91 protein-coding genes, 3 pseudogenes and 2 riboswitches (2 of these 96 only partly in view) are annotated in these 115,343 nt (G+C 61.4%); of the genes and pseudogenes, 70 read left to right on the forward strand and 24 right to left on the reverse strand.

Features of this window, described 5'->3' with window-relative positions; genetic code table 11:
- The 18 genes from ACO1XS_RS17265 to ACO1XS_RS17350 form a co-directional block, all read left to right on the forward strand.
- Positions 1-982, forward strand: partial view of a branched-chain amino acid ABC transporter ATP-binding protein/permease gene (locus ACO1XS_RS17265; RefSeq protein ID WP_331573570.1) — the 3' portion only. 815 nt of this gene lie to the left of the window's left edge; 982 of the gene's 1,797 nt are visible here — the last part of the coding sequence; its start codon lies off the left edge, out of view; its stop codon occupies positions 980-982.
- A 13-nt stretch (positions 983-995) separates the two neighbouring features.
- Positions 996-1,742 carry an ABC transporter ATP-binding protein gene (locus ACO1XS_RS17270; protein WP_486391239.1) on the forward strand — a complete coding sequence of 249 codons (747 nt, stop codon included), beginning with the start codon at positions 996-998 and terminating at the stop codon, positions 1,740-1,742.
- A 178-nt stretch (positions 1,743-1,920) separates the two neighbouring features.
- Positions 1,921-3,885, forward strand: coding sequence for a tRNA uridine-5-carboxymethylaminomethyl(34) synthesis enzyme MnmG (mnmG, locus tag ACO1XS_RS17275; protein WP_486391240.1), 1,965 nt, complete (start codon positions 1,921-1,923; stop codon positions 3,883-3,885).
- Entirely contained in the window at positions 3,882-4,604 is a 723-nt protein-coding gene (gene rsmG / locus ACO1XS_RS17280) for a 16S rRNA (guanine(527)-N(7))-methyltransferase RsmG (protein WP_486391241.1), read from the forward strand. The genes mnmG and rsmG overlap by 4 nt, the downstream gene beginning before the upstream one ends.
- A 13-nt stretch (positions 4,605-4,617) precedes the next feature.
- Positions 4,618-5,388, forward strand: a complete 771-nt coding sequence (locus ACO1XS_RS17285) for a ParA family protein (protein ID WP_173257842.1) — start codon at positions 4,618-4,620, stop codon at positions 5,386-5,388.
- Positions 5,389-5,425: 37 nt separating this feature from the next.
- Positions 5,426-6,313 carry a ParB/RepB/Spo0J family partition protein gene (locus ACO1XS_RS17290; protein WP_331573564.1) on the forward strand — a complete coding sequence of 296 codons (888 nt, stop codon included), beginning with the start codon at positions 5,426-5,428 and terminating at the stop codon, positions 6,311-6,313.
- On the forward strand, positions 6,310-7,452 hold the full coding sequence (locus ACO1XS_RS17295; protein ID WP_486391242.1) for an SLC13 family permease: 1,143 nt from the start codon (positions 6,310-6,312) through the stop codon (positions 7,450-7,452). The genes ACO1XS_RS17290 and ACO1XS_RS17295 overlap by 4 nt, the downstream gene beginning before the upstream one ends.
- A 286-nt stretch (positions 7,453-7,738) precedes the next feature.
- Positions 7,739-8,272, forward strand: coding sequence for an ATP synthase subunit I (locus tag ACO1XS_RS17300; RefSeq protein WP_486391243.1), 534 nt, complete (start codon positions 7,739-7,741; stop codon positions 8,270-8,272).
- 33 nt (positions 8,273-8,305) lie between these two features.
- The gene (atpB, locus tag ACO1XS_RS17305) at positions 8,306-9,157 is read left to right on the forward strand and encodes a F0F1 ATP synthase subunit A (RefSeq protein ID WP_486391244.1); all 852 of its coding nucleotides are present in this window, start codon (positions 8,306-8,308) and stop codon (positions 9,155-9,157) included.
- A 79-nt stretch (positions 9,158-9,236) separates the two neighbouring features.
- Positions 9,237-9,506 carry a F0F1 ATP synthase subunit C gene (gene atpE / locus ACO1XS_RS17310; protein WP_007180033.1) on the forward strand — a complete coding sequence of 90 codons (270 nt, stop codon included), beginning with the start codon at positions 9,237-9,239 and terminating at the stop codon, positions 9,504-9,506.
- A gap of 138 nt (positions 9,507-9,644) precedes the next feature.
- Entirely contained in the window at positions 9,645-10,115 is a 471-nt protein-coding gene (locus ACO1XS_RS17315) for a F0F1 ATP synthase subunit B (protein WP_331573558.1), read from the forward strand.
- A gap of 2 nt (positions 10,116-10,117) precedes the next feature.
- Positions 10,118-10,657, forward strand: coding sequence for a F0F1 ATP synthase subunit delta (locus tag ACO1XS_RS17320; protein ID WP_331573556.1), 540 nt, complete (start codon positions 10,118-10,120; stop codon positions 10,655-10,657).
- Positions 10,658-10,712: 55 nt separating this feature from the next.
- A complete protein-coding gene (atpA, locus tag ACO1XS_RS17325; RefSeq protein WP_331573554.1) occupies positions 10,713-12,254 on the forward strand; it encodes a F0F1 ATP synthase subunit alpha in 1,542 nt (513 codons plus the stop codon).
- A 74-nt stretch (positions 12,255-12,328) separates the two neighbouring features.
- Entirely contained in the window at positions 12,329-13,204 is an 876-nt protein-coding gene (gene atpG, locus ACO1XS_RS17330; RefSeq protein WP_331573552.1) for a F0F1 ATP synthase subunit gamma, read from the forward strand.
- Between the two features lie 62 nt (positions 13,205-13,266).
- Entirely contained in the window at positions 13,267-14,661 is a 1,395-nt protein-coding gene (gene atpD, locus ACO1XS_RS17335; protein WP_331573550.1) for a F0F1 ATP synthase subunit beta, read from the forward strand.
- Between the two features lie 59 nt (positions 14,662-14,720).
- Positions 14,721-15,149 carry a F0F1 ATP synthase subunit epsilon gene (locus ACO1XS_RS17340; protein ID WP_331573548.1) on the forward strand — a complete coding sequence of 143 codons (429 nt, stop codon included), beginning with the start codon at positions 14,721-14,723 and terminating at the stop codon, positions 15,147-15,149.
- Between the two features lie 526 nt (positions 15,150-15,675).
- Entirely contained in the window at positions 15,676-19,254 is a 3,579-nt protein-coding gene (locus tag ACO1XS_RS17345) for a hypothetical protein (RefSeq protein WP_331573546.1), read from the forward strand.
- A gap of 109 nt (positions 19,255-19,363) precedes the next feature.
- Complete coding sequence (locus ACO1XS_RS17350; RefSeq protein WP_331573544.1) at positions 19,364-21,100, forward strand: AMP-binding protein; 1,737 nt, start codon at positions 19,364-19,366, stop codon at positions 21,098-21,100.
- Between the two features lie 819 nt (positions 21,101-21,919).
- Here ACO1XS_RS17350 and ACO1XS_RS17355 read toward each other — a convergent pair.
- Positions 21,920-22,714, reverse strand: a complete 795-nt coding sequence (locus tag ACO1XS_RS17355; protein WP_331573542.1) for a transporter substrate-binding domain-containing protein — start codon at positions 22,712-22,714, stop codon at positions 21,920-21,922.
- Positions 22,715-22,855: 141 nt separating this feature from the next.
- Between ACO1XS_RS17355 and hemE the strand changes: the two genes are divergently transcribed.
- Both hemE and ACO1XS_RS17365 read left to right on the forward strand, forming a co-directional pair.
- Positions 22,856-23,953 carry a uroporphyrinogen decarboxylase gene (gene hemE / locus ACO1XS_RS17360; protein ID WP_331573540.1) on the forward strand — a complete coding sequence of 366 codons (1,098 nt, stop codon included), beginning with the start codon at positions 22,856-22,858 and terminating at the stop codon, positions 23,951-23,953.
- A gap of 440 nt (positions 23,954-24,393) precedes the next feature.
- On the forward strand, positions 24,394-26,718 hold the full coding sequence (locus ACO1XS_RS17365; protein ID WP_486391245.1) for a primosomal protein N': 2,325 nt from the start codon (positions 24,394-24,396) through the stop codon (positions 26,716-26,718).
- Positions 26,719-27,073: 355 nt separating this feature from the next.
- Here ACO1XS_RS17365 and ACO1XS_RS17370 read toward each other — a convergent pair whose 3' ends face one another.
- The gene (locus ACO1XS_RS17370) at positions 27,074-27,268 is read right to left on the reverse strand and encodes a hypothetical protein (protein ID WP_331573536.1); all 195 of its coding nucleotides are present in this window, start codon (positions 27,266-27,268) and stop codon (positions 27,074-27,076) included.
- 290 nt (positions 27,269-27,558) lie between these two features.
- On the opposite strand from ACO1XS_RS17370, the gene putA reads away from it, so the two are divergent.
- Together putA and ACO1XS_RS17380 are read left to right on the forward strand one after the other, a co-directional pair.
- A complete protein-coding gene (gene putA / locus ACO1XS_RS17375; RefSeq protein WP_486391246.1) occupies positions 27,559-31,503 on the forward strand; it encodes a trifunctional transcriptional regulator/proline dehydrogenase/L-glutamate gamma-semialdehyde dehydrogenase in 3,945 nt (1,314 codons plus the stop codon).
- Between the two features lie 83 nt (positions 31,504-31,586).
- Positions 31,587-32,735: a branched-chain amino acid ABC transporter substrate-binding protein gene (locus ACO1XS_RS17380; RefSeq protein ID WP_331573532.1), complete on the forward strand. Its 1,149-nt coding sequence runs from the start codon at positions 31,587-31,589 to the stop codon at positions 32,733-32,735.
- A 168-nt stretch (positions 32,736-32,903) separates the two neighbouring features.
- Here the strand turns inward: ACO1XS_RS17380 and ACO1XS_RS17385 are convergent, their stop codons facing one another.
- Positions 32,904-34,703, reverse strand: a complete 1,800-nt coding sequence (locus ACO1XS_RS17385) for a hypothetical protein (RefSeq protein WP_486391247.1) — start codon at positions 34,701-34,703, stop codon at positions 32,904-32,906.
- A gap of 602 nt (positions 34,704-35,305) precedes the next feature.
- On the opposite strand from ACO1XS_RS17385, the gene ACO1XS_RS17390 reads away from it, so the two are divergent.
- Both ACO1XS_RS17390 and ACO1XS_RS17395 read left to right on the forward strand, forming a co-directional pair.
- Positions 35,306-37,534, forward strand: a complete 2,229-nt coding sequence (locus tag ACO1XS_RS17390) for a LamG-like jellyroll fold domain-containing protein (protein WP_486391248.1) — start codon at positions 35,306-35,308, stop codon at positions 37,532-37,534.
- A 212-nt stretch (positions 37,535-37,746) separates the two neighbouring features.
- Complete coding sequence (locus ACO1XS_RS17395; protein WP_331573528.1) at positions 37,747-38,193, forward strand: hypothetical protein; 447 nt, start codon at positions 37,747-37,749, stop codon at positions 38,191-38,193.
- 111 nt (positions 38,194-38,304) lie between these two features.
- On the opposite strand, the gene ACO1XS_RS17400 is transcribed toward ACO1XS_RS17395, so the two are convergent.
- Positions 38,305-38,874 carry a hypothetical protein gene (locus tag ACO1XS_RS17400; RefSeq protein WP_331573527.1) on the reverse strand — a complete coding sequence of 190 codons (570 nt, stop codon included), beginning with the start codon at positions 38,872-38,874 and terminating at the stop codon, positions 38,305-38,307.
- Complete coding sequence (locus ACO1XS_RS17405; protein WP_331573526.1) at positions 38,871-39,992, reverse strand: helix-turn-helix transcriptional regulator; 1,122 nt, start codon at positions 39,990-39,992, stop codon at positions 38,871-38,873. The genes ACO1XS_RS17400 and ACO1XS_RS17405 overlap by 4 nt, the downstream gene beginning before the upstream one ends.
- A 169-nt stretch (positions 39,993-40,161) precedes the next feature.
- Here ACO1XS_RS17405 and ACO1XS_RS17410 point away from each other — a divergent pair, with 169 nt between their 5' ends.
- On the forward strand, positions 40,162-40,407 hold the full coding sequence (locus ACO1XS_RS17410) for a hypothetical protein (protein ID WP_331573525.1): 246 nt from the start codon (positions 40,162-40,164) through the stop codon (positions 40,405-40,407).
- A 503-nt stretch (positions 40,408-40,910) separates the two neighbouring features.
- Here ACO1XS_RS17410 and mnmE read toward each other — a convergent pair.
- Complete coding sequence (mnmE, locus tag ACO1XS_RS17415; protein ID WP_486391249.1) at positions 40,911-42,314, reverse strand: tRNA uridine-5-carboxymethylaminomethyl(34) synthesis GTPase MnmE; 1,404 nt, start codon at positions 42,312-42,314, stop codon at positions 40,911-40,913.
- Positions 42,315-42,702: 388 nt separating this feature from the next.
- Between mnmE and ACO1XS_RS17420 the strand changes: the two genes are divergently transcribed.
- The gene (locus tag ACO1XS_RS17420; protein WP_173261296.1) at positions 42,703-43,125 is read left to right on the forward strand and encodes a transcriptional regulator; all 423 of its coding nucleotides are present in this window, start codon (positions 42,703-42,705) and stop codon (positions 43,123-43,125) included.
- 100 nt (positions 43,126-43,225) lie between these two features.
- Here the strand turns inward: ACO1XS_RS17420 and yidC are convergent, their stop codons facing one another.
- Genes yidC through rpmH form a run of 4 tightly spaced genes read right to left on the reverse strand, consistent with a single transcriptional unit; the run spans position 43,226 to position 45,873 of the window.
- Entirely contained in the window at positions 43,226-44,911 is a 1,686-nt protein-coding gene (gene yidC / locus ACO1XS_RS17425) for a membrane protein insertase YidC (RefSeq protein ID WP_331573522.1), read from the reverse strand.
- Between the two features lie 30 nt (positions 44,912-44,941).
- Entirely contained in the window at positions 44,942-45,172 is a 231-nt protein-coding gene (gene yidD / locus ACO1XS_RS17430; protein ID WP_331573520.1) for a membrane protein insertion efficiency factor YidD, read from the reverse strand.
- A 16-nt stretch (positions 45,173-45,188) separates the two neighbouring features.
- Positions 45,189-45,728, reverse strand: coding sequence for a ribonuclease P protein component (locus ACO1XS_RS17435; RefSeq protein WP_414720330.1), 540 nt, complete (start codon positions 45,726-45,728; stop codon positions 45,189-45,191).
- Positions 45,729-45,738: 10 nt separating this feature from the next.
- The gene (gene rpmH, locus ACO1XS_RS17440) at positions 45,739-45,873 is read right to left on the reverse strand and encodes a 50S ribosomal protein L34 (protein ID WP_133649748.1); all 135 of its coding nucleotides are present in this window, start codon (positions 45,871-45,873) and stop codon (positions 45,739-45,741) included.
- 433 nt (positions 45,874-46,306) lie between these two features.
- On the opposite strand from rpmH, the gene dnaA reads away from it, so the two are divergent.
- The 5 genes from dnaA to ACO1XS_RS17465 all read left to right on the forward strand — a co-directional run bounded on the left by dnaA (position 46,307) and on the right by ACO1XS_RS17465 (position 55,860).
- Positions 46,307-47,914 (forward strand): chromosomal replication initiator protein DnaA, encoded by a 1,608-nt coding sequence (gene dnaA / locus ACO1XS_RS17445; protein ID WP_331573518.1) that lies wholly within the window; start codon positions 46,307-46,309, stop codon positions 47,912-47,914.
- 229 nt (positions 47,915-48,143) lie between these two features.
- The gene (dnaN, locus tag ACO1XS_RS17450) at positions 48,144-49,247 is read left to right on the forward strand and encodes a DNA polymerase III subunit beta (RefSeq protein WP_331573516.1); all 1,104 of its coding nucleotides are present in this window, start codon (positions 48,144-48,146) and stop codon (positions 49,245-49,247) included.
- A 117-nt stretch (positions 49,248-49,364) separates the two neighbouring features.
- On the forward strand, positions 49,365-51,836 hold the full coding sequence (gene gyrB / locus ACO1XS_RS17455; RefSeq protein WP_486391250.1) for a DNA topoisomerase (ATP-hydrolyzing) subunit B: 2,472 nt from the start codon (positions 49,365-49,367) through the stop codon (positions 51,834-51,836).
- Positions 51,837-53,242: 1,406 nt separating this feature from the next.
- Positions 53,243-55,000, forward strand: coding sequence for a retron Ec67 family RNA-directed DNA polymerase/endonuclease (locus ACO1XS_RS17460; protein WP_486391251.1), 1,758 nt, complete (start codon positions 53,243-53,245; stop codon positions 54,998-55,000).
- An 86-nt stretch (positions 55,001-55,086) separates the two neighbouring features.
- Entirely contained in the window at positions 55,087-55,860 is a 774-nt protein-coding gene (locus tag ACO1XS_RS17465; protein WP_486391252.1) for a tyrosine-type recombinase/integrase, read from the forward strand.
- Between the two features lie 229 nt (positions 55,861-56,089).
- Here ACO1XS_RS17465 and ACO1XS_RS17470 read toward each other — a convergent pair whose 3' ends face one another.
- The 5 genes from ACO1XS_RS17470 to ACO1XS_RS17490 all read right to left on the reverse strand — a co-directional run bounded on the left by ACO1XS_RS17470 (position 56,090) and on the right by ACO1XS_RS17490 (position 61,863).
- Positions 56,090-56,290, reverse strand: coding sequence for a hypothetical protein (locus ACO1XS_RS17470; RefSeq protein WP_486391253.1), 201 nt, complete (start codon positions 56,288-56,290; stop codon positions 56,090-56,092).
- Positions 56,291-56,311: 21 nt separating this feature from the next.
- On the reverse strand, positions 56,312-58,174 hold the full coding sequence (locus tag ACO1XS_RS17475) for a hypothetical protein (protein ID WP_486391254.1): 1,863 nt from the start codon (positions 58,172-58,174) through the stop codon (positions 56,312-56,314).
- A gap of 371 nt (positions 58,175-58,545) precedes the next feature.
- Positions 58,546-59,031, reverse strand: a complete 486-nt coding sequence (locus ACO1XS_RS17480; RefSeq protein WP_486391255.1) for a Mov34/MPN/PAD-1 family protein — start codon at positions 59,029-59,031, stop codon at positions 58,546-58,548.
- Entirely contained in the window at positions 59,007-60,737 is a 1,731-nt protein-coding gene (locus ACO1XS_RS17485; protein WP_486391256.1) for a ThiF family adenylyltransferase, read from the reverse strand. Before ACO1XS_RS17485 ends, ACO1XS_RS17480 begins: the two co-directional genes overlap by 25 nt.
- A complete protein-coding gene (locus ACO1XS_RS17490; protein ID WP_486391257.1) occupies positions 60,697-61,863 on the reverse strand; it encodes a CBASS cGAMP synthase in 1,167 nt (388 codons plus the stop codon). Before ACO1XS_RS17490 ends, ACO1XS_RS17485 begins: the two co-directional genes overlap by 41 nt.
- Before the next feature lie 472 nt (positions 61,864-62,335).
- Here ACO1XS_RS17490 and ACO1XS_RS17495 point away from each other — a divergent pair, with 472 nt between their 5' ends.
- On the forward strand, positions 62,336-63,337 hold the full coding sequence (locus ACO1XS_RS17495) for an anti-phage phospholipase (protein ID WP_486391258.1): 1,002 nt from the start codon (positions 62,336-62,338) through the stop codon (positions 63,335-63,337).
- A 268-nt stretch (positions 63,338-63,605) separates the two neighbouring features.
- Positions 63,606-64,070 carry a 4-fold beta flower protein gene (locus ACO1XS_RS17500; protein WP_486391259.1) on the forward strand — a complete coding sequence of 155 codons (465 nt, stop codon included), beginning with the start codon at positions 63,606-63,608 and terminating at the stop codon, positions 64,068-64,070.
- 309 nt (positions 64,071-64,379) lie between these two features.
- Here the strand turns inward: ACO1XS_RS17500 and ACO1XS_RS17505 are convergent, their stop codons facing one another.
- From ACO1XS_RS17505 to ACO1XS_RS17530, 6 genes are all read right to left on the reverse strand, one after another.
- Positions 64,380-64,628: a ferritin-like domain-containing protein gene (locus ACO1XS_RS17505; RefSeq protein ID WP_486391260.1), complete on the reverse strand. Its 249-nt coding sequence runs from the start codon at positions 64,626-64,628 to the stop codon at positions 64,380-64,382.
- Positions 64,625-64,798, reverse strand: a complete 174-nt coding sequence (locus ACO1XS_RS17510; RefSeq protein ID WP_486391261.1) for a ferritin-like domain-containing protein — start codon at positions 64,796-64,798, stop codon at positions 64,625-64,627. Before ACO1XS_RS17510 ends, ACO1XS_RS17505 begins: the two co-directional genes overlap by 4 nt.
- A 419-nt stretch (positions 64,799-65,217) precedes the next feature.
- Positions 65,218-65,367, reverse strand: a complete 150-nt coding sequence (locus ACO1XS_RS17515) for a TilS substrate-binding domain-containing protein (RefSeq protein WP_486391298.1) — start codon at positions 65,365-65,367, stop codon at positions 65,218-65,220.
- A gap of 110 nt (positions 65,368-65,477) precedes the next feature.
- Entirely contained in the window at positions 65,478-66,275 is a 798-nt protein-coding gene (locus ACO1XS_RS17520; protein WP_486391262.1) for a hypothetical protein, read from the reverse strand.
- Between the two features lie 2 nt (positions 66,276-66,277).
- Positions 66,278-66,937 (reverse strand): PAAR domain-containing protein, encoded by a 660-nt coding sequence (locus tag ACO1XS_RS17525; protein WP_331571516.1) that lies wholly within the window; start codon positions 66,935-66,937, stop codon positions 66,278-66,280.
- Positions 66,938-67,295: 358 nt separating this feature from the next.
- Entirely contained in the window at positions 67,296-68,270 is a 975-nt protein-coding gene (locus ACO1XS_RS17530; RefSeq protein ID WP_486391263.1) for an AraC family transcriptional regulator, read from the reverse strand.
- Positions 68,271-68,400: 130 nt separating this feature from the next.
- Here ACO1XS_RS17530 and ACO1XS_RS17535 point away from each other — a divergent pair, with 130 nt between their 5' ends.
- From ACO1XS_RS17535 to ACO1XS_RS17545, 3 genes are all read left to right on the forward strand, one after another.
- Positions 68,401-68,937 carry a carboxymuconolactone decarboxylase family protein gene (locus tag ACO1XS_RS17535; protein ID WP_486391264.1) on the forward strand — a complete coding sequence of 179 codons (537 nt, stop codon included), beginning with the start codon at positions 68,401-68,403 and terminating at the stop codon, positions 68,935-68,937.
- Positions 68,938-69,154: 217 nt separating this feature from the next.
- A complete protein-coding gene (locus ACO1XS_RS17540) occupies positions 69,155-69,988 on the forward strand; it encodes a DMT family transporter (protein WP_486391265.1) in 834 nt (277 codons plus the stop codon).
- A gap of 136 nt (positions 69,989-70,124) precedes the next feature.
- Positions 70,125-70,616: a DUF4410 domain-containing protein gene (locus ACO1XS_RS17545; RefSeq protein WP_331571524.1), complete on the forward strand. Its 492-nt coding sequence runs from the start codon at positions 70,125-70,127 to the stop codon at positions 70,614-70,616.
- 131 nt (positions 70,617-70,747) lie between these two features.
- On the opposite strand, the gene ACO1XS_RS17550 is transcribed toward ACO1XS_RS17545, so the two are convergent.
- Complete coding sequence (locus tag ACO1XS_RS17550; RefSeq protein WP_486391266.1) at positions 70,748-71,353, reverse strand: ParB-like protein; 606 nt, start codon at positions 71,351-71,353, stop codon at positions 70,748-70,750.
- A gap of 251 nt (positions 71,354-71,604) precedes the next feature.
- Here ACO1XS_RS17550 and ACO1XS_RS17555 point away from each other — a divergent pair, with 251 nt between their 5' ends.
- From ACO1XS_RS17555 to ACO1XS_RS17625, 15 genes and pseudogenes are all read left to right on the forward strand, one after another.
- A complete protein-coding gene (locus ACO1XS_RS17555) occupies positions 71,605-71,820 on the forward strand; it encodes a hypothetical protein (protein WP_486391267.1) in 216 nt (71 codons plus the stop codon).
- Between the two features lie 143 nt (positions 71,821-71,963).
- Complete coding sequence (locus ACO1XS_RS17560) at positions 71,964-74,132, forward strand: two-partner secretion domain-containing protein (protein WP_486391268.1); 2,169 nt, start codon at positions 71,964-71,966, stop codon at positions 74,130-74,132.
- The gene (locus ACO1XS_RS17565; RefSeq protein ID WP_331571530.1) at positions 74,117-75,928 is read left to right on the forward strand and encodes a ShlB/FhaC/HecB family hemolysin secretion/activation protein; all 1,812 of its coding nucleotides are present in this window, start codon (positions 74,117-74,119) and stop codon (positions 75,926-75,928) included. The genes ACO1XS_RS17560 and ACO1XS_RS17565 overlap by 16 nt, the downstream gene beginning before the upstream one ends.
- A 58-nt stretch (positions 75,929-75,986) precedes the next feature.
- Positions 75,987-76,883, forward strand: coding sequence for a peptidylprolyl isomerase (locus tag ACO1XS_RS17570; RefSeq protein WP_331571507.1), 897 nt, complete (start codon positions 75,987-75,989; stop codon positions 76,881-76,883).
- A 75-nt stretch (positions 76,884-76,958) separates the two neighbouring features.
- Positions 76,959-77,771: a hypothetical protein gene (locus ACO1XS_RS17575; protein ID WP_331571508.1), complete on the forward strand. Its 813-nt coding sequence runs from the start codon at positions 76,959-76,961 to the stop codon at positions 77,769-77,771.
- Between the two features lie 60 nt (positions 77,772-77,831).
- Positions 77,832-78,449 (forward strand): CC0125/CC1285 family lipoprotein, encoded by a 618-nt coding sequence (locus tag ACO1XS_RS17580; RefSeq protein WP_331571509.1) that lies wholly within the window; start codon positions 77,832-77,834, stop codon positions 78,447-78,449.
- A 91-nt stretch (positions 78,450-78,540) separates the two neighbouring features.
- Positions 78,541-89,766: a two-partner secretion domain-containing protein gene (locus tag ACO1XS_RS17585; RefSeq protein ID WP_486391270.1), complete on the forward strand. Its 11,226-nt coding sequence runs from the start codon at positions 78,541-78,543 to the stop codon at positions 89,764-89,766.
- A gap of 14 nt (positions 89,767-89,780) precedes the next feature.
- Positions 89,781-90,386: a hypothetical protein gene (locus ACO1XS_RS17590; RefSeq protein ID WP_486391271.1), complete on the forward strand. Its 606-nt coding sequence runs from the start codon at positions 89,781-89,783 to the stop codon at positions 90,384-90,386.
- A 134-nt stretch (positions 90,387-90,520) separates the two neighbouring features.
- Complete coding sequence (locus tag ACO1XS_RS17595) at positions 90,521-90,658, forward strand: hypothetical protein (protein ID WP_486391272.1); 138 nt, start codon at positions 90,521-90,523, stop codon at positions 90,656-90,658.
- Between the two features lie 84 nt (positions 90,659-90,742).
- On the forward strand, positions 90,743-91,012 hold the full coding sequence (locus ACO1XS_RS17600; RefSeq protein ID WP_486391273.1) for an Imm8 family immunity protein: 270 nt from the start codon (positions 90,743-90,745) through the stop codon (positions 91,010-91,012).
- Positions 91,013-91,469: 457 nt separating this feature from the next.
- A pseudogene (locus ACO1XS_RS17605) lies at positions 91,470-91,658 on the forward strand (transposase); the annotation flags it as partial.
- Positions 91,659-91,937: 279 nt separating this feature from the next.
- Positions 91,938-92,396, forward strand: a complete 459-nt coding sequence (locus ACO1XS_RS17610; RefSeq protein ID WP_486391274.1) for a hypothetical protein — start codon at positions 91,938-91,940, stop codon at positions 92,394-92,396.
- A 176-nt stretch (positions 92,397-92,572) separates the two neighbouring features.
- Positions 92,573-95,032, forward strand: a pseudogene (locus ACO1XS_RS17615) (DUF637 domain-containing protein); the annotation flags it as partial.
- Between the two features lie 188 nt (positions 95,033-95,220).
- On the forward strand, positions 95,221-95,829 hold the full coding sequence (locus ACO1XS_RS17620; RefSeq protein ID WP_486391275.1) for a tetratricopeptide repeat protein: 609 nt from the start codon (positions 95,221-95,223) through the stop codon (positions 95,827-95,829).
- 9 nt (positions 95,830-95,838) lie between these two features.
- Entirely contained in the window at positions 95,839-96,210 is a 372-nt protein-coding gene (locus ACO1XS_RS17625) for a hypothetical protein (RefSeq protein WP_486391276.1), read from the forward strand.
- A gap of 101 nt (positions 96,211-96,311) precedes the next feature.
- Here the strand turns inward: ACO1XS_RS17625 and ACO1XS_RS17630 are convergent, their stop codons facing one another.
- Positions 96,312-96,422: a SymE family type I addiction module toxin gene (locus ACO1XS_RS17630; RefSeq protein ID WP_486391277.1), complete on the reverse strand. Its 111-nt coding sequence runs from the start codon at positions 96,420-96,422 to the stop codon at positions 96,312-96,314.
- Between the two features lie 311 nt (positions 96,423-96,733).
- Here ACO1XS_RS17630 and ACO1XS_RS17635 point away from each other — a divergent pair, with 311 nt between their 5' ends.
- On the forward strand, positions 96,734-97,120 hold the full coding sequence (locus tag ACO1XS_RS17635) for a hypothetical protein (RefSeq protein WP_486391278.1): 387 nt from the start codon (positions 96,734-96,736) through the stop codon (positions 97,118-97,120).
- Between the two features lie 75 nt (positions 97,121-97,195).
- Here the strand turns inward: ACO1XS_RS17635 and ACO1XS_RS17640 are convergent, their stop codons facing one another.
- Positions 97,196-97,363 (reverse strand): SymE family type I addiction module toxin, encoded by a 168-nt coding sequence (locus ACO1XS_RS17640; RefSeq protein ID WP_486391279.1) that lies wholly within the window; start codon positions 97,361-97,363, stop codon positions 97,196-97,198.
- A gap of 27 nt (positions 97,364-97,390) precedes the next feature.
- Between ACO1XS_RS17640 and ACO1XS_RS17645 the strand changes: the two genes are divergently transcribed.
- The 18 genes and pseudogenes from ACO1XS_RS17645 to ACO1XS_RS17730 form a co-directional block, all read left to right on the forward strand.
- Entirely contained in the window at positions 97,391-97,729 is a 339-nt protein-coding gene (locus ACO1XS_RS17645) for a hypothetical protein (protein ID WP_486391280.1), read from the forward strand.
- Between the two features lie 141 nt (positions 97,730-97,870).
- Positions 97,871-98,231: pseudogene (locus ACO1XS_RS17650) on the forward strand (hypothetical protein); the annotation flags it as partial.
- 256 nt (positions 98,232-98,487) lie between these two features.
- Positions 98,488-98,862 carry a type II toxin-antitoxin system RelE/ParE family toxin gene (locus ACO1XS_RS17655; RefSeq protein ID WP_486391281.1) on the forward strand — a complete coding sequence of 125 codons (375 nt, stop codon included), beginning with the start codon at positions 98,488-98,490 and terminating at the stop codon, positions 98,860-98,862.
- Positions 98,855-99,160, forward strand: coding sequence for a helix-turn-helix domain-containing protein (locus tag ACO1XS_RS17660; protein ID WP_486391282.1), 306 nt, complete (start codon positions 98,855-98,857; stop codon positions 99,158-99,160). The genes ACO1XS_RS17655 and ACO1XS_RS17660 overlap by 8 nt, the downstream gene beginning before the upstream one ends.
- Positions 99,161-99,569: 409 nt before the next feature.
- Entirely contained in the window at positions 99,570-100,556 is a 987-nt protein-coding gene (locus ACO1XS_RS17665; RefSeq protein WP_486391299.1) for a HEAT repeat domain-containing protein, read from the forward strand.
- Positions 100,557-100,817: 261 nt separating this feature from the next.
- Entirely contained in the window at positions 100,818-101,414 is a 597-nt protein-coding gene (locus tag ACO1XS_RS17670; RefSeq protein ID WP_331573257.1) for an undecaprenyl-diphosphatase, read from the forward strand.
- Positions 101,415-101,507: 93 nt separating this feature from the next.
- The gene (locus tag ACO1XS_RS17675) at positions 101,508-102,266 is read left to right on the forward strand and encodes a COG4705 family protein (RefSeq protein WP_331573259.1); all 759 of its coding nucleotides are present in this window, start codon (positions 101,508-101,510) and stop codon (positions 102,264-102,266) included.
- A 30-nt stretch (positions 102,267-102,296) separates the two neighbouring features.
- Positions 102,297-102,962 (forward strand): response regulator transcription factor, encoded by a 666-nt coding sequence (locus ACO1XS_RS17680; RefSeq protein WP_331573261.1) that lies wholly within the window; start codon positions 102,297-102,299, stop codon positions 102,960-102,962.
- Positions 102,938-104,299 carry an ATP-binding protein gene (locus tag ACO1XS_RS17685; protein ID WP_486391283.1) on the forward strand — a complete coding sequence of 454 codons (1,362 nt, stop codon included), beginning with the start codon at positions 102,938-102,940 and terminating at the stop codon, positions 104,297-104,299. The genes ACO1XS_RS17680 and ACO1XS_RS17685 overlap by 25 nt, the downstream gene beginning before the upstream one ends.
- Positions 104,300-104,357: 58 nt before the next feature.
- Positions 104,358-104,960, forward strand: coding sequence for a TetR/AcrR family transcriptional regulator (locus ACO1XS_RS17690; RefSeq protein ID WP_331573265.1), 603 nt, complete (start codon positions 104,358-104,360; stop codon positions 104,958-104,960).
- A 133-nt stretch (positions 104,961-105,093) separates the two neighbouring features.
- Complete coding sequence (locus tag ACO1XS_RS17695; protein WP_486391284.1) at positions 105,094-106,128, forward strand: NADP-dependent oxidoreductase; 1,035 nt, start codon at positions 105,094-105,096, stop codon at positions 106,126-106,128.
- A gap of 99 nt (positions 106,129-106,227) precedes the next feature.
- Positions 106,228-107,325: a Fic family protein gene (locus tag ACO1XS_RS17700; protein ID WP_486391285.1), complete on the forward strand. Its 1,098-nt coding sequence runs from the start codon at positions 106,228-106,230 to the stop codon at positions 107,323-107,325.
- Between the two features lie 380 nt (positions 107,326-107,705).
- A complete protein-coding gene (locus ACO1XS_RS17705; protein WP_486391286.1) occupies positions 107,706-108,287 on the forward strand; it encodes a hypothetical protein in 582 nt (193 codons plus the stop codon).
- A 166-nt stretch (positions 108,288-108,453) separates the two neighbouring features.
- Positions 108,454-108,565, forward strand: a riboswitch (glycine riboswitch).
- Between the two features lie 40 nt (positions 108,566-108,605).
- A riboswitch (glycine riboswitch) is annotated at positions 108,606-108,773 on the forward strand.
- Positions 108,774-108,866: 93 nt separating this feature from the next.
- The gene (gcvT, locus tag ACO1XS_RS17710; protein ID WP_331567394.1) at positions 108,867-109,985 is read left to right on the forward strand and encodes a glycine cleavage system aminomethyltransferase GcvT; all 1,119 of its coding nucleotides are present in this window, start codon (positions 108,867-108,869) and stop codon (positions 109,983-109,985) included.
- A gap of 63 nt (positions 109,986-110,048) precedes the next feature.
- Positions 110,049-110,429 (forward strand): glycine cleavage system protein GcvH, encoded by a 381-nt coding sequence (gene gcvH, locus ACO1XS_RS17715; protein WP_331567396.1) that lies wholly within the window; start codon positions 110,049-110,051, stop codon positions 110,427-110,429.
- Positions 110,430-110,515: 86 nt separating this feature from the next.
- Positions 110,516-113,473 (forward strand): aminomethyl-transferring glycine dehydrogenase, encoded by a 2,958-nt coding sequence (gene gcvP, locus ACO1XS_RS17720; protein WP_486391287.1) that lies wholly within the window; start codon positions 110,516-110,518, stop codon positions 113,471-113,473.
- Between the two features lie 247 nt (positions 113,474-113,720).
- Positions 113,721-114,749, forward strand: a complete 1,029-nt coding sequence (locus ACO1XS_RS17725) for an alginate lyase family protein (protein ID WP_486391300.1) — start codon at positions 113,721-113,723, stop codon at positions 114,747-114,749.
- Positions 114,750-114,782: 33 nt separating this feature from the next.
- Positions 114,783-115,343, forward strand: the beginning of a protein-coding gene (locus ACO1XS_RS17730; RefSeq protein ID WP_331567400.1) for an L-serine ammonia-lyase. It continues 828 nt past the right edge of the window; the window shows 561 of its 1,389 coding nt (coding positions 1-561); its start codon is at positions 114,783-114,785; its stop codon lies beyond the right edge, outside the window.

Below are 115,343 nucleotides of genomic sequence, written 5' to 3' on the forward strand. Positions count from 1 at the left end.
GATCCTCACGATCCTGCAGGACTATTTGCAATCGATCCTGCCCGTGCTGCTCGGTCAAAGCGGCAATTTTGAAGTCATCGTGTTCGGCATTCTCATGGTGCTGCTACTGCAGCATGCGCGGCAAGGCGTCTGGCCCTTCGTGGCACGGGCGTTTCCGAGGGCTCCCGCCGCGCGCGTGCCCGAACAGGCACCAGTTTTGCCGCAGCGCACAAAACCAAATGCCGGTGAACCGTTGCTCGTCGTCGACCAAGCGCGCAAGACGTTCGGCGGTCTCGTGGCGGTCGACGATGTCAGTTTCGAGGTGAGAGCGGGGCAAATCGTTGGGCTCATCGGGCCGAACGGCGCCGGAAAGTCGACCACGTTCAATCTCGTGACGGGCGTCTCGCCAGTGACGCACGGCACGATTCGGTTCGCGGGCGAACGCATCGATACGCTCAACGCGCGCGAAATCGTTCGCCGGGGGATCGGGCGCACGTTTCAGCACGTCAAGCTCCTGCCCGGGATGACCGTACTCGAAAACGTTGCGATCGGCGCGCACTTGCGCGGCTCGGCCGGCGTCTGGCGCAGCGTTGCGCGGCTCAATCGCGCGGAGGAAGCGCGTCTGATGGCCGAGGCCGCGCGCCAGTTGGCGCGAGTCGGTCTGGAGGCGCACTTGTACGAGGAGGCGGGCAGCCTTTCGCTGGGGCAGCAGCGCATCCTGGAGATTGCACGCGCACTGTGCTGCGATCCGGCGCTGTTGCTGCTCGACGAGCCGGCGGCCGGCCTGCGATACCAGGAGAAGCAAAGACTCGCCGAGCTGCTGCGCAAATTGCAGGCGGAAGGCATGAGTGTGCTGCTCGTCGAACACGACATGGACTTCGTGATGAATCTTGCCGACCGGCTCGTGGTCATGGAATTCGGCACGCGCATCGCCGAGGGGCTGCCGCGGGATATTCAGAACGATCCGGCGGTCCTCGAGGCTTATCTGGGCGGAGTGGATTGACATGGATGCAACGATGGCTGGGCCGATCCTCGACGTCACGGGTTTATCGGTGCGCTATGGAAAAGTCGAAGCGCTGCACGACGTCTCGATTGCCGTGCGGCCGGGACAAATCGTCAGCGTCATCGGTCCCAATGGCGCCGGTAAGTCGACGCTGCTCAACGCGATCATGGGTGCCTTGCCGCTGACGGGCCATACGACAGGCGAGTTGCGGTATCGCGATGCCGACGTGACGAATTTGCCCATCGAAGCCCGCGTTGCGCTCGGCCTATGCCTCGTTCCGGAAAAGCGCGAGCTGTTTTCGACGATGTCGGTGGAGGACAACCTCGTGCTGGGCGCCTATCGGCGCAAGCGCGCAGGCGAGCGGAATTTTCTCGATCAGCTCGAACCGGTCTTTGCACTTTTTCCGCGGCTGAAAGAGCGACGCCGGCAGGCCGCCGGCACGCTTTCCGGCGGCGAGCGGCAGATGCTGGCGCTCGGTCGTGCATTGATGGGCAAGCCCGATCTGCTCATGCTCGACGAACCCAGCCTTGGGCTCGCGCCGCTCATCGTCAAGGAAATCTTCCATGTCGTCAGCGCGCTGAGGCAGACCGGCGTCGCGATACTGCTGATCGAACAGAACGCGCGCGCGGCGCTGCAGATCTCGGACTATGGCTACGTGCTCGAGACAGGCGAGGTCGTGTTGGAAGGGGCGGCGGCCGAGCTGGCCGCCAATCCGCAGATCATCGAGACTTATCTGGGGCTCGCCAGAAAGAGGGCGTGACGATGGGCGGCGAAGTATTGGGCTGTTTCACGTGAAACAACCGCTTCGCTTAGCCTCTTCAACCTATATCGGCAGGTCGTAGCCAGAGAACGCGAATCGCGATCCTCCCGAACCCGTTATAATTTCGCGCATCTCCGCTCTCGAATGGCCCGCACGCGTTCTCGTCGCGGGATCCACAATGCTTTATCCCACTGAATTTGACGTCATCGTTGTCGGCGGCGGTCATGCCGGCACGGAGGCCGCTTTGGCCTCCGCGCGCATGGGCGCAAAGACGCTGCTGTTGACCCACAACATCGAAACGCTCGGTCAGATGAGCTGCAATCCGTCGATCGGCGGGATTGGCAAAGGCCATCTGGTCAAGGAAGTCGACGCGCTCGGCGGCGCCATGGCGGCCGCAACCGATGAGGGCGGGATTCAATTCCGCATTCTCAACTCATCGAAAGGGCCTGCTGTGCGCGCGACGCGTGCCCAAGCCGACCGCCTGTTGTACAAACAGGCCATCCGCCATCGGCTCGAGAATCAGCCGAATTTGAGTCTGTTTCAGCAGGCGGTCGAGGATTTGATCGTGGAGGGCGACCGCGTCGTCGGCGCCGTGACGCAAGTCGGCATTCGTTTTCGCGCGCGTGCAGTGGTGTTGACGGCCGGCACGTTCCTCGACGGCAAGATTCACGTTGGCCTCAATCATTACACCGGAGGCCGCGCCGGCGATCCGGCCGCCGTATCGCTGTCCGCCCGGCTCAAGGAATTGAAGTTGCCGCAAGGGCGGTTGAAGACGGGGACGCCCCCGCGTATCGACGGCCGTACGATCGACTTTTCCGTACTGGAAGAGCAGCCCGGGGATCTCGATCCTGTTCCTGTCTTCTCGTTTCTGGGCCGCGCAGAACAACATCCGCGCCAGGTGCCGTGCTGGGTCACGCATACGAACGAGCAGACGCACGAGATCATTCGCGGCGGCCTGGACCGGTCGCCGATGTATACCGGGGTCATTGAGGGCGTGGGCCCGCGCTACTGCCCGTCGATCGAGGACAAGATCCATCGATTTGCGACGAAGGCGTCGCATCAGATCTTCCTGGAGCCCGAGGGGCTGACGACGAACGAGTTCTATCCCAACGGTATTTCGACGAGCTTGCCGTTCGACGTTCAGCTGGCGCTCGTCCGTTCGATGCGTGGCCTGGAGAATGCGCATATCCTTCGGCCCGGCTATGCCATCGAATACGACTACTTCGATCCGCGCGGGCTGAAGGCGTCGCTCGAAACGAAAGCGATCAAAGGGTTGTTCTTCGCCGGTCAGATCAACGGCACCACCGGCTACGAGGAAGCAGCGGCGCAGGGTCTGCTCGCCGGCATCAATGCGGGACGCTATGTGCAGGAGAAAGACGCCTGGAGCCCGCGGCGCGATCAGGCCTATCTCGGGGTTCTCGTCGACGATCTGGTCACGCGGGGGGTGTCGGAACCGTATCGGATGTTCACGAGCCGGGCCGAATATCGTCTGAGCCTTCGGGAAGACAATGCCGATATGCGCCTGACCGAGATTGGGCGCGAGCTCGGCGTCGTCGACGATGCCCGGTGGGACGCATTCTCCCGCAAGCGCGATGCTGTTTCACGTGAAACAGAACGTCTGAGGATGACCTGGGTGAATCCGAAGACGCTGTCCGCGGTCGAGGCGACGGCGCTGCTTGGCAAGCCGATCGATCACGAGTACAGCTTGGCGGACCTGCTGCGCCGGCCGGGTGTCAGCTACGCAGGCGTCTGTGCGCTGCGCGAGGGCGGGTGCGGGCCCGATGGGCCGCTGGCCGACGATCCCGTCCTGCTTGCGCAGATCGAGGAGCAGATCGAGATCGGCATCAAGTACCAGGGCTATATCGATCGCCAAGCCGACGAGATCGAACGCAACGAGGCGAACGAGAACACGCGCCTGCCGGATGGCATCGACTATGCGGCCGTGCGCGGGCTATCGTTCGAGGCGCGTCAAAAGCTCGAGCAATTCCGGCCGGAAACGATCGGCCAGGCATCGCGCATCTCGGGCATTACACCGGCCACGATCTCTTTGCTGATGGTTCATCTGAAGAAAGGTCTTGGCCGGCGGCCGGAGCCTGTGACTCACGGCGACGGCGGCCCGGATGCCGCTTCGGCGGCACGATGACGTCGTCGCGCAAGGGAGCGGGGCAGACGCTGGATCGAGACACGTTGCGCGGCCTCCTGAATTCAGGGGCGGCGAAGCTTGGCTTGGCGTTGTCCGGCGAGCAGTCGGAGCGGCTGCTCGATTACCTGGGCCTGCTGTCGAAGTGGAATGCCGTCTACAACCTCACGGCGATACGCGACCCGCGGCAGATGCTGATTCAACACGTCCTGGACTCGCTTTCGGTCGCGCCGCATCTTGCCGCGCACGCCGGCGACAGCATCCTCGACGTGGGATCGGGCGGCGGCTTGCCCGGCATCGTGCTCGCGATCGTACTTTCCGAACGGGCCGTTACCTTGAACGATATCGTTCAGAAGAAAACGGCGTTTCAAGCGCAGGTCAAGGCGGAACTGAAACTCTCCAACGTCTCGGTCGTGACGGGCAGGGTGGAAACGCTGCGTCCGGGCGTGGAAGTCGCGGGAAAATTCGACGCGATCGTCTCCCGCGCGTTCGCAGAGCTCTCCGATTTCGTTACACTTGCGCGGCACCTCGTCAGCGAGCGAGGGTCGATCTGGGCCATGAAAGGTGTGCGTCCCGATGCCGAGATTTCGCGGCTGCCGGCGGATGTCCGCGTGGCGCAGGTCGTTCGGCTGGACGTGCCGCTGCTCGACGCCGAGCGGCACCTGGTCGAGATCGTGCCCGAGCGCCATGCCTCGGACGATCGATCCGCTTATCACGCTTAGGACCCAATAAACGATGGCAAAAATCTTCTGCGTCGCGAATCAGAAGGGCGGCGTCGGCAAGACGACGACGGCGGTCAACCTCGCCGCGAGTCTCGTATCGCAGGGGCAACGAGTATTGCTGATCGATCTCGATCCGCAGGGCAACGCGACCATGGGTAGCGGCATCGACAAGGCGAAATGCGAGAGCACCGTCTACGAGGTGCTTGTCGATGGGGTCTCGGTGGCCGATGCGCGGCTCAAACCCGAGGCGGTCGCTTACGACGTGCTGCCCGCGAACCGCGAGCTCGCGGGCGCGGAGATCGAGCTAGTCGGCGTCGAAAATCGAGAGAAGCAGTTGAAGGAGGCGATTGCGCTCGTCGCCGACGATTACGACTTCGTTCTCATCGACTGCCCGCCCGCGCTGTCGCTGCTGACGCTGAACGGCTTGTGCGCGGCGCACGGCGTGGTCATCCCGATGCAGTGCGAGTATTTCGCGCTGGAAGGGTTGTCCGACCTCGTCAATACGATCAAGCAGGTCCATGCGAACTTGAATCGCGATTTGAAGGTGATCGGCTTGCTGCGCGTCATGTTCGATCCGCGCATCACGCTGCAGCAGCAGGTTTCGGATCAATTGAAGGAACATTTCGGCGACAAGGTGTTCGATGTCGTCATCCCGCGCAATGTGCGCCTTGCCGAGGCGCCGAGCTATGGGCTGCCGGGCGTCGTCTTCGACCGCGCTTCGCGCGGGGCACAGGCCTATGTGCAGTTCGGTGCGGAGATGATTGAACGCGTGCGCGGGCTCTGACGCGCGCCGCGATACGGAATGCAGAAGAGGAAGCGAAATGAATGCAGTAGCGAAGAAGAAAGGGTTGGGGCGAGGTCTCGAGGCGCTGCTCGGCGGCAGTCCTGACATCGCCGCGGCGGTCAAAAGCGAAGCCGCGCCGCATGTGCTGCCGCTCAGTCGCCTGCAGGCGGGCAAGTATCAGCCGCGTACTCGGATGGACGAGGGCAGCCTCCAGGAGCTCGCGGCGAGCATTCGCGCGCAAGGCCTGATGCAGCCGATTCTCGTGCGTCCTGTCTCGGCGGAGAAGTACGAAATCATTGCGGGCGAGCGGCGATTCCGCGCTGCGCATCTGGCCGGGCTCGACGAGGTGCCGGTGCTCGTCAAGAGCGTGCCCGATCAGGCCGCGGCGGCCATGGCGCTCATCGAGAACATCCAGCGCGAAGATCTGAATCCGCTCGAAGAAGCGCAGGGCATCCAACGGTTGCTCGATGAATTCAGTTTCACGCACGAGCAGGCGGCCGAATCGGTCGGACGCTCGCGCAGCGCCGTGTCGAACCTGCTGCGGCTGCTCAATCTGGCCGCACCGGTTCAAACGATGCTGCTGGCCGGCGATCTCGACATGGGGCATGCCCGTGCGCTGCTGGCCGTGGACGCCGCGACGCAGATCACGCTCGCCAACCAGGTCGTGAACAAGCAGATGTCCGTGCGGGAGACGGAGCGGCTCGTCAACGCGACGACCAAAGCGGCACCGACGGTGAAAGCGCGCGCGAGTCAGGACGGCGGCCGCGACACGCGCCGGCTCGAAGAGGAACTGTCCGACCTTCTCGCCTCCGCCGTGAAAATCAAACTGGGCCGCCGCGGACGTGGTCAAGTGCAGATCGAATTCGGCAGCCTCGATGCGCTCGAAGGCATTCTCGCGCGTTTGCGCGGCAACGTCGGCGCATGAGTTCCGCCGAGAAGCCGCGCAGCGCCGGGATGTCCGGCTTGCGCAAAACAGTCGGATTTGTTGCAAACGAGCCAGTTCTGGCCATTCTCGTCGCGGCGCTCGTTGTGCTGCAATGTCTGCATCCGCAGGCGTGGCGCACGTTGCCCGGGCTCGTCGACTGGCCCACGGTCCAGACGCTCGCGGGCCTGCTGATTCTGACGAAAGCCGTGGAACTGTCGGGTTTTCTGATGTGGCTCGCGCATCGCGTCGTGCACCACGTGCATTCGGAGCGCGGTCTTGCCGGCCTCGTGATTGCGTTGGCCGCGGGGCTTTCGATGCTCGTGACCAACGACGTCGCGCTGTTCGTCGTCGTTCCGCTCGTGCTGTCGCTGAACCGGCTCACACCGCTGCCGGTCAAGCGGCTGACGATTTTCACGGCGCTGGCGGTCAACGCGGGCTCGATCCTGACGCCGCTCGGCAATCCGCAAAACCTGTTCCTCTGGCAGACGAGCGGCGTTTCGTTCGGCGCTTTCGTCTATGCGCTGCTGCCGCTTTGCGCCGCATTGACCGCCATGCTGTATGCGGTGGCGTTTTTCGCTTTCAAACCGCGCGCACTCGATTTGTCGCGCGATACGGCGACACAACCGGTCGATCGCGCGTACGCCGGAACGGCGGGACTGCTGTTCGTGGCGTTCGTGCTGCTGGCCGATTCGCATCACGCCGCGATCGGGTTGGCCGCCATCGCGCTGGGCTTTCTTCTCTGGCGGCGCGACGCCGTGCTGAAGATCGACTGGCCGCTCCTGCTGATCTTCGTGCTGATGTTCATCGTTCTGCGCAGCGTGGCGGCGCTGCCGTGGATCAAGACGACCATCGCCGCGATCGGTATCGATACACCCCTGCGCGCTTTTGTCGCAGGCTCCGTGTTATCGCAAGGTATCAGCAATGTCCCGGCGGCCATCATGCTGGCCGAGTTCACGCATGACTGGCGTGCGCTGGCGTTCGGTGTCAGCGTCGGCGGGTTCGGCCTCGGCATCGGCTCGCTCGCGAACCTCATTGCGATCCGGCTCGCCAAAGAGCGCGGCGCGTGGACCGCGTTCCACCTGTTGTCGATTCCGTTCTGGATCGTCGCGACGGCGTTCGGCGCCTGGCTCGTGCGCTGACATCGAGCGGTGCGCCGCTTGCAGGCGCCTTGCAACGGCAGTCAACCGGCAGCGTGGGGCGCCGCGCGAGCGGTCGCCCGGACACCGTTCGCCCCATGTCTGCGTTCGACCTAAAGTCTTGAATCGCCTGCGACTATCGCTTACAATCGCCCGGATTTATTAGCTAGGCAGCCCCGTAAGCACGTCGAAAGAAGCTCGCACGTGGCGAAGTGATGGAAAGCGCGCGCGACGAAGCGGCGGCGGGTCGGAAATGGGTTTTTGAGCAGTCGTTTTTGGCGGATAGGCGATGGCGGATCGAGAGCCGGAAGAAAGGCACGAGGCACGCGCGCCAAAGACTGTTTCCACTGCGCCGCGCGTCGGTCACGTCGAACATGTCGACGATGCGTGGGATGCCGAGCAGCAAGATATAAATATCGTTCCGCTCACGCGGGCGGAGGCCGAAAAGCTCTTCGGCCCGAAAGTGAGCCGTCCATCGCGCGTCACGCCGTTCCGGGTCGTGATGGCGCAAATGGTTTTGTCCCTGGTTGCAACGCTGGTTTGGTGGCTGTTTTACGAGCCGCCGGGTGCTGCTGCGCTGTCGGCGTTCCTCGGGGGAGCGATTTGTTGGGTGCCGAGCGCATTGTTCGCGGCACGTCTTGGAAGAGCGGGCGCAGGCGGATCGATCTTCGGTTGGGTGATCGGCGAAGCGCTCAAGATGGGGGTGACGGTTGCGATGTTCGTCGCAATCGCGTTCTGGTATCACGACGTGCGGTGGTTGCCGCTTTTCGTGACCTATCTCATCGCGCTCAAGACGTATTGGATCGCGCTCGCGCTGCACTGAAAGATTTTCGACAATTTGGGTGGCATTAACGATATGGCAGCTAGCGAAGGCACGCGCGTGGCGGATCCGTCCGAGTACATTGCGCATCACTTGCAGAACTTTTCCACCTCGCACCAGACGTCGATTTTCGACATCCATGTCTGGAATCTGGACACGCTGTTCTGGTCGATCGTTTGCGGCGTCATCACCATCCTCGTGCTGCTTCTTGCCGCGCGCAAGGCCACGCCCGGCGTGCCGGGGCGCTTCCAGTGCGCTATCGAGATGCTCGTCGAGATGGTCGAGGATCAATCGAAGTCGATGATCCACGGCAATCGCGCGTTTATTGCACCGCTCGCGCTGACCGTGTTCGTCTGGGTCGCGCTGATGAACTCGCTCGACTTCATCCCCGTCGACCTGCCGGGCCGCGTCATTAGCCTGTTGGGCCTGTCGGGCGTCATCTCGCACCACCGCATCGTGCCGACGGCCGATCTGAACGGCACCATCGGGATCGCGCTCGGCGTGTTCGTGCTGATGATCTACTACAACTTCAAGATCAAGGGCGCCGGCGGCTTCCTGCACGAACTGCTGTCCGCACCGTTCGGCTCGCATCCGCTGCTGTGGATCCCGAACCTCGCACTGAACATCATCGAGTTCGTCGCCAAGACCGTTTCGCTCGGCATGCGGCTTTTCGGCAACATGTACGCCGGCGAGTTGCTGTTCCTGCTGATCGCTTTGCTAGGCAGTCTCTGGAATTTCGGCGCGGACACGACGGTCCTCGGCTTCATCGGCCACGTGATCGCGGGGAGCGTGTGGGCGGTCTTCCACATTCTGATCGTGTTGCTGCAGGCGTTCATCTTCATGATGCTGACGCTCGTGTACATCGGTCAGGCTCACGACACGCATTGACGCGACAGGGCCTGCATCAGCGAATTCGTTTTCGTTTCTCTAAATCCAGTTCTAAAAAGTCATTTACAAAGGAGTGATCATGCAAGCTTTCATCGCCAACATCCAAGGTCTGACCGCCATCGGTATCGGCATCATCATCGGCCTGGGTGCAATCGGCGCCTGTATCGGTATCGGCCTGATGGGCGGCAAGTACATCGAAGCCTGCGCACGTCAGCCTGAACTGATGAACCCGCTCCAGACCAAGATGTTCCTGTTGGCCGGTCTGATCGACGCGGCGTTCCTGATCGGCGTCGGTGTGGCAATGCTGTTTGCGTTCGCGAACCCGCTGCTCTCGAAGCTCGCAGGCTGAGGTTTCTCGGAAGTTTGCGCGGACGGCGGCATGCGTCGGCGCAAGGGGCGAAACGGATCTTGGGCGCTGATCGAACGTGAAAGTCGATGAGCGCCTTACCGTTTCACTTTCCGAACTAGCAACGTTTAAGGAAACACCGTGAATCTCAACGCAACCCTGTTTGCGCAAATGGTCGTGTTCCTGATCCTCGCGTGGTTCACGATGAAGTTCGTGTGGCCGCCGTTGATCAACGCTCTCGACGAACGCGCGAGGAAGATCGCCGACGGCCTGGCCGCCGCCGAAAGGGGCAAGACGGAACTCGAAGCCGCGCACAAGCGCGTCGATCAGGAGCTCGCCCAAGCCCGAAACGATGGTCAGCAGCGCATCGCCGACGCCGAAAAGCGCGCGCTCTCCGTGGCCGACGAAATCAAGGCCAATGCGCAAGCCGAAGCGGCGCGCATCATTGCGCAGGCCAAGGCCGATGCCGACCAACAGATCGTAAAGGCGCGCGAAGTGCTGCGCGGCGAAGTCGCCGCGCTCGCAGTGAAGGGCGCCGAGCAAATCTTGAAGCGCGAGATCGATCAAGCGGCCCACGCCGAATTGCTCAATCAACTGAAAGCCGAGCTCTGATCATGGCCGAACTTGCAACCATCGCCCGCCCGTACGCGGAAGCGCTATTCGGCGTTGCCGAGGGTGGCGACGTCGCCGCCTGGTCCGCTCTTGTGCAGGAGCTGGCACAGGTTGCGCGTCTGCCGGAAGTGCTGTCGGTCGCCACGAGCCCGAAGGTGAGCCGCGCACAAGTCGTCGAGCTTCTGCTCGCGGCGGTCAAATCGCCGCAAAAGGATGCGCCGGCGGCGAAGAATTTCGTGCAAATGCTCGTCGATAACCACCGACTCGCGCTGTTGCCCGAAATCGCCGTGCAGTTCGACGAATTGAAGAACGCTCGTGAAGGGGCGGCCGATGCGCTGATCGTCAGCGCGTTTGCCCTCGAAGGCCAGCAACTCGCCGATCTCACCGCCAGTCTCGAACGCAAGTTCAAGCGTAAGCTCAAGTCGACGGTCCAGGTGGATCCGTCGCTGATCGGGGGCGTGCGCGTGACGGTTGGCGACGAAGTGCTCGATACCTCGGTCCGCGCGCAGCTCGCCGGCATGCAGACAGCGCTCACGAATTGAGCGATGCGCGACATGCCCAGCGGCACGCAACAGAATTGAACATCAGGAGCGAATAATGCAACTCAATCCCTCTGAGATCAGCGAGCTGATCAAGAGCCGGATCCAGGGCCTTGAAGCGAGCGCGGACGTTCGCAACCAGGGCACCGTGATCTCCGTGACCGACGGTATCGTGCGCATTCACGGTCTGTCGGACGTGATGCAGGGCGAAATGCTCGAATTCCCGGGCAACACGTTCGGCCTCGCGCTGAACCTCGAGCGCGACTCGGTCGGCGCCGTGATTCTGGGTGAGTACGAGCACATCTCGGAAGGCGACGTCGTCAAGACGACGGGCCGCATTCTCGAAGTGCCCGTGGGCCCCGAGCTGATCGGCCGCGTGGTCGACGCGCTCGGCAACCCGATCGACGGCAAGGGTCCGATCAACGCGAAGATGACCGACGCCGTTGAAAAGATCGCCCCGGGCGTGATCTGGCGTAAGTCGGTATCGCAGCCGGTGCAAACGGGTCTGAAGTCGATCGACTCGATGGTGCCGATCGGCCGTGGCCAGCGCGAGCTGATCATCGGCGACCGTCAATGCGGCAAGACCGCCGTGGCTGTCGACGCGATCATCAACCAAAAGGGCAAGGACCTCATCTGTATCTACGTCGCGATCGGCCAGAAGGCTTCGTCGATCATGAACGTGGTGCGCAAGCTCGAAGAGACGGGCGCGATGGCATACACCATCGTGGTGGCCGCTTCGGCTTCCGAATCGGCTGCGATGCAGTATCTCGCGCCGTACGCGGGCTGCACGATGGGCGAGTACTTCCGCGATCGCGGTCAAGACGCGCTGATCATTTACGACGACTTGACCAAGCAAGCGTGGGCGTATCGTCAAATCTCGCTGCTGCTGCGCCGCCCGCCGGGTCGCGAAGCGTATCCGGGTGACGTGTTCTATCTGCACTCGCGTCTGCTCGAGCGCGCCGCGCGCGTTTCGGAAGAGTATGTCGAGAAGTTCACGAACGGCGAAGTGAAAGGCAAGAGCGGCTCGCTGACGGCACTGCCCGTCATCGAAACGCAGGCCGGCGACGTGACGGCGTTCGTGCCGACGAACGTGATCTCGATTACCGACGGTCAGATCTTCCTCGAAACCGACCTCTTCAATGCGGGTATCCGTCCGGCCATCAACGCCGGTGTGTCGGTCTCGCGCGTGGGCGGTGCGGCGCAGACGAAGGTCGTCAAGAAGCTCTCGGGCGGTATCCGTACCGACTTGGCGCAGTACCGCGAACTGGCTGCATTCGCGCAGTTCGCCTCGGATCTCGACGAAGCGACCCGCAAGCAGCTCGAGCGCGGCCGCCGTGTGACCGAGCTGCTCAAGCAGCCGCAGTATCAGCCGCTTCAGGTGTGGGAGCTGGCCGTCGCGCTGTTCGCCGCGAACAACGGTTATCTCGACGACCTCGAAGTGAAGGACGTGCTTGCGTTCGAAAAGGGTATGCGCGAATACCTGAAGACGAGCCATGCCGATCTCGTAAAGCGCATCGAAGACACGAAGGACTTGTCGAAGGACGACGAGGGCGCGCTGCACGCCGCTCTGAAGGACTTCAAGAAGTCGGGTGCTTATTGATCGAGGCATAGGGACCTAGAAGCCGCGCTCGCCGGAAACGAGCGGTTCGCGCGGCTTCGATCAGGGAGCAAGCAATGGCTGGAATGAAGGAAATTCGCGGCAAGATCAAGAGCGTGCAGAACACGCGCAAGATCACGAAAGCGATGGAGATGGTTGCCGCATCGAAGATGCGTCGTGCGCAGGAGCGCATGCGTGCCGCCCGTCCGTACGCTGAAAAAGTCCGTGACATCGCAGCGCACATGAGTCGCGCGAACCCCGAGTATCGTCACCCGTTCATGGTGTCGAACGAAGGCGCGAAGGCGGCTGGCCTGATCCTCGTGACGACGGACAAGGGTCTGTGCGGCGGCTTGAACACGAACGTGATGCGTGCGTCGCTGCAAAAGATCAAGGAACTCGACGACAAAGGCCAGAAGGTCGAGGCCACCGCGATCGGCAGCAAGGGGTTCGGGTTCTTGAACCGCCTCCATGCGAAGGTCGCCTCGCATGTCGTGCAGCTCGGCGACACGCCGCATCTGGAAAAGCTGATCGGCGCGGTCAAGGTGCAGCTCGATCTGTACTCGGAAGGCAAGGTCTCGGCCGTGTATCTCGCCTACACGCGTTTCATCAATACGATGAAGCAGGAGCCCGTGATCGAGCAGTTGCTGCCGCTGTCGGCCGAGCATTTCGAGAGCGACAAGACAACGCCGAACGCCGCGTGGGATTACATCTACGAGCCGGATCCGCAGGCGGTCGTCGATGAGTTGCTCGTGCGCTACGTCGAGGCGCTCGTGTACCAGGCGGTAGCCGAGAACATGGCGTCCGAGCAATCGGCACGCATGGTCGCGATGAAGGCGGCATCGGACAACGCGAAGACGGTGATCAACGAGCTGCAGCTGTCGTACAACAAGAGCCGCCAGGCTGCGATCACGAAGGAATTGTCGGAAATCGTCGGCGGCGCTGCCGCGGTCTGACGCGCCTCGTACCGAACTGCGCCCTTGCGCGAGTGAAGAATTGAGTATCTAAAGGAAAAGCGATGAGTACTACTGCTTTGGTAGAAGGCAAGATCGTACAGTGCATCGGCGCGGTGATCGACGTGGAATTCCCGCGCGAGAACATGCCGAAGGTCTACGATGCCCTCGTGCTCGAAGGCACGGAACTGACGCTCGAAGTTCAGCAGCAGCTGGGCGACGGCGTGGTGCGCACCATCTGTCTCGGTGCATCCGACGGCCTGCGCCGCGGCATCATGGTGAAGAACACGGGCTTGCCGATCAGCGTGCCTGTCGGCAAGCCGACGCTCGGCCGCATCATGGACGTGCTGGGCCGTCCGATCGACGAAGCCGGTCCGATCGAAAGCGCGACCAAGCGTTCAATCCACCAGAAGGCGCCCAAGTTCGACGAACTGTCGCCGTCGACGGAACTGCTTGAAACGGGCATCAAGGTTATCGATCTGATCTGTCCGTTCGCGAAGGGCGGTAAGGTGGGCTTGTTCGGTGGCGCCGGCGTCGGCAAGACCGTGAACATGATGGAGCTCATCAACAACATCGCGAAGGAGCACGGCGGTTACTCCGTGTTCGCTGGCGTGGGCGAGCGTACCCGTGAAGGGAACGACTTCTACCACGAAATGAAGGACTCGAACGTGCTCGACAAGGTCGCGCTCGTCTATGGTCAGATGAACGAGCCGCCGGGCAACCGTCTGCGCGTGGCGCTGACGGGCCTCACGATGGCCGAGCACTTCCGCGACGAAGGCCTCGACGTGCTGTTCTTCGTCGACAATATCTACCGTTTCACGCTGGCCGGTACCGAAGTGTCGGCACTGCTCGGCCGTATGCCGTCGGCGGTGGGCTATCAGCCGACGCTGGCAGAAGAAATGGGCAAGCTGCAAGAGCGCATCACGTCGACGAAGACGGGCTCGATCACTTCGGTGCAAGCCGTGTACGTGCCTGCCGATGACTTGACGGACCCGTCGCCGGCTACGACGTTCGGCCACTTGGACGCAACGGTCGTGCTCTCGCGCGATATCGCTTCGCTCGGTATTTATCCGGCCGTGGACCCGCTCGATTCGACCTCGCGTCAAATCGACCCGAACGTGATCGGCGAAGAGCACTACTCGATCACGCGTGGTGTGCAGCAGACGCTGCAGCGCTACAAGGAACTGCGCGACATCATCGCGATTCTCGGGATGGACGAGTTGTCGCCCGAAGACAAGCTCTCGGTGGCTCGCGCACGTAAGATCCAGCGTTTCCTGTCGCAGCCGTTCCACGTCGCGGAAGTGTTTACGGGTTCCCCGGGCAAGTACGTGCCGCTCAAGGAAACGATCCGCGGCTTCAAGATGATCGTCGAAGGCGAGTGCGATCATCTGCCCGAGCAGGCGTTCTACATGGTCGGTACGATCGACGAAGCCTTCGAAAAGGCGAAGAAGATCCAGTAACGATCGGGCCCAGGAGTCAGTACGAATGGACTGACTCCGCCGACCGCTGAGGAATCAATATGGCAACCATCAAAGTAGACGTCGTCAGCGCGGAAGAGCAGATCTTCTCGGGCCATGCGAAGTTCGTCGCGCTGCCGGGCGAGGCGGGCGAGCTCGGCATTTTGCCGGGCCACACGCCGCTCATCACGCGTATTCGTCCGGGTGCCGTGCGCATCGAAGCCGAAAGCGGCGAAGAGGAATTCGTCTTCGTGGCCGGCGGTATTCTCGAAGTGCAGCCGGGTGCCGTGACGGTGCTGGCCGATACCGCGATCCGCGGCAAGGATCTCGACGAAGCGAAGGCTGAGCAGGCGCGCAAGCGCGCAGAAGAAGCGTTGCAGAACTCGGGCTCGAACCTCGAGTATGCGACGGCGCAGGCCGAGCTCTCGTATGCCGTGGCGCAACTCGCGGCGATTCAGCGGCTGCGGAAGATGCGCACGACGCAGCACTGACGAGAAGCAAAACAGGCGTTAAACACCTGGAAATGCCGTCCGGCGTAATAGCTGGACGGCATTTTTTTATGCCTTACTCAGCGTCAAGCTCGGCGACGGCTCCCTGCAAGCGCGAGCCGATGAACACAGGCGCGAAATCGGATCAACGACATACGCTTTGCTGTCGATAAATTCGCGCGCATTTCGCCTGATACCGCGCATTGGAATATATCTACGTCCCTGCCTGCGCCCATACCTATTCGCGACGCGCGGGAGCGAGTCAATCACTCATAGGGGAGCGTGGACAAGCATGGTATCCGAAGTTAGAGGACGGTCCGGCGGTCAACCGCCGCAAAACGGCGATGCAGCGGCGAGCGCATTGGGCGACGTTGCCAGTACCGACCAAACGCCATCGCCGACGCGACAACGGCCGCCCAGAGGTGCCGTGCGCAGGACTCGTTTGGCCCAGGTGTCCGGCGCCCGGCCTGCCACTTATCCAAGTCACCGTACAGTCAAGTCAGCGGACGATATCCGTCGCGAGCACCGCATGCGCGACTTTGGTCGTGAGCAGCATCAGCCATGGGTGAACCTTGTACCTCCCACGCGCCGCGAATCGAAGGGATGGAGCGAGCACGACCCCGACGCGTGGGCCGCGGCGATGGACCCCGTCCGCTATATGAGCGGCAACTACGTGACGATCAGAGAAGCATTGCGCAACAGGCTGCTGTGGAACACCGACCGCAAGCTCGGGCAATTCCTCGATCTGGCGAGCGCGCGACTCGCCGGCCAAACGCTTCCGGATGAGTTGACCATCGGTTGTCTGTCCACCGGGCCGGGCCACAACGAAATGCTGACGACCGTCGCGCTCGCGCAGCGTCTGAGGGTGCCGATTCGCTCGCTGACGAACTATGAGCCCGTGCCGGCTAACCGCGAGCACGGCAGGGATCAATGGCAGGCGTCACGCGCGCGCGAACACAAGTTGAGGGCGGCGCTCATCGATCCGGATCACGACCCGGCCCAGTACCGGCAACTGCTCGCTGAGCGCGAGAAGTCCGACCGCTCCTGGCTCTATGCGCAGGTTCTCGGAATAGACATCACCACTATCGATCACGCCGGCATCAACGGCAAACCGGTCGAGGCCGACTGGCAGCCGCTCGATGTGTTTTCGCCGCCCTCGGACATGTTCGAATCGCTCGATGTGGCGACAGACTTCTACGGCAGCTGTTCCTACACGGACAGCCCGGCGCGTTTCGCCGCGACGATGATCACGAAGATGCGCATGCTGAAGCCGGGCGGGCTGCTCGTCAGTGTGAACGAGGCAGTGACAGGCGTGTGGAAGGGCTACAAGGCCGCGTTGCCGGGCGCCAACGTGCCACCGCACGTCATGCGTGCAATTCTTCGAATCCTCGATCCGAACGTCGAACTCGAATCGATCGAACTCGATACCTCCACGACCGACGGTCACGTTCCGGCCACGGTCATCATGTCGGTTCTGCAAAAATCGGCCGACTTCGAAGAGCGCCTGCCCGAGATTCGCCAAAAGCTCGTCGATCTCCTTTCTTTACCGGGATCATTCGAACTCGATGGCATGGAGCCGCCACGCGCCTCGCCGCAGTTGCGCGAGCAGATAGCCAACAACGCCATTGTTCCCATCGGCGCGATGCAGCCCTTCGACGACGCGCCGCCCTTTCTGCTGACGCTCATGCGTGACGTGCACGGTACACGCCAGGTTCATGCACACCGAAAATGGCAAGGCGAATTCGATCCGGCCGATGCGGAACCGCTTACGTCGCTCGATTCGAGCGTCGTCCATGCCGAGGTTGCGCCTGGAGCCGGCGGCATGATGAGCGTCGTCGACCATCGGGGCGTCGTCACGCTGCATGACGTCGTCGCGGGGAGGGAGCGCAGTGTTCCCGCGTTTTCTCAGTCGGGCGAACGGCAGCTTGGCCCGTGGTCTCCCGATGGGCGCCGATTTCTCGTGACTACGGCCAGCATCGACGTGGAGACAGGCCTGCGTGCGACCGAAATACATTGCGTGAGCGTAGACAATCCCGACGAGCCACAACTGTTGTTGCGCGAAAACGCCGCAGACTGGACTTGCAACGTCAGGCACAGCGATGACATGCAGGCGGGCCGCACTCATGGCACCGAACGCAGGCAGCCGATCGTGTGGACGGAGCAGGGTTCATTGCTGGCCGTGCGCAGAAGCCAGGGCGAATCCGACGAGCTCTGGGAGGTCGATCCCGCGAGCGGATCCCGCAAGCTTCTCGTCGGCCCGGATGCGGATTGCGAACTACTGCTGCACAACACGGAGCACGGGCCGTCGGGACTCTACGAGCGCGTCGACAACCCAGAGCCCATGATCATCGATCAATTGCTTCGGCTTCCCGACGGTGCGGGTATCGAGGTCGGGATCCAGATGCCTGGCAGCCGGCAGTCGGCCGTCGGATGGCTCGAGGTGCCCAATGACGCCGCCGATGAATCCAGCACGGTCCGTCTATGGGCGCACGAAACGCCGGCCATGGCGGAGCGCATTCGTCTCGAGGACGGCACTGTGTTCGTAGCGCAGCGCGAGCGGCACGCGCATCTTACGCTCGATGGTCGCTTTCACGATCTGAATCACCCGTTAGAAGGTCCGAGCGCCGGGCATCCGCGGGGCTATACCGATCCAGTCCGCTATGGAGACGCAGTCGCAATTGGCGATTCGGCGGTGTTTGCAACCGTCTCGCCGCTGCGCGGGCCGGCCCTCGCGCGCGTGCAAACCGCGAAGGCCAGGGAGACGAAGGGCTGGAATTCGGCATACGAACTCATGCAGACTTCGCCGCCAACCCCCGTCGGCTCGGCGCGACTGCATTATGCGCGGGACGAGGAAAACGGGCGGCGAACGCCCTTGGGAAGGGTGATGTTGCCCTCGACGGGTGCCATGACGAAGCACGAGCCTTCGTTGCCGCTGTTGATTTGGCTTGGAGGCAACGACGAGATGACCTATCCGGCCTGGATGGAGCAGCTCATCGAGCGCTACGGCATCGCCGTACTGGTGCCCGACCTCTCCGTCCCGCCGGAACGCATCGCGTCCGCACAGATGAGTGCGGCGGAACGCCATGCCGTTATCGAGCAGCTTCACCGGCACATCGAGGCTTTTTGTACGCAGCGGGTGGCCGAGGGCGCGTTGTCGCAGCGGCTCGATGGCTCACGCATCATGATTGCCGGCGACACGCTGGTCTCGGAGCTGCTGGCGTCGTATCCGGACGATGCAATGGCTGCGGCCGTCCTCGCCAATGCTGACGATCCGCTGCCCGGCTTGAGAGAGACCGGCTTCGACGGCCCGTTGTTCGTAGCGGGCAATTCGCGTCAGATCGGCGCGATTGCGCCGCTCGCGCGGCAATGGCGCGAGGAGGGCCGGCAGGTGGTGACCGCGAATGCGGTGAACGAACGCAACGGCCGCTTCCAGGCGGCCGATAACGAAGCCGCGCTGCGCCTTGCGCTGACAGCCTTCTTCGCGAAGGCTGCCCGCCGGCATCAACCCAGCATGTCCAAGGCGGCTGGCGCCGACCGTGGCCGGACGATAGCGAAGCCTACGCCATGGGTTCCGGTTGACCGTCCTGCGCAAGGCATCCCGTTCCGGGGCCTGCCTCGTATCCATGCTCCGGGCAAGGTGGCAAACCGGCTCGGGCGCGGTACGACCGTGGCGCACCATCCCGACACCACGGAGCGCAAACCGAGGGTGACGCTCACGTCGCACGAGCCGAAGCGAGCGATTACGGTGGAAATCGACCTGGACGCCAAGCGAGCGACGATTGTGGATATCCAGAATCCGCCGCCGCTGGAACGACGAAGCCTCCCCGAGTGGTCGTCGCTGATTGCAGAAGCGCTCCGCCCGTATGACATCAATCAAATCGAGTTCGGACCGACAGACATCGTGCCGGTTTTCGCCGCCCGGTCCGAATTGCCTTACTACCTTGCGACCGCCATCGCGGGCGCCTTCCGGCTGCGCGGCATCAGACACGGCAATCTGTACTTTCGAGCGGAGCCCGTCAAGGACGATCCCCAGGACCGATTCAAGATCGTTGTCCGCAGGGGCATCGGCACAAAGGCGCCGCTCGCCGATGCGCCGGCGAATGCCTGATCGCCGGATGTAGTCGCTCGCCGCGCTTCGGGTAAGTGACGATGCGTCTGCCGGCATCGAATGGGACAATCGAATCCCCCAAAGAATGACAGCCGCGGGAGACGATGAAATGGCAACCCAACATGCCGTGGATCAACGCGGTGCACGGATCGCGCCGTCAGACGGTCTCTCGTATGTCCGCGGAGAAACCGATCCGCCGCTCTCGGAGGCGACGATCGGCGAGTTTCTGCGTACGACGGTCGAGCGCTTCCCCGACCGCCCGGCGGTGGTCTTCCGTGAGCAAGGCATTCGCTGGACCTGGCGCGAGTTCGCCGAAGAGGTCGACGTGCTTGCCGCCGGTTTCACCGAACTCGGTATCGCGCGTGGGGATCGTGTCGGCATCTGGTCGCCGAACCGTGTCGAATGGCTGATGACGCAATTTGCCACGGCCCGTATCGGCGCCATTCTCGTCAATGTGAATCCGGCCTATCGGCTGACGGAACTCGAGTATGCGCTGAACAAATCGGGATGCACGGCGATCGTTGCGGCGGAGCGCTTCAAGACGTCGATGTATCTCGACATGCTGCGTGCGCTGGCTCCGGAGCTCGCGGACTCTGAGCCAGGCCAACTGCACGCCGCGCGCCTGCCTGAGCTGCGCACGGTGGTGCGGATGGGCGACACGCCGGCCCCGGGCATGCTGACCTTTTGCGAACTCGTCGAAAAAGGCCGCGTGGCGCTCGATACCGCCGCGCTGGACGCAATCGGTGCCACGCTTTCGGCAGGCGACGCAATCAACATCCAGTTCACGAGCGGCACCACCGGCCATCCCAAGGGTGCGACACTCACGCACCGCAATGTGGTCAATAACGCGCGGTACATCGCCCGCGCCATGCGGTTGACCGAGAACGATTCGCTTTGCATTCCCGTTCCGCTTTATCACTGCTTCGGCATGGTGCTCTCCGTGTTGGCCTGTGTTTCCGCGGGCGCCACCATGGTATTTCCGGCCGAGGCGTTCGATCCCGGCGCCACGCTCGCGGCTGTCTCGGAGGAGCGCTGCACGGCGCTGCATGGGGTACCGACCATGTTCATCGCCGAGCTCGATCACCCCGATTTCGACCGGTTCGATTTGACAGCGCTGCGTACGGGGATCATGGCCGGTTCACCGTGCCCGATCGAGACGATGAAGCGTGTCGTGGCACGGATGCACCTGTCCGAAATCACGATCGCCTACGGCATGACCGAGACGAGCCCGGTCTCGTTCCAGAGTGCGACGACGGATCCGCTCGACAAGCGCACGTCGACGGTGGGTCGCATCCAGCCGCATCTCGAGGCGAAGGTGGTCGATCCCGAGGGACGGACGGTTCCGGTTGGCACGATTGGCGAGCTTTGGACGCGCGGCTACTCCGTCATGCGCGGCTATTGGGACGACGATGCCCGCACACGCGAGGCGATTCAGGACGGCTGGATGCACACCGGCGACTTGGCGACGATCGATGCCGAGGGCTATTGCAATATCGTCGGACGCCTGAAAGACATGCTCATTCGCGGCGGCGAGAACATCTATCCGCGCGAGATCGAGGAGTTCTTGTTCCAGCATCCGAAGATTCAGAGCGTACAGGTCTTCGGTGTACCGGACGCCAAGTATGGCGAGGAGGTCTGCGCCTGGGTCACGTTGCGTTCCGGCGAGCAGATGACCGAAGACGAATTGCGCGAGTACTGCCAGGGCCGGATCGCGCACTACAAAGTGCCGCGCTATGTGCGCTTTGTCGACGAAATGCCGATGACCGTGACAGGCAAGGTGCAGAAGTTCGTCATGCGCGAGCGCATGGTCGAGGAACTCGGGCTCGCCTCGCCGAAGACCTGTTGAGGGCGGTGGCGCGGCGAACCCGTCGGGCAAAAAAAAAGCGGGCCAGCGGCCCGCTAAAAACCACACGCTACGGGGTTAGCGCGAGGAGACCAAGGAAGGAACCAATGAGGTGCTATGTATTGCGCCTCAACGATTCCAGCAAAGATGTACCCAAAAGGATTCGATCTGTCTGATCGGATTTCGGCATCATTATTGCACGAACTCAGAAAGTGCAAATATTGGGACGTCGAAACACACCTGTGTTGAAACCGTTGAGGGGCATTGTGGGCGAATTGCCCGGGCGACGCGGTAACAAAGTGTTTCAGGATGTAACCTAGGCGGGACAAGGCGCGGCGGGACTTTTTGCCGAATTTTGCGCAAATTGAGTCATTATTTCCGATGCACAAGTGGCTTGGTATCGATTACAGAATTGCATGCCAATTGCGCGCGGGAGTCAATTGCCGGATATTCCATTTCATGCAAACCAATATAAAGATTAGCCGGAAAATTTAGCCCGAAATGCTAAATCGCCATTTTTAGGGCGATGCCCGAGTAGACATGTTGCGCGTTGCTTTTTCTCTACGGCTTTCGAGACGATGAAGGAGCCATTGGCATTGCGACGCATGTTGACGCGCGATCTCCGGAGTGGGGCTGTGCTGGCATCGGCGTCGCTCCGCGACTCGGTGGCCGGCTACATGCAATCGCGCGGCTGCCGAATGGTCAAGATCGAGCGCAAGCCTCCTTGGCGCCAACCCCCAGCATGACGACGGCGCGCCGCGCATGTGGGGGGAGCGGGGACACCCCGCGCGGCCCGTCTTCACGCCGCTTCGGGGCGCGCCTTCATTTCAGCCATTTATCGGAAATGGCCTGAAACTCGCCCGTTGCGCGGGCAAGATGCAGCCATTGGTCGACATATTGCTGAAACGGGACATCGCCGCGCGGGACCATGTAGGCCTTCTCCCCGTATTGAAACGGCTTGTCGGGATGGATCGAGCACAGGCCCGGATTCAACTTTTGCTGCAGCAGCGTTTCCGATGCGTCGGTCACCATGACATCCGCCTTGCCGGCCAGAATCTGCTTGAAGATCGTCACGTTGTCCGGGTAGACCGTGACAGTCGCGTGCGGGAAATACTGCTTGGCGAAACGCTCGTTCGTGCCGCCCGGATTGACGATCACACGCGTGGACGATTGGTCGATCTGAGCGACCGTCTGGTATTTGTCGGCGTCGGCGCAGCGCGCGATCGGCGTCTTCCCGTCGATCATGTACGGTTCCGTGAAGAACACGTGCTTCTGGCGCTCGAGCGTCGTCGAGACGCCCCCCACGGCGATATCGCATTTTGCGATGAAGTCCTTCATCAGATTCGACCACGTCGTCTTCACGAACTCGGCCTTCGCGCCGAGCGACTTCGCGAGCGATTCGGCCATATCGATGTCGATTCCTTCGAAGGTGCCGTCGGGCTTCAGGAACGAATAGGGTTTGTAGTCGCCGGTCGTGCACACGCGCAGCGTGGTGCGCGCCGCGATCGCATCGAGGCGCGATGCCGGCGGCGCAGCTGCCGAGTCCGCTGTCGCGTCGGCTAGCGCGGCGCCCGAGCAGGCAAGGCTGAGCAGGCAGGCAAGGGTGGCTTTTCTCATCGTGGTCTCCGATTGGAAGTTTGCGGCGATGGTAGCAGCATCAAAACTCTGCCTGCGTGCTTTTGTCGCGAGCGCGACGGCCGCCCGCTCGCGTCCGGTAAAATGGGCGCTTTTCCAGCCGCGCCGCCTCCCAGACCCAACGTGCCCTCGACCCTGATCAACGACACCTTCTTGCGCGCCCTGCTGCGCGAGCCGACCGAGTACACGCCCATCTGGCTGATGCGCCAGGCCGGCCGTTATCTGCCCGAGTACAACGCCACGCGCGAGCGGGCGGGCAGTTTCCTCGGTCTCGCCAAAAACCCCGACTACGCGACCGAGGTCACGCTGCAGCCGCTCGAACGCTACCCGCTCGATGCGGCGATCCTCTTTTCCGACATCCTGACGGTCCCCGACGCGATGGGGCTCGGCCTGTCGTTCGCTGCCGGCGAGGGACCGCGCTTTGCGCGCCCGGTGCGCGACGAGGCCGATGTCGCGCGCCTGGCCGTACCCGACATCGAGGCGACGCTCGGCTACGTGACCGATGCCGTGCGCGAAATCCGTCGTGCGTTGACCGACGCGCAAGGGCGCCAGCGCGTGCCGCTGATCGGCTTCTCCGGCAGCCCGTGGACGCTTGCCTGCTATATGGTCGAAGGCGCCGGCTCGGACGACTTCCGGACGGTGAAGTCGATGCTCTACAGCCGCCCCGATCTCATGCATCGGATCCTCGAAATCAACGCGCAGGCCGTGGCTGCCTACCTGAACGCGCAGATCGAGGCGGGTGCGCAGGCGGTCATGATTTTCGATACCTGGGGCGGTGCGCTCGCCGACGGCGTGTTTCAGCGTTTTTCGCTCCATTACACCGGCGAAGTCGTGCGTCGGTTGAGGCGGGAGCATGACGGTGCGCGCATCCCGGTGATCACGTTCACGAAAGGCGGCGGCCAGTGGCTCGAAGAGATCGCCGATGCCGGCGTCGATGCCGTCGGGCTGGACTGGACGACCGATCTCTCGCGCGCACGCGAGCGCCTCGGCGATCGCGTGGCGCTGCAAGGCAACCTCGATCCCACCGTTCTGTTCGCCCCTCCCGCGACGATCCGCGCCGAGGCGCGAGCCGTGCTCGAGCGCTTCGGCCCGCATTCCGGCCACGTATTCAATCTGGGCCATGGCATCTCGCAGTTCACCCCACCCGAACACGTCGCGGAACTCGTGGACGAAGTGCATCAAGCAAGTCGCGCCCTGCGCGCACAGTCCCCTGCCACATAAGCATGTCCTTTTTATTGCAACGCAGCGAAATGGGCTCTGGCTCTAAGGGCTGCCGTGGGCTGAAAACGGCGCCGACCGGCGGTTTCCAAGTTGTCAAGACTTGACTTATGCACATTCTTCTCGTTGCGGCGCGGTAGAGCGAAAGCGAGTTGACGCGATGCTGCAAACGTTGTAGCGGACCCCCTCCGGCCTTGTTCGACAAGGGTTTCCGGGCGGTGGGAGATATGTGCGGTTGCCCACGGAAGGCCGTCGCCGCGCCACTCGACGGCCAACGCCTGGGTACTTTTCAACAAAGTTATCCACAGGGGCGCGGCGGGTAGGGCAATCCCCAGCAAGATCCTCGACTTAGCGGCGAATGTGATGTTTTACTTTAAGTTCGATTCAGCGGCATGCGGGGCGCAGCGAGCTGGCCGCTACATGGTCTCGCGGGCCTTTGCCGCATGACGCAACTGATCGCCCGGATTGCGCTCGATCATCCCGTGCCGACCCTGTTCGACTATCGGTGTGAGTCCTCACTCGCGCCGCAAGCGGGCATGCTCGCGGCGGTGCCGTTCGGCAGACGCGAGATAGTGGGGCTGATCTGCGAGGTTGTGACGACGACGGAGGTGCCGTCCGAACGGCTGCGCGACGTCCGACTGGTCTGCGCCGGCTGTGCGCCGTTCACCGATGAATGGCTTCGCCTCGTGGCGTTCGCCGCGGATTATTACCAGCGTTCGGTGGGCGAGGTTGCGTTACCGGCGCTGCCTCAAGTGCTGCGCGATCCCGCGCGCTGGGAGCGGCTTTTCGCGCCCGGTATCTCGTTCAGGCTCACGCCGGCCGGACGCGAAGCGTTGCCGGCCACGCTGCCGGCGCGCGCCAACGCGTTGCGGCGCCTCGCGGGCGCACTGGAGGCGGGGCCACTCGATGCTCGCGAGGCCAGATCGCATTTTTCGAAGGCGCGCGCGACGTTGGAAGCGTGGCAGTCGCAGGGCTGGATCGAGGCGATCGAAACGGCCGCGGATGCGGCCGGTGTTACCGATGCCACCGATGCCACCGATGCCACCGATGCCACCGATGCCACCGATGCCACCGATGCCGGACCCGGAGCGGGCGTGCCTGCGCCGCCTGCACAACCGTGCGCGCCACGGCCCACGCTGACGTCCGAGCAGAGCCAGGCCGTGGAGGCCATCGGTGCGGCCGAAGGCTTCGCGCCCTTCCTGCTGCACGGCGTGACGGGCAGCGGCAAGACCGAGGTCTATCTGCATGCGCTCGCGGAGCGCTTCGCGCGCCATCCCGATGCGCAGGCGCTCGTGCTCGTCCCCGAGATCAACCTCACGCCGCAGTTCGAGGCCGTGTTCCGCGCGCGCTTCGCCGCCCGGCTCGGCGGCGAAGCCATCGTCACGCTGCATAGCGGCATGGCCGATGGCGAGCGCGCGCGAAGCTGGCTTGCCGCGCATCGTGGCCGAGCGCGTATCGTGCTCGGCACGCGCCTCGCCGTGCTGGCCTCGATGCCGCGGCTCGCGCTCGTCGTGGTCGACGAAGAGCACGATCCCGCCTACAAGCAGCAAGAAGGGCTGCGTTACTCGGCTCGCGATCTCGCCGTGTGGCGCGCCAAACAGCTCGCGATTCCGGTTGTACTCGGCTCGGCCACGCCCTCGCTCGAAAGCTGGTGGCACGCGCAGCAGGGGCATTATCGGCGGCTGACGCTGACGCGCCGGGCCGTGGCCGACTCCGCATTGCCGGCCGTGCGGATGATCGATCTCGAGGAAGAACGCCGACGCGGCCGGGCGAGCGTCGAGGGGTTTTCGACGCCGCTCGTCGCCGCGCTCAAGGCTCGCCTCGAACGCGGCGAGCAAAGCCTCGTGTTCCTGAATCGGCGCGGCTACGCTCCGGTGCTCTCGTGCGATGCATGCGGCTGGTTGGCCGGCTGTCCGCGCTGCAGTGCCTATGTCGTGCTCCATAAACCCGAGCGCGCCCTGCGCTGCCATCATTGCGGCTGGGAGTCGCGGGTTCCGCGCGCCTGTCCGGAGTGCGGCAATGTCGATATCGCGCCGCTCGGCCGCGGCACGCAGCGCGTGGAGGAAACCCTCGCCACGCTCTTGCCGGGCGCGCGCGTGCTGCGCATCGACGCCGACAGCACGCGCCGCAAGGGGAGCGCGCAGGCGCTGTTCTCCGATGTCCATGCCGGCGAGGTCGACGTTCTGGTGGGCACGCAGATGATCGCCAAAGGGCATGACTTTCAGCGCGTGTCGCTCGTCGCCGTACTCAATGCGGATACGGCGCTCTTTTCGCACGACTTTCGCGCCGGCGAGCGGCTGTTCGCGCAGCTCATGCAAGTCAGCGGGCGGGCGGGGCGAGCGGGGCTATCGGGAGAAGTGCTGGTTCAGACGCGCTATGCACGCCACGCGCTCTATCAGGCGCTGGCGCGTCACGATTACGGAGGTTTCGCCGACGCGACGCTCGGCGAGCGGCGCGAGGCGCATCTGCCGCCTTTTGTCTATCAGGCACTACTGCGGGCCGAAGCGCGTACGCTCGAGGCGGCGATCGGCTTCCTTAAGGCTGCGGCTGCCGCGCTCGGCGGCATGGAGTCGGCGGAGCGTGTGACCGTCTACGATCCCGTGCCGATGACGATCGTCAAGGTGGCCAACGTCCATCGGGCGCAGTTGCTCGTCGAAAGCGGTTCGCGCGCGGCATTGCTAGCCACGTTGCGGGGCTGGCAGCCGGCGCTGCGCTCGCTCAAGGGCGTGCTGCGCTGGGCACTCGAAGTCGATCCCGTCGATATCTGACACGCACGGTCGCAGCGCCTCGACTTATCGCAATCGGCTGCGGGCCGAACGCGCGCGGGCGCGCACATCGATAGCGTAGCCGGGTTTCGCGGCAGCAAGCGCAAGCGTTCTGCCTCGGGCGGGGGCGGCCTGGCGCCGCTTGAGCGGTTGCCGGTATCTGGCCGACGAGCGGCACTCATGTGAGCAAAGCATGACGAAGTCTCGCGTTATTCGTCCCGGGGGCTGCGCATTGCGGCTGCTGCGGTTGGCGGCTGTTTTCGGCTGTTCTCGGCCATTGGCCGGCGGCTCGCTTGGCCTGCTGCATGCCCGGTTACCCCGGGCGCGACGGGCATGCTGCGCTTCGATAGGGTTGTCGTCAGATTCGTTGGGCGTCGTGTCGCGCCTCGCCTTCGCGCTGCGCCTGCTGCGCTTGCTCGGCGGCGAGCCGCGCGGTACGCACTCGGGCGATGGCCATCGCGCGATTCATCGCGGGCGAGGCACCTCGAACGAAGAGCGCCAGGCAGAAGACCGTCATGATCCAGATGCTGCCGAGTACGATCCACTTTTCCATTGCGCCTCCCTTCCTGTCCGTTGCCCGCGCCCGATGCCCGGGCGCTCACCTGTGTTTACGGCAGCCCCGAACGCTTCCGGAGGGCGCTGGTAACGATTTAGGCTCAGGGAAAACACCGAGCGCGGGAGGGGCACCGCGGCCGGGCGCCGTTCCTGCTGAAACCCTTACCTGACAAGGGAGGGCATGAGGTGCAACCCTATCTCCAATTCGGTTGCACCTTTTTATTGGGAGGCGTACGATTCGCCCAACTTTTGATCATTGGCCGGCATCTGGCTGGCAAGCGAAGAATCATGGCTAGCACCACCCTTGGCGTCAAAGTCGACGATCTGCTCCGCACTAGGCTCAAAGAGGCGGCGACGCGGCTCGAACGCACTCCGCACTGGCTCATCAAGCAGGCCATCTTTGCCTACCTCGAGAAGATCGAGCACGGGCAACTGCCCCCGGAGTTGACGGGCGCAACCCACGCCGCCGATTTCGCCGACGCGGCGCCCGGCGCCGAGCATGACGACGAAGGCGCACCGCACCCGTTCCTCGATTTCGCGCAGAGTGTGCAACCGCAATCGGTGTTGCGCGCGGCGATCACGGCGGCCTACCGGCGGCCGGAACCCGAATGCGTGCCATTCCTTCTCGGCGAGGCGCGGCTGCCTGCGGCGCTCTCGGCCGAGGTCCGCAAGATGGCGGGGGGGCTCGTCGAGGCATTGCGCGCCAAGCGCACGGGCGGTGGCGTCGAGGGCCTCATCCATGAGTTTTCGCTGTCGAGCCAGGAAGGCGTCGCGCTCATGTGCCTGGCCGAAGCACTCCTTCGTATTCCCGACCGCGCGACGCGCGATGCGCTCATTCGCGACAAGATCAGCAAGGGCGATTGGAAGTCGCATGTGGGCCATGCCCCGTCGTTGTTCGTCAACGCAGCGACCTGGGGCTTGATGATCACGGGCAAGCTCGTCACGACGAACAGCGAGGCGGGGTTGTCGTCTGCGCTGACGCGTCTCATCGGCAAGGGCGGCGAGCCGCTCATCCGAAAGGGCGTCGATATGGCGATGCGCCTGATGGGCGAGCAGTTCGTGACGGGCGAGACGATTTCGGAAGCGCTGGCCAACAGCCGCAAGTACGAAGCGCGCGGCTTTCGCTACTCGTACGACATGCTCGGCGAAGCCGCCACGACCGAGGAAGATGCGCAACGCTATTACGCATCGTACGAACAGGCCATCCATGCGATCGGCAAGGCCGCGGGGGGCCGTGGCATCTATGAAGGCCCCGGCATCTCCATCAAGCTGTCGGCGCTGCATCCGCGCTACTCGCGCGCGCAGCAAGAGCGCGCGATGACCGAATTGCTGCCGCGCGTGCGCGCACTCGCGGTATTGGCGCGCCGCTATGACATCGGCCTGAATATCGACGCAGAAGAAGCCGATCGGCTCGAGCTCTCGCTCGATCTGCTCGAAGCGCTTTGCTTCGATCCCGAGCTTGCCGGCTGGAACGGCATCGGCTTTGTCGTGCAGGCCTATCAAAAGCGCTGCCCGTACGTCATCGACTACGTGATCGATCTTGCGCGCCGCAGCCGTCATCGCGTGATGGTCCGGCTCGTCAAGGGCGCCTATTGGGACAGCGAGATCAAGCGTGCGCAGGTCGACGGGCTCGAGGGCTACCCGGTGTACACGCGCAAGGTCTATACCGACGTCTCGTACCTCGCCTGCGCAAAGCGCTTGCTCGGTGCGCCCGATGCCGTCTATCCGCAGTTCGCCACACACAATGCGCATACGTTGGCGGCGATCTATCACCTCGCGGGGCAGAACTACTACCCGGGCCAATACGAATTCCAGTGTCTGCACGGCATGGGCGAGCCGCTCTACGAAGAAGTGACCGGACGGGACAAGCTCAATCGCCCGTGCCGTATCTATGCGCCCGTCGGCACGCACGAGACGCTGCTCGCGTACCTCGTGCGGCGGTTGCTCGAGAACGGCGCCAATACCTCGTTCGTGAACCGCATCGCCGATGAATCGGTGCCCGTCGCGGCACTCGTGGGCGATCCGGTCGAAGAGGCATCGAAGATCGTGCCGCTCGGCGCGCCGCACGCCAAGATTCCGCTGCCGCGCGATCTCTACGGGTCGGAGCGCGTCAATTCGATGGGTCTCGATCTGTCGAACGAGCATCGCCTCGCATCGCTTTCGTCAGCGCTGCTGGCCAGCGCGCATCACCCGTGGCGAGCGGCGCCGATGCTCGGCGACGGCGAGGCCGCGGCCGGCGCGGGGCGCGAGGTCCGCAATCCGGCCGATCAGCGCGATATCGTCGGTGTCGTCGTCGAAGCCACACGCGAGCATGTCGATGCGGCGCTCGTCCATGCCGTGGCCGCCGCGCCGATCTGGCAGGCGACGCCTGTCGAAGCGCGCGCCGATTGCCTCGCCCGCGCGGCCGATCTGCTCGAAGCGCAGATGCATACGCTGATGGGGCTCATCGTGCGCGAGGCCGGCAAGTCGCTCGCGAACGCGATTTCCGAAATTCGCGAGGCGGTGGATTTCCTGCGCTACTACTCCGCGCAGATTCGCGACGAATTCTCGAACGATACGCATCGCCCGCTCGGTCCCGTCGTTTGCATCAGCCCGTGGAACTTCCCGCTCGCGATCTTCATGGGACAGGTGGCCGCGGCGCTGGCCGCCGGCAACACGGTGCTGGCCAAACCAGCCGAGCAGACACCGCTGATCGCCGCGCAGGCCGTGCGCATCCTGCGTGAAGCGGGCGTGCCCGCGGGCGCCGTGCAACTGCTGCCGGGCGACGGCGAAACGGTTGGCGCAACACTCGTGGCCGACGCGCGTACGCGCGCCGTCATGTTCACGGGTTCCACCGAAGTCGCGCGCCTCATCAACAAGACGCTCGGCAAACGCCTCGATGCGGACGGGCGGCCGATTCCGTTGATTGCGGAGACGGGTGGACAAAATGCGATGATCGTCGATTCGTCGGCGCTTGCCGAGCAAGTCGTCGCCGACGTCATGCAGTCGGCGTTCGATTCGGCTGGCCAGCGGTGCTCGGCGCTGCGAGTGCTCTGCGTGCAAGACGACGTCGCGGATCGCACGCTCACGATGCTCAAGGGCGCGATGTTCGAGTTGACGGTCGGCAACCCCGACCGGCTGTCGACGGATGTCGGCCCCGTCATCGACCTCGAGGCGAAGCGCACGATCGATACGCACGTCGCCGCGATGCGCGAGAAGGGGCGCGCGGTGACGCAACTGCCGCTGGCGGAGAGCTGTGCGCACGGAACGTTCGTGGCGCCGACGCTGATCGAAGTCGACAGCATCGCCGAGCTCAAGCGCGAAGTGTTCGGGCCGGTACTGCATGTCGTGCGCTACCGCCGCAGCGAACTCGATCAATTGCTCGAGGAGATTCGGGCAACGGGCTACGGGTTGACGCTCGGCATCCATACGCGCATCGACGAGACGATCGCGCACGTGATTGCCCGTGCGCATGTCGGCAACATCTACGTCAACCGCAACGTCATCGGCGCGGTGGTGGGCGTTCAGCCGTTCGGCGGCGAAGGCCTCTCCGGCACGGGACCGAAAGCGGGCGGCGCGCTCTACTTGCAGCGCTTGTTGGCCAAGCGTCCGGCCGGCTTGCCGAAATCGCTTGCGTCTGTCCTCGTGTCCGATGCGCAGCCGCGAGAATCGAGCGGCAACGGTAGCGCAAATCCGCGCGCGGCACTGACGGCGCTGCGCGATTGGTTGATCGCCGAGCGCGAACCGGCCCTCGCCGCACGGTGCGACGGCTACCTGGAGAACATGCCGGTCGGCGCGACGGCCGTGCTGCCGGGGCCGACGGGCGAGCGCAATACCTACACGCTCGGTGCGCGCGGTACCGTGAGCTGCGTGCCAACGACGCCGAGCGGCGCGCGCGCTCAACTGGCGGCCGTGTTGGCCACCGGTAATCGCGCGCTGTTCTCGGGCGCGGCGGGCGAGGCGCTCGTTGCGGCTCTGCCGCCGCAACTGAAAGCGTATGCGAGCGTGCAACCGGGCGCCGATGCGCAGTACGATGCCGTACTTTTCGAGGGCGACAGCGACGAGTTGCTCGCGCTCGTGAAAGATGTGGCGCAGCGCCCGGGGCCGATCGTCTCGGTGCAGGGCGTCGCGACGAACGGGTTTGTCAACGGCAGCGATGAGGATTACGCGCTCGAGCGCCTCATGACCGAGCGTTCGGTGAGCGTGAACACGGCCGCGGCGGGCGGCAATGCGAATTTGATGACGATCGGCTGAGCGACCCTCTCGATCGGTTCAAAGCCGGAGGCGGTACGGCCAACCCGAGCCGCTCCACACCTACCTGGTACCAAGGAGAAAATATGCAGCACAAGATGAAACAGATGGCGGGCGCAACGGTTGTTGCGGCAATGTCGCTGGTGGGGACCGCACACGCGCAGCAAGCCGAGGATGTGAAGCTCGGGTTTGCGGGCCCGATGACGGGTGCACAGGCGCACTACGGCGCCGACTTCCAGAACGGCATTACGCTGGCTGTAGAAGAAATGAACGCGACGAAGCCCGTGATCGGCGGCAAGCCGGTGCGCTTCGTGCTCGATTCGGCTGACGATCAGGCCGACCCGCGCACGGGTACGACGGTCGCGCAAAAGCTCGTCGATGACGGCATCAAGGGCATGCTCGGCCACTTCAACTCGGGCACGACGATTCCGGCCTCGCGCATCTACGCGAACGCGGGCATTCCGCAGATCGCCATGGCGACGGCGCCCGAGTACACGCAGCAAGGTTTCAAGACGACGTTCCGCATGATGACCTCCGACACGCAGCAAGGCTCGGTGGCCGGCACCTTCGCGGCGAAGAACCTCGGTATGAAGAAGATCGCGATCGTCGACGATCGCACCGCTTACGGCCAGGGTCTTGCCGATCAATTCGCGAAGGCTGCCAAAGCGGCGGGCGCGACGATCGTCGATCGCGAGTACACGAACGACAAGGCGGTCGACTTCAAGGCTATTTTGACGAAGCTGAAGGCGGTCAACCCTGATCTCGTCTACTACGGCGGGGCGGATTCGCAAGCGGGACCGATGGTCAAGCAGATGAAGTCGCTCGGTATCAAGGCGCCGCTGATGGGCGGCGAAATGGTGCATACGCCGACGTTCCTGAAGATCGCGGGCGACGCCGCGGAAGGGACGATCGCGTCGCTGGCAGGCTTGCCGCTCGACGACATGCCCGGCGGCAAGGACTATGTCGTGAAGTACAAGAAGCGCTTCGGCAAGGATGTCGAAACCTACTCGCCGTACGCCTACGACGGTGCGATGGCGATGATGAAGGCGATGGAAAAGGCCAACTCGACCGATCCGGTCAAATACCTGCCTGTGCTGGCCAAGACGGATATGCAGGGCGTGACGACGAAGGACCTCGCATACGATACGCGCGGCGATCTGAAGAACGGCGGCATCACGATCTACAAGGTCGAAGGCGGCCAGTGGAAAGCGCTGCAAAGCATCGGCGGGAAGTAAGCCGGCTGAGTTCGAGCGTCTAAGGTAATCGCCCCGCGGAATGAGCGTTCGTTCCGCGGGGTTTTTTGCGCTCAGGCGAAGCGAGTGGCACGATGACAGTCAATCGGCGTCGCTGGCGACTCAAAGCAAGTCCGAGCTTGCCGCAATGAGCGTTGCCACGTTGCATCGCTACGCGCCCGCGGTTTCTGCCGTGTCGATGCTGCGTGACGACGGGCGGGGCGGCTTCGCACCCGCCGTGATGACGCGGGCAACGCCGCGCGGCCAGCGGCGCGCGAAAGAGCGGGCCAATTTTGTTTCGTGATCCGGTTCGTTGAATCCGCCGGGCGTCGCCAGCACCAAGCCCTTGAGGCGATCCATTGCACGCGGGCGCTCGACCTTTGTTTCCCAGATGGTGCCGACCAACTTCGAAATGTTTTCCATGGGAGGCGCGCCGCCCATGAACACCATCTCGGCAACTTCCGGTGGAACGCCCAGCATGACCGAAGCCAGTATCCCGCCGTTTATGAGTGGCGCCGCCGTGAAGGCCCTTGCGGACGAGCTGTTGCTCTGCCGGGAGACGAGCTCTTGAAGCGCTATATCGCGGGCAAACTGCATCTTTTCCGCTTCGTCGGCAAAGCCGCGCTGCGGTACCGGTATCTTGCCCTCGTCCATTAATACGAGCACGGCAGACTGCACTTGCTTCACAGCGGAGCGGAAATCGAACGGAATCGACAGCGCGAATCCCGTGGACAAGATGCCCCCGAGCGGCGCTTGCATGACCGGGTCCATGCCATTGGTCGTGATGACGAATCCAGTAGCGGTGGCGAATGGAGCGCCGGTGGCGGCCCCCTTCAAACCTGCGGTAAGCGCTCGTTTCGCATAGATGCGCCCCTCACCGTTAAGCACGCCGCGGCCCTTCAATAGATTGATCGCCACTTCGCGCAGGCTCTCCGCGCCGGTGAAAGTTTTGAGCGAGGGCGTCATACCGCTCGCCAACAGATCGCCTCGAGCCGTCTCCAACTCGCCGATGGCGTTATCCCCGATATCCGTGAGGAGGAGTAGGAATACCTTTGCAGCGCTCTCTGCGATGTAGGCAACGGTATTGCCCGACACGTGTTCGGGGAAGACTCTGTGGATCACGTAGTCTCCGCCGGAGCCGATCATCGACGAAAGGCTCAGCGAGGTCGCGGTATCCTTCCAGTCCGCCCGCCCCGAGTACTGCAACTCGGCAAGATCGACGCTCAAGAGCCGCAGGCGCTGATCGGCGATATGGTCTTTCAGTGAATCGAGCGTACGCTGGCCGATTTCAGGTACGACGAGCTCATAACCTGGTAGGTCCAATATCCCTTCTGCGAGGGCGCTGTTGGCGGGCGCCGGCGCGTCGCCCGCGATTAGATCGTGGAAGAATGGCCAAGCCACTGTTTCCTGGAACTCGAAAACGCGCTCCTTTTTGTCGGGGATTTTTCCCGAGACCTTGAAGTGTCCGATGATTTCTTCGGTGAGGTATGCCTCATGAGCGTCAACGGTCCAGGGGTTCTTCGCCAATATCGCAATTGGCAAGCCTTCCTTGGGAATGGGGAGAAGGCTAAGGGTGCGCGTGGGCAATTGCCCGAGCAATTGCACAAGAGCTTGGTCATTCGAATGTACCTTGCCCGTGCGATCGATGACACCCGCCAAGGTTTCGTAACCGGGCAGCACCGGTAGCGACTTTCCTTTCTTGAGGCGGTCTTCGATTGCTTCCGTGTCGGCAAGCTGTGCGGGCACGATTCCGAGTTTTTGTCTGTTGCGCGACAAATAATCGGCGAGCGTTTTTACCGCGGCGTCCGACGTGAATCCGGTGCCGACCGGCTCAGTCTCTCGACCTGTCCTGATCGAAGGCGCCGACGCGCGGACTGCCGGCCTGGGCGAGCCTTGCGCTCGCGGGGCCGGCAAGTTCGTCGCGCCGCTGAGTTCTTTTGGTCTGGGCGACGGGGCCGAACCCGCAGGCATGTCTTTGTCCGACTTGCCGATGCGGCCTTGTTCTCCGTCTCCCGACCCACCTGCTCCCGCATTAGGAATCCTAACCATTGCGACGACCACCCTTAAAATTGTCATACCGCCAGTTTGGGAAAACGGCTATGAACAAGTTGTCGAATAAAGTAAAGAACTCCACAGACGGCGTGCCGATCGAGCACCATCAACAGTGAAGCTTGGCGGTATTGTGGAGACGTTATCAACGCGTGGCTCGCTGTCGACGAAGCGAACCACGGCTCGACGAATAATCAATCTCGATTGCTTTGCGCGTGCGACCTTGGTTGCGGCTGGACTTCGCTAGCGAGAACGTCATTGCGCATGCGATCCCCCGCGTATCGGATCGACTTCTATTCGCGTGAGAACCGAGCGATGTCCACCGTGCTCAGGTTTTTCTTACTCCAGTTTCCGTCGACGCCTACCCCTCCATCGCACTCGAAAAACGCAGTAGACCATCCGTTAACGCAACAATCGAGGGAGTGCGCCGGAACAGGCAAGAACCTGCGATCTCGCGCAAACGTTTGCTTCGCCGATGCGACAGACCGATCGATGCCCATGACCCATTAACGGAAAGCCCAGACATGGATGATTTGAAAAAGAACGAACAGGAAACGGGGATTTCGCGGCGCACATTCCTTTATAGCCTTGGCGCGCTGGTGCTCTCGGCTTGCGGAGGGGGAGGTGGGACGAGTGCCGCCGCATCGGTGAGCCGCACGACGAGCACGGGCGCTGCCGCCGCGGGCGGAGCATTGGCGCATGTCGCCTCGGGCGCCACGGATCTGACGACGAGCGGCCAGTTCGTCCACCCCGGTTTGCTGCACACGCAAAGCGACTTCGCCCGCATGGCACAAAAAGTATCGGCACAGGCGTCGCCGTGGATCGACGGCTGGAACGTGCTGATTGCCAATAGCCACGCGAGTCTGTCCTGGACGCCGCGCCCGCAAGTCGAGGTTGACCGGGGCGGCACCGGCACGCAGAACTACCCGGTGCTCTATAACGACATCGCTGCGGCCTACGCATGCGCGTTGCGGTGGAAGGTGACCGGCGACGCGCGCTACGCCGACAAAGCCGTGCAGATCATGAACGCATGGTCGTCGACGCTGCAGCGGCTCGGCGGCGACTCCAACGTCGATCTGGCCGCCGGCATCTATGGATACGAGTTTGCGAACGCCGGCGAGATCATGCGCAATTACACGGGCTGGGCCGGTGCCGACTTCGCCGCGTTCCAGACGATGATGCGCAACATCTTCTACCCGATCAATCACGATTTCCTGAATCGCCACAACGGCACCGAGATCACGCATTACTGGGCCAATTGGGATTTGTGCAATCTCGCTTCCGTGATGGCCATCGGCGTGCTCTGCGACGATCACTCGCTCTTCGACGAGGCGGTCAACTATTTCCTGAACGGCCCCGGCAACGGCGCCATCGCGCAAGCGGTCTACTATCTGCACCCTGGCTATCTGGGCCAGTGGCAGGAGAGCGGGCGGGACCAGGGACACAATACGCTCGGCATTGCGCTCGCCGGGGCGATCTGCGAGATGGCCTGGAACCAGGGCATCGATCTTTATGGGCACGACAATAACCGGTTCCTCGCCGGTGCCGAATACGTGGCGAAGGCGAACCTGCTTCAGCCGGACGGCACGACTTACTACACGGTGCCTTACGTCACTTATTCGAACGTCGACGTGACGCAAACGGCGTTCTCGACCGCGAGCCAGGGCACGATCCGCCCATGCTGGGCGCTCGTCTACAACCACTATGTCAACCGCAAAGGTCTTGCCGCACCGTGGTCGAAGCAGTTCGCACTCAAGATCCAACCTGAGGGCGGCGGTGGAAACTACGGGCCGAACAGCGGCGGCTACGATCAACTCGGCTACGGCACGTTGACGTGCACGCGTGACCCTGTGGTGCCGGCGGCCGCGCCAAGCGGGCTGACGGCCTATCCTGCCGCCGGGCAAGTCGTGCTTTCATGGTGGGGCGTATCGAACGGCGCGAGCTACAACGTCAAGCGCGGCAGCAGTGCTGGCGGGCCCTACAGCACCGTCGCGACGGGCATCACGGACCCGCTGACCTACACGGACAGCCCGGCGGCGGGTACCTGGTATTACGTCGTCAGTGCCAGCACCGCCTCGGGCGAGAGCGGAAACTCGAACGAAGTCGTCGCCGTGACGACCCTTGTGTTGCATACCGATTTGACGTTCGACGAGACCGCTGGCACGAGCGCTGCCGATGCGAGCGGCAACGGCCATGCGGGTACGCTCGTCGGCGGGGCGTCGCACGGGACGGGGAAACTCGGCAACGCCGTCGTGCTCGATGGCGCGAGCGGTTACGTCAGTTTGCCGAACGATCTCGTTGCCGATGTATCGGACTTCACGGTCGCCGCTTGGGTCTACTGGACGAAGTCGGTTCGTTGGGCGCGCATCTTCGATTTCGGCGCGGGCCCGGGCCGCTATATGATGCTCACCCCGATGGGCGGCGCGGGATTGGTGCGATTCGCAATCACGACGAACGGCCCGTATGGCGAGCGCCGCATCGACGGCAAGGCCCCGTTGCCAACGAACCAATGGACGCATGTTGCCGTGACGTTATCGGGTACGGTGGGCACGCTTTACGTCAACGGTGTTGCGGTCAACAGCGCCACCGACGTGATCTTTGCACCGTGGCGCATCGGCGAAACGGCACAGAACTGGATCGGCCGCTCGCAGTTCTCGGCCGATCCGTATTTCTCCGGATCGATCGACGAGTTCCGCATCTACCGCGGGGCGATGTCGGCCGACCAGATCGCGACGCTTGCGCAAGGGGTGTGATCGACTGCTTGGCGTGATAGGGCAAAACCGAAATCATGCGACCTTCCCGGCTTGGCGGAGCTATGAGTTCTGCCAGGTCTCGTCGAGCGGCGCGAGCCGATAATCGGATCTCCCGGTTGGCAACCGGAGTGGCTCGTGCCGGTCCTCGATCGGAAAATTCGCCGTCGATGGTTCGGGTGTTTGCCAAGTGTTTTCTGCACACGGAGAGCGCCATGCCCATAACCGTAACGATTAGCACCTCTAGCGGCCTTTACCTCGCTGAATCGTCACAACAACAAGTCATCTTGAGCGAAAACGGCACGAGCCCGCGGAGCCAATGGAACGTCAGCGCGCTTCCCGGTGAGGGGAGCGCCGCGGCGCTCGCAGAAGCGGGGGGCGCCACTGTAGTTCCGACGGTCCACAGCAAGATTCAGAATGTGTACAGCACGTCCTTTCTGCAATTCAATCAATCTCAGCCTGCAAAAAATGGCCTGTATCCGGTATGGCTTACGGGCGGCCCAATGGACGCTACGACTTTCGAAATCGGCGCGATGTCATCGGTCAGCCCCATGCGTATTCAAGTGCCGAACGTGAACCCCAATCTGTTTCTTCAAACCGACGCAGTGTCGGTTTTCTTCGGTCCTACCGCGATGAACTGGGTCGTTCAACTCGTCACGTGAGCGCGAGTGCGCGACGCGCACGACTCAGCGGAACACGACCGTGTGATTACCGTGAATCAGCGCGCGGTCTTCGAGGTGATAGAGAAGGCTGCGTGCACGCACGCTTATCTACTACCGGAAGACGCTGGCGAAAAGTTCGTCGCGATCTTTCACCCACTTAGCGGGAAGGTCGCCATTCGCCTCCAGGGCCGCATAGAGCTCCCGAATCATCGCCTTATCTACCTTCCGCGCGGAGAACATCTTGTGGAGGGCCTGATGTCCGTGCATGGCGGAAATGCCGAATTCCCCGGCGAGAGTATGCATGCTGAGGTCATCTGTTACCACCACAGCTTCCCGAACGAGTGTGAACGCCAAAATCTCACAATCCGCCTTCGAAGGCGGGTTCTGGAAGCGCAAAGGGTCCGCAGTTACAGATTGCCGGAGAACGCTTGCCGCAGCCGCGAGTGCGGCCTTTTCATCGGCTGATAGTCGCACGCGCGTTGCGAGGCGCTCCTCCGCCAGATCTTCACCGCCGAACCAAGGAAAACGCTCCCGTAAGCGAGCGCTACGATAAAACTCGTCCTCAACGATAGGCATCACGGTGAGGTGATAGTTTTTCGATCCAAACGGCACGCCGAGGAGCGGCTTGATACGTTTGGCGAACCTCAGATAGGCGTTGGTATCAAGCAACAACAACGTCAAAGCGATAACTCCGCGTGAATTGCTGAAGCATCGCTTAGAGGAATATCGAGAATTTGGCTTACATAGGACGCCCCGATCGAACGCGTCTTGATCATGCCGCGCAACGCAGGAATCAATTGGCAATTGAAAATGCGTTCGCAAGCGGCCACATAGGTTTTAGCCGCAGGCGGCTCATCGTCAAACAGCACCTTGCTTAGTAGAGGAGTTGCATTCCCAGTTCTAAACCGGTGGATCGACTGTTCAGCCAACGGCAGCGCAGGAAGGTTGCTGTACGCCTGGTACTTCTTCACCTCTAGATAGACACTGTAGATGGATATCGAATGTTCCTCAGCATGCTGCTGTAAGGCAGCCAAAGCATGCCGTTCATCCTTTCCACTAGCTTTAGCGTAAGCTACCTTGGAGCAAGCCTCGGGAAAAAGAAGCGCCCCCGCTAGAGCATCCGCGAAATCTTCTCCCTCGTCCTTGCCGGCCAAACTAGGGGTGTACATGTGCGCAAGCTCGTGCGCCATCCAAAACTTAAAATCTTCTAATTTGGTATCGAGATTCAAGTAAATGAATGTGACGTCTTCCGCAGGAAGACATATGTGCAGGGCATTCTCATGGCGCTTTTTTTCGCCCCAAAGTACGGGAATGAGAACTGCTCCAGCCTCAACGAATTGCCCTATCAGATGGCTATACTGAAGGGGCGCCGCGAGTCCGATGCCGAGCTTTGCTCGTATGTCCGCGACAGCTTGCTGGAGGAATCCATAGTCAACACTCGGGGAATCCATCCTTGGCCGCAGTGACGGCCGAGTGGGCAGAAAGGGCACCGTACTTTTCAACAAGTAACCCATTTCCGCAGCGTGTGCCAGATGCGCGGCCGTCGTCTTCGTGCTGGCCCTTTTCCGAAAGGCAATAATCGGAGCTCCCGTTGCAGGAACCTCGACCAGTTTCTCAAAGGGTAGGCGCAAGAGTACCGACAGCCGGAGGAGCTTGTCGGGACGCGGGAAGTCCTTCCCCTTGAGCCAGTTTGTGACAGCCTGCGAGCTAACATCCAGGCGGCGAGCAAGCTCGGCTTGACTGAAACCTGCTTTAGCCAAAGCGTCTGTAACTGCTTCTCGCGACAGAGTTTTTTCCATAGTCTGCATTCTAGTTATCGACGCATCGGGCGTCAAGTTTTGTCAAGTTTCAGTCGTGGCATCGCTCTGTTACAGACCATTGACCTTCCAATTCAGCGCTCGCGGCCCCTTTACTCGTGGCTTCGCTGCCGTTACTGCCACCGTCGTTGCCCAAACGAACGGAGAGTGTATGAAGCTCGCTCAGGACTACCAGCGTGAGTTGTTGACAATGCTCGCCGAAAGCTACCCCCGATCACACGACATCCGGCGGTTGTTCAGCACCATGGACGACGACGCTATGCAGCGCTACGCCGCCAATCTCGTTTACCTAGAGGAACACGGCCTAGCCGAGAGCGCGATCACATACGGGCTCGACGGCCATATGTCGAGTGGCTCCCCAGATCACCGCCAAGGGAATGGACTTCCTCGCCGATAACACAAGAACGGAAGATCGAAGCGACATGGCGTTCTGTCGCGTACCTGCTAGCATTGGCAGCAGGCCTGCTGATCGTTCTGCCGTGTATCGATGCTCTACGGCCTGCGAGCGACTCGATGGCTCAATGGTTCCAACGGGCCGGTGCGCCGGTCACGGTATTTGCGTTCTTGGCGCGGAACAAAGCAAGCGACCTAGATGATCTGATCACTCCAGGGAGGTTCGGCAGCGCGGAGCTTATAGCGCTGAGATCTCGGTATTTTCCGAAACAGAAGCGAGGTCTATGGATCGCAACCTGCCTCACGATCATTGGAACCATCGTGTGGGCCTACGGCGATCTCCTGCTCGACAACGTTGCGCACCTAGTCTCTGCGGCCGCATAAATTCGCAATGCTTCCATGATTCGTATCATCCTTGATACACATCGACCCAGGACACGACGGCCACGCGCACGTAGATGTGTACCGTCAAAGGCTGGATGTCAGTAGACAATCTTGGACGACCAGTTATTTTCCGATACAAAACCTGCTGAAAATCACCCCCAACAGATCGTCCGAGGTGAATTCGCCGGTAATCGAATTGAGCTCTTCCTGCGCGAGGCGCAGCTCCTCGGCAAACAGATCGAGCGATTGATTCCCGGCCTCGCCGTGCTCCGACGCGAGCGCAAGATGATCCTGCGCCGCGCGCAGCGCACGCAAGTGTCGCTCGCGTGCGAGATAAACGCTCTCCGTGCCCGCCTGCCAGCCGGCGATACGCAATAGCTCAGCCCGCAGCAAATCGATTCCTTCGCCTTTTTTCGCCGAGAGCCTCAGCTCGCATACTTCGCTATCCACTTCGGTCGCACCAAGCCGATCGAGCGTCGGCGCCAGCTCGGTCAAATCGGTCTTGTTCAGCACCCGCACGACCGGCACGCCCGCCGGAAAGCGCGCGGCAATGGTTGTGTCGTCGGGCGTCATGCCCGCACGCGCATCGAGCAGGTGCAGGACGACATCGGCCTTTTCTATCTCGTTCCATGTCCGCGCGATGCCGATTTTCTCGACCTCGTCCTCGGTATCGCGCAGCCCGGCGGTATCGACGATATGCAGCGGAATACCTTCGATCTGGATCGTCTGCGCGACTTTGTCGCGCGTCGTACCGGCAATCGGCGTCACGATGGCGAGTTCGGCGCCCGCAAGCGCATTCAGCAAAGAGGACTTGCCGACGTTCGGCTGCCCCGCTAGCACGACGGCGAGTCCCTCCCGCAACAGTGCGCCTTGCTTCGCTTCGCCAAGCACCTGAGCGAGCCGCTCGCGCATGTGCGCGAGCTTGCCGCGCGCATCGGCCGCCTCGAGAAAATCGATCTCTTCCTCGGGAAAGTCGAGCGTCGCCTCGACGAGCATCCGCAGCGCGATGACTTCCTCGACGAGCGCATGAATGTCGCGCGAAAACGCCCCCTCGAGCGAACGGCCCGCCGAACGCGCCGCGGCCTCCGTGCTCGCCTCGATGAGATCGGCGACGGCCTCGGCTTGCGCGAGATCGAGCTTGTCGTTGAGAAAGGCCCGCCGCGTGAATTCACCGGGCTCGGCAAGACGCAGACCGAATGTCTCGCCGGCATCGAGGCAGGACTGCAGCACCAGTTGCAGAACGACCGGCCCGCCGTGCCCCTGCAACTCGATCACATCTTCCCCGGTGTACGAATGCGGCGCCGGGAAATAAAGCGCAATGCCGCGGTCGAGGACCTTGCCGCCGGCATCGAGAAACGGCACATAACTCGCATGACGCGGCTCGAGCATCTGCGCGAAGAGCGCGCGCATCAACGCTTCGGCGGCCGCACTGCCCGCGCGGCCGCACGAGATGCGGACCACGCCGATTCCGCCGCGCCCCGGCGCGGTGGCAATGGCGACGATCGGATCCGAATCGGTAGCGAGCATGGTCATCCGGCTAATGCAGTGAGAGAACAGTCTTGCGTGCTGCGTTACGCCTCGCGCGACGCGGTGCAACGTCCAGGGGACGAGCACGGCAAGAGCGGCATTGTAGCGCGCCGTCGCCGCACCTTTCGGCGGTGTCCCACCGTGGACCGCGGCGCTCCTACCATAAATTAGATTTATCTCAATCGGGATAGTGTATTCTTCAGACGGAGTGAAGGTGCGATCACCGCGTCCGAGGTGAAACGCCCGTTCCAAGCGGGAATTCCTTGAAGAACTGAATTCCCTTGGCACGCGGGCTATCTACGCGATCTGGCTAAAACCGCGTTCCTGCAGGCTAAAACTGTCGTGAGTGGTTGTCTTCTTTACTCCGGCTCGATTGCACAATTTTGCGATGCCTACCGCAGAAGAGAAAGCGGCGTTCTCGGAACGCCTCAAATTTGCCCTGCAGCGCAGCCCAGAGAAAGCGACGGGTGGGACGCAACTCGCGCTGCAGTTCAATTTGCGTCATCGCGGCGCCAGCCCGATCTCCCCGCAGACCGCGCATAAATGGCTCACGGGCCGAACGATCCCCACTGCCGACAAACTCGCGACGCTCGCCGATTGGCTGCGCGTCGATTTGCACTGGCTGCATTACGGGCCGGCGCCGACAGCATCGGCGCGTACGACGCCTAAACCGCTGCCGCGCGATGAAAAGTACCCGCTGACGCCCGAGACGATCGAATTGGCCTCGAAGATCGAAGCGCTTTCGCCGCATCACCGCTATCTCGTGCAAGAGCTGATCGAACAGTTCTACGGCGACGGCTCAGAGTCGTAGTCCTCGGGAACCCGCCAAAAAAAATCGCCCGGTCCGCAACTTCACCGGGCGATTCCTTTTCAACGCCGCGGCCACGCCGCAGGCGTCGTTCAAACCAGCGTCAAGCCGTCTTTTCCTTCTTCCGGGCGCCCATCATGCGCGTGATGTAGTACTGCTGCGCGATCGACAGCACGTTGTTGACGACGTAGTACAGCACGAGGCCCGACGGGAAGAAGAAGAACATCACCGAGAACGCGATCGGCATGAACATCATCATCTTCGCCTGCACAGGGTCGGGCGGCGTCGGGTTCAGCTTCGTCTGCACGAACATCGAGACCGCCATCAGCACGGGCAGGATGTAGAACGGATCCTGTTGCGACAGATCGTGGATCCAGAGTATCCAAGGCGCGCCGCGCATCTCCACCGACGAGAGCAGCACCCAGTAAAGCGAAATGAACACCGGAATCTGGACGACGATCGGCAGGCAGCCGCCGAACGGATTGACCTTCTCCGTCTTGTAGAGCTCCATCAGCGCCGCGTTCATCTTCTGCGGATCGCTCTTGAAGCGTTCACGCAGTGCCTGCATACGCGGCGTGATTTCCTTCATCCGCGCCATCGACTTGTAGCTCGCAGCCGAAAGCGGGAAGAAGACGGCCTTGATCAGCAGCGTGAGCAGCACGATCGCCCAGCCCCAGTTGCCGACGAGACCGTAGATTTTCTCGAGCAGCCAGAACAGCGGCTTCGCGATGATCGTGACCCAGCCGTAATCCTTCACGAGATCGAGGCCGGGCGCGATACCTTCGAGCACACGCTCTTCCTCGGGACCCGCGAAAAGCCGTGCCGATACATCGGCCGATTGTCCCGGCGCGAGCGTAGGAAGCGCCTGCTGCACGCCGACGCGGTACAGCGTCGGGTCGATCTGCTCGACGTAGTTGGTGCGTTTGGCGCCTTCGGCCGGAATCCAGGCCGTCGCGAAATAGTGCTGCACCATCGCGACCCAGCCATTGTTGGCGGAACTCGCGTACTCGGCCTTTTTCTTGTCGATGTCGCTGAACGAGATCTTCTGGAAGTGGTGCTCGTTCGTATAGACCGCCGGCCCGATGAACGTGTGCGAGAAGCGCGGCGTTTCGACGGGCTGGCTGTCGCGCACGAGCTCCATGTAGACCGTTGGCGTAACGGGGGCGGTGCCGACGTTCTCGACCTTGGTATCGACGCCGATGACATAACTGCCGCGCGTGAACGTGTAGGTCTTGACGACTTTGACGCCGCCCTTGACCGGCGATTCGAGGCTGACCTGAAACGACTTCTGGTCGCCCGTCAGCGCGCGCGGACCCGGCACGGGCGTGAAGATGTCATTGTGATAGGGCAGCTCGGCGCCGCTTGCAATGACGCCCGTGCGCGCGAGATAGGTGTGGTTGGCCGTGCGATCGAACAGCGTCACGTTCAGATCGGCCTGCTTCGGATCGCTGTTGCGCGTGAGCGTGAGCTTTTCGAGGGTGCCGCCGCGCGTATCGATTTCGCCCTGATAGACGTCCGTGCTGAACGGGATCAACTGAGCGGACGGCAGCGGGGCGCCTGCCACCGTCGCCGGTGCCGCGACGCCCGGTGCCGACGGCGCTCCCCCTTGGCCCGCGGCCGACGCGGCGCTGCTCGCGCTGCCCGGCGTCGCGCCCGTGCTCGCGGTGTGGGTCGCGGTCGGGTTCGGGAAGAACATCGACGGGCGTCCGTGCTCGCGCTGCCAGTTGTCGAACAGCATGATCGCTGACACGAAGAAGATCGCCCATAGGACGGTGCGTTTGATATCCATGCGTGGTCTCAGAGTCGATAAAGCGGCGCTTCAGCGCTTTTTCGAGGGTGCGGGTGGAACGAGGTCGATCCCGCCCGCGGAAAAGGGATGACAGCGACAAAGCCGCTTGAGCGCGAGGTAACTTCCGCGCGCGGCGCCATGATACTGGATTGCCTCGCGTGCGTAATCGGAACAGGAAGGATAAAAGCGGCACCGGCTGCCGAGCAGAGGGCTCAAGGCAATCTTGTACAAGCGCAGCAACGCGATCAGTACCGTTTGCATGGCGATGAAGCGGCGTTCATGGCCGCCCCGAACTCCGGTCGTCTTGCGCACCGCTCGACGGTCCGGGCGTGAGCCCCGGTTCCGTCGCCGCGGCACTGCTTTCGCGGCGCACGATTTCGCGCGCCACTTTGTCGAGCAACGTGTCGATCTCGGCACGAACGAGCGCCTTGAGCGGTCTCGACGCGGCGCTCGGATAAGCGGCCTTGTCGAAGCGCGCGGACAGGCGCAGTAGAACATCCCACCCGCCGAAATCGTCGCGGCGGACGCGAAACGCTTCACGCGCGAGGCGCCGCACGAGATTGCGCGTGGCGGCGCGCGGCGCGAACTTCTTGCCCGTCACGAGACCGAGGCGCGCATCGCTGCCCGTCGGCCTGGCGTAGACGACAAAATGCGCCGTTCGGCGCCACGGGCGTAAACGAAAAACGGATGAAAACTCATCCGTTTTGAGAAGCCTCGCGGCTTTGGGGAAGACGGCTCGCGCTCGCAACGGACCCAGCCCGACGGCGGCGTGCGCATGTCCCCGCGTTGCCGCGGGCGCCTGACGCGACGCGCTCAGGCGCCTTGCCTTAGATGGCGAGACGCTTGCGGCCCTTCGCGCGACGGGCGTTGATCACTTTTCGGCCGCCGACGGTCTTCATGCGAACGCGGAAACCATGGGTGCGCTTGCGGCGCGTCACGGAAGGTTGGTAGGTACGTTTCATGTCGCTCTCACTGGGGAATGGGCCGCGTGCGCTTTGGCGCTGTCAGCTTGCCTGCAAACCGTGCAGGACAACGCCGAGAGGCATTCGACGGGGCCGGGAATCAGTTTTCGCTTTCGCGGGAACCCGCTATTTAAACCGGTTTTCTTTTGGTCGTCAATACGTTACGTTGATTTCGGATGCACGCGCAAGGCCCGCGGGTGCGCGTGCAGCGCTCGATCCGGCCCTGTGGATAACTCCCTGGCCGGTCGTTTTTGGCGGTAGAATCTCGCCTTATCTCAAGAATCCTGCACGTCGTCGCGAGTCCCATCGTTCGCCGCAAGTACTTGTTGCGAAAGGGTTTGTGGCGGGCTCGCCTGGCCGGTCCGGGTCCTTCGGCGCATCGCGCGACGAAGGCGGCGGCGAGTGACCGTGCACTAAAAACGACGTCACTTTGATGAACGAATTCTGGCAACACTGTTCCGCACTGCTGGAGCGTGAATTGACGCCCCAGCAGTACGTGACGTGGATCAAACCGTTGGCCCCGGTCGCCTTCGACGCCGCCGCGAACACATTGTCCATCGCCGCGCCGAACCGCTTCAAGCTCGATTGGGTCAAGAGCCAGTTTTCGGGTCGCATCTCCGATCTCGCGCGCGACTTTTGGCAGGCCCCCGTGGAAGTCCAGTTCGTGCTGGATCCGAAGGCTGGCCTGCGTGCGTCGGTCGGCGGCGCGTCGTCGGTGCCTTTGCCGCGTGTTCCCGCATCGGTTGCAGCCGCGTTGGCGGCCAATGGCGGCATGCCGTCCGCGGGCGCTGCCTCCGGCGCCTCGCGCGGCGAGCCGAATGGCGTGCGTAGCGGGATGGGAGCGGGGATGAGTGCAGGGACGGGTGCGGCCGGCAATGGCGCGGGCGCGCACATGGCCGACGATGCCGCCGATAGCGACTTGCCGAGCGTCGATGCGAGCGAGGCCGCGGCCGCGCGGCGCACCTGGCGTCCCGGTGCGTTCGCCGGCCCTGGCGGTGCCGAGACCGATTCGATGTACGAGCGCTCGAAGCTCAATCCGGTGCTGACCTTCGACAACTTCGTGACCGGTAAGGCGAATCAGCTCGCACGCGCAGCGGCCATTCAAGTCGCCGACAATCCCGGCGTGTCGTACAACCCGCTGTTCCTGTATGGCGGCGTGGGGCTCGGCAAGACGCACCTGATCCATGCGATCGGCAACCAGCTGCTGCTGGACAAGGCGGGCGCGCGGATCCGCTACATCCATGCCGAGCAATATGTGTCCGATGTCGTGAAGGCCTATCAGCGCAAGGCGTTCGACGATTTCAAGCGGTACTACCATTCGCTCGATCTGCTGCTCATCGACGATATTCAGTTCTTCTCCGGCAAGTCGCGTACGCAGGAAGAGTTCTTCTATGCGTTCGAAGCACTCGTTGCCAACAAGGCGCAGGTGATCATTACGAGCGACACGTATCCGAAGGAGATTTCGGGTATCGACGATCGCCTCATCTCGCGCTTCGACTCGGGGCTCACCGTGGCCATCGAGCCGCCCGAGCTCGAGATGCGCGTGGCCATTCTGATGCGCAAGGCGCAGTCCGAAGGCGTGAGTCTTTCGGAGGACGTCGCGTTTTTTGTGGCCAAGCATCTGCGCTCGAACGTGCGCGAGCTCGAAGGCGCGCTGCGGAAGATCCTCGCCTATTCGAAGTTCCACGGCCGCGAGATTTCGATCGAGCTGACCAAAGAGGCGCTCAAGGATCTGCTGACCGTGCAGAACCGGCAGATCTCCGTCGAGAACATCCAGAAGACCGTCGCCGACTTCTACAACATCAAAGTCGCCGATATGTATTCGAAGAAGCGTCCGGCGAATATTGCGCGGCCGCGCCAGATTGCGATGTATCTCGCGAAGGAACTCACGCAAAAGAGTTTGCCCGAGATCGGCGAGCTCTTCGGCGGGCGCGATCACACCACCGTCTTGCACGCGGTGCGCAAGATCGCCGACGAGCGCGGCAAGGATGCGCAGCTGAACCACGAATTGCACGTGCTGGAGCAAACGCTGAAGGGCTGAGCCGCGGCGGGCGGGTGCGGTCGGGGCATGGCGGGCCCTCCCTCCGATTTAGCGGAGTCGGTTTCTTTTTCAGGCACAATATTGGTTTAGCCGCCCTGGCTGCGCGGGTGGCGGGAAAGTGCGGGAAGTGGGCACAAAGCGCGGAGAAATGCGGGGCGTCGGCGCTTGAGTCGACGAATCTGCCGGGCGAGGCGGCTGGACCCTGCCGTCCTATCAACGAAGGAACTCTATGCAACTGGTCAAGACCGAACGAGACAACCTCCTCAGGCCGCTGCAAACCGTGAGCGGCATCGTCGAACGCCGCCATACGTTGCCGATCCTCGCGAATCTGCTGATCACCAAGAACGGTCCGGACGTATCGTTTCTGTCGACGGACCTCGAATTGCAGATCACGACGCGGGCCGATTTCGGCGTGGGAGGCGAATCGGTTGCGACCACCGTCGCTGCGCGCAAGTTGCTCGATATCCTGCGCGCGATGCCCGATGGGCAGGTGAGCCTGACGCTGGCCGACAAGCGGCTGACGGTGCAATCGGGCAAGAGCCGCTTTGCGCTGCAGACGCTCGCCGCCGACGAATTCCCGACCGTCGCCCAGGCCAAGGATTACGGCGCGAGCCTTGCCGTCCCGCAAAAGACGTTCCGTCAATTGCTCGGTATGGTGCATTTCGCCATGGCGCAGCAGGACATCCGCTATTACCTGAACGGGATGCTGCTCGTCGTCGATGGTGGCCGGCTGATGGCCGTGGCAACCGACGGGCACCGTCTCGCGTATTCGTCGATGAAGATCGAGGGTGAGTTCCCGCGCCAGGAAGTGATCGTTCCGCGCAAGACGATTCTCGAGCTGCAGCGGCTGCTCGAAGACATCGACGATGTCGTCACGATCGATATTGCATCGACGCAGGCGAAGTTCACGTTCGGCCAGGTCGAACTCGTTTCGAAGCTGGTCGAGGGCAAGTTCCCCGATTTCCAGCGTGTCATTCCGAAGGCGCACAAGAACACGTTCGTGATCGGGCGCGACGAGTTGCAGCGCTCGCTGCAGCGCGCGGCCATTTTGACCTCGGACAAATTCAAGGGCGTGCGCTGCGTGATCGAGCCGGGGCAGTTGAAAATCATGTCGACCAACGCCGATCAGGAAGAGGCGCAGGAAGAGCTCGAGATCGCTTACCAGGGCGACACGATCGACATGGGGTTCAACGTCACTTATCTGCTCGACGTGTTGGCGAACCTGAAGGTCGACATGTTGCAGGTGAGCGTGGCCGACGCGAGCTCGAGCGCCTTGATCACCATCCCGGAAAACGATGATTTCAAGTACGTCGTCATGCCGATGCGCATTTGATCCGACGGCCGGGAAGCAGCCAAGACCAAGGGGCGCAGCGCCCCTTTGGCGTTTATTTGGCAGACCGAAATACCGTACGTAGTACCCAGGCAGTAGATGCAAAACCGGAAGATACCCATGAGTGAACAGCACATTTCGCAGCCCGACAACAGCTACGGCGCCTCTTCGATTCAGATCCTCGAAGGTCTGGAGGCAGTCCGCAAGCGGCCCGGGATGTATATCGGCGACACGTCGGACGGCACCGGTTTGCACCACCTCGTATTCGAAGTGCTCGACAATTCGATCGACGAGGCCTTGGCCGGGTATTGCAATGAAATCCAGGTGACCATTCACGCGGACAATTCGGTTTCCGTCATCGATAACGGCCGCGGGATTCCGACCGGCGTGAAGCTCGATGACAAACACGATCCCAAGCGCAGCGCGGCCGAGATCGTGATGACCGAGCTGCATGCGGGCGGCAAGTTCGACCAGAACAGCTACAAGGTGTCGGGCGGCCTGCACGGCGTCGGTGTCTCGTGCGTGAATGCGCTTTCGAGCTGGTTGCGGCTGACGGTGCGCCGCGACGGCAAGAAGCACTTCATGGAGTTTCATCGCGGGGTGCCGCAAAACCGCGTGATCGAGGAAGTGAACGGCGAGCACGTATCGCCGATGCAATTCCTCGGCGATACGGAAAAGCGCGGTACTGAAGTGCATTTCATGGCCGACCAGGCGATCTTCGGTACCGTCGAATATCACTACGACATCCTGGCCAAGCGGATTCGCGAGCTTTCGTTCCTGAACAACGGTGTGCGGATTCGGCTGACGGACCAGCGTACTGGCAAGGAAGACGATTTCGCGTTCGTGGGAGGCGTGAAGGGTTTCGTCGAGTACATCAACAAGACGAAGACCGTGCTGCATCCGACGATCTTCCACGTGGTCGGCGAGAAGGACAGTGTCGGCGTGGAAGTCGCGATGCAGTGGAACGACAGCTACAACGAAAACGTGCTGTGCTTCACGAACAACATTCCGCAGCGCGACGGCGGTACCCATTTGACGGGGCTGCGCGCGGCGATGACGCGTGTGATGAACAAGTACATTGCCGATCACGAAATCGCGAAGAAGGCCAAGGTCGAGACCTCGGGCGACGATATGCGTGAAGGTTTGTCGTGCGTGCTATCGGTGAAGGTGCCCGAGCCGAAGTTCAGTTCGCAGACGAAGGACAAGCTCGTCTCGTCCGAAGTGCGTGCGCCGGTGGAAGAGGTCGTGGCTAAGGCGCTCGAAGAGTTTTTGCTCGAGACGCCGAACGACGCGAAGATCATCTGCGGGAAGATCGTGGATGCCGCGCGTGCGCGCGATGCTGCGCGCAAGGCGCGCGAGATGACGCGACGCAAGGGCGTGCTCGACGGCGTGGGCTTGCCGGGCAAGCTGGCCGATTGCCAGGAGAAGGACCCGGCGAAATCGGAGATCTACATCGTCGAGGGCGATTCCGCAGGCGGTTCGGCCAAGCAGGGCCGCGACCGCAAGTTCCAGGCGATTTTGCCGCTGCGCGGCAAGGTGCTCAACGTCGAGAAGGCGCGCTATGACAAGCTGCTTTCATCGGAGCAGATCGTTACGCTGATTACCGCGCTCGGCTGCGGGATTGGCAAGGAAGATTACAACCTCGACAAGCTGCGCTACCACCGCATCATCATCATGACCGATGCGGACGTGGACGGTGCGCATATTCGTACGCTGCTTTTGACGTTCTTCTATCGGCAGATGCCGGAGATGATCGAGCGCGGGTACATCTATATCGCGCAGCCGCCGCTTTATAAGGTCAAGGCTGGGAAGGACGAGCGTTATCTGAAGGATGGCGCCGAGCTCAATGCGCATATGCTGCGGCTTGCGTTGCAGGGTTCGGAGCTTATGGCGAACGAAGGCGCGATGCCGATCGCCGGCGATGCGTTGGGAGAGTTGGCGCGGTCGTATTTGTTGGCGCAGGGCGTGGTGGAGCGGCTGGCGCGGATTTATGATGCTAGCGCGTTGGAAGCCATCATGGATGGCGTGGCGATCGATCTGACGAGCGAGGCTGGGGCGGCGGCATCGGCCGAGTCGCTTCAGGTTGCGCTGCGCAGCGATCCGTTGAAGCCTGAGGTGAGTGTCTATCCGCAGTATGACCCTGTGCGCGAGCTGCGCTCGTTGCGCGTCGAGCGGCGGCATCACGGCAATGTGAAGGTGTCGGTGATCGACGAGGAGTTCTTGTTGACGGCCGATTACCAGCAGCTCGTGAATACCGCCAATACGTTCAAAGGGTTGATTGGGGTTGGGGCGGTCATCAAGCGCGGGGAGCGCAGTATGGCTGTTACGGACTTCAAGAGCGCTATGCGGTGGTTGATCGCAGATGCGGAGCGCAATGTTTCCAAGCAGCGGTATAAGGGGTTGGGGGAGATGAACCCGTCGCAGCTTTGGGAAACGACGATGGATCCGAATGTGCGGCGGTTGCTGCGCGTGCAGATCGAGGATGCGATCGCGGCGGATGGGATCTTTACCACGCTCATGGGCGATGAGGTTGAGCCGCGGCGCGCGTTTATTGAGAGCAATGCGCTGCGGGCGGGGAATATTGATGTTTGAGGGGTTGGTTTTATAGATAGACGCATAAGCTGAGAAAAGGACCCATAAGTTGACAATTTTTGGGTCTTCTATTGGTAGGTTGGATTTATCGAGAATTCATCGATGCGCCGGTGTTCTTTGAGGAATCGCACCGCAATCCGCGTCCGTTCCGTCACGCGTAATTCGTCGCAGTCGGCCTCGTTTAGCGCGTCGCGGGGAGATTCCGACGCCGACCAAGAGATAGCATACTGGCCACGCTGTACGGGCCAGTGCCGGGGCACGCTTGAAGAACCCGCCGGCCCCTCCTTAGGCCCAATGCCAATGCGCTGCTCATCGACTCGGACGGTGCCCGGCCGGAGGTCGTTCGCTGATGGACGCAGAAGTCTACTGGGGCTATTTGCTTTTGGGACATGCTATCCGGCAAGACCACGAATACGTCGCCAGCGGTGCCGTTATACGAAACAACAAGCTAGTGGAAACGTCTGGTTTGCTGAGCAACGTCGAAAGTGAGTGCGAGGCGCAACTGGCCGGCACTCGACTGGTGCTGCGCCTGGATAGACAATCACGGTTGAGCACAAGCTCGCTGTCTACGTTGCGCCATAGCAATGGACCATGTCATCACCGGTGGACAGTTGACCTGGGCGCTGGAAGTGCAGACAGAAGTAACCGATGTCGACATACATCATTATGACCTGGCCAATATCGAGGCATTCGTCCTCACGTACCGGATGTTGTCTCAAAATAACGATAGATATAGCATTTCACGCTTGGCCGAAAACTATAAATTTGCACACAGGCTCTTTCGGGATGCGTTTGAACACATCCGAAGCCAACGCTTCTCGTTCTTATCTGCGGCTCCCCACTTCAGATTGGGGATGCTCCCGTTACTTATCGCGAGATACTGGATACCGTAATTTATGGCGAGCTTGCACATAGTAGCAAGCACAAAGCTTGAACGTTTGAACGATGAACACGGTGGCGGGCCCACGAAAAGATGCTTTGGTTTGTGTTCGACCGCGCTTTGCGTTGTTCGATGGAGATGTTACAGCACATTCGCGATATCAACGCCGCGACTCTGATGCTGCACTATTCAGTCCCGGTGCTTGACGAATCTGTCATGAGAAGGCTCCAGAACAAGGAAATTCTTCGAAAGGACCTGACATGGCCAGAAATGCGCGATTATGTCATAAAGTAGCAGAGCGAATGGAGAGTGAATTTTCGATAGAGGGCCCCCCAAAGTGGTCTGCGGGCAAAAATTGAACTCTCTTTAAAAACGTGTTAGCCTTCCGATGTCTGCGGACAGATTTGTTATCGTGCTTCGCGATAAATGGAAGTGGAGTGAGGGGTCGTTGCCCTCGCATATCGTAGCATCTGCGTAGCGATGAGACGTTGCCATAGAGTGTCCGCAGACATTCTCAAAGTGTCGAATGAATAAAATCACTCACATTGCGCGACTGCGACTACTGTCGTCCTTACAAGGGTTTGCTCATCTTCTTGGTTACACGCCAAAAGGATTGGCTTCAATAGTCTATGGTACGCCCGACTCCAGCAAGTATAATGAATTTCAGATTCGCAAGCGGAGTGGCGGGACTCGCCTTATTAGCGCGCCAAACGAGCGGCTGAAGCTACTTCAGAAACGCCTGGCCAACTTATTGTCCGAATGCATTGACGACATTGATTCTGAGCGCAGGGTAATTAACTCGTATGCACATGGTTTTCGAAAGAAGCACTCGATTCTGACCAACGCGGCCAGACATCGCAGAAGACGCTATGTCTTCAACGTGGACCTGCACGATTTCTTCGGAACGGTCGATTTTGGCCGGATATCCGGATATTTGAAGAAAAATAGGTATTTCCTGCTCGATGAGCAGGTCGCGCGCATGCTTGCGCAAATAGCCTGCCACAACAAGGTTCTTCCTCAAGGCAGCCCTTGCTCGCCTGTCATTGCGAACCTCATCGCACACATCCTTGACGTGCGCCTGGCGCAGCTTGCCGCACGGAACGACTGCTACTACTCGCGATACGCGGATGACCTCACGTTTTCGACGAATCGTGCGGTATTCCCTGCCTCCATCGCGATGCGCGTTGGCGACTCGAATCTTTGGGTCGCGGGAAAGTCCCTTCAGAAAATAATAAAGGAGTCTCGTTTTCAGCTAAATCCATCCAAGACGAGAATGCAGGTCAATCGATTTCGGCAAGACGTCACTGGAATCGTTGTGAACTCAGGCGTCAGTGTTCGGCTCGAGGACAGAAAGACGGCCCGCGCTATGGTGCATTCGCTTGTCACGAAGGGCATATTTTACATCCAGAATTCATATCGGGACGACGACGGCGCGTGGGTACTTCAGAAAAAGGAAGGAACCCGGGGGCAGCTCCGTGGCATGCTCAGCTTCATCGATAATGTGCGCCTGTTTGAGCAGACGAAGCATTTGCCACCCGATAAAGCGCGAGACCACCGCGGCCAAAAAGGCGATCATGCAGAAATGGATGCGGCAACTCGGACTTTCCGCCGCTTTCTGTTGTTTACGCATTTTTTTCATCCAGAGAAGCCACTAATACTCTGCGAAGGGAAGACCGATAAAGTCTACGTTCAATGTGCATTGAAGCAACTCCCGACCGCTTACCCCCTGCTGTCGAGCAAGGCTGCGACGAAGACGAGCATTCATGTGTCATTTTTTAATTACACAAAGATTGCGTCGCGCGTCCTTTCGCTCGGCGGCGGAACGGGTGACTTGAACAGTTTTGTTGCTCGGTACGGCAATGAGTTCGCAGGATTCAAAGCCACGGCGAAACGACACCCTGTCATCCTGCTGGTCGATAACGATGAGGGCACGAAAGGCATATTTTCTGCGGTCAAGACCCGGAGCAACAGTCCGGCCCCTGTCACTGGCAGTGAGCCTTACTATCACGTTGCCGACAATCTCTACGTCGTTGCGCTCCCGCTCGTGAATGACAAAATGGTCACTATTGAGAATTTCTTTCCCAAGCACCTCCGAGACACGAAGCTCAATGGGAAGATGTTTAGCGGTAAAAATCGATTCGATGCCAAAACACAATATGGGAAACATGTGTTCGCAGAACAAGTCATCAAGAAGGCTAAAAATCCCGGTGACTTCTCGGGATTTCATGATATTTTGATGCGCATCCAGGCCGTATTAGTCGCCCATTCCGCCAAGAATCCGTGATGGCACCGTCGGCGCGCGGCGCCGTCAACACTAAATCTCCGGTACCGCGGAAGGCGAGGGACCTCCCACGCGCTGCAGAAGCTGGCATGTCGCTTCAGCAGTTGTCGAAGTTCACGGGTTGGAAGTGGGAGGGCATTTCTCATCGGATAGACGAGGGTTTGCTGGACTCTCAGTCCATCGTGCTGCGTGGCCAGCCTTGCGGGGTGGTGCTGCTGCATCAGCTCCTGGCGTTTACGGAGACATATGTGCGGCTCGCGAACCTGGCACGTGGTATGGGTACCAAGTCATCGGCATTGTCGAGATTACTGCCGGGCATCGAGCTGGGTCGGCGCCCAGCAGCTTTCGGGGCGGAAATGCTCGTGGCGGTCTCGTTCGCATTGCCGACTTGGGGCGTCTGGCTGCTCTTGGGGCGAAAGCTGGGCACGACCTATTTGCTCCGGCATCGCTCGCGCAATGAGTGTGTAGGCGAGCGTTTGCATGTGCCGCCGACGCCGCGGAGCCGCGCGAAGTTCGGCGCACCGAACGACGACGACGACGCGCCCCGCACATCCATCGCCGGCGGAGGCTATTGTGTACGCGGTGCGCGCGGGCTCACACAATGGGCCATCGATCGACTACTCGAGGCGCTGCCCGAGTTGTCCGAGGCGGAGCGCCGGAAGTTAAAGCGCACGTCGCCCCATGCGTTTCGCCATACCATCGAGACGCAGATGCTCGCGAGCGGCGCCGCGCTAGAGGTCGTGCAACAAACGCTTGGCCACGCGTCCCTCGGCACCACCTCGATTTACATCTCGCCGGAGCAATCGCGTCTACGTCGAGAGGCGGCCAAGTATCACGCCCGGCTCACGCTGGTTGACCGGTAGCTCGCCTTGGACCTATCCGCGATGACATGCGCTCTCATCCTGCCTTCGTCGACCCAGACGCGGCCAATGGGTACGTTTTCTCGGGCCAGCCGTCGGCTGAAGAGGCTCAACCGCGTCACGCATCAGACTTGAAGGCGGTCGCAGTCTGTCCAAAAAGTGCAAAAAAAGCCCGCCGAAACCGGCGGGCTGTCGTCTGTTGCCGTTGACGGGCTTCTCCGCCCGCGTCCGCCTAGCGTCGAACGAGCTTTTCCTGGCTGCGTGGTGTGGCTTCAGCGCGGGCCGCGTCCTGCTTGCGGCGCAGCGCCGCGCGATAGCGGCTCTGCACGTCGGCGCTTACCACCGCGTCGTATGTCGTAGCGAACTCGGTGAGCGCGCTGCGCTCGGACGTCAGCATGGCGCGCCCGCTGACTCGGGCAACTCGCTGGACCATGGTGGCCTCTCCGGGGATCGTTTAAGGGTAGTCCCCCAGCCAAGCGGGGACCGCCGGCAAGGCAAGGGGTTTGAACCATTCTAACTCCAGTCGGCTCGTGAGGCGACCGTCGCTGCGGTGATCCAGCGAAAACTGCTCCTCTTCGACAGAGCGCAGCGTCAGCAGCAAGCCATGGTGCCGGTGCGGTAGAAGCAGTTCCTGCATGTGGCCGTTGGCGTGGCGCCATAACCCGACCGCGCGTCGCGGATTGGCTTGCCCGTAGTTTGACCGATCGACCATGCCCGCGCATGTGAGCGTGAGCACAGAAGAGCCCGGATCGTCCGCCAGCACCGTTGCATAGCGCGCGGGCCACCGCGACTCCAGTTGCGGACCGTCCATCAGCAGCGCGACCACGAGATTCGGCCCGACCGAACGGATCACCGGCATGGCCGGGTCGGCGCGTGCCAGGTCCTCACAGATCAACACGGTCATGCATAGGTCGTCGCGGATCGCAAAAAACGGCAGCTCGCGCGCCGACACGTCGATCTGCTCCCACCATTTGTCGGTGTCGTTGTGAAAGAGATTGGCGAGCCCGTACCGCTTAATCTGCGACCGGTCGAGACACCACCGGTGGTGTTTGGAGTGTGCGCCCTCCGCGATCGCCGGCGCGTCGGGGTTGACGACCTTGTTTGGCCGCGGGCGGTCGAACACATACCCCATCGCGAGGTTGCGCGTGCGTTGTGGCTGCGCGGTGTCGAGCAAGCCGCCGATCAGAAATTTCAGGCCATACGTTTCGACTTTGGTAGCCAGCACGTCCGCGAGCCGCATGCCGAACGCGGTCGAGACCGCGCATTCGGGCAGCAAAATACCATGCACAGGATCGGCGCTTTCACGCCGAGCCGCGTCAAGCAACGGCACCAGCAACGCGTCGGCGAACTCCTCGGCCGTGAGCGCCGTGCCGTCGGGCTTGGTGAGCCACGACTGCTCCAGCCCGAAATAGCCCTGCGTTTTAGCGTTGTGCACAAGCGATTGCGACGTGCCCCTCTTAACGAAACTGGCGCCCGGCACAGCGAAGGGATATGGGACGAACAACAGGCGCATCGCATCGCCTTGATTGCCCTCGCCGGTCAAGTACCAACGGGGCGACACCACCGTGCGGCCCGGCAGCAGCGCAAGATGGTGGCTCAGCGCGCGCACCGTGCAGCCGACGGCGGGCGTCAATGCCTTGGGCAAGACAATGGCTACGTCCGGCGGAACCCGCTCGCACACCGAGTGCGGGCGATGGGGCAGCAACGGTGGCGCCATCTCCCCGTGATCGGTTTCGAGGAACGAAAATAACGCGCGCTTCGCGGCAAACGTTGCGGCTCGTGGATCTTGCGTCGACCACCCGATGCCCACGCACACGTCGTCGCTGACCGCGAGCAGCCGCAACAGTACGCCAACGAGTTCCGGGTCGGCCGAAACCGCCTCGATCGGAGTGGTGCCCTTGCCGATTAGCGTGGCCCACCAGGCGTCGACGGCGTCCGGCACCCGCTGTTCCGCTTCCCATTCCCCGGTCGCCGCCTTCGCGTCCGCCAGATAGGCCCGGTGCGCGATCAGACTCCCTCCCACGCACGTCGCCTCGGTATAGCAGCCGGACAGCTCGATCAGCGTCGCAGCGACCGCGAAGACATCGGGCGCCCAACTCGGGCAGAGATCCCATTCGCCCAGCTCATGTTCGCTGGCGTCGAGAGCGGCGGATGACGGTCGCCGGCTTTTCAGCAAGGTGCGCGCGGTGACGTCCCCCCGCTTGGGACTGCGGCGCAAACGCCTGAGGGGCGGTGGCGCGAGACGTGCGAGCTGAGGGTCGAAACTGCCGTCCGGCAGCAAACGGCGGACCTCTTCCATTACAGTGAGCTGACTCATTGTTTTTGATTCATCGGGTTATGCTGGATGGCGCGGCGCCCCCCTTCACGTGCATTGGTGACTCGGGCCGGCCCATAAGATCAATCACGATCGTACCGTCATTGAAGAGGCTTGTGCGGCGAAAACCTCCGGGAAAGCACCTCAATGCTATGCGATCGAATAACGACGTCTACCAGTGACGCACTGACAGGACGGCCATCGCAATTGACAATCTACAGTCCTCTCTCTGTTCAGCTCGGTTAGTGTCGAAGAACGATGGAGTGACGGCTGCGATGATCTTTGATGACTACGCCAGGCAAGCATGGGCACTGAGCGTCGCACGAGGTTTGGTGCAAGCGCATAGCGTCGCAACGTGATGCATTTTCCAAATGTTAATCGGAATACCCGTAGTTGAGTCCGTCTAGTCGTGTCCCTGACCCGACTCCGACCCAAACGGCAGACGACCATCCGAGAATGATGAACAGCATGGGGACGGCTCGTGGTTCATAAATTTTTCGCCACTCGCTCGTATCCAGCCCGGACGGAGATGGGTTCGACTCGGGATGAGTGTGCCAGTCCCCTAAATAGTCGACAGTTCCGGAGCCTTCCTCCCAGCGTGCGAGGGCAATATCCTGATGCGGTCGTTTCGCGCGCGTGAACCGGAACCGCGAACGACGATCTTCGGCTTGTGGAAGCGTCGCGTCGATAACGTGCAAATGTTCGCCACGCCTGTAACCGAGAAGGATTCCCCCGGCTTCGGGAGCCGCCATGTCTCTTTGACGATGAGGCATGATTTTTTGCCACACCTGTCGTTCAACCAGGATCTTTCCCTCGCCGATTAGGCGATTGCTGGCTAGAAACTCTGACAGGCCGGACATTTCTTCAGCGGAGAGAGGTCTTGATTTGGAAACTGCCGGAGGTCCGCATTCTCAATGCGGCGTGTTCGGAAGCGAGGTGTCGGATGTCCTTTTATCCAGTCGATTACGACGTCGCTTGCAAGAGCAGCGGCGGAAAGCGAGCTTGATACAGCGTAGGGGGTAAACGATGCGCATCCCCTGAATCGCATTATTGGCGCCGATTTCAACACAGGCAGTCGCTCGTCCCGATAGTTTCCGCCTTCCGCTTGTCTCAGGCAGCGAAAACACGCAAAACGTTCGCTATCGGACAGCAGCGTCTGCACACACTCACCATTTCCACGGATCCTGACGTAGAGAGCCGGACACAGACGACGTTTTACATGAAAGAAGTTGAGCTTTTCGCTGTGAGCTTCGTTGCCCGTCGCATCGATAACGAGATCGGTCGCAAAAAACTTGTCGTCGTAGGACTGCAAAGTGGCATCGGCAACGATATTGAGGTATGGGAACTGACTGATGAGCTCAGCTCGAAGAGCGTCAGCCTTGTTGCGAAACAAAGCGTTGAAGCCGAGGGTGTGACGGCCGAGGTTTTCCGCCTCGAGGACACCCGGATCACAAAGAAACAATTGTCCGCCGTCACCCGTGCCCGCTCCGAGGCGAACCAGCGAAGCGGCGAGATAGCCACCGATTGCTCCGCATCCGATAAGTCTTATCCGCTTTCCTGCGAGGCTTTCGAATTCAAGATTTCGCGAATGTATGTACGATGCGCCGATCTCATCGAGCTTGAGCCGAGTGATTGCCGTTAGGCCGCCTTTTTTACCTTGGAGAAAATTGCAGTAGTCGGCCGGTTTCCGTTGAAACCCTATGCGGTGACGAAGGTCGTGTGTGAATTCGGCGCCAAAACGACCTGCGGGTGTCGAGAAGGCGAGGACACAACGCGTCTGTTTCAGGTAGTCTTTGTTCGTTGCCAGTCGAGCCCGAATATCCCGGAGCATCGAGCGGTCCCAGGTGGCGATCCAGGTGAGAAGCTCGTGAATTGTGGCTGGGAACGCCCCACGAGGCGCCGTCGGCGTTTTGTCGGAGTCAAAGAGGAAGCATGTGTAGGCAAGCTCTGTTGACTGGTTGTATCCGAGCGCGGTAACCAGATTGTGGGCGCGCTCAGAGTCCTGGCAAATTATCGCTCGGCGATCTGCATTAGGTCCGTCGAACGAAAAATACGATGCTTCAGTCGTTCCAGCGGTAAGTTCGTCGACGATGACGGACTTAGCGAGGGGTAATTGCCCGAGTGCCCAATAGGCGACAAACTCGTTCTGGATGTCAGCGTCAGCGTCAGCGTCACGAGCCAACGCATTCCTTAGTACGGACTCTATTGCGTGAAGACATTGATGGACCGCATCCCACGGTCTGTATCGGTCGAGTACTATTGATTCCGGTGTGAAGTAGCAAAGTCCACCTGCAGCGTCGATATGTGCGTAGATGCGGTGACCGTCAGGAAAGTCTTCAAGGAGCCGGGCTTGTGGGTACGCTTCGAAGTCCCAGTCAGAGATTTCAAAACGGACTTTTACGGCATTACCGCCTGCCCTAATAGGGCCTTCGAACGCACGCGCGTTACTTCTTGCGCGTGCTGGTCGCAGACCGTAACTGCGGATCACATTGACAACGTCTCCGTAGGTATCGCTGGGAAGATCGTCAACCTGCACTGGTTGCACCGACTGCAGGAGGAGGGACATGCTTCGCCGGCGTCCGGCGCACGTCGTCAGCGCCAGAATCTGCATCGATCCAGTCAGGCTGATTCGGGATACGCGGGCCGAAATGCGTCGTCATCGTTGCGATCGCAGCTTGCTTCTGTGCGATGTTGTAACCGCGCGCTGCACGGATAGCCTGTCCGAGCAATGATGCACGCTGCGACGCTTCGTGCCGCTCGCTTTCTTCCAGGTTATTGAAATTTGCCGTTCCATCGTCGATGCCATCCTCGCGCACGTCGTGGCACAACTCCGTGGACAGGTGCATCGCGGCGCGTTCAAGCGCAATGTCATCGCGTCCGTCGCATTTTTCGAAGTTCCTGGCGACGATGACCATCATCGCGACAGATGACGGACCGCCTTCGGGCCACTGCTGGTCGCGCCACGCTTTTACATAGCGCGAGACGCGGCGCAACTGCGGGCCATGCTCGTGGATGTGATTTTCGAACCATTTTGCGACGTTATTGGGATCTGAATGAATCCACTCGCCGGAACGGTTGGCTAACACGACGCCTTCGAGCTCGTCCCACGTCTGCTCCTCGGCGCTGTCCATCGTCATTTGCGAATCCGCGCGGGCTGATTCTAATGCGACGCTCTTACCGAAAATCGCATGCTTCTCCATAATTTTCACGAACTGCTCTTCGGCTGCAGCATACAGCGGTACGTCAATGTGTGCGGAACGGGAAATCCGGACTCGGCTACAAGTCTTTTTCGTTTTGTCCAGTGTCCAGTCATTGTCAGCACACAGTTGTGCCAACAAGCCTTCGACGAGAGTGAAATAGGCTTTGGCCATGGCCCGAGGAGGGCCGTTCTCTTCCCAAACCGCAGTCGGAAGGTATACCCCCAGATCCCAGTCCATTTCCTGCGGCGGATTATGTGCGGGTCGGACACATGTGTCATAGCGCCATGACCCCTGCGTACGAAAGCGCGGCGTGACCGGGCGATCCATTCCCAGCACTTGGACGGTTGCGTTCCGAATTCCTTCGCGAAGGTGAGCGCTGATGGAATTCTTCGCCTTCAGCAGTGAATTATGCTCGTCAGAGGTCGGCAGGATCCTGTCGACGAAGGTCTCGTTCGTGCCGAGCGCAAAGAACAGCTTACTCAGTTTCAGCATGCGTCATCCCCGGTCATCAACAATCCGTGATTGCCGACGACAATCGAACCGCCGTTTTCAGGCGGTGAAAGTTCGCTCATTGACCGATCGAAACACCACGACGAGCTTGTCGTCGGGTGCTACGATCGGCGCCTGACCTTCGTCGCTCATGCGACTGGAGTGTCAAACCAAAAGTCATCCACAACATCATCCATAGGTCGAATTTGCGGATATATTTCAGACCGGAGGAAAGATTACCGAAGAGTAAGACCGTGAAGATGTGTTTGTCAAGCATCTATCGCAAGATGTAGAGTTACGTCGCAGCTGTGATGCTACATCTTGTGTCTCGCGTCCATAATAAAGGGACGGAACGGACTGGTTATTATATTTTTAATTGACCGGCATTGTCGGTGGCCGAAGCCATTGTTCGATGCAAATGACGCAACTCTGAGAGTGATATGGAGCGGCGGTGACAAGTCGGTGCGATGGGGCCATGAAAATGATTGAACAAATGACTTTACGGACAACGAGCGACCGTTCGAAGGACGAGGTGTTTGAGAGCGCGCTGGCCGACGGAAAATGTCGGATTCTGGCTCTCGATGGTGGCGGCGCCAAAGGGTTCTACACTCTTGGTGTTCTCAAGCAGATCGAACTCATGTTGGGGAGGCCGTTGCACGAGCATTTCGACTACGTGTATGGCACGAGCACAGGAGCGATCATCGCAACGCTTGTTGCGCTAGGGTACCCAGTCGACGAAATACACGATCTCTACACGGAGCATGTGCCGACCATCATGAAGCGTTGGCTTCCGATGCATAAGACGATCGCCTTGGAGGTGCTCGCGAACCAAGTATTTGGATCTCACACCCCGTCCGATTTCAAGACAGGAATCGGAGTCGTGGCGACGAAGTGGATGATGGAACAGCCGATGATCTTTAAGGGAAGCGAGGCTCAACTTCATGGCCGGAAGGCATCGTTTCAGCCATTTCATGGAGTGCGCATCGCTGACGCAGTTCAGGCGTCATGCTCCGCCTATCCTTTCTTTAAAAGAAAGACGGTGCGAACGGGGAATGGTGATCTGGTTGAATTGATTGACGGAGGGTATTGCGCGAACAACCCAGCACTCTATGCAATTGCGGACGCTGTTGCTGCCCTACGCGTGCAGCAGCAAGACATCCGCCTCATCAGTATTGGGGTTGGCATGTACCCGGAATCCAAACGCTTGCTTGCCCGTGCCATCAAAAAGATACCTGGGGTCCGACTCGCGCAGAAGACTCTCGAGATCAACACGCAGTCGATGGACCGGCTCCGAGATATCCTGTTCAAAGGCATTCCTACTGTGCGGATAAGCAAGGCGTTCACGTCGCCTGCGCTGGCTACAGACCTAACTGAGCATGATCTGAAAAAGTTGAATCTCTTGCGGCAGCACGGCTCGGATTCGTTCGCGGAGCATGAAGAGAGGGTGAAAAAATTTTTGACAATCGCTCAAATCTGAGCTGCCCTACGATAGGGCTTGGCGCGAATCAGTCCTTGGGCGCCTGATACCCCTGTCGCTCCCCGTCAGCCTCGACAACGAGCCGCTGAAGTGAGGCAGTATCGCTCACTACTTCGACAGACCGGAAACCCTTGCCGCGCCTGGATGGCGCTAAGTAGACGGCATGCAAATCGGGGTGCCGTCAAGAAAGGGACTCTTCGTACGCCAAGCGCTCAAAGTGCGCGTGGCGCGCAGATGCGCTCATACAACAATTCCGAGAGGGGAAATTATGAAGAACCGTCAAACCGTCGGGCGACTAATCCGCTGGGCGTTACTAGGTATGCTCGCTGCATTCGGTGTCGCCGCTCATGCCGACGATGTGTCTCTCTTCGATGCGAGCGGCGCAGCTCAAGCCTACATCTCCGTGGACGATGGACTGACCATCTACATGTGGAGCGGCGAGCCTGTTGCGTATCTGCAAAAGGGTGGGGCAGGTGGGGGCTACAACGTTTACGGGTTCAACGGAAAGCATCTTGGCTGGTTCGCGAAGGGGGCGATATACGGCCCTGATGGGACGGCGTCATGTGCCACTGCTCAGGTCATGACTTCTATACCGCAAATTGAGCCGATCAAATCTATCAAGGAAATCAAGCCCATCAAGTCGATACCGGAAATTGCCCCTATCCAGCCGCTGCTCGCCGGCAGGTTTGGCGACACTCCCTGCAGTCTCCTGTTGGGTGAGGGAGGAGAGTAAACAGGGGCAGCCCGCGCCGCAGATGGACATATATGGCCGGACACACCACAAGAAAGAGAGGGCCAGAATGCCGAACATAGCCGCAATGCTTGCTGCTGGCCGCGAGGTCGAGGCGCGACTCGACGAGCTGCTGCTGCGGGCGAACATGCAATGTCAATGATCGCCGCTACGGAGCCAAACCGGGATCGGCGTATTGGAGCCACCTCAGGATCGGCTCCATTACGCCGATCCGTGACACAGGCGCACGCGGATCGCCCAAAATCTCCTTGAGCTTCAGTGACCTGCCCCAGGTTTTAGTACGAAGGGCAGCTAGAGTCCGAGGGCATCTGCCGACGCCGGATATTCGATTTCGAGGAACTGCCATAGCTGCTCGCGCGAGAATTTGGCGAGGGGAAGCGCCATCGGCTTGCGGTCCGGGCCGAGCCTGGCATGACTCGGCGGATCTGTTGGATAGGGCGAGGGTGAGCGCAAATAGAGCTGCGGCTGCACGCCGAGCGAAAAGAGCATGTTGGACGACAACGACAAATGAAGCATTTCCTCGACCGCGACGCTCATCATGATGCCGCCCGCCTGATCGGCGAAGCGGGACAGTTCGGTCTCCGGAAGCCTTCGGGTGTCCGGTTTATCGAGTAATAGGCGAACAAGTAAAGCGGTACTGTCGCAAGTTCGATTTCGACGGCGGTCTGCAGCCCATCACGTACCTCGCTTAACGCGCGGCGCGATTCCAACGTTCATCCATATGGCGCACCAGGCGTTGCTCCGCTTCGCTGAGCGGACGCACAGGAAGATCTTTGCCCGTTGAATCGAGGTGGGACATGCTCATTTCAACTGGTCGGTCACGAAGATTTCTTCGTCAGTGTATTGGTCGTCACATGCGGGAAGGACACGAGGCGGTTTCATACCGGCAGGGCGCAGTGCGACGGTGTGACTGAGTGCAGCTGGCAGCCGCTTTGTTACACACGCCTGACGTACGGGCCTGCGGCAGGGGTGGCATCGCCCCGTGCGATGGTTCGACGTGTCGAGCGACTATGCTGCTTTGCAGCCGTTGCGTGCAGCGTTAGTTGTTTCCGCGCTGCAAATTTATCCCGGAAGCCGGGACTCGCATCACCACGCGTGGCAACGTCTCGTGATTACGCTCGGTAACGGGCTACATGTCCGTCATCTGAGTCAGCGGCGCAGCAGTAGGTAAGCGATGAAGGTACTGATGAGTACGGCACCAGCGCCGTAAAACACGGGCTTGTTTCGCAGGACGTCGAGCTTGGACACAGGAGGTTTGTTTTCCCCGTCGAGGTCCCAGTAGTCGATGCCCGGGTCACCCGTGAGATTGATGATAATCAACACGGTGGCACTGACGAAGAGCACCAAAAGCACGATAAACATTGACGTGGACATATCCCGGTATTCCGCTCAGTCGTTCATCCAGTGCATGAAAACGGCCAGTTCTTCCTGGTACAGATCGTTTCCAGCTTCGGCCGCTATTCCCCCCAGGTTGCTCCCGATGAACACCAGCGCGACAGCGCACGCGGGCTCAGCGGGGCCGCAAACGAATGAGACAGCGAGCCCTGCAAGGCTTCCACCAATCATGCCACCCGCGATGATGCTTCCCTGTCGAGAGGCCTCTTTCACTTTGTCCTTGGCGCCAATGACTTCGCCGGTCGCGATAATGGCCGTGAAAAGAATGGCGACGCGGGCACTGACCTGCAACCGGCGGACCTTGGCTGAGACGTCGGCATTGGCGCCGCCGGCTTTCTTCAGCACAGTGTAGTAGACAGCGTTACGCTGTTCAGTCGTCAGCCCATCGAAGTTCTTGCCGAACTGAGCCTGAGCGTACTTGTTCAGGTAGTAGTCGAATCCTCTGGATTTGAGCTTTAGTGCTTCGGCCTTTGCGACTCCGACGGCGGACGTGTACTTTCGGTACTCGACGAAGAGCTTGTCGCGCAGTTGGCTGCAATATTCGGCACCCTCCTTCACAGTCATGTTGCCATTGGCGACCTCCTGCCTCACCTGGTCGGAGATTTCCCTGATGTGCTTGCTGTATTGTTGGCGAACCTTGTCATCGCTGATTGCGTTGACGGCGAAGGTCGTAGCGATTGCCTCGTAGTCCGCGATGGCTGCTTCCAGCAGACCGCTCTTGATGTCGTGAACCAACTGGGTGTTGAACGAGCCACTGGCGACCGTATTCTTGCTTGCTGTCGTATCCGCCATGTTCACCCCACCATCGCCATTAGGATGTTGCCCATGACTGACTGACCGCCGGTCTGCCCGGCAGCGAGTACCACATCGACCTTCTGACATACGGAGGCGTTGGGGCGGTCAAAATGCACTTTGTTGTCGGAATCGAAGATGCCTTCTTCGACGGAGCCGTCGGCGAAGTGAGCGTGGCAACGTAAGCCTTCGCAACTGCCTGCATCTTTCAGAGAGAACCGAATCCAGTGCTCGCTTGCCGGCTCGTCGGCGAGGGAATTGCCTGTCGGACCGAAACCCATGCTCGCCAGTTGATGAGCGTCGAAGCGTTGGTACCTGTCGAACTGCGAGGCGACCATCGTGGGACGTGGGTCACATTTGCACTCGCAGATATCTCCCTCCAGCGCAGGCTCTTTGCCCATCATCGAACCAGGCCAGCGTGGACCCTTCGGAACGATGCGTCCGGTCGATTTGCAAGCGGGACAGGCGACCGGTGCTCCGACGTAGGTGAGCTCAGTACCGTGATGCTTCATCATCGGGACGCCGTCCGTTACGGTGCCGCCGACAGACGACTTATCGCCGACTAATAGATAGCTACGTTTCATGATGATGTTGCCCTCGGTATTTTTGTATTCAGGGTCGAATAAATAGCACAGGCGTCGTGCGCCTTGCAAGAAGGCCATCAAAACAGACTTCGTAGCTGGGCAATCGAAGACGGTATGCCATTCCGCACGTTCCGGGAGTGCTTGCCGCCGCTGCCTGACGGGAGAGCTAGGCTTCTGAGGATTCGGCCGCGTTGAACCCAAGAGAGCACGGTTGGAAATTCCCTGCCTTATGCATTCGGCATTTTCACGTTATGCATTTGCATCGACTCGAGAGCCTCGACTGGCAATGGACCGTTTCTCGACTTATGCAACCATCTACATGTTTTGTAGTTAGCCTCATAAGCTGAGAAAAACGGACCCATAAGCCAAGAAACTTATGGGTCTTTTTTATTGATGGTTCAGGCTTATGGACAACTCATCGACACTCACCCAGCCGTTAGCGCCTATCCTCGGATCCCCCGATGCTCGAGGAACGGGCGCGCCACTTCGCTGGCGTCACGCCTGTTTGCCGTTTGAACATGCGCTGAAACGCGGCCTCCGATTGATATCCCACCGCTTCCCCGATCTCGGCCACAGACATCCCCGTTTGCGCCAGTTTGCGTCCGGCGAGCGCCATGCGAATGTCCGTGAGCACGTCGCTCGCTGAGCGGTTGATGGCATCCTCGAAGTGACGTGCGAACGTGGCGCGCGACATGTGACAGAGTTCGGCCAGCTTGGGAAGCGTCCACGGCTTCTCCGGTTCGTCGAACATGGCCGCGAGAGCAGGTTGCAGGCGCTGACGCTGCGCAAGTGCAAGCAGGCCGCGGGGCGCCTGGTCGGTCTCGGAGGCGCAGCGCAGAGTCAGCGCGAACAGCGCGCCCGAAAGCTGATTGACGACCGTCGCGCTGCCCGGCCGTTGCTCGAACGCTTCCTCACGCATCAATTCAATGAGTCGGGCAAGCCGGGTTGCTGCAAACGCGGCGTCGCGCGTCTGGACGTCGCCCTCGCTCACGCTGCTCACCAGCAAACGCCCCGGCAGATGATCGCGCATCAGTTGCTGCGGAACAGCCGGCAGTACGAAGCGCCCGCACAGCACATCGGCGCCCCCGCGTGCGCTGCCATTCGTGACAATGGTGAGGCCGTCCTTGTGCCGCTCGCGAGCTGCCCGGGGGCGATCGCCGCTGCCGTCGTGCAACGTGTGAGCGCTGCCGGAAGGAAACAGCACGATATCGCCGGCTCTCATGCGAAGCGCCGGTTCGCTGCCTCCAGTGTCGCTTTCGACGACAGCCTCGCCGCGCAACAGCACGTGGTAGGCGAATTCCCACTCGTTCGACTCGGATTGGTCGATGCGCCATGGCGAGCCGAAGTGGCACCGTACGTCGAGCCGTCCGGTGACCGGCATCAGCGAGAGCAGTCGGTCCAGCAGTTCCATATGAGACGTTTGAGCATGAAATTGCGGAAGTATGGCATTAAAGAACTCGCCGCACATCCCTACACTGACTCCCATGCCATACGACATGGCTAAGCAGTTCAACCATCAACCGTGAAGGAAGGAGTCAATCATGTCCCGTCTGACCACCATTCGCCCTGAAGAGGCAACCGGCGCAGCCGCTGAAGTGTTCGCGAAGATCAAGAAGGCCGCCGGCAAAGTACCTAATGCATACGCGACCGTCGGCACGCACAGCCCCGAAGCGCTCAGCGCGGCGCTCGCGTTCGACGCCGCGGTGGCTGGCAGCACGCTGGGCAAGGCAGACATCGAAGTCATCAAGCTGGCCGTCAGCGAATACGTCGGCTGTGACTACTGTGTCGCTGCGCATACGCTGATGGGCAAGCTTGCGGGGCTGTCGGGCGATGACATGAAGCAGGTGCGCGCTGGTGTTGCAACTGGCGACGCGAAGCGCGACGCGCTGGTGACGTATGTGCGAACGCTGGTCGGTACGCGTGGCACGGTGCCCGAAGCGGTCGTCGATGCGGTGCGCGCGGCGGGTTACACCGAACGCCAGATCATCGAGATCAACCTCGCCATCGCGTCCATTACGTTCACGAATCTCGTGAACCGCGTGAACGACACGACGCTCGATTTTCCGGAAGTCAGGTAACGCGTAGTGGCTTGTGCCGAGGGTTGCAATCGAAGGACCGGTCTCTTAGCCGTTCTGGACGAGAGACCGGTCATTGACGACTGGCTCGCTTTTACTTTGCGCGCTCACGCGCGAAGTGGCTCGGATTTCAAATGCGCTTGACGACCTTGAACCGCGTACGACGCGCGGTATAGTGCGCCTACGGGGCTGCAAGCCCCTGACTGGCATCGAGGGTTTCATGCCGCGCACACGGATCGCCTTGCTTACCGTCCTCGCGATGCTCGCCTTTGCGGGGAACTCGTTGCTTTGCCGCTTGGCGCTGCGTAGTGGTGCAATCGATGCGGCGACATTTACGCTGGTGCGGGTGGTGTCCGCCGCGCTCGTGCTCTGGGTGATGGTGCGGGTGCGGAGCGGTCCGCAGGGTATAGCGGGCAATTGGTATTCGGCGTTCGCACTTTTCGCTTACGCGTGCGGATTTTCTTTCGCATACGTCGCTCTTCCCGCGGGGACGGGTGCGTTGCTGCTCTTCGGTGCCGTGCAGGCCACGATGATCGGATACGGCCTTTGGGCCGGCGAACGTCTGCGTGCACGTCAATGGGTGGGCTTGGCGTTCGCGCTCGGCGGTTTGATCTGGCTCGTTCTGCCGGGAGTTTCGGCGCCGCCGCTGCAGTCTTCCCTTTTGATGCTGAGCGCCGGCGCGGCGTGGGGTATCTATTCGTTACGCGGCAGGCGCGCCGGCGATCCGACGACGACCACCGCAGGAAATTTCCTGCGAACGGTGCCGTTCACGGCGGCGACGAGTGTACTCGCGTTCGGGGCGTTCTCGTTCGAAGCATCCGGTGTGATGTATGCCATGCTTTCCGGGGCATTGACCTCCGGCATCGGCTATATCCTTTGGTATGCCGCCTTGAGAGAGCTGAAGGCGGCTACCGCGGCCGCCGTGCAATTGAGCGTGCCGGTCATCGCAGCGATGGGAGGCATAGCGCTGCTCGGCGAACCGCTGACGCCGAGGTTATTGGCCAGCTCGGCCGCGGTGCTCGGAGGTATCGCGTTGGTCATCGTCAGGAAGTAGCGCAGCCGTGGCAGGCCGCTGCCGCGCCACTTTCAGTCCCCCTTAATTTCGTCCCCGATCTGCCGTTATCGACAGTGTCCGTCCTCAATGCAAAACGGGGGGATGGAATGCGAAAACCAATCAAACGAGGGAAACGATGATTTCGAAGATTTTTGCAATCTCGGGGGCGGTGGCTGTGCTCACGCTGGCAGGCTGTGCCGCGACGCAGCCGAATATCGATGCCGCGCATACCGGCAATGCGCAATTGAAAACGAGCTTGGGTTCAGGCGTGGCAGAGCCCACCCTCGATACCAATGGTCACGAGATCAGCGCGGCGGTGCGCGCCGGGCTGATCGACGCGTTCGACCAGCAAGCGAAAAAAGCAGGCGTGAAGGTCGGGCCGACCGGCGTGCCGGTCAAGATCACCGTTACCGACTACGCCGCGCGATCGGGCGTCGCACGCGTCATGCTCGGCGTTTTTGCCGGGCGCGATCACATCAAAGCGACCGTCAATGTTGGCGATGCGAGTTTCGAAGTCGAAGACGAAGCTCATTCGGCCATCAACGGGATCGACGTCGTCGCGGAAGATGTGGGCATCGAGGCAGCGAACGGCGTGGCCAAGCTGGCCGGCTTGTCCGTGGGTCAATAAGAGCGCCTGCGGCCTAAGTCCAAGTACTGGGCCTTGGCGTTTTCAAGAACCGCTGGGGCACAGTGGGCGGCTATCGCAAGCTCCTGATATCGAGAAATATGATCGACAGGCAACTCCGCGACGAAGCCCATTCACCTCGCAGCCTCAGGACGATACCCCGGAAGCGCTCGCGCCTCCGGGGTATGCGCAAAGCGAAATGCCGTCGCCAGCATCTCGGCAAATCCCTCGATCGTCCCCGAGTCGCCGCTGACGTGTTCTCGCAGATAGTCGGCCCATGCAAATTTTGCGTTGAACTCCCCGGGGTTTTCAAACACACGGGCGATGCGCAGAAAGGCCGCGAGGCTTTGATACGGGTCGTCCGGCATCTGCGCTATCGAAGGTGGCAAAGTCCCGATGTCGACTTTTTCGCCCCGCTCGTTGAAGGGATGGACCCAACCTCGCTCCATGATGGCCGCAAGGAAGTCGATGTCGTCGAGGTCGCGGAAATCCATCTTGACCTGCACCGGCGCGCGTTCGATGCCCAGTTCGATCCATGCTCGAGCCCAATGATGATGATCGATGACATGCAGCACGCCGCCCGGACCGCGAACGACCGCAATCGCACGCTGCTCCATGAAGGCATAGCGCGAATCGGCGCAAACCGCGCGGGTCTCGGCCATTTTTCGTCTGACGTGAATCATGCCAACTGCGAACTGGGTGGGGCGCAAATCGCGCAGCGTGGCAGAAGATTCCTTCATTGCCTTCCCCCCTCGGGATCGCCGGCCGTCATGTGTGCAATCGGCCATTCTTCCCGCAGTGAACGATGCGTGGATGGACAACCCGTATTGACGCAACGAGCGTTCCAAAGAGGTTGCGGCGATTCGGCTGCTTCCTCAAATGATGCGTTGAGCGGTATTCCGGCGCATGACCCGAAGCCGGGAAACAGTCAGATTTTTGCAACAGCAGACACGCCCTTTGCCGAGCGAGCATAGAAAGGAAGTGGAAACAAATGGATAGTAATTTGAAAGAATTCGGTGCGCATGATTTTGCGACGATCTCGATGTCGTCAGCTATACAGCGATACCTAGCCTGTGGTCGCAAGGATCTGCTTGCACTCGTCGAACATTACAAAATTCGAACGACATTGAACGAAGCCGTGAGTCGCCTGCCGGAGACCTTTCAATTCGAAAGAATTTTTGTAACCATTAGTAACGGATTTGTCTGATAGCATTTCTCCCGTTTGCCGTGGCGACAGGCACAGACAGTTTCAAGCCCGCGGCAAAGAGATTTGCAAAAAGAAAGTTCGTATAACAAGCGCATGAGCGAGAGGCGATACAAACGGCCCCGTCGACGCGCAGAGAGAAGACCATGCAATTCCGTAACCACCGTGCGGGGCTCACGGGTGAGACGGTCGATACGCAACGGAGGACGCCGTCGTGGTTCGGTCGATATCTGGGCACTGCGGTATTTCTATCGATCGCCGTACCGCATTCGGCGCAAGGCGCAGGCGCGCAAGGCATCGTCGCTGACGGCGGCACGGCCACCACTGTCTCGACCGCTGCGAACGGCCGGCAGACGATTGCAATCGCGCCCGCCGTTTATGGCGTATCCAACAACACCTACACCAGCTTCAACGTCGGCAAAGCCGGCGCCACGCTCGACAACTCGGGCATCAACGCTCGCACGATCGTCAATCAGGTCACCGGGACGAACCCAAGCCTGATTCAAGGCGACATCACCGTTGCAGGCCCGCGAGCCAATCTCATTCTCGCGAACCCGAACGGCATCACCGTCAATGGTGGCTCGTTCGTCAACACGGGTCACGTCGCACTGACGACGGGCCAAGTCAGCTTCTCCGACGTGCAACTGGCCTCGGGCCAGTTTCAGCGCAACGTCGTACTGAACACGCAGGGCGGCACCATCGTAGTCGGCGCCGGCGGGCTGGCCGGTACATTGATCGGGCTCGAGCTCATCGCCAAGCAGATTCAAATCAACGGGCCCGTGCAGAACAGCTTCAGTTCGGGCACCGCCTATGTGCGTGCAGTGGCCGGTACGACGCAGGTCACGCTGAATACCGGAATCTCCCCCAATGACAACGGCAACGATTGGCTCTCGCTTGCCAACAGTCAGATCGCCAATCCGAATGCCATTGCCATCGATGTCGAGCCGACGGGCAGCATCACGGCAGGCAGCATCCACCTCATTGCGAACGACCTCGGTGCAGGTGTTCGCAGTGCCGGCACACTCGCTGCAAACGCCGGCGATTTCATGCTGACTGCGGCGGGAGACGTTCAATTGCTTCAGGGCAGCAGCATCGCGGCAGCCGGACGCATCACCGCACAGGCTGGCGGCGCAATCTCGCTGACGGCCGCCCACGTTCAATCGGGTGGCGACATCGCGTTCTCGAGCAGCGGCTTCTCGGCGTCGAACGCGGGCACCAGCGAATCGACGATCGCGTCGGCAGAGGGCGGCGTTCTCATCAAAAGTACCGGTGACATCTCCAATACGAGCAGCCTGATCCAGGGCGTCACACGCATCTCGGACAACACCGAATCGAAGGGCGCTGTCACGCTCTCGGCTACCGGCGAAGTGACGAATGCGTCGGATACCTCGCAGCCTTCGACACTCGGCGTCATCTTCGGCAGCAACGACGACGTATCGCTGACGGCGGGCGGTAATGTGACCAACCGCAACGCGCGTATCGAATCGAACTACAGCGTTTCAATCGCGGCTCAGGGCGATATCGATAACGTCATCGACCATACCGAAGGCGCAAATGGCGGCAAGTTGACGAGCTACTCGAGCCACGGTCATCGCTGGCTCGTTTTCGCGGCGAACGACGACGGCTTTTCGGTCGACTATGGCGCGCTGCCCGCGCCCGCGCAACTCTCGTACATCGTGTCGGACGCCGGCAGCGTCTCGCTGACCGGCCGCAACGTCATCAACGGCGGCGGCAGCGTCATCGCGAACGGTGACAAGACGCCGGACGGAAAGCTGCTCGCGAACGGCGGAAACATCGCGATCACGGCGCAGCAACAAGTTGTCAATCAGGCCATGTTCACCGGATCGGCATCGTTTCGCCGCTCCTGCTTCATCGTTTGCCATCAGAGCGCATCGAGCACCATCCAATCGTTCGGCGGGGCGATCGAGGCAAGCAATGACATTGCGATCACGGCCGGCACGCAGGCCGTCAACATCGGCGGCAACGTCTACTCCCAAAACGGCAATGTGACCGTCACCGCACCCATCGTCTCCGCGCAAGGGGTGAGAGGCTACACCGCGTACAACCGCAACACGGGGCTGAAGGCATGGTTCGGCAATAGCTGGGCGGCGATTTACGCGGCCGATGACGGCGGGCTCTTCACTGCCGCATCGGGCGAAGTGCGTCTTGTCGGGCAGGGTGTCGTACAGGGTGGTGCGTTTTCGGGAGCAAAGGGTGTGAGCGCAACGAATGGCATCGTCACGATCGCTCCGCCTTATCGGCAACCGATGGGAATCGGTAATCACGTCGGGCTCGTGTCATGGCTCGGTCTGTGAGAACGGCACTCGTTCGTACCGTGGCCACCTGCGCGCTCGTGAGCGCGGCATGGCAAGCGGCTGCGCAAACGCCCCCGCCGCCTGGCTTGCCGCCCGCGCTGCCTGCCGTGCAAGACCCGGGGCAGCGCTTGCTCGACGAGCAACGGGCACGTCAACGCCAGCGCGAACTCGATGCCGCGCCGGCGCAGATTCAGGCGGCGCCCGGCGCGCTGCCCACGATTCCGAATCTGCCAGCGGGTGCAGACATCGAATCGTTGCCGGAGACCGGGCCGACGTTTCTCATTGAGCATGTCGTTTTTGCCGGCGACACGGTGTTGTCCGCGCGACAACTCGATGCGGTTGCGCATCCGTTCATCGGCAAGCACCTCGGCCGCAATCGAATCGATCTGCTGCTGCGGCGCTTGACCGAGGCCTATATCGCCGAGGGCTACATCACCACGCGCGTCTATTTGAGCACGCCGCAGAATCTGGCATCCGGCACGCTGTCGGTCACCGTCGTGCCGGGGCGCATCGAAGGCATCATGCTCAACGGCGCCGCATTGCGTCCCGCGCCGCCCCTGCCCAAGAGCGGCTTGCCGAAGACGAGCGGCGGCGGATTGCTGACGGATGCCGGTACCGCATGGGCGTTTCCGGAAGGCGTCGGCGACGTACTGCGGCTGCCCGATCTCGAACAAGGCGTGGACCAGATCAATCGCTTGCGGCGCAACCAGGCACAGATCCAGATCCTGCCGGGACAGGCCAGCGGCGAATCGATCGTCGCTATCGAGAATGCCTACGGCAAGCGTTTCGCCTACAACTTCGGCATCGACAACTATGGTTCCTCCTCGACGGGAACGCTGCGATATCGCGCGGGTGCGGAAGCCGATAACGTGCTCGGCTTTCAGGAATCGTTCGGCATCTCCTACATCGGCACGACCGACAGCAATGCGGTCGTCTTCTCGGCTGCCGTGCCGTACGGCTTTCACACGTTCAGCTACACGACTTCGGTGTCCGAGTATCAGCAGGCCATCGGCGATACCGCCTTGTTGATGGGCCGCACGTTCAGTCAAAGCATCGGCTGGAACTACGTGTTTGCGCGGTCTTCGGCGTCGCGCTTCGCGGTGGATGCGACGCTGACGAAGCTGCGCGCCGAACGCGACATCAATGACATCGATCTCGCGCCGCAGAGTCTGACGGTCCTGCGCGTGGGCGTATCGGGCCTTTGGCACTTTTCATCGCATGGCGAACCCGCTGCCTTCACCGCGGAAACCGGAGTGGCGCAGGGCGTGCCGTGGCTTGCCGCGGTACACGACGCGCATGGCATCGGCGAGGCCGACGCGCACGCGCAATTCACGCGTCTCGACTGGAGCGCCACGCTGCAAATGCCGTTAGGGCATATCGGGCCGACCGCTTGGACTTATCGCGGCACATTCACCGGCCAATACAGCCACGATGCGCTGTTCGGCAACGAACAGCTCTTTCTCGGCGGCAGCGACACCGTGCGCGGTTTCACGCAGGGCAGCGTCAGCGGCGATAGCGGGTTTTATCTGCGCAATGAATGCGTCTGGACCAATGCGCCCGCATGGCGCGACGGTCATTGGGAGTCCTATGTATTCGTCGACGGCGGCAAGGCGCATCTCGTCGCGCAAGGCGGCTGGCCCACGCTAGTAGGTGCCGGCGCCGGCGTGCGCGCGCAATGGAAGGTGCGTTCGAGGCTGGTTTCGGGCGAATTACTCGCCGGACAGGCACTGACGCAGCCTGCCGCGATGGGACGCAAGGCGAGCGTAGTGCTTTTCACACTGAACTTGGCGACGTAGCTCGCGAGATGCGCGAGCTGCGAATGCCGATTGATCCCGAGAGGGGAAGGACGAGGCGATGAACGAGAACTTGAGAGCAACCATGAAAAGCAGCGCACGCATAGTGCTGATGGTATCGGCACTTGCAGTGACGGGAGCCGCCGTCGCGGCGAAGAAGCCGGCATCGGCTTCGGCACAGGCGCCTATCGCGGCGAGTGCGCCCCTACCGGCGGGTGCGATTGCACGGGTGAACGGCGTGACGATTCCCGCGAGCGATCTCGATGCCGCCGTGCGTGCAAGCCGGCAGCCCGACACACCGGCGCTGCGCACATCGCTGAAGAATCAGTTGATCGCGCGCGAGCTTTTCCGCCAGGCGGCACAGAAGCAGCATTACGACGCGCATGCCGACGTGCAGGCCATCGTCGAGCAGACGAAGACGACGGCGATGATGCAGGCCTATTTGAAGGATGTCGTGAAGCCTGCGCCCGTCACCGATGACGAAGTGAAATCGAAATACGACGCCATCGTCGCGACACTCGGCGAAAACGAGTACAAGCCGAGCGCGATTGCGGTGAAGGACGAGGCCACCGCCAAGACGATTCTCGAGCAACTGAAAAAGGGCGGCGATTTCGCGCAACTCGCGAAGCAATACAGCCAAGGGCCGAACGCGGCGCAAGGCGGTGCGCTGAATTGGGTGTCGTTCAAGACGCCGATCACGGCCGGCACTACCCAGAACTGGCCGCAGCCGCTTGCCGAGGCACTCGTGAAGTTGCCGAAGGGGGCAGTGTCGAGTGCGCCGGTGCAAGTGGGCGACGCTTTCTGGATTTTGCGTGCGGACGATATGCGCAAGACGCAGATCCCGACGCTCGATCAATCGAAGGACGGCTTGCGCAAGGAACTCGAACAGGTCGCGTTGGCCAAGGCGACGGCGCAGGTCGTGACCGATCTCGTGAAGAGCGCGCATATCGATCAATAACGGGTCTCGGGAGGTGCGCTCGAGGCGGTACGAACAAATAAATCATCTAGAACCATTCATAAACGGGGATTCAACATGAAATTGCTCAATAGACTCATGGCGGTCGTTGTCTGCGCCACCTTCGTCACTGCTTGTACGGCGCCTCCTCGGGCGAAATATGATTCGGCACAAATGGGCGCGATAAAGACGATCGCGGTGGCCGCTCCGAATAAGACGAACTATTTCGCGGTGAGTGCTGGAACCAACGGCGTGATGCTAGTGGGCCCAGGCATCCTCGTCGCTGCGGTCACCGGAGCGATCTCCGGGGCTATCAGCGCGGCCTCGCATAGAACCAACCCGACGTTCAACGATCTCGTGACTGAAAAGCTTGGCGATACGGGATTGAACAGGAAGTTTGTCGATGCGGTGGAAGCAGAGCTGCGGGCTGCTGGTTACGACGTCAAGGAAGTGGATCTGACACAGGAGGACATGCCGAAGGTCGTTCTCAAGAACCGCGTGATGGCGCTAGAGGGAAAAAGCTATGCGGGCGCCGACGCAATCATGCTGGTCCAGAACCTCAACGGCTATTTCGCGCCGGGCTCGCTCTCCTGGTACACGCGCGACGTCAAGGTGAACATAGAAATGTTCAAGGCCGATACGTTCGAGCCGATTTTTAAGGATCGCTTGAACTTCAATTCGGGCAACGCCGACCCATACCACTACACGACGTTCTCGGCGTTGAAGGAAGACCTGCCTCACGCGATTCAGGGGGTGGACGAGGCCGTGATGGGACTCGTTCCCCACTTCAAGTCGGACTTGCTCGCGGCTCGCGGCGTTTCGGCGGCTACGGAACAAACGGCGCAGGCGGTAAAGACGTCGGAGACGGCAAAAACAGCAAAGACCGACTAACGGACAGTGAGGATTTCGAACTCCAATAACAGTAGTCAAATCGGGGTGATAACAATGAAGATGAAAAGACTTACTTCCATTTGCGCATTGGCGGCAACTGCTGCATTGGCGGGTTGCGCGACGCCGTATCAGGCGGCCAGTTTTTCGGGTGGCTATACGGGCAAGAAGATCGACGATCAGACCTACCACGTCACGTTTTCCGGTAACGGATATACGTCCAAGGACAAGGTCCACAAGTACTTCATGTACCGCTGCGCAGAGCTCACGCAGCAGGAAGGGTTCAAGTACTTCATGATCATTCCCGCCGCGTTGACCGGCTCACTTCCGCCGAATAACGATCTGGTGCGCGGAGCGGGCTTTGACCACAACATGATGCGCAAGATGCGTACGACGGCGCCGGTCATTATCTATGGCGGCGGCGGTGGCGGCGGGGTCAAGTGGAACAACTATGGCGACATCCGCATGTTCAACGACGATGCCGTGATCTCCACCAAGATTATCGGGTGGGATGCGTCGGAGATCGTCGACGAGCTTGGCGGGTTCGTGCACAGCGGCGGCCAGACACCGGGCAAGATTCCGTCGGCATGGGTGTTCGAGCCAGGGCATCCGAAGGTTCGCGCGCAAGACCTGCTGCCGACCGCGCCCACCGCGCCGAAGAAACCGGCAAGCGCAAGCTGAACCGGCAAGCAAGAAAGCAACGCCAAGCCCGTGGCCGCGGGCTTGGCGAAAAACGATTTAGCAAAACAATACCAATCGTTGGCGAATAAAAATGACGAACGGGGCAAAACGGGGCGATGTGTTCATGCGTCTGGAGCAGGCACGCGCTGCATCCGACGCATTGCGACTGAACGCTGAAAGGAGCGAGCCTCACGCGGGCAGGCGGCGCTATCGCGGCTGGCAACGCGTGCTGAGCGCGTTCGTTGCCGCGACCCTGTTCGTCGGACCGATTACGGTGACGGTGGAGATGGGCCGTCAGGCGGCGGGCGTGTTGGCGGCAGGCAGCCATCGCCTCGGCGACGACGCATGGCGTGCGATTCAGGACCTTGCATCGTTGCGCGTGCGGTTTGCGATGCAGGCCGCTCAGGCTGCGCCGATCGTCGACCCGACTGCACCCGTCACGTTTCAGCCTCAAATCGTGCAATCGACAGGCACGAACGGCGGTGTGCCCGTGGTCAACATCACCGCACCGAATGCTGCGGGCATTTCGCTCAATCAGTATCAAACGTTCAACATCGACGCAGCCGGGTTGATTCTGAACAACAGCCTGCAAAGCGGGACTTCGCTCACAGGCGGCACCGTGGCTGCCAACCCGAATCTGAACGGACGCACGGCCAGCGTCATTCTCAATCAGGTGACATCGACGGGCGCGGGCTACGCGAGCGTATTGGCCGGCCCGCTCGAAGTCTTCGGCGCGGCGGCGAGCGTCATCATCGCGAACCCGAACGGCATCGCGGTACGCGGGGCGGGCTTCACCAATACGACGGGCGTGACGCTCACGACAGGCGCGCCGCAATTCCTCACCGGCACGGGCGGCACCGTGACGGACTTCACGAACGGTCAGGCCATCGCCTACGACGTGAAAGGTGGGCACATTCAGATCGAAGGCAATGCGGGCGTGAACGGCCCGGGCTCGGGCATCGAAGGCACCGTCGGCACCATCGATCTGATCGGCGAGACCGTGGGCATCAATGCGCCGCTATACGCCGGCACGCGCATCAATGTGATTGCGGGCGATCAACTCGTGAAGCCCAGCGTCGTGGATGCAACGGTCACCACCTATTCCACGAGCGCCAATGGCAGCGCGAACACGCTGGCCGCAATCGGCGCCGCCAATCAGGGTTATGCGATCGACGCGACCGCGTTCGGGGCGATGACGGCCGGCCAGATCGCGATGGTCGGCACTGCGGCGGGCATGGGCGTGCGGGCCGACGCGGGGTTGTCGGCGACGACGGGGAATCTGACGCTGTCGTCGAACGGCGATTTGACGGTGGCGAGTCATACGGCACAGCAAGACGTGTCGATGACGAGTGCGGGGAATGTGACGCTGGCCGGCACCGGGGTGGCCGGTAGCGGATACACCGTCAATGCCGCTGGGGATGTGATTTCCAACGGCACGGTGCAGTCAGGCGCGGATTTATCGATTACGGCGGGCAATAACGTCGCGATCGCGGGGCAGAGCACGGCTCAGAACAATGTGACGTTTTCGTCTGGGCACGATATTTCGCTGACCGGCTCGCTCGCGAGCGGCAAGGCGTTCAATGCGACGGTGGCCGGGGCGTTCAGCGTGCCCGGTTCGCTGTTGGTGGGCACCGATGCGACGCTTTCGGCCGGCACGCTCGATGTGCCCGGTGTCGTCATCGTCCAGCAGAACGGGACACTCACAACCCAGGGCGATTTGACGGGCAGCGGCTCGATCGCATTCGGGCAGAGCGGAACGTTGAGCAGCGGACATGACGTCAATATCGCGGGCAAGCTGCTGTCGAACGATTTGCAGGTCAACGCGGCAAACAGCGCCACGTTCGCCGATGTGCAGGCCGGTGGGGCGTTTGGCGTGGTGGCCAATGGCCTGGCAGGCAACGGCAATGTGACCTTCAACGGTAACGCGGCCTCGGTGGGCAATGCGAGCGTCCAGGCGGCAAACGATGTCGTCGTCAATGGCACGCTTGCGGGCGGCGCACAAGTGGCGCTGACGGCGCAACGCAATGTCACGGTCGCAACGTCGGGTACGGTGCAGTCGGTCGGCAATCTGTCGATGGCGGCTACGAGCGGTGACGTCAGTTCGAGCGGCGTGAATACGAGCGGCGGTGCATTGAGTGCTCAGGCGGGGCACGATATCGCACTGACGGGGACGACGAATGCGGTCGGCGATACGACGCTGAACGCGGGCAACGATCTGAGCATCAACGGCGCCCTGGCAGGACAGGGCAACGCAACACTGACTGCGGGCCGTGACCTCATTGTTGGCGGTACAAGTGGAATTTCCAAAGACGTGACGGCGGTGGCCGGTCACGATCTTGCGGTCTCCGGTTCATTGCAAGGCAATAACGTCGCATTGAGCGCGGCCAATGCGATGACGTTGAACAACGTGCAAGCGAACGGCGCGCTGTCGGCTACTACAACGAATAGCGCCAGCAGCATTGCCGTCAACGGCACGGTTGCCTCGCTGTCGAGTGGCACCCTCGCTTCGGCCGGTACCGTCGTCGTCAATGGCGTGCTCAAGACGGCAGGCGCATTGGGCGTGACCGCTGGTACCGATACGACGATCTCTGGCACGGTGACGTCGAACGGCGACATGACGCTGACGAATACCACCGGTTCTCTGACCAGCACAGGGCAGATCCAATCGGGCGGCAATCTCGTCGTCAATGCCGCGCAATCGATCGACTTGGCCACAGGCGCCACCTCGGCGCTCAGCGATATGACGCTGACGGCGGGCCGAGACGTGATCATGAACGGCACGCTCGTCGGCCAGGGCAACGGCACCATTACCGCGGGCGGCGCGATCAGCGGAAACGCCGCACTGGCGTTCGGTCTTGCGGCGAATGTGAGTTCGACGGGGGACACGGCGCTGACCGGTTCGTTGCGTGGGGCGACGATCCAGACCAACGCGGGTGGCTCCGGCACGTTCACGAACGTCCAGGCGGGCTCGACGATTGCCATGTCGGCGACGAACGATCTCAATGTGACGGGCACGCTCGTGGGTGGCGCAACCGTTCAGCTGAGCGCAGGCCGCGATCTGAACATTGGCGGCACCACAACGGTAACGGGCGATACGACGCTGCAAGGGGGACGCGACGTCAATGTCACGGGTACCGTGAACGGCCAAGGCAACGGCACGGTCACGGCCGGTCGCGACATCATCGGCAACGGCACGCTCGCGTTTCAGCAAGCCGCGGTGCTCGGTGCGGCCGGTAATGTCGCCCAGACCGGCCTCGTTCAGGGGCAGGCCGTCCAGGTATCGGCGGGCGGTGATCTTGCCGTCAACAATGCGCAGTCCGCGTCGAGTCTGACGTTGAGCGCCGGTACGTCGGGTGTCGGCAATTTGAGCATCAATGGTTTGGTGTCGGCGGCGCAGGCGATCACGGCGACGGCATTCGGCAATGTCGCCGTGGCAAACGGCGGCAAGCTTGCCGCGGGATCGACGCTCGGCATCGGCGCGCTGAACGACATCACCGTCAACGGAGCTGTCGAATCCGTGAGCGACATGACGCTGAATGCGCAACTCGGCAGCTTGAATGCGACGGGCGGCATCAACAGCGGCGGTGCGCTTACGGTCACCACCGGACTCGATTTGTCGCTCGGCGCGAGCACGACATCGGTCGGCGATATGACGTTGAGCGCGGGGCGCGATGCGACGCTCAACGGCACGCTCGTCGGCGGGGGGAATGGCCTGATTGTCGCCGGACAGGACATTCTGGGCCCGGGCACGCAGTCGTTCGCTTCGGCCGCGGTGCTGAACGCGCAGCGCGACATTAGCCTGACCGGTTTGCTCCAAGCGAATTCGATTCAAGCGACAGCGGGCAACAACGCGACGCTGCATGACGTGACATCGGCCACGACACTGGCCGTGACGGCCAACGCAAACGCGGGCGGGGGCGATGTTGCCGTGACAGGAACGGCAAGTGCCGGGGGCGCTGCCACGCTGACGGCCGCGCGCGATGTGCTCGTACAAGGTTCGCTGGGCAGTGGCTCGACCCTCGGGCTCACCGCACAACGCAACGTCACGATCGACGGCTCGGTGAACTCGACCGGCAACTTGAGCATCGGTGCGAACACCGGCAATGCTTCGTTGAACGGTACGACGACGACCTCCGGTGCACTGAGCGTCACGTCCGGCCTCGATACCCGCTTGGGCGGCCAAACGAATGCGACGGGCAGCGTCGATGTCGAGGCTGCGCGCAACATCACGCTCGATGGCTCGCTGGCGGGGCAGGCGGCCGGCACGCTGTCGGCCGGCCAGGACATCACCGGCGCGGGAACGGCTGCATTCGGTCAGGCGGCGGCCGTTGTGGCGAACAACAACATTGCGCTGACGGGTTCGCTGCAAGGCGCGACGGTCGATGTAATTGCCGGCAACGACGCCGGGTTGGGCGCAGTGCAGGCGCTGACGGGCGATCTGAACGTGACCGCTTACGGCTTGGCCGGGCAAGGCGACGTGACGTTGACCGGTGCCGCGACCGCATATGGTTCGAGCTCGTTCGCGGCGGCGCGCGATGTCAGCGTCGTTGGTGCGATCAATAGCATCGGTGCCACGAGCGTGAGTGCCGGCCGTAACGTGAGCACGGCCGATATCGGCTCGGGCAGCGATATCACGTTGAGCGCGACGAACGGCAGCATTACGACGGGTAATGCTGCGACCAATGCGAATCTTTGGGTGGATGCGGGAGGCAGCGCGTCGCTTGGCACTGTCAACGCCGCGGGTGTGGTGGCCATGCAAGCGCTGGGATTCGATGGGATCGGCGATGTGGCCGTGCGCGGCGCGCTGAGTGCCGGCAATACGGTAGCGGTGGCCGCCACGCGCGACGCGAGCTTTGCGGGCGCGGTCACGACTGGCGGCGCGTTGTCCGTATCTGCCGGTCGGAACCTGACGGCGGCCTCGACGGTTTCGGCTAACGCGGATACGACGTTGACGGCAACGAGCGGCAATCTTGCCGTGAACGGTTCGCTGTCGACGGTAGGGAATGTCGTCGCGAGCGCGGGCGGCTCGCTGGCACTGGCCGGCGGTCTGATCAACGGCAATACGACGTTGAGCTCCGGCGGCGCCATGACGCTGACCAATGGGCTTTTCGGTCTGGGCACGGCGACGCTGACATCGGGCGGTTCGATCAATGGCGGTGGTTCGCTCACGGTTGCGGGCGATATCGGCATCACGTCCGGAGCCGGTATTACGCTTGGTGCAATCGAGGGAGCGGGGCGATTCACGGCTACCTCCGTCGGCGACATGTCGTTCGGGGCGACTACCGCCGTGGGCGATGTGACGGCCAAGTCGACGAGCGGCAGCGTTGCCTTTAGCGGGCTCGTGCAATCGGGCGGTCGCGCAGACCTCGAGGCGGCTCGCAATGTCACTGCGGCGGGCGGCATTTCGTCGATGGGCAATGTGACGGTCAACGGCACGGCCGGCAACGTGAATGTCGCGGGCGTGTCGACGAACGGCGATGTGAGTATGTCGGCGGGCCAGACGTTGACGTTGAGCGGTTCGAGCACCGTTGTCGGGGAGCTCGCGCTAACGGGCGGCAATGTGACGCTCTCGGGTACGCAAAGCGGATCGAAGAACATTACTGTCGCCGCACAGAACACACTTGACGCCAGCCAGGCGACGCTCGTTTCGTCGCAGAACCTTGAGGTCAGCGGCGCGAACGTGACGCTGGGCAATGCGATTGTCGGTGGGGCGCTGAATGCGCAGGCGACGAATCAGCTGACGCTCGCGGGCAGTGCTGTCGATGTAGTAGGCGCCGCGACGCTGAGCTCGCAGCGCGGTCTTTATAACGCTAGCAACGTGCTGGCGGGCGGGGCGTTGACGGTGACGGCCCCGAACGTCACGAATGCGGCGGGTGCGTCGCTCGCTTCGACGTCGACCACGTCCATTACCGCGACCAACTTTACCAATGCGGGGCTGGTGAACGGTAAGACGACTAACGTCACGGTGGCGGGCGCACTCTCGAACGTGGGCGGATCGTTGATGGGGCTCAACAGCCTTACGATCAACACGGGGACATTGAATAATCAGAACGGGTTGATCTTCGCGGGCGATCCGAATACGACTAATGCGCCGACGACGGGGGACCTGTCGTTGACGATCAACGGTGGAGGCAGTGCGTTCGCGAACGCGAGTGGACAACTGCTGGCGCAGCGTAACCTGACGCTTGGTGCGGTCAATGCTGCGCTCGATCCTTCGCAGGGGACGATCAGCCAAGGTGGGCAACTGTCGATTACGGCTGGCAGTATCAACGTTGCGGGGACGTGGAACTACGGTGGCCAGGGCGTTTCGATCTACGGGATCAACGGTATTACCAACACCGGGACGATGAGCGGTACTGCGCCGTTGACCATTTCGACTAACGGTACGTTTACGAACTATGGGCAGGTTACCGGCAACGACGTAACGTTCAACGGAACGCTTTACAACGTCGTCAATGCGGTGATGCATGCGGGCGACGTGTTGGCGCTCAATGGAAATGTGACGAATCGGGGGACTGTCGAGGCCGCGAACACTATCAACGTGACCGGTGGCAACTACGACAATCAGGCGGGGACGACGCAGACGCAGGGCAATATCGGCTTCAACCTCGCTGGGACACTGCAGAATACCGGCGGCTCGATCTTCGCTGGGAACAACATTTCGATTAATGCGGCTGCGGTTGTCAACGATCAGACAGCGCCGACGGGGACGACGACCACCACGACCGCGATCAGCGATCCCGATCTGCTGTGGTCCTCTGTGATTGGAAAGCAGACCTGGGGGTATGAATGGATTCAAGGCGGGGATACCGGTAGCTATGGCACCGGTGAGGTCGTAGCGACTGCGACGCTGGGCAACTTGCTTTCTCCGACTGGATTGTGGGGCTCCGTTCAAGGCTTGTCCCCGGACTATAACTACGGATTCTGCGGCATTAACTGCGTGCCGACATCTGCGACGCCTATTTCCGGCTCTGGAACGGTCACATTCGACCAATTCAATGTCGAGGTGCTAAGCGATCACGGCGCCGGTGACAATCCGATGTACATGAATGTGTGGTTCGCCGAGCCAGGTCCGCAGGGCGGTGAGCTGAATACGGTGACCTTGGCGTTGCCAACAGTCTATCGAACAACGACGTCGCAACAGCTTGGTACCGCTGGCGTGATTTCCGCTGGCGGAGCCGTATCACTGACCGCAAATTCGCTGTCTAATCAGGGCGGGCAGATCGCCGCCGGCGGAAACGTCACGCTCAACGTTCAATCGTTGAATAACGGTTCCGTGGCTCCAACGGTGACGCAGGTAACGACGGATTGGGTTGACCCGACGCAACTGACGGCGTTCGTCAATCAGGTGCTCACAATGCAGATGACCCAGACCGTGACGCCTTCTGGGCTTAGCTCGGGGTATCTGGTAGCACCGAATTCGCTGGACCCGAGCGACAACATCATGCCCCTGATGTTCCTTCTCGGATCGGCGTCAACAACGCCTCAAATGTCGGCGCAGCCCGGAACGATCTCCGCAGCGCAATCGACATCGACACAGACTTGGTCTACTCCAACGGGCCTGATTGCGGCCGGAACAAACCTGACTCTCTACGGTGGAAACCTGGTCAACGCCGGGTTGCTCTACGCCGGCAACAATGTGCTTGTTGCGGCTGCGAGTCTGACGAACGAAGGCGGCAACCAGCAAAGTTATTCCTCGACTGTGGGCTGCGCTTCGGGCGTGCCGAGTTCCGACTGCGGTAATGGCGGTTCGCCGCGAGGCAATAATCCAACGACCACTACGTTCAGCTATAGCCAGAATAACGCGACGATTTTCGCCGGGAACGATCTTGTCATTGCGGCGGGGCAGATCAACAACACCTACGGCAACTTGCTCGCTGGGCATGACATTGTCATTGGCGGAGTGGGAACGACAGCGACCTCGACTACACCGGCCCAAAGCCTCAACAACACCTCGGGCAACATCGTCGCGGGCAACAACGTCACGCTCAATGTTTCGGGCGCGATTACCAACAACTTGCCTCCGCCCGTGCCGGTGCACGAGAACTACGGTACGAAGGAACAGTATTCCGGCTGCATGACGGCGGGTGGCTATAAAGAGAGCTACTGCGAAGGCTACGTCGACCAACAATCGGGCAGCTCGTCGGTGATCAGCGCTGGCAACAACCTGCAGATCACCGCCGGCAGCCTGACGAACATCGGAAGTCTGATCGCGGCGGGCAACACCGCGACGATCTCGGTGGCCGGCCCGGTGGTGAACGAAGCGCAAACGCTGAACGCCTACTGGCACTCGCACTGGGTGCAAGAAACGGGCATGTTCAGCAGCGACAAGCGCCACGACATCTGGGCGTGTGGCTCGGCTGCGGAATGCACGGCGCTCTACGGCAGCGCCTACACGAACGTCGGCGGCACGATCGACCCACCGCAACCGGTGGGCAACATCGCCGCGACGATCCAAGCGCCGAATCTGTCAATCAGCTCGAACGGCCAGATCGAGAACGTCGGCAACGTGGTGGGCACGTCGGTCTCGCTGACGGGCCAGCGCCTGATCAATGGCATCACGACGGCGAACACCTACACGCCGCGCGTGAACGCACCCTCGCAAGTGATATCGCTGAGCCCGCTGACGCTGCCGGGGTTGAACCTGTCGTCGGCGCGCTCGTCCGGTACGTCGCTGACGAGCGTCGCGGGCCAGGCCTCCTACGTCGATGCGCCGGTGGGCTCGAGCGCTCAGGCGCAAGTGAGCCCGCAGGTGTTGCTGGCGAACTTGCCGTCGACGTTGCAGCCGAGCTCGACGCTGTTCTACTACAACCCGCAAGAAGAGGATTTGCTGCTGCAGCAGGCGGCGTTAAAGGAGACGGGCAAGGCGAGCTTCGTCGATGGGCTGACGTATGACAGCAAAAGCACCCTGTCGGTGACGGAGCAGGAGAAGGCCTATCTGTACGGCAACGCGCTGGACTACGCGAAGCAGAACAACGTGCAGCTTGGCCAGGCGCTGACGCAGACGCAGGTGAGCGCGCTCGATAAGCCGATGCTCTGGTATGTGGAGCAGACGGTACCGGATCCGAGTTGCCATGCGACGGGCACGGCGAGTTGTCCGACGATCACGGCGTTGATGCCGCAGGTGTATTTGCCGGCGAATACGAGCGCGCTATCGGCGGGCGGCAACATCGTCGGCACCGATGTGACGCTGAACTTCGAGGGCAACGGCAGCGGCAGCATTCTGAATACGGGGACGATCAGCGCCTCCAATACGCTGACGGTCAATACGCCGACGCTGACGAACCAGGCCAATCAGGTCAACGTCGGACAGATTTGGAGCAGTGTCAAAGGCGGCTATATCGATACCACCGGCACGGTGGTGCAGCCTGGCGGGTTCATGAGCGCGGCGAACATGGACCTGAACGTGCAGACGCTGAGCCAGATCGGCGGGGCACTGCACAAGCTCAACGCGGACGGGACGGTCGATGAGGCGGGCACGCAGCAGATGCTGGCTACGGTGCAGCAGCAGTTGGGGGGCAACTTCACGCAGATGACGTTGACCGATCATCTGCATACGGATTTTGTGAAGGACGGCGGTGGGTTGCCGACGTTTGTCGTGGCGGCAATTGCTATTGCTGCATCAATCGTGACAGCAGGCGCAGCTGCTGCGGCTACCGGTGTCGTGATGACGCAGTTGTCGATCGGCTCGGTGCTGATCGGCGCACTCGGTGGGATGGTGGGCAGCGCGGTGGGTCAGCTCGCGTCCGGGGAGGGTTTCGACTTTGGCCAAATATTGGAGGCCGGTGCGATAGGGGCATTGACCGCAGGCGCCATGTCCGCGTTGCATGTCGCGGATCTCACCGCCTTGAAGACATTGGGGAACGAGATTGCCAATGGTTCTGTAGCGATGGCAGACCTCGGCAAAGCTATCGAGGTCATTGGCGAAAGGGGATTGGTCACTGCGACCGTGAATACGGCGGTGGAAGGCGGCAGTTTCGGACAAGCGTTGGAGAATAGTGTCATTGGCGACCTCGGGGCCGTTGGCGCCAGTGCAATTGGCGCTGATGCCGGCAACAAGGACTCGTGGTTGGCGGAAAAGAGCATCGGTAACGTGCTCACCCATGCAGGGCTAGGGTGTGCGTTGTCGGCGGCCGAGGGCACGGGCTGCGCAGGCGGGGCCATCGGCGCGGCGGCAAGCGCGCTGATCACGCCGAACGTTCGAGATGCTCTGTACAACGGAAGCCAAACCGTTACGACAGTCGACAACGGCGACGGGACCGCGACGCAAACTACGAGCTACAACAACGGGCTGACGAATTCGGTTATCACGGGTGTCGCCGCGTTGGCGGGTGGGCTCACGAGCGGATTGGCGGGAGCCAGTGGAGCGGCCGGTGCGACCTGGGCAGTAAATGAGGCCATCAACAATTCGCTTTCCGACAAACTTAGGACTTACGCACAGGCGGCTTCAGCCCTCCTGCGCCCCTACACGTTCACCTTGTCCGAGCCGGTGTCACTCACCGATGCGGCGATGTCTCCAGAAGTGGCTGGCAAATTCGCCAATGGTGTGGCATCGGGTGTAAAAAACACGATCGTCCAGACGACATCGCAGCTCTACGACGACGCTTTCTATCAAGGGTTGCCTGGACAAACCCCGAAAAGCGCGTTGTATCAATCGCTTCTGCAAAACGGGTTGGTGGGCACCGCGCAGCAATTTGGGTCGAACGTCGCTGCAACTTGGCAGGCAGTGGCACAGGGCGACCCGACTGCGATCGGGTCGCTCGCGGGTGGATTTTTGCTCGGCGGCGCGATGGGCGGCATCGGAGGAATGGTTCGTGGCACCATCGCTAGTGATTCAGCCGCGATGTTGGCGAGCGGCTCGGAAGGTGCCGCGAGCGGGGCGCTCAAGAATGCAAGTGGCGGTCTGGATGTCGGGGCAAACGGAGCACGTACCCAGAGCTACGGCAACGGCGCAAGTGCGTCCACTTCGCCGGGAACTGGCGCCGCGGGCAGCAGCGGACGAGGGGTCGCGTTCGCTGATGCCACAGATACGCCGGTAAATGCGCCGTTCTCCGTTTGGGATACATCGATTACAGATGCGGGAAGTAGATTTTTGAACGTAGAGACGAACTTAACCGCGCAGGAATTTGAGCAGAATCTGATTTCTAACGGATACAGTATTGCTAGCAAGGGAACCAATACGAATGGGCCATTTACAGTGCTGACGAACGGGCCATCGACATATACTACGTATATTCGTTCGAGCACTGGTGAGTCTGGTGCCTTCTTCAAGGGGCCAGGTGGAGTCAAAGGAAAGTACTCTTTTGTCGCCCCCTGATCGAGGAAAACGCAATGAGCCAAATGACACAGGAAGATGCGCGCCGAAGGGCGTTTCACAATTTGTCTCTAGCGCTTGACACGCGAAGCAGGCTGCCAGGTCGAGTCTATCATGGGGCATGGAATCGGTTTCTCTTTTTTGAGTCCGACCGTGTTTTCGCGCCGGAATTTGCTGGCGTGATCGGGGAATTGCTTAAGTTGGAAGGGGGGCAAGTCGCTTGCCTCCTGAACATTGATAAAGCGACCTTGGTCGAGTCCAAAATGCGGGGGGCGATTTTCCTGGACGCGATTACAACTAACAGATCTTACGAGGCGGCTCTCGAGGGAGACGGTCCTGCTAATGGGTGGATTTATCAAATGGACAACTATGGGTGCATGTCAGATATTGGTGAGTGGTGTATTTATTGTGAAAAAGCGAACGATATTGCGCTGATAGCTCTGCGAGAAACCACTATCGATGAAAATAAATTTGAAATTCCTTTGCAACACCTGTGCGCTAAACCTATTGAACAGTTGATTAGTGGAGGAGATTCCCCGCTTTTCCCCTTCGATCATTTAGTTCCCGCGTGGCGCAAGGGACTGATCGATAACTACGGCAGTGCGGGAAGTCAAAAAAGCTAGGATGGTTCAAGGGGGCGTTTAACATCCAGCACCGGAAGGGTGGCCCAAACCTGGAATGAGGTATCGAGGATGTTGTGCCAAGCGAGGTGTCCAAATGAGGTCTTTAGGAACGCAGGGGACGCATTGAGAATCGGATGATGATTGATCTCCCTGAAGAGGCTAAGGAGATGGCCACTCCGCTTGATGGAGCGGAGCTGCATGAAGATTTGGAGGAACTTAGAGGGGCTCTTGCCGAGGGCGCAACGGGCACTGAAATACACATCACACCATGAATGCCAAAATCAACTCGCTGCATTCCTTGCAGTTGGAAGACAGATTGATCAACTACTGGCCGGACGATGTGTCGAATTTCGTACATGGAGTCGAGCTTACATCGGTCCACAAGGCGACCCGGGTCGGAGGCATTTGATATCCAGGTTTGCACGCCGGCTTGGCTTAAGTCGCAATGCGCAGGGGAAGGGCCGATCTGGGGTAGGCATATGCTAATCGTGGATGTCTACGATTATGAGGCCATAAAAGGCCTCATTGAGAGCTATGTCGCACGCATCGACGACGATTGGGCAACGATCGCGATGACGCTGAGTCGAATCGGTGCGTGGGAGTTCGAAGATTATAAGACCCGTTAGCACCCGCTGCTCGACGTGGGTATGGGACTTTGAGGCTGGCCGAGGAGCTGATAGTAACCATGGCCGCACAAAATGAGACGGAGAACAACTGGCTGGGCACATCGGGCTTTAAAGAAATGATCCGCCGACGGTGCTGCCTGGTTTATGCGCCGGTGCCAAGGGAACGGTAACGACATCGTTTCAGTAAACCAGGTCACGGGTAACGTGACGTTATGGGATAACAAGTTCGCAAGTAGCGCTCGGAATTTGACGTCCTCGAGGACCTTCGAACCGGGTTCCCCCTCTCTGAACAATGCGCTTACGCAGGCTACCGAAGGGATAAAGTCTTCGTCCTTATCTGATACATGAAGCAGACGGCACTTAGCAATCTGCAAACGGAAACTTTACGACGAATACAGTCGGTTCCGGAGCTTGGCGCGATTCGGTGCAGGTTCGGTTCTGTGATGGCAATCCTTGCATCTACACGACAAATTCCATTGAGTCGTTCTACATGCAACTGCGCAAGATCATCAAAGCGCGCGGCCACTTCCCGAGCGAGGAGGCCGCGCTCAGGCTGATTTGGCTGGCGTTGCGCAACGTCGTTGCCAAATGGACCGGCTCCCGACATGATTGGAAAAGCGCGATGATCCAGTTCGCGCTGCTTTACCCCCGAGCGCATCAATATCGGGCTGTGAGCCTCAACCCGCCTCACACGCAGAAACTCCGGATACGTCCGTCCGGGAGTGCGCAATGTGCTTCAACCAACCGATGTTGTTATAGCGGGAACGGGTTATGCCGAAGCGGACATCGTCTCGTACGCTAGCCAACACGGACTAAAGATACTCGACATTGGTGCAACGCGACCGGTTTGCGCGTCCTGCCAAGCAGCGATAGGCCCTAGCGGGGCAAACATTTCGACACCGTTAAAAAGTCCTCCGAGATTGAAATGAAACATTTACAGCAACTCGCCCCAGACATGTTCGCAATGCTCGAGCACGCCGATGACTTGATGTTACGAAGAGCATGTTTATGTGCCTGCGAATACGCTGCATCTCACAACAAGCTTCACGAGCCACTTGTCGAGCGAGCGTTAGACGCCCTGCGCGTTGGTCGGCAATACCGAGAGGACGAGACTGCACAGCTTAGGGCGTTGGTGAGTCTCTTGGACGATCGGTACTTCGAGCTGAAAGACCTTGTAGAAGAGCAGGAAGACGAACCTACTCGCGAAACCTTGACTCGCCAGTATAGGGAGTATTTCCAGAAGGCGCGATCCGTTGCGGCTTTCTTGTCGGCCGCTGATGAGGATAGCTTTGAAGCCGCGACTGAAGCGATCTATGAAGCTGCCGCAAGTACGCCTAACGGGGCTGTACTATTCGATCGCATAAAGCAAGTTCTGACTTCCTGAATTTGAGCGATGCTCGGACTCTGCAGGCAGCGCGTTTGCCGCTGGTACCACGACGGCGACGGCAGGAACGGCGGGTAGCACATCCTTGAGATGCAGAGCCTTAGCGGTCGCGATCGACTGAATCGTGAGCCGGCTGCGTAAGCCGTAGGTCGATTGGCCGAGGGATATGCAATAAGCGCTACTGCGAAGGCTACGTCGACCAACAATCGGGCAGCTCGTCGGTGATCAGCGCGGGCAACAACCTGCAGATCACGGCCGGCAGCCTGACGAACATCGGAAGTCTGATCGCGGCGGGCAACACCGCGACGATCTCGGTGGCCGGCCCGGTCGTCAACGAAGCACAAACGCTGAACGCTTACTGGCACTCACACTGGGTGCAAGAAACGGGCATGTTCAGCAGCGACAAGCGCCACGATATCTGGGCGTGCGGCTCCGCTGCGGAATGTACGGCGCTGTACGGCAGCGCCTACACGAACGTCGGCGGCACGATCGACCCACCGCAACCGGTGGGCAACATCGCCGCGACGATTCAAGCGCCGAACCTGTCGATCAGCTCGAACGGCCAGATCCAAAACGTCGGCAACGTGGTGGGCACGTCGGTATCGCTGACAGGCCAGCGCCTGATCAACGGCATCACGACGGCGAACACCTACACGCCGCGCGTGAACGCCCCCTCGCAAGTGATATCGCTGAGCCCGCTGACGCTGCCGGGCTTGAACCTGTCGTCGGCGCGCGCGCCCGGTACAGCGCTGACGAGCGTCGCGGGCCAGGCCTCCTACGTCGATTCACCGGTGGGCTCGAGCGCTCAGGCGCAAGTGAGCCCGCAGGTGCTGCTGGCGAAACTGCCGTCGACGTTGCAGCCGAGCTCGACGCTGTTCTACTACAACCCGCAAGAAGAGGACTTGCTGCTGCAGCAGGCGGCGTTAAAGGAGACGGGCAAGGCGAGCTTTGTCGATGGGCTGACGTATGACAGCCAAAGCACCCTGTCGGTGACGGAGCAGGAGAAGGCGTATCTGTACGGCAACGCGCTGGACTACGCGAAGCAGAACAACGTGCAGCTGGGCCAGGCGCTGACGCAGACGCAGGTGAGCGCGCTCGACAAGCCGATGCTCTGGTATGTGGAGCAGACGGTACCGGATCCGAGTTGCCATGCGACGGGCACGGCGAGTTGTCCGACGATCACGGCGTTGATGCCGCAGGTGTATTTGCCGGCGAATACGAGCGCGCTGTCGGCGGGCGGCAACATCGTCGGCACGGATGTGACGCTGAACTTCGAGGGCAATGGCAGCGGCAGCATTCTGAATACGGGGACGATCAGCGCCTCCAATACGCTGACGGTCAATACGCCGACGCTGACGAATCAGGCCAATCAGGTCAACGTCGGACAGATTTGGAGTTACATCCAGGACGCGGGCTATCAGAACACGACGGGCACGGTAGTGCAGCCTGGTGGGTTCATGAGCGCGGCGAACATGGACCTGAACGTGCAGACGCTGAGCCAGATTGGCGGGGCGCTGCAAAAGCTCAACGCGGACGGAACGGTCGATAGCGCGGGCACGCAGCAACTAACGGCTGCGTTGCAGCAGCAGTTGGGCAGTAACTTCACGCAGATGACGTTGACCGACCATCTGCATACTGATTTCGTGAAGGAAGGCGGTAGCTTCGGGGTCGAGCAGTTGGCGATGATCGTGGTCGCGGTGGCCGCTGCGATCGCGATGCAACCGGAGATCTCGGCGGAAATCGCATCGGTGAGCGGTGCGGCGGATGCGGCGGCGGACGCGGCATTCATGGCGGCGCAGCAGGGTCTGACGGGCGCGGCGATTACGGCGGCAGCCAGTGCTGCGGGTGGCACGTTGGCGGTGGGTGGGTTGGCCAACACGATGATCGCGGTGGGGCTGAGCACGTTTGCATCGCAGGCGCTCTCGCAAGTGATCGTAACCGGGCAGGTCGATTGGACTAATGACTTGCGTGCGGGCTTGGCCGGCGCTGTGACCGCTGGATTGACCAACGGCATCACGTTCGATAGCTCGACGGGCTCGTTCGGCTTCAACGTGAATGCGCCGGTGGCCGGCGTCACGGCGCCGAGCCTGGCGAGCTTGGCCGGGGTGCAGAACGTGGGCAATTCACTGGTGCCGATGTCGGGTGCGGCGGCGGGTTCGCTGCCGGCGCAAGCGCTGGCGATAGCGGGGGAGGCATCGCTGCAGGCGGGTGTGCAGTCGGTGATCGAGGGCGGCAGCTTCCTGACGAATCTGAAGAACGATGCGGTAAGCGACGTTGCGGCTGCGGGGGCGTATGCGATCGGCAATTTGCAGCCGAAGCTGGTGGAGGACCTTGGCCAAGTAGGCGGGGAGCTGGCTTATGTGGGACTGCACGGGGCGTTGGGGTGCCTGGCGGGGGCGGCGAGTGGGCAGGGGTGTGGTGGCGGGGCGATTGGCGGAGCGGCTAGTGCGTTGGTGACGCCGCTGACGCTGGGGGCGATGGACCCCAATCACGATCCGTTGACGACGGAGCAAACGGCGATTGTGACGGCGATCTCGATGCTGGTCGGTGGTGGCATCGCTGGCGCATTAGGGCAAAACGCGCTGGCTGGGGCGACGGCGGCTGAAAACGAGGCACTGAACAACGGTGCGAAGCATTGGGCCAACGCGTTCGTTTGTATCATGTGTATGCTTGGGATTCAGCCGGGCTCCGACAATCCCTTTGAAGCCGCCAGGACGCCGTTTTCAGATGATCCATCTCTCGGTTTGACAGATCCAGAAGACATTCCGAGGTCGATCAAACTCTCGCCGCTTGGTAAGCCGAACTCAACGAAATAAGTTCAACGATGAAAGCCGCAATTACCTCGATGTTCGAGCAAGAATTGGCGCGAGAGCCAGACGCGGACGCGTTCTTGCGTGCCGAAAGCATGAGTGACTACGAAAGTGCAGAAGAGACCTATAAAGCCCTTGTGGACAGGGGGTCGGTACTCAGCATGGTGAATCTAGGCCGTCTCTGCGAGCAGGAGGGAAACGGTACTAAGGGGGGGAACAATGAGCAGCCTGAGCTATGGTACAAGCGGGCGGTGGACGCTGGTTCGGCTGTTGCAACGTTGTACTACGGTAGCTTTCTGTTCCGGATAGGAGCTTACGACCGAGCTAGGGAGATATTCTCCGTGGGTCGAAGCAGAGGATATTCCCCGTCCATCGTTCGGCTGGCCAATCTTTACTTGAAGGGGCTAGGCGTTGAGAGAGACTACTCGAAAGCAAGGGCATTACTGGAGCAGGCGGCTGAGCTTGGAAATTTGTGGGCGAAAGTTGCGCTTGCTGCCATGACTGTCACACTCGGTCGTACCGCCATTGTTAGGTTCAAGGGACTACTGATGGGTATTGCCGCCGGGGTGCATTTGCGAATTGAAAGGTGGCGAGATCCGTACAGCGAAAGGTTGAAAAAATAGGATAACTCGATGTTCTCTTCTGTTAGATGGTTGGGGCTAAGAATACATGCACGCGAGTTGGTCAAGCCGGTAGGTATGGGCGTGGCGCTCATCGTACTCGGCGTTTCTCTATATGTCGTGCTGTATCGCCGCTCGGAACACGAGCTACGTGGTGCGCCGCTCAATCACGGTTATGCTCTGGTCGAACGTGTTGTGCTGACTTCGAAGGGAGGCCAGGGCTTTAATCTCATTGGTGTCTTGACTGTGCGAGTCAAGGGGCAAGACGTTACCTTTCCAACCAATACGGCCTTTTCGACAGGCGAGGTTGTCGGCGTCAGCTACCGAGTAGGTGCCAGCGGAAGAGTCTATGTGGATGACGTGTATTCTGCGACGAAGCAATAGCAGGATAGGCACGCGCCGGCTATTGCCCAGGCAGCAGTGCTTCAGATGAGGCGATAACAGCGAACGCCGAAAAAGCCTGAGTTCGCTGTTTGCGAAGTCACTTATGCATGCGTGATGACAAGCCTGCCGAGCTGGACTTCGATCTTGAGGCGCTGCCGAGGTTTGAAGCCGGCGTGCTCGATCCAACGGCCGGAGAGCTTGAGCCAGGGCACGAGGGGCGGGTTGGTACGCCGGCGAGGTGTGTAGGGCCGCCAGCGGCAGAATCTAATCCATAGCTCGGGGGGGGCTATCCGGGTATTCAATCCCGCGACCGGAGCCTTCGGCCCGTGGATATCGAAGTGATGAGGTGAAGGGTGAACTTTAAGACGCCGTTGAGCCTAAGCGTGCTTAGCCCGTTGGTATTGATCTGTTCCTGACTGGAAATTAATATGCGACGGGACTGTATTTAGTATTCGGGAAAGTTCTGGCAGTGGTACGACAATCGATAACCTGGCTTGCCGTACGGTTTTAAGGTGCATCAGAAATGACGTTGAATTTACAGATTACCGATAAGTTCTTTGGAAAGACTGTCTTGGAATACATTCAAACGGTCCCTGGCGAATTGCCGGTCGATGCTGTTGGGCTGTGGCAGATCATCCCTATGGGGCGCCAAGGCTTTGGCTTGAGTGGCGATGATCTTGCCGAATTTGTACAACGATGTGTGCGAGGCCTTCTTGAAAAAGGCGCAAAGCCGGTTATTGGTGGTGCTGGCACTCCGTACGATTGGCTGCTACAGCCGCAGTATGGCGAGACCAATGACGAAATCGTGGACGCTGTGGTGAGTGAGTGGCTTGCCTCGGGATCTGGTGATTCGGATCCCGGAGGGCTATGGTTCGCATTGCCATCACCGTACGTTGGGGAAAGGGCCTAGATGACTCGTCGCAATGCCGGTAGGCGCTACGCGTCTAGCAACTGAGCTAGTCGCTCGTGCTGTAGATGCGAACGATCAAGCGGGTTTAATTACAAGCCGTTCGTGTTGGACTTTGATCTTGAGGCGCTGTCGGGGCCTGAAGCTGGCTTGCTCCAGCCAACGGCTCGAGATTTTGAAGGTAAGGACATGGCACAGAAGCGACGTTTCCTCGGGCGCACTACGCGGTGCCCAAGTTGCAGTCACGAAGTGGCGTATTCATGGCTGTCAGGTATGGCCGGGCCACATCTGCATTTTTATGCCAACGATAACAATGATGTACTGGTTCGAGCAGCTTGGTTTGCAGGTGTTGACGCGTTGCTTCAGCAAGGCGCGGCCGAATCTTCTGTACTCGCCGCCATCGATTCATTGCTCAAAGGGCTTCCCAACGCCACATCAGAGTACGCTGTATGGAACAACGTCAAATGCCCGCGCTGTCAAAACGAGTTTCCATACAGGTTTAAAGGGAACCTCAAGCTAAGGTTAGAGGACTCCGCGGTTATCTTGATCGACGGCTGCCAGCTTGATACGGATGAGGGCGTATTCGTGATCGAAGTGGACGCTGCTAGTTAACGTCCGGGACGTGGATCGACCACTCTTTAAGCATGGGCTGTGCCGCCGTCAACGGAATCGATCTCGGTAGCCGGCCCGGTCGTCAACGAAGCGCAAACGCTCAACGCCTACTGGCACTCGCACTGGGTGCAAGAAACGGGCATGTTCAGCAGCGACAAGCGCCACGATATCTGGGCGTGCGGCTCCGCTGCGGAATGTACGGCACTTTACGGCAGCGCCTACACGAACGTCGGCGGCACGATCGACCCACCGCAACCGGTGGGCAACATCGCCGCGACGATCCAAGCGCCGAATCTGTCAATCAGCTCGAATGGCCAGATCGAGAACGTCGGCAACGTGGTGGGCACGTCGGTCTCGCTGACGGGCCAGCGCCTGATCAACGGCATCACGACGGCGAACCTACACGCCGCGCGTGAAGGAGACGGGCAAGGCGAGCTTCGTCGATGAGCTGACGTATGACAGCCAGAGCAACCTGTCGGTGACGGAGCAGCAAAAGGTGTATCCGGGCGATGCTGGGGCACTCGGACATCGAGGCGACGCAGGTCTACACGGGGTGAGCATCCGGACGCTGAAGGATATCCATTCGGCTACGCGTCCGGCGTGGCCTGTCCGTACGGCCCAAAATCGGATCAATCTCGAAGACGACGAGCCCCGGACAGTAGATTTACTGGCCGCACTCGATGCGGAGGCAGCCAGCGAGGGCGGTAATGAATGTATAGCACTGAGTGCTATACTAGATAGCGAGCAAAAGGAGCGGTATGCGGGTCTTCAAGACCAGGTGGTTTGCACGCTGGGCCGACAAGGAAGGCGTGACAGATGCGGCGCTGATGGATGCGGTGGACGAGATGAGCCGGGGGTTGATTGATGCGAACCTAGGCGGTCAAGTGTTCAAGAAGCGGGTAGGCATTGGCGGACGAGGCAAGAGCGGCGGATTGCGCACCCTGCTGGCGTTTCGGGTGGACGATCGGGCCTTCTTCGTGTTTGGCTTCGCGAAGAACGTGCGGGCCAATGTAAGCGAAAAGGAACTACGAGCGTTGAAGTTGATGGCATCGGAGCTGTTGAGCTATGACGCTCGGGTCTTGCGCAAGGACCTACGCGCAGGCGAGTTATATGAGGTAGAGAGCGATGAGTGACAAACTGCTGAAGGTGCTGCACGAGACGGCGCAGGGATTGCATCGAGCTGGGACGATGGATGCAATGACGCTACGTGAGTTCGATGCGCTCTGTTTACCGCCGATCAAGGAGTACAGCGCCGCGCAGATCAGGCGCTTGCGTCAGCGCACTAGGGCGAGCCAGGCCGTGTTCGCGGCGTGCCTGAACACGAGCGCATCGACGGTGCAAAAGTGGGAGCAGGGGCAAAAGCGGCCGAACGGCCCGTCGCTCAAGCTGCTCGATCTGGTTGACCGCAAGGGGCTGGAAGCTCTGTTGTGACCTTTGCAAGGGCCGTCGCAGATGGCGCCGAGTCTACGACGCGCAACGGCTCGTCTTAGCCGCCCCTAGGCGATGAATCCTGAGTTCCTGCCCGAGTGAAGCCCAACTCAATCGACTTGCCCTGAATAAGCGCCAGCCTCCGTCCACTCAAAGGTTGGATCAGCGCCCCGCCTCCGCCGAAAATACATATCAGAAATGCTTCGTTGGGCGCCGACGAAAACCCCTCTAGACTGATCCCTTCACGTTGTCGTAACGAACCGATCAGATCCCTGGAATGCGGGAGAGTGCCGCTCTTTGCCGCTCCCCGCGCAACCAGGCGAGCACGCTGCGCGCGGACGAGGAAAACCCGATGAATACCGAAGTACGCGACCCTGACGTCCTGGTCATCGACGCAGGCGAGGCCGGCCCCATGGCTGCCCCCCATGCAACCGCGCACGATCTACCAGCCGAAGCTGCCGCCCACCTCGCACGCCTTGCCGATATCGACCCGGCAGTGCGCCGTGTCGCACTGTTCGAGCTTGCTGATCTCGAAGATGCCGCTCTCTTGCCGGTGTTCCTCGCTTCGCTGCGCGACGACCCGGCGCCCGAAGTCCGGCGCGAGGCCGCGGCCGTGCTCGCATCATGGGAGCAAGACGAAGTCGTCGAAGCGCTCTGCGCAGCCCTGCTCGACGACGCCGAGCCGGTACGTGCACAGGCGGCGCAAAGCCTATCCGAATTGAAGCAACCGAGCTCGGGTTACGTGCTGCGCCGTTGGGCGATGCGGCCGGAGCCGTTCGTGCGCCGCGCGGTACTCCGCGGGCTGCGCGAACTTCGCTTCGCGGATGCGTTCGATCCGGCCATGGAGGCGCTCGCCGCGCGACAAGCCGAGGTACGGTTCGAGGCTGTCGCGGTACTTGGTTGGCTCAAAGATGCGCGCGCACTCGCATCGCTCGCGGCGCTCGCCGCGCGCGATGCGCAGGCGGAGGTGCGCCGCGCGGCTATCGGCGCGCTGGGTTTTGCATCACCAGCCGATGCCTCCATCGTCGATGCCCTCCTCGCAGCGCTATCGGACAACGCGTGGCAGGTGCGCGAGGAAGCCGCGACCACGCTAGGCAAACTCGGCGTGGTAGAGGCGCGCGAACCGCTCGTCACGGCACTCGACGACGCATACTGGCAGGTCAGGCTACGCGCGACTCGCGCGCTAGGACAATTGCGCGATGGGCAGGCTGCCCCTGCCGTTGCGATGCTGCTCGCACATCCGATCAGCAACTTGCGCAAGGAAGCCGCGCTTGCACTGGGCGAGCTGGGCGTTGCCGCTTCACTGCCCGCGCTGCACCACGCGCTTGGCGATCGCGATCCTGAGGTACGCAAAGCCGTCAGCATCGCCATCGAGCAAATCGAAAACGCACGGCAATAAAAGAACGCGGCGCTGGCCGAGCGCCAAGCAAGGGACGCGAGCACTCGGCTGCCGCGCGGCACCTACGCGTCCAAAGTATTCGCTGAGCGATAATGTCGTCGACATATCGACGATCGAAAGCCATCCGAAATGAAACTCCGCGGTGGTCTGCTCAGTATCAGCTAAGTCTTCGTCGGTATCCTCCCCCTATTGTTGCCACCCTCCGCTTGGCCACGTGACGGATTGATCCGTCACGAAACGGCGAGCGCGCACGGAGAATTGATGGAAGGACTGAATCGAGCACTTTTTCTCTGGCTCAATGCGCCGGCCAACCCTGGCCAGCTATCGATGGCGATGGCGCTGTTTTTTGCCGAATATTTTATTTGGCTGATCCCCGCAACGATCGCGATCGTCTGGTTACGCGGTGGCGAGCGCACGCGTAAGGCGCTGATCGAAGCCACCGTCGCCGCGTCGATCGGGCTTTGTATCAATCAGCTGATCGGCCTTGCATGGATGCACCCGCGTCCTTTCGTAATCGGTCTCGGACACACATTGGTTGCGCATGCACCCGACTCGTCCTTCCCCAGCGATCATCTGACGCTCTGGTGGTCGGTCGCGTTCGCGCTCGCCATGCCCGGCAACTTTCCTCGGGCCGGGATGCTGTTCGCGTTGCTCGGCTTGCCTATCGCGTGGGCGCGCATCTACGTGGGCGTCCATTTCCCGTTCGATATGGCGGGCGCGGCTATCGTCTCGCTGTTGAGCGTGGGCCTGACGCGGCGAGCAATAGGGCCATGCTTGCCATACATTTTTCGGGCGGCCACCTGCGTTCACGGCTTGCTTTTCAGCAAGTTCATTGCGTTGGGATGGGTGCGCAAATAAGGACTGGGTAAGATCCGCGGCGACGGAGGCACGAGTCATGCGGCAACCCTTCATATTCTGCAAGGCAATGACTGCATCAAAAGGAACCTTACGATGACCAAATCGACTCAACACGCATTGGCGAAGGTACCTGAGGTCACACTCGGGTTCTGGCTCCTCAAGATTGCCGCGACCACCCTGGGTGAGACGGGCGGCGACGCAGTGACGATGTCGATGCACCTGGGATACCTCATTGGGACGGCCATTTTCGCGTTGATATTCGTCGTGGCGGTCATGGCGCAAATCCGTGCAAATGGGTTTCACCCCTTCTTGTACTGGTTGACGATCATTGCCACCACGACGGTCGGCACGACGATGGCCGATTTCGCGGATCGCTCCTTGGGCATCGGATATGCGGGCGGCTCGAGTCTACTGCTCGCGTTGCTGCTGATCTCGCTCTTTGTCTGGTACCGGACGCTCGGCTCGGTCTCTGTCAGTACGATCACCACGCCCAAAGCGGAAATCTTCTATTGGGTGACGATCATGTTCTCCCAGACCCTGGGTACGGCATTGGGCGATTGGACGGCCGACAGCATGGGGTTGGGATACGGCGGTGCCGCGCTCGTGTTCGGTGGATTGCTCGTTCTGGTCGCGGCGGCCTATTATTGGTCGAACATTTCGCGCACGATACTTTTCTGGGCGGCGTTCGTGTTGACGCGTCCGCTCGGGGCTGCGGTCGGCGATTTTCTCGACAAACCGCTCAACGCGGGCGGTCTGGCCATGAGCCGTTATTCGGCCTCGGCCGCGCTATTCGGCTTCATCGTGCTCGGCATTCTGATCTTCCGGCAACGAGCGGCGAAGGCGACGCATTGAACGCAGGCTGGAATTGGCTACGGAGGATGAATGCGGGTATTGCTGGTCGAAGACGATCCGATGATCGGCGAGGCCGTTCAAAACGCACTGAAAGACGTTTCCTACGCGACGGATTGGGTGAAGACGGGGCAGGCGGCCTTGACCGCCCTCGAGGCGCAGCATTACGACCTCGTGCTGCTCGACCTCGGCTTGCCCGGCAAGGACGGTCTGCAGGTGCTGGCGAGCATTCGCGGCCGCGACAATCCGGTGCCGGTGCTGATCGTCACGGCCCGGGACACGCTCGATGATCGGTTGCGCGGACTCGACGGCGGCGCCGACGACTATGTCCTGAAGCCATTCGAAATGGCCGAGCTGCTGGCCCGCATGCGCGCCGTGCTGCGGCGAAAGGGCGGCCGCGCGGCTCCCGTGCTCAGCAATGGCCGCGTCTCGCTCGATCCGGTTACGCGCGAGGCCGTCGCCGATGGCTGCGCACCCGTGCAGCTTTCCAATCGCGAATTCGCGCTGCTGCACGCGCTGCTGATCCGCCCCGGCGCGATCCTTTCACGCAGCGATCTGGAAGACCGGATCTACGGTTGGGGAGAAGAAGTCGAAAGCAATGTCGTCGAATTTCTGATTCACGCACTGCGGCGCAAGCTCGGCAGCGACATCATCAAAAACGTCAGGGGCGTCGGATGGATGGTTTCAAAAGGCGGTTGAACGCGTCCCTCCAGCTCAAACTGTCCTTCTCGCTTTCGCTCGCGATTCTCGTGGTTGCCGTGGTCGCCGGCATCTTTTCGTTCGTGTCCGCGCTGCACGAAGCCCATGAGCTGCAAGACGATACGTTGCGGCAAATCGCGACGCTCATCGATCGGCAAGGCGTTCCGTTCTTTCAGTCGCCGGCTGGGGCGAGCGTGGCGAGCGACGACAAAGACTCCCGCATCGTCGTGGAATATCTCGCCGATGCCGGGCAGCAAGGCGTCGGCATCGCTGGTGCCGAGGCGCGATTGCCGATCCCAGCCGACTTGGCGGACGGCGCGCACACGCTGCGGATCAAGGGCGAGTCGTTTCGCGTGCTCATCAAAACAGCGGCCGGCGGCGGGCGAATCGCCGTGACGCAGGAAACGGATGTACGCGACGAAATCGCGCGCGATGCCGCCCTGCAGACTTCGATGCCGTTTCTGATTCTCGTGCCGATACTGGTCTTTTTGATTGCCGACCTCGTTCGCAAGATGTTCCGGCCGATCGCCGCGCTGTCGCTGGAAATCGATCGGCGGGCGGAGCGGGAGTTACATCCCATCGAAACGAGCCATCTGCCTGTCGAGGTCCGGCCCTTCGTCGTCGCAATCAATCGCCTTTTGACGCGCGTTGCGCAATCGATGGAAGCCCAACATCGATTCGTTGCCGATGCCGCGCACGAACTGCGCTCGCCTTTGACGGCACTTTCGCTGCAAGCGGAACGGCTGGCCGAAGCGGAGATGTCGACGACGGCCCGGGAGAGATTGCGTTCGCTGCGACAGGGCATCGAGCGCGGACGAAACCTGCTCGATCAACTGCTGACGTTGGCCAGAGCGCAATCGCCTTCGGAGCCGCTGCCGGCGACACAGGCGGTGTCGGTGCAGAGCGTCTATCGTCGCGTGCTCGAAGACATCATGCCGCTTGCCGAAGCCAAAAAGATCGATGTCGGTGTCGAAGGCACCGAGGACGCGCTGGTACGAGCAAGCGAGCTCGATTTGATTGCGATCGTGAAGAATCTCGTCGATAACGCCATCCGCTATACGCCGCGAGGCGGGAAGGTCGATTTGTCGGTGCGTGGCACGCCCACGCATGTGCTGTTGCGCGTGATCGACAACGGGCCCGGCATTGCACCGGACGAACGCGCGCGCGTTTTCGATCCTTTTTATCGCACGCTGGGGAGCAATGAAGTGGGATCGGGGCTGGGCCTGTCCATCGTCAAAGCCATTGCCGAGCGCCTCGGGGCGGAAGTCCGCCTCGAGTTTGCCGATGAGACCGGGCAGTCGGGTTTGTGTGTTTCCGTTCTCATTCCGGCCCAGTGACCCCTATCGTATGAGGGTTACTAGACGACCGGTCTAATACTGGCTACAGTACGGTTCCATGAGCCATGCAACCCCTCCCACCGATGTCCGCCGGCATATTCTCGATGTCGCGCATCCTCTATTTCTGAGCAAGGGCTTCACGGCCGTCGGCCTGACGGAGGTGCTGGCTGCGGCGAAGGTGCCGAAGGGGTCGTTTTATCACTACTTCTCGTCGAAGGAAGCGTTCGGCGAGGCGGTGCTCGAGGCGTACTTCGAAGATTATCTCCAGCGCATGGATGGGTTGCTCGGTCAGCCCGGTCCGGCGGCGCAGCGGTTGATGGCCTATTTCTTCGACTGGCTCGATTCGCAGACCGGGGACGAGGCGCAAAGCCGGTGTCTGGTCGTGAAGCTCGGCGCGGAGGTCTCCGATCTATCCGACACGATGCGGGCGGCACTCGAACGTGGCACGCGAACGATCACGGCGCGGCTCGCGCGCTGCGTGGAGGAGGGTTTGACGGACCGTTCGTTGCCTGAATCGCTCGATGCCGCCGGCACCGCCATGACGCTCTATCAAAACTGGCTCGGTGCCAGTCTGCTGGCCAAGATCACACGCGACCGCAAGCCGCTGGATACCGCGTTGGCCTGCACGCGCCGGATGCTCGGCGTCCCTTACGACGCTTGAGGGGCGATCGTATGTATTCGCTTTCCGTTTTTTATTCCTCTCTTTCTAGACGACTGGTCTACTCCGGGCGCCCGCTGTACCCGAAGCATTGCTGCTCGCGCCAATCCCAGATTGCTTACTGAAGGAGTTCCCGATGCCGCAAACCGATACCGTCAATCGCCGCGTGGTCCTCGCGGCGCGCCCACAGGGGTTGCCCACGCCGCGCGACTTTCTCATCGAAGAGGTAGCCATTCCGAAGCCCGCCGATGGCCAGGTTCTGCTTCGTACCGTCTATCTCTCGCTCGATCCCTACATGCGCAATTTGATGGAGGAGGTCGGTCCCGCCTACGCGCCGTCGATCCCGCTTGGTGGAACGATGGTGGGCGGCACCGTGAGTCGAGTCGTTGAATCGAAGAATGGGAAGTGGCGAGCGGGCGATCTCGTGCTCGGCAACTCAGGATGGCAGGACTACGCGCTATCCGATGGCAGCGACTTGCTCCCCCTGGGACAAGAATCTCACGCGTCGCTGTCGTTGGGCGGTTTGGGCATGCCCGGATTCACCGCGTATGTCGGCCTGGCGGATATCGGCCAGCCCAAAGCTGGCGAAACGCTTGTCGTGGCGGCGGCCACGGGTGCCGTTGGCTCGGTCGTCGGGCAGTTGGCGAAGCTTCGGGGCGCAAAGGTCGTTGGCATCGCGGGTGGCGCCGACAAGTGCCGGTACCTCGTGGAAGAACTCGGCTTCGACGCCGCCGTTGATCGTCGCGATCCGGCATTCGCCGAGCGTCTGGCGGCGGCGTGCCCGGAGGGAATCGACGTTTATTTCGAAAACGTCGGCGGGGAAGTTTTCGATGCGGTATTGCCGTTGTTGAACATCGGCGCGCGCGTGCCGGTCTGCGGCGTGATTGCGCATTACAACGACGACGCGTTGCCGTCCGGCCCCGATCGATTGCCGCTTGCCATGTCGACGATTCTGCAAAAGCGGGTCCGTATGCAAGGTTTCATCATCCTCGACCACTTCGGCGAGCGTTTCGATGCGTTTCGCCGAGAGATGAGCGAATGGTTGTCCGATGGCCGCGTCAAGCTGCGCGAGGACCGCGTCGATGGGTTGGGGAACGCGCCTGCCGCATTCATTGGGATGCTGCAGGGCCGTAACTTCGGCAAGCTCGTCGTGCGTGTAGGCGAGGACTGAAGAGGCTCGTGGCCGGTGTTACCGTTCTTTGACACGATCCCCTCCGCTTGCTCGTGCGGCGAATAGGCATATATTCTCCGCACATCATGCGGAGAATATATGTACATCTGGGCGGCCGAAGATTGGCCTGAATGGCGATACGACCTTGCTAGCCTCACCGGTTTGATCGCCGAGGTCAGTCGTGCGCAGGGCCTGTTGTTCGGCCGCCTCGCCGACGTTGGCAGCCCGTTGCGCGATGAGGCGAGCCTTGCTGCGCTGACCGAGGATGTCACGAAGACGAGCGAAATCGAGGGCGAGCGACTCGACGTTGCGTCAGTGAAATCGTCGATTGCGCGGCATCTCGGCGTGGATATCGGCGAGCTTGCGCCAGCGGATCGTCACGTGGACGGGATCGTCGAAATGATCCTCGACGCCACATTGAACTGTCAGGCAGCGGTGACCCCTGAGAGGCTGTTCGAATGGCATGCGGCGCTTTTTCCGACGGGATACTCTGGGCTCGTACGACTCAATGTTGCGCGTTGGCGCGGCGATGCGACAGGGCCTATGCAAGTGGTGTCGGGGCCGATCGGCCGACAACGCGTGCACTTCGAAGCGCCACCGGCGGAGCATCTCGACCATGAAACCCGGTGCTTCCTCGACTGGCTCAACGGCGCGACTCCGGAGCCTGCACTGATCAAGGCGGGGCTCGGCCACCTCTGGTTCGTCACCCTTCATCCATTTGACGACGGGAACGGGAGAATCGCGCGCGCGATCGGCGATCTCCTTCTTGCGCGTGCGGACGGCAGTCCTCAGCGTTTTTATAGCCTCTCCGCGCAGATTCAGCGCGAACGCAAAGCCTATTACGACGTGCTCGAGCGCACGCAAAGAGGAAGCCTCGACGTCACCGAGTGGTTGAGCTGGTTTCTGAGCACCTTGAAGGACGCCGTCGAGCGCGCTCATCGGACGCTGGATTCGGTGCTGGCCAAAGCGCGGTTCTGGCAGCGCTTTGCGGGCGTGCCGATGAACGCTCGGCAAATCAAGTTATTGAACAAGCTGCTCGATGGTTTCGAGGGCAAGCTGACGAGCAGCAAATGGGCGGCTATTGCCAAGTGCTCGGCCGATACTGCACTGCGCGATATAAACGAACTGATCGATGCGGGGGCGTTGCGAAAGTCGGCAGCGAGCGGCCGTAGCACGAGTTACGAATTGCCTCGATAGCGGTTGCTTGTGCCCGTATCGCACCGTTCCCAGCGTGCTTCGTAATGGCTGAAAGGGTTTCGTTCTGCGGGCGATGTGCCGTAGGTAGCACTGCTATACCTATGGTCACGAAATCTACTGACCCGATCAAGAAAGGCAAGGATATGACTCCTTCAGCGATCGGCCCGCGTGGCCGCGATGACAGCGCACGAGCGAGCGAGGGGGGCGGCGGTGGTGCGCGGAGCGCAGAAAATGTGCCGCGGCCATCTCATCCGCCGACCCGAACGGACGTTAGTGGGCCGCTTGCAGGTGCCGCGCAACTCGGTGCGTCGGAGACTCGCTCACGCGCCGCGGCGGCGAGGGTGACCGCGGGCAAAGCGTGGACGGGGACGGGGCGTACGGTGCGGGCGACGGTGCGTGCATTGGGTGCTGCGGGCGGCGCCGTAGCGGATGGCGGACGCTTCATCGGTATCGACCGCCGGATGGTCCTGCGCGGCGCTGGAGTAGTGTTGCTCGGCGCAGCCGGCCTGGAGGCTTGTCACGAAGTCGCGCGTCTGCTCGAGCCGCCGCCGCTCGCCGTTCCGGACGACGTCGAGGCGTCGGCCGCAAAGATTGCCGCTGCGCGAAACGCTGTCTCCGAAGCCGCACAAAAGGAGGCTGACGAAATCATCGCCAGTTTGCGGGCGTCTTCGCCCGGATCGCGTGAGATCGGAGTTCTCGAGCGCGCTAAGAAACAGGACGCACAAAAACTGCTCACTGCGCTCGATCGCTACTGGAGCACCGTTCCCAGCCAGGCAGATTCGGCGCGCAGCCGACGGCTTCGCGCGCAGGTCGCCCTCCTGAGACTTCGTCCGGAAAATGGCGAATCCCCGCCTCGAACGGCTACGCGGCGCAATGAATTGAAAAAGACGGTCGAAACGCTGCGCAAAGTGGACTGGACTTGTGTGTCCGGTCCGGATGGCACCATCAACTGCAGCCTATAGCGCAATCGGCGCTCACACGAGCGGAACACGAGGACACGAGGGTCCGCAACCGCGCGGTTCCGGGTGCCGCGCGATGCATTCCCATCGTTCGAACAACGAACCATATCGACGCAATTGGACAAATCCTGTCGCGATTTGACAAGCCACTTACGGTCGCGTAAATTTCGCGCACGCGTCGGGAGAGTGCGTCGACAGCATGTTTCTTCATCCATTCATGCTGCCACGCCGCCGAAGGGGCATACCCACAAACTCTCAGGCAAAAGGACCGACCGCGTCGAGAACCCTCGTCTGACGGCCTGCTTCTCAACTGTCAGACGGTTTTCGAACTCTGGAGAGCGGCAGTAGCCGGCCAGCGGCGCGCGTTTCAGCGCGAAGCCCGGCAAGCTGCCCACCGAAGGGGCGCGCGTTTGGCCGGGAAACGAAATCCGGAACAGGGATCGTCCCCGACTGCGCAATCTCTCAGGTACCGAGGACAGAGGGGCCATCCATCGCACACGCCGGCGGCCACCGCGGCGCAGCGCGATCGGCATGGCCCTTTTTTGTTTTCGCGAACCCTGTAGCGTGCCGAGGCTCCATTCCATGACCGAACTGAAACGTACCCCGCTTCACGCCACCCATCGCGCGCAGGGCGCACGCATGGTCGACTTCGGCGGATGGGACATGCCCGTCAACTACGGCTCTCAGATCGACGAACACCAGGCGGTCCGGCGCGATGCCGGCATGTTCGACGTCTCGCACATGTGCGCCGTGGATTTCACAGGAGCGCGCGCCCGCGCGTTTTTCGAATTCGCGATTGCGAACAACGTCGCCAAGCTGCAAACGCCCGGCCGCGCGCTCTACTCGTGTCTGCTCAATGAAGCGGGCGGCGTCGTCGACGATCTCATCGTCTATTACTTCTCGGACGAATGGTTTCGCGTGGTCGTCAATGCAGGCACGGCCGACAAGGACATCGCCTGGTTCTCGCGTCTGAACACCGAACACGCGTTCGGCCTCACCATCACGCCGCGCCGCGATTTCGCCATCATCGCCGTTCAGGGCCCGAATGCGCGCGCCAAGCTCTGGCAAGCGGTTCCCGCCGCACGCGAGGCTAGCGAGCCGCTCAAGCCGTTCAATGCCGCGCGCGTCGGCGCAACGCCGTTCGGCGAGCTGACCATCGCGCGCACGGGCTATACGGGCGAGGACGGCTTCGAGATCATTGTCCCGGCCGCGCATGCCGTGGCGCTTTGGGACGCGCTGCAGGCGCAGGGCGTCATGCCGTGCGGCCTGGGCGCGCGCGACACGCTGCGCCTCGAAGCGGGCATGAATCTTTACGGACAGGACATGGACGAGACGGTCTCGCCACTCGACGCAGGCCTCGCGTGGACGGTCGATCTGAGTTCGCCCCGCCCGTTCGTCGGACGCTCCGCGCTCGAAGCGCACGGTGCGACGCGCGCATTCGTCGGTCTCATCCTGCGTAAGGAAGGGGGCAAGGCGGCGGGCGTGCTGCGTGCGCATCAGAAGGTGCTGACGCCGTTGGGCGAGGGCGAGATCACGAGCGGCACGTTTTCGCCGACGATGCTCGAATCGATCGCCTTCGCGCGCGTGCCCAAAGGCGTGCAGCCCGGCGACACGGTACAGGTCCAGATTCGCGACAAAGCGTTGAACGCAACCGTGGTAAAACTGCCGTTCGTGCGCAACGGCAAGGTGCTCGCCGCCTGACGCCGGGCGCGCGGCGCACGCGTTTCACGTTATCCGAATTTTTCCATTTATCAGGAGCATCCGATGAGCAACGTTCCGGCCGATCTCAAGTACACCGAAGAGCACGAATGGCTGCGCACCGAAGCGGACGGTACGCTGACGATCGGCATTACCGATCACGCGCAAAGCACACTCGGCGACATCGTCTTTCTCGAACTGCCCGAAGTCGGAAAACACGTGACCGCTGGTGACGCGGTCGGCGTGGTCGAATCGGTGAAGGCAGCCTCGGACATCTACTCGCCGGTCTCGGGTGAAATCGTCGACGTGAACTCGGCCATCGTCGATACGCCCGACGCGGTGAACAGCGATGCCTACGACAGCTGGCTCTTCAAGATCAAGTTGGCCGACAGCGCGTCGACCGACAAGCTGCTCGACGCCGCGGCTTACTCCAAGCTGATCGACTGAACACTTTCGCTATCTCGCGCGGCGCGCTTCGCCGTGGTTCGTCGAAGCCGCCGCCCACTCCGCGCCACTCGCACCGCCCGCCCATCATGAAGCTCGAACACCCGGATCGCCTGATGAACCGCACTCCTTCCTCGCTTGCCGCACTCGAAGTGCATGACGCCTTCGCGGAGCGGCACATCGGCCCGGACGCAGCCGATCAGCAAAAGATGCTCGATGCGCTCGGATTCGCGACGCGCGCCACGCTGATCGATGCGGTCATCCCGGAGACGATCCGCCGCACCGAGCCGCTGCCGCTCGGGCCCTTCGCGCAGCCGCTGGGCGAAGCGGAAGCGCTCGCGGCCCTGCGCGAGCTCGCGAACAAGAACCAGGTGTTCCGCTCGTATATCGGGCAGGGCTACTACAACACGCACACGCCGGCCGTCATCCTGCGCAACGTGCTCGAGAATCCCGCCTGGTACACGGCCTACACGCCTTACCAGCCGGAAATTTCGCAAGGCCGGCTCGAGGCGCTGCTCAATTTTCAGCAGATGATCACGGACCTCACCGGGCTGTCGATGGCCAACGCCTCGCTGCTCGACGAGGCCACGGCCGCGGCCGAAGCGATGACGCTGCTGCAGCGTGTCGGCAAGCCGAAGTCGAACGTCTTCTATGTGGCCGACGATGTGCTGCCGCAAACGATCGAGGTCATCTGCACGCGTGCCCGGCCGATCGGCATCGAGGTCAAGGTCGGCCCCGCGGCCGACGCCGCCGCGTCGAATGCCTTCGGCGTGCTGCTGCAATACCCCGGTGCGAATGGCGATGTGCGCGACTACCGGGCGCTCACCGAGGCGGTGCATGCTGCCGGAGGCCATGTGGTCGTTGCGGCCGATCTGCTTGCGCTGACACTGCTCGCGCCGCCGGGCGAATGGGGTGCGGACGTGGCCATCGGTAGCTCGCAGCGCTTCGGCGTGCCGGTCGGCTTCGGCGGCCCGCATGCGGCTTACCTCGCCGTGCGCGACGAATTCAAACGGCAGATGCCGGGGCGGCTCGTCGGCGTGACCGTCGACGCCCAGGGCAACGCAGCGCTGCGTCTAGCGCTGCAAACGCGCGAGCAGCACATCCGTCGCGAGAAAGCGACTTCGAACGTCTGCACGGCGCAGGCGCTGCTGGCCATCATGGCGAGCATGTACGCCGTCTACCACGGACCGCATGGCCTGAAGACGATCGCGCTTCGGGTCCACCGCATTGCCGCGTTGCTCGCGGCCGGCGCCAAGCAGCTCGGCTATGCGTTGGCCAACGAAACGTTCTTCGACACGCTGACGATCGAAACGGGTAGCCGGACCGCGGCCGTACACGAGGCGGCCAAGCGCGCGCGGATCAATCTGCGGCGCATCGACGACACGCGCGTGGGCGTCTCCATCGACGAAACGACGACGCGTCGCGATCTGGCCGATCTGCTCGCGGTATTCGCCCATGCGGCCGGTGCCATTGACGTGCCGCACGTCGACACGCTCGACGCTGCCCTCACGCGCGCGGCCGGCGGCGGCGCGCCCGGCGATGCGACGGCGCTTCCCGAGGCGCTCGTGCGCACGAGCGCCTATCTGACCCACCACGTCTTCAACCGGCACCATTCGGAGACGGAGATGCTGCGCTATTTGCGCAGCTTGGCCGACAAGGACCTCGCGCTCGACCGCTCGATGATTCCGCTGGGCTCGTGCACGATGAAGCTCAACGCCACCTCGGAGATGCTGCCCGTCACGTGGCCGGAGTTCGGCGCGATCCATCCGTTCGCGCCGGCGGAGCAAACGGTCGGATACCGCGAAATGATCGATCAGCTCGAGCAGATGCTCGTGGCGGCCACCGGTTACGCCGCCGTCTCGCTGCAGCCCAATGCCGGATCGCAGGGCGAATACGCAGGACTGCTGATCATTCGCGCCTATCACGCATCGCGCGGCGAATCCCATCGCGACATCTGCCTCATTCCCGCCTCGGCGCACGGGACGAACCCCGCATCGGCGCATATGGCGGGCCTGAAGGTGGTGGTCGTGAACTGCGACGCGCAAGGCAACGTCGATACGGAAGATCTGCGGGCGAAGGCGGCCGCGCATGCCGACAAGCTCGCGGCGATCATGATCACCTACCCGTCGACGCATGGTGTGTTCGAGCGCAACGTGCGCGAGATCTGCGAGATCGTGCACGCGCACGGCGGTCAGGTCTATGTCGACGGCGCCAATATGAATGCGATGGTGGGTCTGACTGCGCCGGGCCAGTTCGGTGGCGACGTCTCGCACCTGAACCTGCACAAGACGTTCTGCATTCCGCATGGCGGCGGCGGCCCCGGTGTGGGCCCGGTCGCCGTCGGCGCGCATCTGGCGCAGTTTCTGCCGAATCAGACGTCGTCGGGCTACCGGCGCGCCGAAAGCGGCATTGGCGCGGTTTCGGCTGCTCCGTATGGATCCGCATCGATTCTGCCGATTTCGTGGATGTACATCGCGATGATGGGCGCGAAAAACCTCACCGCCGCAACCGAGGTCGCGATCCTCAACGCGAACTACGTGGCCAAGAAGCTCGCGCCGCATTATCCGGTGCTCTACTCCGGGCCGGGCGGCCTCGTGGCGCACGAGTGCATTCTCGATCTGCGGCCGATCAAGGACGCGAGCGGCATCACCGTCGACGACGTCGCCAAGCGCCTCGCCGATTACGGCTTTCACGCGCCGACGATGAGTTTCCCGGTGCCCGGCACGCTGATGGTCGAGCCGACCGAATCGGAATCGAGGGAGGAACTCGATCGATTCATCGAAGCGATGATCGCCATTCGCGAAGAAATCCGCGCAGTCGAGGAAGGCCGCGCCGACCGCGAGGACAATCCGCTCAGGCACGCGCCGCATACGGCGGCCGCCGTGACGGCGAACGAGTGGGAGCATGCCTATTCGCGCCAGCAAGCGGCTTATCCGTTGCCGTCGCTCGTCACCCGTAAATATTGGCCGCCTGTCGGCCGCGCGGACAACGCTTATGGCGACCGCAACCTCTTTTGCTCCTGCGTGCCCGTGGCCGATTACGCGTAACGGGCGGACCGTGCGCGCGCCCGCTACGCCGCATTGCGCGGCTTCGGCGCGGAGCACGTCGCCGCGCGTCGCTCGACACGAATACCGGCTAACATCTCACACCGCGATCAAGCAAACGAAGGAGCGACGCATGGTGCGAATGGGGGCCACGACGAGCGGGCGCGCAACGCGGCTGCGGACATGGCGCGAACAGGGCGCGCGAGCGTTGCGCTGGCCGCGGCTGCTCGCCTGCGCGACGGCGTGCACGATGCCGCCCGTACTGGCTCATGCGGCGATGAACTTCTGCGCCGCTCCAGGATTGCAAACGAGCGAACGCGCCAACGCGGCGCCGGATGTTCAGGCGTTGATGAAGCGTGTCGGTGGGCAACTCGGCGCCGAGCCCAAGCCGCTCCCGCGGCTGCACACCGAGGGTACGCTGCCGCACGAGGGGATTTACGACGAAAGCATCGAAGCCGAAAAAGAGCTCGAGCTGATGCGCGACGCCGCGCTCGTTTGGCGTGCGACCGGCGATGACCGCTACCTGAAGCTCGTCGACCGGTTTCTCGCGGCCTGGGTGGGCACGTATCGGCCCAGTTTCGATCCGATCGACGAAACCCATTTCGACTCGCTGATCCTCGCTTACGACATGACGGCGAGTGCACTCTCGGTCAAGACGCGCAATGCGACAGCGGCCTTCATCGCGACGCTGGGCAATGGCTACGTCGCACGCATCGACAGCGCAGCGCGTCCCCTGACCGGCACCTATCGGAACAACTGGGAAAGCCATCGCGTGAAGCTCGTTGCGATGGCGGCTTTCACGCTCGACGATCGCAAGCTCATCGATGCCGCGCAACGCATCTTCGTCGAGCAGATCGGCAACAACATTGCGCCGGACGGTTCGACCGTCGATTTCGCGGAACGCGACGCGCTGTATTACGTCGCCTACGATCTCGAGCCGCTCGTTGCCGCGGCGCTTGCCGCGCGGCGTCACAACCGCAACTGGCTCACGCTCAAGGCGGGCAATGGTGCCTCGCTTGCGCTCGCGCTCAATTGGCTCGTGCCTTATGCGCTCGGCCAAAAGACGCATGACGAATTCGTGCATTCGAGCGTGCCGTTCGACGCGAAACGGCGCGCGGCCGGCGTGGCGGGCTTTTCCGGTCCATGGGACCCCAAGCGCGCGGCGCCGCTTTTCCACCTCGCGGCGCGTCTGTCGGGGCGCTATACCAGCGTCGCGCTGCTGCTTTCGCCGACGCCGCCGGCCTGGGTGGCCGTCTGTCTGCCCCTTGCGGCGCGATGAGCGGAGCATCGGTCTTCCTTTTCTGGAGCAACAATGGCAGTCAGCGTTTTCGATCTCTTCAAAATCGGCATCGGTCCGTCGAGTTCCCACACGGTCGGGCCGATGCGCGCGGCCTTGATGTTCGTGCAGGGACTCGAGCGCGACGGACTCCTCGGCGCCACCGCGGCGCTCAAGGTTGAGCTCTATGGCTCGCTGGGCGCGACGGGCAAAGGCCACGGCACCGACCGCGGCGTGATGCTGGGGCTGCTGGGCGAGGCCCCCGACACGGTCGATCCGACCACGATCGCGGCGCGTCTCGATACGGTGCGCAGCACGCGGCGTCTCGCGCTGCTCGGCAAGCACGAAATCGACTTCACACCGAAGGATCACATCGCGTTTTATCGTCAGGCGTTGTCCGAGCATCCGAACGGGCTCAAGCTGCGCGCGGCCGATTCGGCGGGCACGACCCTGCGCGAATCCACGTACCTCTCGGTGGGCGGTGGCTTCGTCGTGACAGCCGGCGCGCCGAACACGAAGGTGCTCGCCGCTGTCGACCAGCTCCCCCATCCGTTTCGCAGCGGCAACGAATTGCTCGCGCGGTGCACCGCCACGGGC

It is taken from the genome of Trinickia sp., from assembly GCF_057351765.1.

Excerpts from the sequence above, each read along its gene's own strand:
- ACO1XS_RS17460 (WP_486391251.1), top strand. The coding sequence starts at position 53,243 with ATGAATAAAATCACTCACATTGCGCGACTGCGACTACTGTCGTCCTTA.
- ACO1XS_RS17410 (WP_331573525.1), top strand. The coding sequence starts at position 40,162 with ATGAAGCTCGCTCAGGACTACCAGCGTGAGTTGTTGACAATGCTCGCC.
- ACO1XS_RS17565 (WP_331571530.1), top strand. The coding sequence starts at position 74,117 with ATGGCTCGGTCTGTGAGAACGGCACTCGTTCGTACCGTGGCCACCTGC.
- ACO1XS_RS17395 (WP_331573528.1), top strand. The coding sequence starts at position 37,747 with ATGCCCATAACCGTAACGATTAGCACCTCTAGCGGCCTTTACCTCGCT.
- ACO1XS_RS17580 (WP_331571509.1), top strand. The coding sequence starts at position 77,832 with ATGAAAAGACTTACTTCCATTTGCGCATTGGCGGCAACTGCTGCATTG.
- ACO1XS_RS17270 (WP_486391239.1), top strand. The coding sequence starts at position 996 with ATGGCTGGGCCGATCCTCGACGTCACGGGTTTATCGGTGCGCTATGGA.
- ACO1XS_RS17500 (WP_486391259.1), top strand. The coding sequence starts at position 63,606 with ATGAAGAACCGTCAAACCGTCGGGCGACTAATCCGCTGGGCGTTACTA.
- ACO1XS_RS17480 (WP_486391255.1), bottom strand. The coding sequence starts at position 59,031 with ATGTCCGGCCTGTCAGAGTTTCTAGCCAGCAATCGCCTAATCGGCGAG.
- ACO1XS_RS17390 (WP_486391248.1), top strand. The coding sequence starts at position 35,306 with ATGGATGATTTGAAAAAGAACGAACAGGAAACGGGGATTTCGCGGCGC.
- yidC (WP_331573522.1), bottom strand. The coding sequence starts at position 44,911 with ATGGATATCAAACGCACCGTCCTATGGGCGATCTTCTTCGTGTCAGCG.
- ACO1XS_RS17380 (WP_331573532.1), top strand. The coding sequence starts at position 31,587 with ATGCAGCACAAGATGAAACAGATGGCGGGCGCAACGGTTGTTGCGGCA.
- atpA (WP_331573554.1), top strand. The coding sequence starts at position 10,713 with ATGCAACTCAATCCCTCTGAGATCAGCGAGCTGATCAAGAGCCGGATC.
- ACO1XS_RS17685 (WP_486391283.1), top strand. The coding sequence starts at position 102,938 with ATGGATGGTTTCAAAAGGCGGTTGAACGCGTCCCTCCAGCTCAAACTG.
- mnmG (WP_486391240.1), top strand. The coding sequence starts at position 1,921 with ATGCTTTATCCCACTGAATTTGACGTCATCGTTGTCGGCGGCGGTCAT.
- ACO1XS_RS17545 (WP_331571524.1), top strand. The coding sequence starts at position 70,125 with ATGATTTCGAAGATTTTTGCAATCTCGGGGGCGGTGGCTGTGCTCACG.
- ACO1XS_RS17645 (WP_486391280.1), top strand. The coding sequence starts at position 97,391 with ATGGCCGGGCCACATCTGCATTTTTATGCCAACGATAACAATGATGTA.
- dnaN (WP_331573516.1), top strand. The coding sequence starts at position 48,144 with ATGCAACTGGTCAAGACCGAACGAGACAACCTCCTCAGGCCGCTGCAA.
- ACO1XS_RS17620 (WP_486391275.1), top strand. The coding sequence starts at position 95,221 with ATGAAAGCCGCAATTACCTCGATGTTCGAGCAAGAATTGGCGCGAGAG.
- ACO1XS_RS17575 (WP_331571508.1), top strand. The coding sequence starts at position 76,959 with ATGAAATTGCTCAATAGACTCATGGCGGTCGTTGTCTGCGCCACCTTC.
- ACO1XS_RS17595 (WP_486391272.1), top strand. The coding sequence starts at position 90,521 with ATGATGATTGATCTCCCTGAAGAGGCTAAGGAGATGGCCACTCCGCTT.
- gyrB (WP_486391250.1), top strand. The coding sequence starts at position 49,365 with ATGAGTGAACAGCACATTTCGCAGCCCGACAACAGCTACGGCGCCTCT.
- ACO1XS_RS17505 (WP_486391260.1), bottom strand. The coding sequence starts at position 64,628 with ATGATGAGCGTCGCGGTCGAGGAAATGCTTCATTTGTCGTTGTCGTCC.
- ACO1XS_RS17295 (WP_486391242.1), top strand. The coding sequence starts at position 6,310 with ATGAGTTCCGCCGAGAAGCCGCGCAGCGCCGGGATGTCCGGCTTGCGC.
- ACO1XS_RS17600 (WP_486391273.1), top strand. The coding sequence starts at position 90,743 with ATGGAGTCGAGCTTACATCGGTCCACAAGGCGACCCGGGTCGGAGGCA.
- ACO1XS_RS17655 (WP_486391281.1), top strand. The coding sequence starts at position 98,488 with ATGCGGGTCTTCAAGACCAGGTGGTTTGCACGCTGGGCCGACAAGGAA.
- ACO1XS_RS17535 (WP_486391264.1), top strand. The coding sequence starts at position 68,401 with ATGTCCCGTCTGACCACCATTCGCCCTGAAGAGGCAACCGGCGCAGCC.
- ACO1XS_RS17540 (WP_486391265.1), top strand. The coding sequence starts at position 69,155 with ATGCCGCGCACACGGATCGCCTTGCTTACCGTCCTCGCGATGCTCGCC.
- yidD (WP_331573520.1), bottom strand. The coding sequence starts at position 45,172 with ATGCAAACGGTACTGATCGCGTTGCTGCGCTTGTACAAGATTGCCTTG.
- ACO1XS_RS17520 (WP_486391262.1), bottom strand. The coding sequence starts at position 66,275 with ATGGCGGATACGACAGCAAGCAAGAATACGGTCGCCAGTGGCTCGTTC.
- ACO1XS_RS17475 (WP_486391254.1), bottom strand. The coding sequence starts at position 58,174 with ATGAGTCAGCTCACTGTAATGGAAGAGGTCCGCCGTTTGCTGCCGGAC.
- ACO1XS_RS17340 (WP_331573548.1), top strand. The coding sequence starts at position 14,721 with ATGGCAACCATCAAAGTAGACGTCGTCAGCGCGGAAGAGCAGATCTTC.
- rsmG (WP_486391241.1), top strand. The coding sequence starts at position 3,882 with ATGACGTCGTCGCGCAAGGGAGCGGGGCAGACGCTGGATCGAGACACG.
- gcvH (WP_331567396.1), top strand. The coding sequence starts at position 110,049 with ATGAGCAACGTTCCGGCCGATCTCAAGTACACCGAAGAGCACGAATGG.
- ACO1XS_RS17485 (WP_486391256.1), bottom strand. The coding sequence starts at position 60,737 with ATGTCCCTCCTCCTGCAGTCGGTGCAACCAGTGCAGGTTGACGATCTT.
- ACO1XS_RS17355 (WP_331573542.1), bottom strand. The coding sequence starts at position 22,714 with ATGAGAAAAGCCACCCTTGCCTGCCTGCTCAGCCTTGCCTGCTCGGGC.
- ACO1XS_RS17700 (WP_486391285.1), top strand. The coding sequence starts at position 106,228 with ATGTACATCTGGGCGGCCGAAGATTGGCCTGAATGGCGATACGACCTT.
- ACO1XS_RS17490 (WP_486391257.1), bottom strand. The coding sequence starts at position 61,863 with ATGCTGAAACTGAGTAAGCTGTTCTTTGCGCTCGGCACGAACGAGACC.
- ACO1XS_RS17675 (WP_331573259.1), top strand. The coding sequence starts at position 101,508 with ATGACCAAATCGACTCAACACGCATTGGCGAAGGTACCTGAGGTCACA.
- ACO1XS_RS17690 (WP_331573265.1), top strand. The coding sequence starts at position 104,358 with ATGAGCCATGCAACCCCTCCCACCGATGTCCGCCGGCATATTCTCGAT.
- ACO1XS_RS17300 (WP_486391243.1), top strand. The coding sequence starts at position 7,739 with ATGGCGGATCGAGAGCCGGAAGAAAGGCACGAGGCACGCGCGCCAAAG.
- ACO1XS_RS17635 (WP_486391278.1), top strand. The coding sequence starts at position 96,734 with ATGACGTTGAATTTACAGATTACCGATAAGTTCTTTGGAAAGACTGTC.
- ACO1XS_RS17350 (WP_331573544.1), top strand. The coding sequence starts at position 19,364 with ATGGCAACCCAACATGCCGTGGATCAACGCGGTGCACGGATCGCGCCG.
- gcvP (WP_486391287.1), top strand. The coding sequence starts at position 110,516 with ATGAAGCTCGAACACCCGGATCGCCTGATGAACCGCACTCCTTCCTCG.
- ACO1XS_RS17370 (WP_331573536.1), bottom strand. The coding sequence starts at position 27,268 with ATGGAAAAGTGGATCGTACTCGGCAGCATCTGGATCATGACGGTCTTC.
- ACO1XS_RS17345 (WP_331573546.1), top strand. The coding sequence starts at position 15,676 with ATGCGCGACTTTGGTCGTGAGCAGCATCAGCCATGGGTGAACCTTGTA.
- putA (WP_486391246.1), top strand. The coding sequence starts at position 27,559 with ATGGCTAGCACCACCCTTGGCGTCAAAGTCGACGATCTGCTCCGCACT.
- ACO1XS_RS17660 (WP_486391282.1), top strand. The coding sequence starts at position 98,855 with ATGAGTGACAAACTGCTGAAGGTGCTGCACGAGACGGCGCAGGGATTG.
- ACO1XS_RS17670 (WP_331573257.1), top strand. The coding sequence starts at position 100,818 with ATGGAAGGACTGAATCGAGCACTTTTTCTCTGGCTCAATGCGCCGGCC.
- ACO1XS_RS17285 (WP_173257842.1), top strand. The coding sequence starts at position 4,618 with ATGGCAAAAATCTTCTGCGTCGCGAATCAGAAGGGCGGCGTCGGCAAG.
- ACO1XS_RS17470 (WP_486391253.1), bottom strand. The coding sequence starts at position 56,290 with ATGGTCCAGCGAGTTGCCCGAGTCAGCGGGCGCGCCATGCTGACGTCC.
- atpD (WP_331573550.1), top strand. The coding sequence starts at position 13,267 with ATGAGTACTACTGCTTTGGTAGAAGGCAAGATCGTACAGTGCATCGGC.
- ACO1XS_RS17610 (WP_486391274.1), top strand. The coding sequence starts at position 91,938 with ATGAAACATTTACAGCAACTCGCCCCAGACATGTTCGCAATGCTCGAG.
- ACO1XS_RS17530 (WP_486391263.1), bottom strand. The coding sequence starts at position 68,270 with ATGGAACTGCTGGACCGACTGCTCTCGCTGATGCCGGTCACCGGACGG.
- ACO1XS_RS17555 (WP_486391267.1), top strand. The coding sequence starts at position 71,605 with ATGGATAGTAATTTGAAAGAATTCGGTGCGCATGATTTTGCGACGATC.
- ACO1XS_RS17725 (WP_486391300.1), top strand. The coding sequence starts at position 113,721 with ATGCCGCCCGTACTGGCTCATGCGGCGATGAACTTCTGCGCCGCTCCA.
- atpE (WP_007180033.1), top strand. The coding sequence starts at position 9,237 with ATGCAAGCTTTCATCGCCAACATCCAAGGTCTGACCGCCATCGGTATC.
- ACO1XS_RS17365 (WP_486391245.1), top strand. The coding sequence starts at position 24,394 with ATGACGCAACTGATCGCCCGGATTGCGCTCGATCATCCCGTGCCGACC.
- ACO1XS_RS17465 (WP_486391252.1), top strand. The coding sequence starts at position 55,087 with ATGTCGCTTCAGCAGTTGTCGAAGTTCACGGGTTGGAAGTGGGAGGGC.
- rpmH (WP_133649748.1), bottom strand. The coding sequence starts at position 45,873 with ATGAAACGTACCTACCAACCTTCCGTGACGCGCCGCAAGCGCACCCAT.
- ACO1XS_RS17525 (WP_331571516.1), bottom strand. The coding sequence starts at position 66,937 with ATGGCCTTCTTGCAAGGCGCACGACGCCTGTGCTATTTATTCGACCCT.
- ACO1XS_RS17385 (WP_486391247.1), bottom strand. The coding sequence starts at position 34,703 with ATGCCTGCGGGTTCGGCCCCGTCGCCCAGACCAAAAGAACTCAGCGGC.
- ACO1XS_RS17550 (WP_486391266.1), bottom strand. The coding sequence starts at position 71,353 with ATGAAGGAATCTTCTGCCACGCTGCGCGATTTGCGCCCCACCCAGTTC.
- gcvT (WP_331567394.1), top strand. The coding sequence starts at position 108,867 with ATGACCGAACTGAAACGTACCCCGCTTCACGCCACCCATCGCGCGCAG.
- ACO1XS_RS17570 (WP_331571507.1), top strand. The coding sequence starts at position 75,987 with ATGAACGAGAACTTGAGAGCAACCATGAAAAGCAGCGCACGCATAGTG.
- ACO1XS_RS17320 (WP_331573556.1), top strand. The coding sequence starts at position 10,118 with ATGGCCGAACTTGCAACCATCGCCCGCCCGTACGCGGAAGCGCTATTC.
- ACO1XS_RS17695 (WP_486391284.1), top strand. The coding sequence starts at position 105,094 with ATGCCGCAAACCGATACCGTCAATCGCCGCGTGGTCCTCGCGGCGCGC.
- ACO1XS_RS17420 (WP_173261296.1), top strand. The coding sequence starts at position 42,703 with ATGCCTACCGCAGAAGAGAAAGCGGCGTTCTCGGAACGCCTCAAATTT.
- ACO1XS_RS17560 (WP_486391268.1), top strand. The coding sequence starts at position 71,964 with ATGCAATTCCGTAACCACCGTGCGGGGCTCACGGGTGAGACGGTCGAT.
- atpG (WP_331573552.1), top strand. The coding sequence starts at position 12,329 with ATGGCTGGAATGAAGGAAATTCGCGGCAAGATCAAGAGCGTGCAGAAC.
- ACO1XS_RS17625 (WP_486391276.1), top strand. The coding sequence starts at position 95,839 with ATGTTCTCTTCTGTTAGATGGTTGGGGCTAAGAATACATGCACGCGAG.
- ACO1XS_RS17590 (WP_486391271.1), top strand. The coding sequence starts at position 89,781 with ATGAGCCAAATGACACAGGAAGATGCGCGCCGAAGGGCGTTTCACAAT.
- ACO1XS_RS17290 (WP_331573564.1), top strand. The coding sequence starts at position 5,426 with ATGAATGCAGTAGCGAAGAAGAAAGGGTTGGGGCGAGGTCTCGAGGCG.
- dnaA (WP_331573518.1), top strand. The coding sequence starts at position 46,307 with ATGAACGAATTCTGGCAACACTGTTCCGCACTGCTGGAGCGTGAATTG.
- ACO1XS_RS17665 (WP_486391299.1), top strand. The coding sequence starts at position 99,570 with ATGGCTGCCCCCCATGCAACCGCGCACGATCTACCAGCCGAAGCTGCC.
- ACO1XS_RS17495 (WP_486391258.1), top strand. The coding sequence starts at position 62,336 with ATGAAAATGATTGAACAAATGACTTTACGGACAACGAGCGACCGTTCG.
- ACO1XS_RS17680 (WP_331573261.1), top strand. The coding sequence starts at position 102,297 with ATGCGGGTATTGCTGGTCGAAGACGATCCGATGATCGGCGAGGCCGTT.
- mnmE (WP_486391249.1), bottom strand. The coding sequence starts at position 42,314 with ATGCTCGCTACCGATTCGGATCCGATCGTCGCCATTGCCACCGCGCCG.
- ACO1XS_RS17585 (WP_486391270.1), top strand. The coding sequence starts at position 78,541 with ATGACGAACGGGGCAAAACGGGGCGATGTGTTCATGCGTCTGGAGCAG.
- ACO1XS_RS17405 (WP_331573526.1), bottom strand. The coding sequence starts at position 39,992 with ATGGAAAAAACTCTGTCGCGAGAAGCAGTTACAGACGCTTTGGCTAAA.
- atpB (WP_486391244.1), top strand. The coding sequence starts at position 8,306 with ATGGCAGCTAGCGAAGGCACGCGCGTGGCGGATCCGTCCGAGTACATT.